Source organism: Streptosporangium sp. G12, from assembly GCF_052983175.1.
This window is the reverse complement of sequence record NZ_JBRIQO010000015.1, coordinates 168,921-254,338: the sequence shown is the minus strand read 5'-3', so window position 1 is coordinate 254,338 and position 85,418 is coordinate 168,921. Positions and strand designations below refer to the sequence as shown.

Sequence of the window (85,418 nt, the reverse complement as noted above, 5' to 3'; positions counted from 1 at the left end):
GAGGAGAGCCGGCGCAGGGAGATGTGGCTGCAGGCCTCGGCGGAGGTCACCACCAGCCTGCTGTCGGGCGCCGAACCGGATCAGGTGCTGACCCTGGTGGTGGGCCGGGCCCGGGACCTGGCCGCCGCCGACACCACGATGATCATGCTTCCCGACGTGGCCCGCGAGGTCCTGCACGTGATGATCGCCGACGGTCCGGGTACCGACGGACTCGGCCGGGCCACGGTGGACGTCACCGGCTCGCTCCCGGGCAGGGCCCTGCTGGGCGGCGAGCCGGTCATGGTCAACGATCTCGGCGAGACGGACCTGCCCGCCGCCCTCACCCGGGATCTGACGGTAGGTCCCGCCGCCGCGGTGCCGCTGGGCGCCGCCGGGGCGGTGCGGGGGGTGCTGGTACTGGGCAAGCGACCAGGCCGCCTGCCGTTCAGCGGCGGCGAGCTGCGGACCCTGCACTCCTTCGCCGGGCAGGCCGCGGTCGCGCTGGAGCTGGCCGAGGCCCGCCAGGACGCCGAGCGGCTGGGGCTGCTGGAAGACCGCGACCGGATCGCCAAGGACCTGCACGACGTCGTCATCCAGCGGCTCTTCGCCGTCGCCATGACCTTGATGAGCATCGTGCGGTTCGTCGAGCATCCCGAGGCCGCAGGCCGGCTCCAGCACGGGATCAACGAGCTGGACGAGACCATCCGGCAGATCCGTTCGACGATCTTCGCCTTGCAGACTCCCCGCCAGGCCGACGAGCCCAGCCTGCGCGCGCGGATCGTGGAGCTGGTCGAGGGCGCGCGTGGGCACCTGGGCTTCATGCCGGGCCTGCGGATGGAGGGGCAGCTCGACAACAAGGTGCCCGCACCGGTCGCCGAGCACCTGCTGGCCGTCCTGCGTGAGGCGCTGTCCAACATCGTGCGCCACGCCAAGGCCTCCAAGGCCGACGTCTTCACCGAGACGGCCGATGACCGGCTCACCCTCACCGTCACCGACGACGGCGTCGGCCTGTCCGACGAGGGCAAACGTAGCGGCCTGCGCAACATGGAAGAACGCGCCACCGCGCTCGGCGGCTCCTTCGAGGCCGGCTTCTCCCCGCCGGGCGGGACCCGGCTGACCTGGCGCGTACCCCTCACCTGACAAGCGGCGCGGCACCGGTGAGAACCCGGGGACCGCCACCTCCGTACGCCTCGACGCTCTTCGGCCCCAGCCGGTGACAGGAGGGTCGCTGGTCCCGGCGAACCGGGACCAGCGACCCCGGCCGGGGTCGGGCCGGTCGCGGTTGCATGAAGGCGAACCCCTTCCACGTCCTGGGAGGGCTCCGGCCGGCGGCGGGCGGCGGATACCTCGGGGCGACCTTGCGGGCCTGCCTCGCCCTGGCGGCCTGCCCCACCATCGTCGTCACCCCCGACCAGGTCGACCGGGTACGGTACGCAGACATGCCCGCCCCGCGCGCCGCGATCGAATCCACGACCGGAACGGCACATCCGGCACTCGCCTGACCGGAAGACGACGCCCGCGCACCGGAGGGCTCCCGCCGGAGGGAGGGAGTTCCCGCGCCAGGATGCGCAGGGAACCGCGCACCGGCGAGCGCTCCACCCGCGCCACCCGTGCCGGGGCTGCCGGCACCGGGGCCGAAGGTCCCTCGCGCCGGTGGCTTTCGCCTCGGGATCAGGCCGCCACCGCGATGATCTGCTGGACGCATGAGCATCAAGGCGGACACCCCTTCCCGTGCACCTGCTCTGGATCAACCTGGCGCTGGACGGGATTCCGGCCATCGCCCTGGGCGTCGACCGGCCCGCGGGAGATCCTCTGGCGCTGCGACCACAGCGGGGTGGCCTGCTGTCGGGCGCCGTACTGAGGCGGGTCGGGCTACGGTCCCTCATCGTCGGCCTGCTGGTGATCGCCGCGGTAGAGGCGGCCCGCCGGATGGGCTGGAGCGACGAGCAGGTGCGCACCCAGGCGGTCCTCGCGCTGGTCTTCGCCCGCCTCACCCTCGCCTACGTCGTGCGGGCCCGCCGGTGGACCTTCGAGCGGGGATGGTGGCACGGCCGCACGGTCACGATCGCGGTCGTCGCCACCGCGCTGCTCCAGGCGCTTGTCACCCTTGTCCCGTTTCTCGGCGCCCCGCTGGCCCTGGTGCCGTTGCCCGCGGCCGGGTGGGCGCTGGCCCTGGGTACGGCCGTGCTCACCCCCCTGCTCTGCGACCTCGTCCGGTGGCCGGCCGCGAGCGGGGCGGGTGACCGTCCCGGCCGAGATCACGAGAGGTCAGGACTCCGAACGCGGTGACGGAGGTCCCTCGGGCAAAGGACCTTTACCGCTGTCGCCCTCCGGCCGCCCGCCGGTGTGATGGTGCCATGGGCACCATGAGGAGGATGTCGTGATCGTAGTTGGAGTCGACGGTTCGCAGGCCGCGCTCGCGGCCGTGGGCTGGGCGGCGCGCGAGGCCGCGGCCCGCGGTAGTGCGCTGAGCATCGTGCACGCCATGCCCGCCTGGCCCTTGGAGGTCTCCGAGGAGGATCGCTACGCCGAGGTGGGCCGCTGGATGCGCGAGGGGGCCGCGACCATGCTGGACGCGGCACTGGAGCGCGCCCGCCAGGAAGATCCCCGCGTCGCGGCGCAGCCGCGGCTGCTGGGCGGTGACCCGCGCGCCGTCCTGATCGAGACCACCGCGGACGCGGAACTACTGGTGGTCGGCAACCACGGGCTGGGTGGTTTCGCGGGAATGCTGCTCGGTTCGGTCGCGCTGGGGGTAACCGGGCGGGCCACCTGCCCGGTGGCCGTCGTCCGCGACCCGGCCACCGGGCAGGGGGCCGAAGAGGTGGTCGTCGGGGTCGACGGCTCGGCGGCGGGCGCGGACGCCCTGGGATTCGCCTTCGCCGAGGCGTCCCTGCGCGGTGCCGGCCTGCGGGCGGTGCACGCCTGGAGCCGTCCGATCGCCGGTGGCGGCCCCCTCGCCCTGCGGGCCGCGGAGGAGACGGCCGAGGCCGAACGGCGCCTGCTGGCCGAGGCCCTGGCCGGTTGGAGCGAGCGCTACCCCGACGTCAAGGTCACCGAACAGCTCGAACACGGTCACCCGGCGCTCGTCCTGGCCGAGGCCTCGGCCCACGTCGGCCTGCTGGTCGTCGGCTCACGCGGCCGCGGTGACCTGACCGGGCTGCTGCTGGGGTCGGTCAGCCATTCGCTGCTGCACCACGCCGCCTGCCCCCTGGTCGTGACCCCCGCCCCAGCGCCTCCCGGCTCCTCCTGACCGGCGCCGCCACGCGGCCGGCGAGCGGCTTGGACACGGGGCTCCCCGCGGCGAACCGCCCGGGAGTCCCGCGCCGGTCAGACGCTGGTGAGGCCGTACGCCCGGAACTGGGCGTGGACCCGATCCAGCAGCGCCTGGCCGGGGGGAAGCACACCCGCCAGGGGAAGGCCAGGCCGAGGCGCTGGTACTTCTCGGCGGCCATGCGGTGGTAGGGCAGGACGTCGACGTGGTCGACGTTGTCCAGGCCGGCCACGAAACGGGCGACGCCGTCGACGTTGTCCGGGGCGTCGGTGACCCCGGGAACCAGCACGAACCTGATCCAGGCCGGGCGGCCCAGCTCGGCCAGGCGGCGGGCGGAGCTCGGCTTCGCCCTGCCGTATCACGGCTTCGCGGTCGCCGGTCATCTGCGCGCGTCCTCTTTGAAGGAGACGAGGCGGGAGACGCCGTACGGGGCGACCCGCCGGCAGTCACCGATGATCCGACCCCGGCCGCAGGAGTCGGGCAGCCGGGTGATCACGCCCGAGCGGCGGGCCGCGCGGATCTCGGGGGTGTAGCCGGCTTGCAGGAAGTCGCGGACGTCCGCGTGCGCGTGCCACGCCTCGTCACGGAAACCGCGCCAGGGCGCCGAGGCCGCCTCTTGTCGTTCGGCCGACATGCCGGTCATGCTCCTCATCGGAGAACTCCCTCGCCTCTCGTCCACGTTTCCACTGTCGTCGTCCGCGCGGCCCGTCTCATCGGCCGGAGGTCACCGACGGGCGGGACCAACGTCCTGGATCGCCGGGAAGGATCCGGCCGCCTCGCCGGCGGTGACGTACGGCGGCGTCAGCCCTGCCGGAGCGCCGGGCACCAACCCGTTACGGGAGGTGCCTCACCCGGATGACGCCCGGGACGGTCCTGGCCAGCAGATCGGCGATCCGGTCGTGGTGGCCGTCGGCGTGCCCGCCCAGCGTGGCCACACCGTCGTGGACGGCGACCTCCCAGCGCGGCCCGAGAGGATACTGCTCGGACAGGGCGGCGAGCACGTCCGCGCGCAGCTCCTCGTCGGAACGGGCCAGCACGCGTATCAGGTCACGTCGGCTGATCATGCCCACCACTCGGTCGTCCCGCAGGACGGGAAGGCTCTTGACGCGCTTGGTGACGAGGAGTTCGACCAGCCGAATGGCGTCGGTCGTGGGGGTGACGGTCACCACCTGGCGGGTCATCACCTCCTCCACCCGCAGCGGCGGAGGAGGAGCGGTCTGGCCGGGGGCGATGCGCATCGAAGTGCGGGGATCGGGCTGGAACTCACCTCGCAGCAGGTCCATCTCGCTGACGATCCCCACGAGTGTTCCGTCGTCGTCCAGGACGGGGGCGGCGGTGATGGCGTTGGCGAACAGCACTCGAATGGCCCAGCGCACCGAGTGGGCGGGCAGGAGCGTGACGACCGGGCCGGTCATGACATCGCGAGCCAGCATTTTCATCGATCCTTCCAGACAGGGACGTCATCACGGCCCCGAGGCGGCCCGCCGACCACCTCGGCGACCCCGCTGACGTTCACGCGCGCGTCGTCCTCTCCCGGGCGGTGTGGACTCTTTCCTCCATCCCACTTCCGTCGCGCGCCGCGTGACAGGGCCGAAGGTCCTCTGTGACAGGGACGTTCGAGATCGTGACGCGGTTCGTACGGCACTGTGGCCGGGCTTTGGGAAGCGGTGTGATGAGGACGTCGCAAAGACCACGGAACACCACGGAACTACACGGAAAGGGGAGCCGTCATGGCCACCACTCACGGACACGACGTTCACACCGGGCCGGTCACGGGCGCCGCCCCCGCACAAGCCGTCAGGCAGCCGGTCGACTATGTCTGGGCGGTCGCCCGGATCAGCCTGGGCTGGGTCTTTCTGTGGGCGTTCGTGGACAAGCTCTTCGGGTGGGGGTTCGCCACTCCGGCCGAGCGGGCCTGGATCAACGGGGCCAGCCCCACCACGGGTTTCCTCAAGGGCACCGGGGAGAACGCCCTGGGCGGGGTGTTCACCGCCCTGGCCGGGCAGGTGTGGGTCGACTGGCTGTTCATGCTCGGCCTGCTGGGCGTCGGCGCCGCCCTGGTCCTGGGCGCGGGCCTGCGCATCGCCGCCGTCGCCGGCGCCCTGATGATGGTCTTGATGTGGGCGGCCGAGCTGCCCCTGCAGACCAATCCCTTCATGGACGACCACCTCGTCTACGCCGTCGTCCTGGCCGGCCTGGCCCTGGGCGGCGCCGGTACCACCTGGGGCATCGGCGCCTGGTGGGCCACCACCTCCCTGGTGCGCCGCTACCCCGTCCTCCGCTGACCACCCCCACCCACAGGCGAAAGGCCCGCTCCCTCCGCACGGGGAGTGGGCCTTTCCACGTCCCGAACACGGAATCTCCCGGCGTCTCACCCGACACCGCACCGCTTCGCGGTCGCTTACGAGGAGGACGCGGGTCACTTCCCGGCTCCGGTTCCCGCTCGGGTCGCTCAGGCGAAATCAGTCGGCGGGCTTGCCGAACCAGCGGGAGAGGTGGCGGTCCAGGTCCTGCTGATCGTCGCCGATCCAGGCGACGTGGCCGTCGGGGCGGAGCAGGACGCACGGAACATCCAGTACCGCGGTGGGATCCGCGAGGTAATCGACCCGGTCGGACCAGCCGCCGGCGGTCAGGCGTTCGGTGCGGTCCAGCAGCAGGCCGCGGCCGCGATGCAGCAGCCCGTAGAGGTGGCCCTGTTTCACGTCGATGTCGCGCAGGCGGCGGCCGAGCAGGTCGGGGCCTTCGCCGAAGTCGTAGCGGATGCCGATCGCGGTGATCTTCTCGATCAGATGGCGGTTCACCTCGTCGAAGTCCATCAGTTCGGTGAGCAGCCTGCGCACGGCCTGCGGGCCCGGTCCGGCGGACAGCAGTTCCCCCTGGGCGCGGGTGTTGTCCAGCACGTCCTCGGCGACCGGATGACGTTCGGCCTGGTAGGTGTCCAGCAGTGTTTCCGGGGCCCAGCCGCGAATCTGCGCGGCCAGTTTCCAGCCGAGGTTGAATGCGTCCTGAATGCCCAGGTTGAGGCCCTGACCGCCGATGGGTGGATGGATGTGCGCCGCATCGCCGGCCAGCAGCACCCGTCCGACCCGATAACGTTCGGCCAGCCGGGTGGCATCCCCGAAGCGGGACAACCAGCGCGGGGAGTGCACGCCGAAATCGGTTCCGGCGATGGTGCGCAGCTGGTGTTTGAAATCCTCGAGGGTGGGCGGTTCCGCGCGGTCGCCGACTCCCGCGGCGGGGACCACGACGCTGTAGACGGCTTCGCCGAAGGGCCGGAGCCAGAATGGCTGACGGGTCTCGCTGATCTCGGCCACCTTGGCGGCGATCTCCTCCCGCGGTACACCCACCTCCATCTCGCCCATCAGCGTCTCGGTCCGCGAGGGCTCGCCGGGGAAGCCGACGCCGAGCAGTTTGCGCACCGTACTGCGCCCGCCGTCACAGCCGATGAGATAGCGCGAACGCAGCCGCTCCCCGTCGGCCAGTTCGACGGTCACGCCCTCGTCGTCCTGCTCGAAATCGACCACCGCACAACCGCGCCGGACCTGCGCACCCAGTGCGATCACATGCTCCTCGAGTAGACGTTCGATGACCGGCTGCGGGATGCCCAGCAGATAGGCGTGCGCGGAATCCAGGCCCTTGGGCGCGGGTTTGGGGATGGCGGCGAAGAAACCGCCGGCCGGACGCCGTCTTCCGTGTTCGAGAATGCGATCCAGCAGTCCGCGCATCGCCATCAGCTCGAGACTGCGGACATGCAGACCGACTATGCGGACGAACGACTTGGGCTCGGTCTCCTTTTCCAGAACGAGTACCCGCACGTCGTGCAGCCGCAGTTCGGCGGCCAGTATCGCACCGGTCGGCCCGCACCCGGCAATGATCACGTCGAACGTGAGGGGCGCGCGATCGGCGCCGGAGGCCGGCGACCGGAGTCCGGGGACGTCGCCCACGGTGAAGCCGCGCTCGACCGTACCGTTCGACGACGGCTCGGTGGTGAACTGCTGAGAGTCCATAGGTGTTGCCTTTCGGGAGTGCCTTGTTGGCGAGGCGCTCCCGGCGACACCTACGTCGATCGCCCGACCGTGAAGGAAAGGGGGAGCACCCACATCGATACAGCGTTCATGGGTCTCACCTCCTCGGGCGGTGTCACGGCCAGCTGCAAGTTACAAGCCCGAGCATCACCCCGTCCAATCCTTTTCCAGCCATGTGATCACGACTCCGAACGGGCCCGTGCGGTTGCCGGGCGAATCCGGCGTGGTGGCCCGGCTGGTCCCGGTCGACGGTCTGATCCCGGCCGCCCCCCGAGACGGACCGGATCTCGGCAGGCGCTGCCCTGATGAGGTGCGCTCGTGGCCGGCGGCCGGCCGCGACAGCGGCCTTCGGCCTCCGCCGCGGCGATCTCCTCGGCGGTAAGCCCGTCTCGTCACCGCTGACCGTTCTGAGGCGGTGGCGTCGGCGCGGTGGGGCTGGTCCGCCGGAGGACCTGGCGAGACCACGGGGGCCTCAGCGTCGTGGATCCGGGCCCTCGGTGATGCCCCAGGTCTCCGCGAGCCGGCCGTTGTCGATGCGGAAGATTTCGATGAGCACGGGCCGGACGTCGCTACCCGGGGTCGCCATCCCCTCAACGGATGAGCGGACGGCAACCTTGTCGCCGTCGATCAGGATGTCGTCGGCGACAACGCGCATGGCCGGGAACCGGGCAACGACCTGGCCCCAGGCGTCCCTGCCCGCTTCGAACCCGATGGCGCCAAGCGGGTGGTTGAGGAAGTCGGGGGTGAACAGGTCGGCGGCCTGGTCGAACTGCCGGGTGTTGAAGCATTCCTGCATCCGCAGCACCAGGGCGCCGGCTTCCTCGCGTGTGGTCATTGAAGGGGCCTCCTCGTGTTCGGCGGGGCCTGCTCATGGTGAAATGACGCGGACTCATAAACGGGGCTTTGCCCCGTTTACATGAGGCAGCATACGGGGCGACGCCCCGGTTAAGCTAGGGGTGAGATGTCCAGCCGAACGCCTGAACGAACTCCAGCCGAGCCACCGACGGCTCCCGTGAACGACCGGGGGCTACGGGCTGACGCGCGCCGCAATCGTGAGCGGGTACTGCGGACCGCGCAGCAGTCGTTCGCCTCGCAAGGCCTCGGCATCTCGCTCGACGAGATCGCCCGCCGCGCGGGTGTCGGTCCAGGCACCGTCCACCGACACTTCCCCACCAAGGAAGCGCTCTATCTCGCCGTCGCGATCGACCAGATCAGGCAGTTGGTCATCGAGGGAGAAACGCTCACCGGCACCGACGATCCGGCCGCCCTGTTCACGCTGCTGTCCCGGATGATGGCCTCGGGCGCCGAGAACGCAGCGGTGAAGAGCGCGCTCACGGCCGCCGAGTTCGACCTTCGCAACGCCGCTCCGGACGCCGCTGCCGACCTCACGCACCAGGTCGCACGCTTGCTCGATCGCGCCCATCGCGCAGGGGTCGTACGCCACGATGTGACAGTCGACGAGGTGATGGCAATCGTCGCCGGCGCCTTCGCCGCGATCCGGCACGCCGACGCGGACACCAGCCGTGAACGCTCCGCGCACATCGCCCAGATCATCCTCGACGGACTACGGCCCCAGCGCCGATAACAGGAGGGCCCCCAGGCATCAAGCGCTCGGGCTCGACACGCCAGTGGGACGCCGCCTGGCCAGGGGCGGTGCGTTCCTGGAGCGGATCAGCCTGGACGCTCTGGCGTCGGCCGAACGCTGGCGCGACCTCCCGGCGCTGCGAACTGAGCTCTATCGGCCATCGGGCGGTTGCCGGCCTGGGTGCGGCGCGCTTGGAGGGCCGGGGTGCGAGTTCATGTCATGAGAGCGTCAGGATCGGCCGGATGGAGCAGGTGTCGATGCTGTCTTCGCCCTCCGGGCCGTAGACGAGCTCCGCCATGTTCGGGTTGCGGTTCGCGGTGGCGAGGGGCAGCCAGCCGAGCAGGTAGCCGTAGCCGCCGCAGACCGATTCTCCGCCGTCTCCGCCGTGAACGGCGGAGGGGTCGGTGCTCAGCTCGGCGCGGTAGGTGTCGTAGGCGATGCGCAGGCCGAAGGCGTTGAGCTGTTGGTGCGGTCCGTCGTGGGGGCCATAGGGGATTCGGTCGAGGGGGCATTCGTCGCCCCAGCGGAACAGGGTGTCCGTACCCGCGCCGCAGGCATGCTCCCACTCGTCCGGGCTCGGCATCCGCAGGCCGCGCTCGGCAAGGATGGCGGGCATGTCGGCGGGGAACTCCTCCAGGGGTTCGTCTTCGACGGCCATGAGGACGGTGGGCACGATCGCTGTCCGGCGAGGGCTCAGCATGTGGGTGAGGTAAGCGCGGAGATTCTCTCCATGGCCGAACCCGTCGGACAGGCTCTCTGCGTAGTCCGCTTCCTGCTCGGGCGTCGGCTGCCAGGCGTTCGGGTCGAATCCGAGCCTGACCGTGCCGCCCGGGATCAGAGCGAACTCCTGGCCATCCCTTTCAACAAGGACACGGTGGAACTCGCCCCCGAGGTGCTCGACCGTTTCGACGCGGGACACCCGTCCTGCCACCAGGCCGGCTGCTTCCTGCGCGATCCTTCGTACCGTGGCCTCGTCGACGGTCCGCCAATGGTCGAGGCTGAGGTCAGCAAGAGACATGGCGCATAGTGTTGCATAGCGGGCCGACATAACCCGTAGTGACCGCACGCGGTCCGCCACCGCTCGGCGTACAACGTGCGCTCGAATTCATCTGACATCGCCAGATATCAGAATCCAAGCACAGGTTTTACTTTTGATATCGCGGTCCTGGACCACGCTTAGCCCGGCGAATTCACTTCTGATATCGCAAGAGCACGTCGGGGCGGCGGCACCGGACGGTACCCGGAGTGAGGCATGGGCCTGCTCCAGAACGCGAGGGCCGGCTGCCGGCACGATCGCCACGTCGGCCCCGCCCAGTGTCTTGATCGCGGCGAACGGGTCGGTGGTGGCGGCGTTGACGGTGTGGGCGGCGCCGAGCCGCCGGGTCAGGCGGAGCAGGCCGCCACCGAGCTGGTGTCCAAGGGGCAAGGGCTGCGCGAATGGCTTGCCGACCTCGGCGACCACTCCCGGGCCCTGTCGGCCGCGGCGTTCGACACGCGGATCAAGAACCCCTGGATTCCCGGATCGGCCCGGCGCGGCTTCGAGAAGAGCCTGCGCGGGCACGGCTTCGCGATCCTGGGGTCCCGGTAGTAATCGCGGAAAATCCAACGAACCTACCTCTGGCTTGCTCTGATGTGATGGCGCCGCAGGGCTGGTGTGCTGGTCGGTGGATACGGCGGGCCGGTCTGAGGATGCCGCCGACCTGGCCTGAACGCTTCACACCGACGATGGTCAGCGATATCCGTTGGATTTTCCGCGATTACTACCGGGACCCCCGACCGCGCCGACCGCGCCGACATATCAAGCGCATTTCTTCACGGAGCGCCCCTTACCCGTTACTGGAAATGATCTTTGCTTTTGCGCTTGCATCGTGTGATGATCAATTTGTTTTCATACGCATGTTCGAAAGGTTGTGAGTGAACAGACGTCGATCAGCGTCCGGCTTAGCCGTCCGGACGCGCCGCTGTGCTGCCCTGATCGTGGCCCTGACGCTGCCGCTTTCGCTCCTAAGTGCACCTGCGGCCGCCCAGGACCCCACACCATCCCCCACCTCCACGTCATCGACGACGACTCAACTGACCGACCCTGGGCTTAAAACCGCCTGGGAGAAGGCGGCCACGTCCGGCAAGCCTGTTGAGGTGCCCTCGCGGTTCACTGAGACCATGAGGGTCTGGGCGACTCCGAACGGTAAGAACCTGCGGGCCGAGCTGTACACGCCCCGTCCAGCTGAAGAACCCGGCCAGCGGCACCTGGGAGCCCATCGATACCCGCATCGACACCCGCGACGGCAAGCTCCAGGCCGCGCGCGTCAAAAGCCCGCTGACCTTCGGCGGACGCGGTAGCAAACACCTGGTGTCGGCGGACGGCGAGCAGGGCAAGATCGGCCTGAAGGCCGCCCGGGCGCTGCCGGAGCCGAAGATCTCCGGCAGCACGGTCACCTACCCCGATGCCGTCGCGCCGGGAGCGGACCTGGTCGTGCAGGCCCAAGCCGACGGGTTCATCTCCCAGGTGGTCTTCCGCCAGCGCCCGACCGGCCCGGTGACCGTGCGGCTACCCCTCACTCTGCCCAAGGGCACCACGTTCGGCACGACCTCCGACGGGCTGCCGCAACTCAAGGACGCCAAGGGCAAGGCGGCGGCGGCGCCGATCGTGCTGACCGCCATGGACGCCAAGGTGGAGGCCTCCCCTGACGAGGGCAGGACCTCGCCGGTCGACGCGCGCGTGGAGACCTCCGGCACGACGTCGGAGCTGGTGTTCACCCCGGACGAGAAGTTCCTGGCCGATACCGCGGTGACCTACCCGGTGACGATCGCCGCGGCTTCCGAATGGTTCGGCGGCGGAGAACCCGATGATGCCTGGGTCAGTAAGAACAGCCCCAGTACTAACAACGCCGCGGCCGGCTGGCTGCGTGTGGGCACCACGTCCACCAGCGCCGACATCGCCCGGGTGTATCTGAAGTTCGACACCGACGACCCCGCGCTCGAAGGCGCCACCGTGGTGGATGCGGACCTGTGGGTGTGGAACTACAAGTCCGGCGGCCCCGGCGGCCAGCTGTGCGGCAACAACCTCGGGTCGATCGCGGCGGCCCAGGTCACCTCCGCCTGGACCCTCGACGGCGCCACGAACAACTTGAGCTGGTCCAGGCAGCCCTCGTTCTCCAGCACCCTGCAAGGCGCGAACGCGGCCGGCTACAACTATGAGGCCGACCCTGCCAGCTGGTGCGCAAAAGAGGAGCAGCTGGTGCACCGGGTCACCGGCATGGCCCGTGCCTGGATCGAGCAGGGCATGGCTAACCACGGGGTGATGCTACGAGCCGTCAGCGAGAGCGCCACGATCAATTGGCGCCAGTACTACTCCAGCGAACACAGCGGCGACCCCTACCCGGGCTACCGCCACGCCCCCACCCTCATGATCGAATACACACCCGCGCCAAAGCGGATCACTATGCACCCCAGTGTTGAAGAGGACATTGTCACCTCGGAGGTGCTGGAACAGTACACAGGAGATCTCACTAGCACACCGCAGGCGGCACCTGCTCGCAGCTGGTCTGAGAGTGCGTTACGCGAGCCCTTGTCCATGATGTCACTATGTGATCGCGTGGATTTGTAGCGTTACTGCCAGTCGGCGGGTCCAGTTGTGCTGGGATGGCGCGGTGACTGAGCGCAAGCCGTACCCGAGCGACTTGACCGACGCGCAGTGGGCGTTGATCGAGCCGGTCCTCACGGCATGGAAGGCCGCGCACCCGTCGGTCAGCGGCCACGAAGGCAACTATGCGCTGCGGGAGATCGTCAACGCGATCCGCTACCAGGGGCGAACCGGCGTCCAATGGGACTATCTTCCCCATGACCTGCCGCCCAAGGGCGCGACGTACTACTTCGCCAAATGGCGCGATGACGGCACCGACAAGACGATCCACGACCTGCTGCGCTGGCATCTGCGTGAGCAGAAGAAGCGATTAGTCGACCCGAGCCTGGTCGTGCTGGACACCCAAAGCGTCCACGTCGCGGCCGGGGTCCCCGCGGAAACGACCGGAAGGGATGCCGCGAAACGGGTGCCGGGCAGAAAGCGGGGCCTGGCCGTAGACGTGCTGGGGCTGGTCATCGCGGTCGTCGTGCTCGCGGCCTCAGCTCACGAGAACACGGCCGGGATCGCCCTGCTGGACCGGGTCGCCGCCGTCACCGAGGGAACCGTGACCAAGGCGCTGGCCGACCAGGGATTCAAGAACGTGGTCGTCGCTCATGGCGCCGGCCTGGGGATCGCCGTGGACATCGTCGGACGCAACCCCGCCGACAAAGGCTTCGTGCCCCAGCCGAAACGATGGGTCGTCGAGCAAACGTACGGGATCTTGATGTTCCACCGGCGGCTGGTCCGCGACTATGAACATCTCCCGTCGAGTTCCGAATCACGGGTGTACTGGGCGATGACGGACGTGATGTCCCGGCGTCTGACCCCCGCGGCTCCCTCCTGGCGGTGGACATGACCAGGCCCGATGCCCGCCCGATCCCGGAACCTGGCTCCTGGACCGGCTGGATGCCCGCGAACAGGCCTTGACCGGCCAGATCGAGCAGGCCCAGGCCGAAATCGACTCCCTGACCGGGCGGTTGGGCGAACTCAGCCAGGCGGTCGAGGACCTGCGGATCAGCCGCAAGACCCTCCTGTCCCTCGCCGAAGCCGACCCCGCCCTGGTTGAACCGGATGCGCCACTGGTCGGCTTCGATCATCCCGACTACCAGCAGATCCTCACCGTCTTCAGCGAGACCGGCGGCTCTCTGCGCGCCCGTGACCTGGCTCTGGCGATGGATCTGCCGCTGACGCCCAACGGCATCCAAAACGTCCGTGCCAAGCTCAAACGCCTGACCAGCCGCGACATCCTGATCGAAACCGAGCCCGGCTTGTTCACCCACCCGCGCCCGTAGACCGAACGGTGACTCGCCGACCAGCAGATCTCATCCACCACACGTGATCCTCATCGCAGACGGGTACATCAAGAAGTACGCCGAGGCCATCCTCGATCTGCTACCCCAGTGGGTCGAATGGTGCATCGAATGCACCGGCCTGACCGGCGAACTCGCAGAGCGAGCCCGCCAAGCAGCCGCGAACAACCGGTGGGACGGATCCGACAGCATGGACTTGCGCCGCAACGAATAGTCGAACGGCTTCCGAAGTGCGGGCTGCGGGCCACGCTGGAAGCGCCGACTCGTGCAGGCGGCGGCAAAACCACAGGTCAGTTGATAGGGCCCCTGGAGCCGTGCCAACGCATGCAAGGCTACAGACTCGGCGCCGCGGCGGCGCCGAGTCGGTTGCAGGTCCGGGCACGGCCGCCGCGCGAGCGCGATTTCCTGCTCTCCCACGCAGGTCGGCGCGCACCAGAAGCTCAGTACTGGCGCAATGGGCAGTTGTGCCCAGATCGTCCCCACGGCACCCGCCGGCGTTTTGGCAGGCAAAGGGGACCGCCGCCCGCCGCCAGGCTCAGAGTCGTCGGCGGTGCCGGTCCAGGAAGTCACGGACCGCGGCGGCGAGCTCGGCGTCCTCGGGGCTGGTGCCGCCGAAGCCGCCGTGTGGCATGGCCTCGAAGACGTGCAGTTCGGCTTCGACGCCGGCCCACAGCAGCTTGCGGTGCATGCGGACAGTGTTGGACAGGAACAGGTCCCGGGTGCCGGATTGCAGGAAGGTGGGCGGGAAGCCGGACAGGTCGGCGAACAATGGGGACAGGTAGGGGTGGGAAAGGTCGTACCCGTTCGCGTAGAGCTCGTTCACCTCCCGCAGGCTTGACAGGACGTTGTCGATGCCGGCGTTGGTGTGGAAGCTGTCGCCGGACTCGGTGAGGTCGACCTCCGGTGTCCGTAGTACCAGCGCCGCTGGCATCGGAAGCCCTTCGTCCTTGGCCCGCACCAGTAGTGCGGCGGCGAGGTTGCCGCCGGCTGAGGCGCCGCCGACAAAGACGTCGGCGGGATCGCGGACCTTCAGCAAGGCCTGGTAGACGGCGAGGCAGTCATCGAGCGCAGCGGGATAGAGATGCAGTGGCGGCATCCGGTAGTCGATGCTCCAGGTGGTCATCCCGGTGTTCAGCGCGGTTTCGGCGCAGCTGTGAGCGCACAGATCGCCGCCGCCGTAGAGGAGGGCGCCGCCGTGGATGTCAAGGTAGATCGGCCCTTTGTCGGTGGCCGTGTCGCCCTCGGCACGCAGGACGTAGGTGTGGACGCCGGCGACCTGTGTGTCCTGGGCGGCGACCGGCGACGGAAGGGCTCGGTCTGCGAGCCAGGCGCGGATGTAGCCGTCGGTTCGCTCGACCAGGCGCAGCCAGCCGTCGGTGTCTTCCCGTTCGGGAAGAGAGGGCGCCTGCGTCGGAGGCGGCTGCGTCAGGAATTCGCGGGCTGCCTTGCTGAGGTGTGCGGGGATCGGCAGCGGGGGATGAGAGGGGGGGTTCATGGGGGTGTCTCCTTCGATTGCTGATCAAGGCGGAAGCCGGCTTGTTCTGTCTCCTGCTGAAGCCGATCGCCACGTCAAGCTCGCCGTGAAACGGTTTCACGCCTCTCCCTGATCTCGAGGGCGTCTCCAGTGATCGCGGGTTTCGCGTGAGCGGGGAGCAGGTCTGGACGATCGCTGCACAGCTCGATGATCGCGAACGGGATCCCCCCGCACATCCGACCATGGGCCCACAGCGGTACTGGCCGATAGTCGGAGAACGAGACCGCACTTTCGCCGCGCTCGACGGTGAATTGTGATATGGCGCCGGACCCGCACAATCACGCGGGCGATTCCGGTGCGAGTCGCACACGGGCAGCGGAGTGTCCCGCACGTTCGCCATATGGTGACCCGCAGGTCACTCGGTGTGCCGCTCGAATATTGAGTTTCGTGGTCTGAGCTGCTGTTACGCGGCGTGGTGGTACTCGCTGATCGTGCCTGCGACGGCTGGTTTCGGCGGATGGAGCGGGAGAACCCGACCTGGGGCCGCAGGAGGATCCAAGGCGTGCCTTGAGCGGCCGGCGGGTGCAGGGCGGCCCTGGGCGGAACATCTGCGCCAAGCTCAAACGCCTGGCCGGCCGCGGCATCCTCGTCGAGACCGAGCCGGGATTGTTCACCCAGCCTCGCCCATAGCCCGAGCAGCGAGCCTTCGACCGGCCGATCTACCCCAACCCCACCGGCAAAAAGGGACATTAGCTCGCGAAACGCACTCTGAGACTCAAGAGGAGCATCGAGCTAGCAACGAGTCGATGGGGCGTAACCCGGACTCTTTCTTTACCCCGCCGGACAACATACCGCCCGAGCAGATCGTCTCCGAGTTGAATCCCGATGCCGATGAGGGCACGGATGTACCGGCCGAAGAGACGGTCATTGGCCATTGGTCCTTCGATGAAGGCACAGGTCAAGTTGCTAAGGATTCTTCCGATTTTGAAAACAACGCGACCTTGAATAGTGCCACGACGTGGACTCAAGGCAAGTCTGGAAGCGCGATCACCCGCACTTCCAGCGCGCCCTCTGCGTCGACGCCCGCGGGTGCCTCCCGTACTACTGCCTCGCAGGAGGCTAAAAGGCAGGAAAAGCCAGTGGAGGTCGCTGGCGAAACCTCCGAGACGCGCATTACTTACGCGCTTCCCAATGGCTCTTACAAGACCGAGATTGCCACAGGGCCGGTCCGAACCCGTCAAAATGACGCGTGGGTACCGATCGACACCACGCTGATCGCACAGGGCGGGAGACTAAAGCCCAAGGCCGTCTCAGGTGGTGTCACCCTAGAAGTTTCCTCGGGCGGTAGTGACGCCTTCGTGAAGATATCTGCCGATGGGCGGTCCTACGCGTTGCGTTGGCCCACACCCTTGCCCAAACCAACGGTGAAGGGAAGTGTCGCCACTTACACCGACGCCGGCGGCATCGGGGCTGACCTAGTGGTGACAGCGTTGCCGACCGGGTTTCGGCACGACGTGGTGCTGCGTCGGCGGCCCGCCAAACCGCTGGAGCTGCGGATTGGTGTGGAAGATGGTGGGTTGACCCTGGCCGAAGGTAAGGGTGGTCAGCTGCTGCTGAAGGACAAGGGCAACAAGATCGTCTCCATGGTGCCGCAGCCGATCATGTGGGATGGCAGCGCCAAGGGGCGGCTCCCGCTGGCCAAACGCGCGAAGGTCGCCGCTGACGTGGTGACTAATGGAGGACGTAGCGAACTGGTCTTGAAACCAGACCACGCGTTCCTGACTGACCCGAGCACCACTTATCCGGTACGGGTGGATCCGACGGTCACGCTGCCTCTGGACTCCGATGTTGAGGTCACCACGTACGACACGGTGGACTTACCTGCCTACCCAGACAACACGTACCTGATGGCTGGCACCATGACGGGCGGGTTCAAGTCGCGGGTGCACCTGCGGTTCGACACCGCAAACCTGCAGGGCAGTACGGTGACTGACGCCAGATTGTCGATGAACACCATCGACGCCCAAAATTGCGGCCCTACGGTCGGCAACGGCGTCCAGGTCGCCCGCTTGACCGGTGCCTGGAACCCGGACAATCTTTACTGGGCCAACAAGCCCGCCTTCACCACCGAGGACGCGTCGTCCAACACCAAGGGTGTCACTTCCGACTGTGATGTCTGGCCCGACAGCATGGAGTGGAACGTCACTGGCATTGCCCAGGATTGGGCCGCTGGCGCCGCCGACCATGGCCTGGTGTTGAAGTCACCCGGCGAGGCCAACGTCGACAACTACCGGACGTTCACCGCTTCGGAGGACACCGACTTCAACATCCCGCCGAAGCTGACCATCACTACCAGCGGCTCCTCCTCGGCGCCAACGATCAGCGGCTTAACCATCACCCCGGCTCAGACCGTGGGCGGCACCATGGTGACCAGCTCCCTCACGCCGCAACTGGCCGCCACCGTCGCCGATGTCATCGGCGGCAACCTGACCGGCGAATTCGAAATCGAGCACGACCCCGCCGCGACCAGCCAGGGCACCGGCCAGATCTGGGTCGGTGCCTCACCCGCGGTCACCTCCAGCAGCCAGGCAACTGTCAGCGTCCCAGCCGGGAAGCTCACTGATGGATGGAAAATCCGCTGGCGTGCTCGTGCCGTCAACGCCGCCGCGGCCACGAGTTCGACATGGTCGAACTGGCTGGCCGTTACGGTGGATATGCCCGACCCGAACGGGCAACCGACGGTATCCACTCTTCAGGTCGACCCGTCCCAGCAGGTGAACGGTCAAACCATGACTGGGAGTCTCACACCGGCGCTACTGGCCCAGGTCACCGATCCAACTGGTCAGCCGCTGCGTGTGGAGTATGCGGTCGAGCACGACCCGGCCGCGACCGGGCAGGGCACCGGCCAGATCTGGGCTGGCGCGCTGGACAACGCCGCCTCCGGCTCCCAAGCCAAAGTCACGGTCCCAGAAGGAAGCCTCCAGGACGGCTGGAAGGTGCGCTGGCGCGCCCGCGCGCTCAATACCACCACTGGTGTCGGCTCCGAATGGTCGGCGTGGCAGGGGTTTCAGATAGCCGTCGAACTAGTTGGTGATGCGCTGGCCCATACGGCCAGAGCTGTGATTCCCACCGACGCGAGCTTCGCCGTCGCTGCATGGCTACGCTGGGAAAATAAGGACGGCGCTTACACCATCGTTGAGCAGAAGGGACTTCACCAGGCCCCCTTCCATCTTGGTAACACGCCAGGGCATGGACTGGTATTCACCTTCACCAGTGCCGACTCCTCTGAAGCCACGACCGAAGGTGTGCGGTCGCAGGTCGAGCCCCCCGTCAACGAGTGGTTCCACCTCACAGGCGTCTACGACGCCACCTTGAAGAAGGCGACGCTGTACCTCAACGGCGCTGAGATCAAATCGGAGACGATCGGCTTCCCTGCATGGCGTGCCACCGGCCTCACCACCCTCGGCACCCAGATGAGCGGCGCCCTAGACGATATCCACGTCTACGACAAGGCTCTCACCGCGCAAGAAGCCGCCGTCATCGCCGGCGCGACCACGGTGCCCGCCGTACCTTCTGCGACCAAGCCCTCTGCAACCGAGGCCAAGCGCGCGACCGCTGCGGTTGTCGATCCTGTTTATCACCGGATTGAGCCTGAGGACTGCATCCGGGAGAACTCTAGCTTTTACTACCCCCCGACTAGCCGGGTACCTGCAAGAAACGAGAAGGGATGGACGCAAGGCCCTCACGACTGGTGTGTCAGCCAGAAGCCGAAATTCACTGTGGAGATCAGGACAAGGCTCGGATGGCAAGTCACCGATGAGGCGGACTTTGTCCTGATGACCATCGGACGTACCTTCAATGACTCTCGCACGGCCGAACTCGACGTCATTGCTCTCTCCATGAATGATCAGGTCAAGGGTGCCGCTTTTAAAGATCAGGTGTTCTCGCTCGGCCTTATCGTCCAACCGTCTCCGAGCGGTTCCTGTCGACAAGTGGTCGACGCCAATTATCCCCAAGGTTTCGCCGGAAACAGGCATTACTGGAACAGTAGTAGAAGAGTAACGTTCAAGATCGAATCGCCGGAGACAGGGTGGCAAGGAGGCGGTGACGCACTGCTTTCAGAGTGCAACGTCCAATTGTCCCTCACGGCTCCCCATATGCCGGGTCTGATGTACAAGAACCGTACGGCGAAAGGGCTCATCCGATGCGATTCTGCGAAGGAGAATCGCTACTTCCCGCGCGGATGCATCTTCGACCATAAGATGCGGGCTCTGGAACTCAAGGAAGTAACCTTCCCTAATGCTTACGCTCACATCTCGAAGGCTTATCTGACCCCTAACATCACGACGCCGTCCACTAGCACCACGGATAGGAGAATGTGGCCGAAGCACATGAATTTTGGAGAGGCCAAAAAATTTCCCGGCTTCAGCACGGTCACTCCATTAACCCGCCTGAAAGACGGGAAACGGCGAGGTAGAAATTACTATCGCTCCTTCAGAATCTGCGCTGCAGATTTTGACAACAACAATCCCAGTATCACCTGGAATGGCGGCAGTGCTCCCTGGAATACCGGTCAGAAGGAATGCGACGAATTTCCCTTCCAGAGCACCTATCAAGGTTCCTGGGTCAGTTGGCAAGAGAACAAGCCGAACGACAAGGGTAAACCTTACATGTCCGAAGTCACCGTCTCAGTTTCCCTGATTCCCAAACAGGAAAACACGGACTGGGGGGCAATGTATAACATCGCAGGGCTCGGCCGATTCTATATGAACGACAGAATCCTGCATGGTGAAGACTTCATTCTCCATCTCTACAACGCCAACGGCGAGCGTATTAATTAGCAAGAGAGCCCCCGGACGGAAGCAACGTCCGGGGGCTCGTCACGCTTACGTCTCACACGTGTTTGTCGGCCAGAATTGGAATAAGAACTCCTCTAGTCCCTCTAGCGTCAGGCCGAGATCATCATCGTCGTCATCGTCGAAGTCCCCTACACCGGCAAAGGGATCCGCTTTCGCGATGCGATGCCCACACACCAGCCATGAAGCTCCTGGCGCTCTCAGGTCGAGCAGCGGCCCCGCTTCTCCTGTGGAATTCGTCGCTCTCAGTGTGCCCGAACTACTGAAGAGTTCAATGGTCCGCCGGTCCACCCCCTCCATCTCCTCGGCAGGAGGCTCCGCATCCCATAGTTCCAGGGTGACGCGGGCGTTATGGTGGCCTACCCGGCTTCGTGCGATCGCCATGTTCGTAGTGGCGGCGAACCAGACCTCTTCCTCGTCGGTGAGAGAGAACAGCTTCTCTGGATCGAGCGCGTCAGGTGATCGTGACAATCCATCTACATCCAAGATCGAAAATGACCCATAGTCGATCCAAAACGTGTCTGAGATGCGTTCGACTAAATGTGCCATCCAGTCCTCCATGACATGACAAGCTAGTAGATCACCGAGGAAGAGGTTATCCGAGAGATCTACAACAAGGGACGGGAACCTGCCCAAACCCGTGATACGGGACGTTGGTAGGGAACCCACTCCACTCGACGACCCTGATGGTCCGACCGCTGGCGTGGCCACGGCCGACTGGACTCACTCGCCTGGACGCTTACTACACTGCTGCCTTCACCGACCCGGCACCGTCACTTGACTGGAGGGCTCGCTGTTGTCTGATGAGTGAGCAGAGCCTCAGCGCCGACCGGCAGGAAACCCGCACGCTGGCGGCGTTGCCCGGCGCTATCTGCGCCCACACCGCTTGCCCGGCGCCGAGAAGGTGTTGTCCTGCTCGCGCGAGTCGTCGGCCGAGGCCGTGGCCACGGCAGGCGTCCCCTCGACCTCGACGGCGATCTCTGGGGATCCGGTAGGAACGGAACGGTGAGCCCGGGTTGATGTCACATCCGTTGACACTCAAAGCATGATCGCCGGTTATGAAGGCGTCGTCAGCACGTCAGGTCCTACTTCCGGAATTGCTCAATTCCGGAAGTAGATCAGCCACCGGCTTCCAGAAACGCGCCCGAGGACGTAGCGCAGGACTCGCGAAAAGCTTCCGGAAACACGGCTGTTGTGCCTAGTGACACAACAGCTCGCGGTGATCTTGTCAACGGATGTGACACCAACCCGGGTTGGCCGTTCCGTTCCTACCGGACCCCCTAGCCGATCCGGATGTCCGCTGACGGCCCATCGTGAGGGATGGCCGGAGTGCGCCAGAAACGCACCGCGCCATCTCATCCCCGCAGGCTATCGCCACCATGTCCGGCCGGGCTTGTCTGAGCATGTACCGGGTAACGTGCCTGAGTCGCGTGGCTGCCGTCTTCACGCCGCCGCTGGTCAACGGCATCATGACGTCGGCGATGTACGCGATAACGGCCCCTTATCACGTACATCCAATCCCTGGCTTATGAAGCGGCCGACGGCTCAGCAGGCCGGCAGGCGGGCCGCCGGGCTCCCCGGCGGCCCACCCGACCGCCTCACGCGGGCGCCGCCGCGCCGCCGCGTCGGCGCGCTCGCTCAGCGCGTCCAGCACCTCGACGTAGCTAGGTACCGAATGCAAGCCCTTCTGACGTAGCGCCAAAATCCGGTCCGATCCTCCCCGAAGGCCGATCGCGATCCTGGTGATCATCCTCATCATGTCCGGTGTCGACGCGACGAACCTGCCGCTCTTCGGCCGCCTCTAATCACCGTGACAAGCCGCCCTAGGTAGATCCAACGGCCCCCTAGGTCTAGAGGTTGACCCCTCTAGACCTAGGGGGTGGCCTAGAGCCTGAGGGGCCGGTTCACCTGTGGGGAGACCGGCCCGGTGAGCACGGTGCCGCGGCCTTCCGCGCGGCCGTCGACATCGCCGAGAACGCCTCCTGGAGCGACGTGGCGTGGGAGGCGACGGCGGCGAAAGCGTCGCGGCCGCCGTCGACCGCTACCTCGACTCCGTCCAGACCGCCACGACCCGGGCCAGCTACGCCGAAACCCTCGCCCGGCTCACCGCACTCGCCGGGGTGGCTATGTCGGTGAGAAGCAGAGCCGAATGTTGCTGACTGGCTCTCTTGATCGGCCCGTCCGTAGAGCCGTGTCGGTGAGTTCGGGAGCCACCTCGACAGCCCGGCCGGCTCGATGGCAGTCCCCGGCTTTCCTTCATAGCTGTCGACCCCGCCGTCGACAAAGCCCAGGTCCAGGTGAAGCGGCCCGGTAGCAATCGCGGAAATCCAATGAAGCCGCCTTTGGCCTGCCATGTCTTCACGGCAGGCCAGGCGGTTCAAACTGATTCGTTGGATTCATGGCCGGAACTACGAGGCCTCCAGGCCTGCGCAACGCTCTACTTGGGGCTCATCGCACGGATACGAGTGGGGTCCGAGGACGTCATGCCACCGCAGTAGGTGGCATGGTCAGCAGGTGAAGGTGATCGGTTTGTCCTGGTAGCCGGAGTTGACGTAGTAGGTGTTTCCGGGTTGAGGGGTGTTGTTGATCCACAGGGTCAGGCGGTGGGTTCCAGGGGTGAGGCCGGGGACGGTGAGGGCGGCGGTGCCATTGCCGTTGGCATCTGTGGTCAGGTTGACCCCCGTCCAGAAAAAGTCCCCGCCGTCCAGTGTGTAGACCAGATGGAAGGTCTTACCGGGCTGGTTGGTCTGGCGGAGGACGACCTGGAGGGTCATAGTGCCGCCGGCGCAGGCGACGGTGACGTAGCTGTTTTGACTGTTGATGGTGTGGCCCGACACTTGCCCGGCCAGGGGGATGAGCTGCTGGCCGGTGTAGGAGGGGACTCCGGCACCGGCGGCGGTGGGGCTGTCGAGCAGGGTGAGGACGGCGCAGCCGGGGTTGCCGGCTGTGGTGATCACGACGGTGTCGGAGGCCTGGATGGGATTGCCGCCGGAGCCACCGGTGGGGGGAGTGGAGGGCAGTGGGCCGCTGGCGATATAGCTGCTTCCCCCCGCTCCCCCCTTGGGAACGTGGTGGATGTCGTTGTATCCATTCGCCCCGTTGGCACCGTTGCGGGTCAGCCCGCTGTCGGCCGGGAAAATGCCGGCGCCGCCGGCGCCGCCCTCGCCGCTGGTGCCGTTCGATCCGTTGGAGCCTCCACCTCTCCCGGGTTTTCCGCCACCTCCGCCGCGCGCGGTCACAACGATTGCACCACCAGTGCTGACGGTGGTGTCCCCGCCGTTGGTGCCGGGCTGCCCATCCTGTCCGGCGGCGTGCGAGGGGGGCGGAGCTGAGGCCCCGGCTGCGCCGCCTGCCCCGACGGTGATCGTGAGGGTGCCGTCGGCGGGCGAGGCGATCACGACGGCGCGCACATATGCGCCCGAACCGCCGCCGCCGCCCGCGCCGCCGAAGGCCACAGGGATGCACCCTCCGCCGCCTCCGCCGCCTCCACCCCAGGCCTCCACGAGCACACTCGACCCTGGCGCCACGGTGACCTTGTACGTGCCTGGGGTCTTGAACTCCTGCAGTTTCATCGCGGCGTTCCGTTCTTAGCTGTCTCGCACCGTTTGGGCAGTGGGCGCCCTGCCCTCCCGAAGATTAGGATCATCCCGCCACCTCGTCCCCTCTCGCGCCAGACACCACATCTGCTCCCACCGGCCCGCATATATGTACTTTTCGCCACTTGTGCCATATCCCGGTGGCACCCCACCTCGGTGCGACACCACGTCACCGCAGGTCAAAGGCGAGTTCATTGGATTTTGCTCATTACTACCGGGAGCCCCAGGTGGAGCGGCTCGAACGGAGCGAGGGACGACTACCTGGAGGTGGGGCGAGCGACGGCCATACTTGGCAATGAGGAAGATCGGAGTGGCTCTCGAACTCACCGACAGATGTCCGGCCCGAGGGACGTAGCACGGCTCTCGAAGAGACCGACACTTGGCTCTCATTGTCACCGACATAGCCACCGGGGATCGACCCGCCGGCGCGCTCGCGCCCGACGACTACGCCGCAGTGATGGAGCGGTGAGCCGACGCCGCGGCCGCGACTTGGAACCGGCACCTGTCCGCGCTCACCTCCTTCACGACCTGGGCCGGACGCCAGGAGATCCTCACCACCAATCCCGCTCGCCGCCTGGACAATCTGTTCACCGACGACCGGCACCGTCTGCGCGAGCGAGTGCTGTGGCGGATGCTGTATGAGACCGCCGCCCGCACCGAAGAACTCCTGTCCCTCAACATCGAGGACCTGGACCTGGAGTTCCGGCGCGGCCGCGTCCGTTCCAAGGGCGGCGCGATCGAGTACGTCCACTGGGCCACCGGCATCGCCCGTCTCCTGCCCCGGCTGCTGCGCGGCCGCACCCGCGGCCCGGTCTTCCTCGCCGACCGACGCGCCCCTACCTCCGGGCCACGCACCCCGGCAGCCGCCGACATCTGCCCCGAGACCGGACACGGCCGGCTGTCCTACCCGCGCGCCGAGCACCTCTTCAAGACGGCGACCGCCGCCCTCGATCCGCACAAGAACGGCTGGACGCTCCACCAACTACGACACAGCGCACTCCAGCATCTGGCCGCCGACGGCCGCACCGCTCCCGAGCTCCAAGCCAAATCCCGCCATCAGCACCTCGCCAGCCTCGGCCGTTACGTCCACCTCGGTGAACAGATCTCCGCCCAGGTCACCGCCGACACCGACCCCGCCGCACGCCGCAAACTCCGCTGACCCGCATCGGAACGGTGGATGGCGGCAACTCCGCCCGAGTCCACTCGCTAACGCCACTGGCCGTTCCGTTGTCGCTCAAGGCCCGTGCCCGCTCCGTGTGAGACGGCCGCCACAGGAGAACTGAGCACGACCGAAATCGATGATCTCGCGGTATGTGAAGCGGCTGTGTGGGGAGCTTGGTGGTGGATGCGTGGGGGAGGCGTCCGGGGCCGGTTCGTCGGTCCCGGACGCCCCCGCGTGAGACGTTCAGTCAACCCAGACGCAGGGAAGGCCCTTCGACGCGTAGCGGCCTCCGCCCAGGGATTCCCAGCCCTGGGCGCACACACTGCCTACCCCCTTGCCAGTACCGGTCACCGTCGGGTTGCGGCCATTTGGGCCGCTATGCCTGGGGTGCCCGGGTCCCCAGAGATCGACGTGACCGTACCAACCGCCTTCGCCATAAGCGGTTGCGGACCAGCGAACGGCACTGCCGAACACCTCGATGCAGGTATCGAGGCTGCAGTTGTCGAACAGCGCGGCAACGCCCTGCTCAACATGCCTCAGGCAAACCTCACCACTGCAGGTCCAGCCGGCAGAACGGGACGCCGACTCTGCTGACACGGCCGGCGCGCTACCCAGCAGAAGCAAGGGCACGGCCAGCACCATCGCGGCTAAGCGAGATCGAAACATCGTTCTCCCTTCGACGGAGGAAACCGCCTCGACAAGCGGTTCTTCCGATCGTGTGGTCGGCCTCAGCGGAGGCTGAGGCTCATCCTTCAACCGAGATGATGCACGCCGCGGCCGAGGCCTGTCGTTACGCGTGAGCGCACACGTCTTTAGCCTGTGCGCACGATCGCGCACTGCTGGCGGAACTGGCGCGGCGACAGACCGTACGCGCTGCGGAATGCCTGGCTGAAATGCGCAGGGCTGGTGAACCCCCACCGGGCCGCGATCGCGCTGATCGGGCGGGCAGCCAGCCGGGGGTCGGCCAGGTCACTTCGGCACTGCAGCAGACGGCGCCGCCGGATCCAGCCGACGACGGTGTGCCCTTCCTGATGGAACAGTTTGTGCAGGTAGCGCAGGGATATGTGGTGGGCCGCAGCGATCGCGTCCGGGGTCAGGTGCGTATCACCGAGGTTCCGCAGGATGAAGGCGTGGATTTCGGCCATCAGTGCGCGCTGCCTGGTGTGCGGCGGCACTGCGCTGTGGGCGTCCAGCGCGCCGGCCAGCGCCGAGGTCAGCACGTCAAGTGTCAATGTGGACAGCCGGGCAACGTCGGCCGGGCTGAACTCGTGCATGTGCCGGGCCATCTGCAACAGGAAGTGCGAGGACAGCGCGCCGATGCCCCGGTCGCCAGGAATACGGACCCCGGCCAGGCTCCGCAGGTCCCGCTGCGATAACGGCAGTGACGACCGGGGAAACTGCAGGCACACCGTCTGAGCCGCTCGCCCGCTCGGCGCCATCTGGGTCAGGTACGGATGTGAGCTGTCACGTATGGACAGATCACCGACATGTAGATCCGCGTGCCGGCCGTACTGCTCTCCCCACACGCGACCGCGTGCGGTGCAGGTCACCAAGAACGTCTCAGGATCGGATTGGCGGATCAGCTTGGGCGTGCGGTGAATCGACAGCGGCGTTGTGGTCAGCACGACCACCTGCACGAGGCCGAACTCACTGAAACCGGCCTCAGCCCGGAAGGCGCTCTCCAGGTGCGGTTCACAGCGGGCATCGAGCGGCACCCACCGCGTCGAGCTCACCTCGCGCCAGAAGGCGAACCGCTCGCTCGCCGGACCCCCGGCGGTGCCGACCGCGTCCATAACCTCCGCCTTGGTGTCGACATCTGTAGTGGCCATCCTCGGGGATCGCTTCCGCCCAGTCGTCGTCCGCTCGACGCAGGTGCCTGTACCTCTACCGGAGTAGGCATTCGAGAGGCCCGAATGCAGAAATCCTCACCGGAAACGCGAACTTGGTGGCCACTCGGCGCTGTGCCTCACACTCTGCCCAGGCCCGCCGCGGGGACGTCACCGGCCGACGGGGCGGGGCTGCTCGTCGACGCGTTCGGTGCGCAGGCGCTGCGGGCCGGGGGCAGGGATGACCTCGATGACGATGCGGGAGCCGTTGCCGCCGCGGGTGCGGAGTTCGACCGGGTCGCCGATGACCAGGTCGGGGCAGGCGGCGATCCAGAGGAGCAGGATGTCGACCACCTCGCGGACGCGTTCGGCGTCGCTGGTGTGCATGGGTTGCGGCCGGAATACGGCAGAAACGTACCGCGCCGACCCCTGACCAGACAGAAGCATGGCTCTGCCCGGTCTCCGGAACCGCATCACCGCAGGTAAACGCGCCAACCACTGTTCGCCCGGCATTCCGGCCCCATCCGACGTGCGGCGGGCGGTCACCGAAACCCCTGCCTCGACTGTGCCATTCGACCTGCGGTTGCAGATGGGCGCGGCCCCTTTCTGCCGTATTCCGGCCGCACCCCACGTTAGGCCTCCACGATTGCCCGGCGGGGTGTCCAACCGTGGGTACGGAATGCGGCGGTATAGCGGCCGATGTCCACGGCGCGAAAATGTTGACAGCTGAGTCGGCGGCTGGCGGAATAGACGTCCGCGTCTGGAAGGGAACCCGTGCGTCTCGCTCGCCCTCTCGCCGCCACCATGCTCGTGGCCGCCGCCTTATCCGCCCCGCAGCCCGCGCAGGCAGCCGCGTTCAAGCATCCCGGCGTCCTGGTCAGCCGAGCTCAGCTCGACTTCGTCAGAGCCAACCTCGGCAACGAACCGTGGAAGTCTGCCTGGAACGCCCTGCAAAAGAGTTCGTACGCCTCGCTGTCCTACACGGCCAAGCCCCGCGCCGTCGTGGAGTGCGGTATGTATGGGAACCCCGACCACGGCTGCTCGGACGAGCGTGAGGACGCCAATGCGGCCTACACACACGCCCTGCGGTGGTACCTCACCAAGGACTCCCGTTACGCCAAGAAGGCGATCCAGATCATGGACGCCTGGTCAGCCGTGATCACCGAACACACCGGGAGCAACGCGCCGCTACAGATTGGCTTTGCGGGCGCCAACTTCTCCCGCGCCGCCGAACTCATCAAGCACACCTACACCGGCTGGACCCAGGCCGGCCGGTTCGCCGACAAGCTGCGCACCGTGTACCTCCCGACCGTGATCGCCGGAAAGCCCAACAACCAAGGCAACTGGGAACTGATCATGACCGATGCCGCCATCGGCATCGCCGTGCACCTGGACGACCGTGCCTCATTCGACCGAGCGATCACGACCTGGCGCGGCAGGCTGCCCGCCTATATCTACCTCAAGACGGATGGCTCATACCCCAAGGCGCCGCCGAACAGCAAGCACGACACCAAAGCCGAGATCATCGACTACTGGCACGGGCAGACCACGTTCGTGAACGGCCTGGCCCAGGAAACCTGCCGCGACTTCGGGCACACCGGCTGGGGCATCGCGGCCATCTCCCACGTCGCAGAGACGGCCCGCCACCAAGGCGTGGACCTGTACGCCACGGCCAAGCACCGGCTGCGATACGCGATGAACTTCCACGCTCGCCTGCAACTGGGCGCGACGGTGCCATCGTGGCTGTGCGGCGGAAAGGTCACCCCCGGCCTCGGGCCGAACCTCGAAGTCGGCTACAACGCGCTGCACCAGCGTCTCGGATACGACATGCCCCATGCCGAGAAGTGGGTGATGCAGAAGCGCCCGGTCGGTGCCTCGCGCTTCCTGGCCTGGGAGACCCTCACCCACGCAAATAACCCGCGCTAAGCCGCGATGAGTGGATCGGCCACGCCGGACTTCAACTCCGACGGCGTGGCCGACATCTTCTCGGCCGCCACCGGAACGCGCCCGCGGCGGACTGGTCGTTGGCCCTCGGGGAGTAATGGAACGATCAGTGGCGCCAGCGTGTGCAGTTTCCTGCACACCGCATGGCGGCCGGTGACATGATCCTTAGCGTGGATCGAGACGAGCTACGGGCGAAGGTACGGCGGGAGCGACGGCTGCGGCGCCGGGTGCGCCGGGCAGCGTGGCGGTTACGCCAGGCCGAGATCGAGCACGAGTGGGCCATCGCCTCGGCCCGGGCCGAGGGATTGCCGGTGCGGGCGGTGGCGACCGAGGCTGGGCGTTCGCCCTCGCGCATCCAGCAGATCGCCACAGCGGCCGCGCCGCTGCCGGAGCTGGAGGCGGCGCTGGCACAGTTGCGTCAGGCCGGGTGGCCGGCCCCGGAGGATCCCGCTGGTAGCGATGATGAGGAGCTGGACGGCCGCGACAGCATCGCCGAGCGCCTGGTCGATGAGGTGCGGTGGGTGCTGGAGTGCGCCGAATGGGTCGACCGGCTCGCCGGCAACGGACTTCCCCCGGTGGTGAATCTGCGCCCGGCCGATGATGAGGACGCCTACCACGTCGCGGTGGACCTGGCCCGAGTGGCTGCGGTGCTGCGCCGGATCGCCTACGACATCGACGAGCTGGCCCGTACCCGCGCGGTGGACGACCTGGACCAGGCCGCCATCATCGGCGACCGGCGCGCTGAACTGCGCCGACGCCTGGCTGAGCCGGGCCTGTCGTATGCCGCCTTCAACCGCAGGTACCGCGAACGGGCCCGGTCCGGAGCGCTGCGCCACCGCGCCCCGGTGCCACTGACGGAGGCCGACATCTGGCGGGCCTACCAGATGGAGCTGCGCGAGCGCGGCGAGCCGCACCGCGATCCTTGGGGAGCCAATCCCTTCGAGCGCCGCTGAGCTGCGCCGCTCCCATAGCCGCGGCCAGGCGCAAACGAGTGTGTAGTTTCCTGCACGCGCTGACGCCACTGATCGTTCCATTACTCCCGAGGGCCTCTTCGCCAACCTGCTCTCCCCGGGCACCCGGTGGAAGGCATCGGAGTCCGAGGAGCACGTGTACGAGATCCGCGACGTGAGCACCGATGAGGTGAAGTGGACCGCCACCGCGGTCGACCTCGTCTTCGGCTCCAACTCCCAGCTCCGAGCCCTCGCGGAGGTCTACGCCAGCAAGGACGCCTCCGACAGGTTCGTGACCGACTTCGTCGCGGCCTGGACCAAGGTCATGGAGCTCGACCGGTTCGACCTCGCTTGATCCGTCCCCACCCGGCGAGCCCGGTCGAGCCACCACGCTCGGCCGGGCTCGCCCGCTGTCGAACGCCAGCCGTGAGGCCTTCGGCTCCCTCTGGAAAAGGGCAACACCGGGGTCAGCTCAGGGATGCGCGCAACGCGGCGATGAACCATTCGAAGGCGGGGACACCGGGCGGGAACGGCGCACTGCCGTTGAGCACACCCAGGAGCTGCCAGTACCGCTCCACCCGGCGATCGGTGAACATCTCCACCTCGTCGGCCACCCGGCCACGGTCTCCGGCGGGCAGCGCCGGATCCACCAGCTGGTCCAGGATCGCCCTGCCCTTGGCCGACCCGGGGTCGATGCCGGCGGCCACGGCTCTTCCGGCGTGCTCGAAGACCAGGCTGGAGTCGAAGGGCTGTGGCCCGGACTCGTTCCCGGGCGCGGCGCCGGCCACCGCCATCTGACGTACGCGTTCCTGGAAGCCGGTGTCACTCACGAGTACGGCGAGCTCCAGCCAGGCCTCCGCCTGTTCCGGGGTGGGGTCGCCCGGCAGCTCTGCCGGGAGTTGGCGCATTCGGGTCGCGATGTGCGCTCCCGGTGCCTGCGGGTCTATGCCGTCGACCATGCGGTCGACGAACTCGTCGATCATTCGCTGCCGCTCCTGGGCGGACAGGCGGGCCAACTTGTGCATGAGCATCATCTCCTCGGTCGTGCTTTCCTGACGGGTGATCGACCGCAGCACCGCCCGGCGCAGCTGGAGAGAGCGGATCTGGGTGTCCAGCGCCCCCACGTGGGCCCGCGCGACCTCGGCCACTGTGCACTGCCTCGTCAGGATCTTCTGGACGGTGTCGAGGTCCAGTCCCAGTTCGCGTAGCGTTCGCACCAGGTCGAGCCGGACGGCGGCCTCCGCGTCGTACAGACGGTAGCCACCGGCCGACCGGCACGTCGGCGGGATGACACCGATGTCAGACCAGAAGCGGATCGTACGCACCGGCAGGCCCGTGCGGTCAGCGAGCTGTCCGATAGTGAGCAGGTCGTCGCGGTCGTTCACCACAGCACCAGCATCAACCCTCCAGCCGCTGGAGAGTCAAACCGATTGTTCCGGCAACGCGTCGTGGGGATCTTGGTGTCCCTCGCGGGAGGCGCCGCCGGGTGTGGCCCGCCCGAGTTCGGCGAGGGCGGAAGCGGTCGCCGCGTCGGCCGGAAGGAAGGCCTCCATCCGCAGCTCGGCGACGGTGACGTCGACCGCGGTCCCGAAGTGGGTCAGCGTGGTCAGCAGCCGAAGCTCGGCGTCGCCGAAGCGAAGCCGCAGCGGGACCGCGAAGCCGAGATGATCCGGTCTCGGTCGCCGCGCAGGCGATCGGGAACCCGTTTCGTGAGCTCAGTGACCAACGCCTCAAGCCGTTCATCGGGATTGCGCGTTGCCTCCTGCCGGACATGGTCGATCACGTGCCAGGCCCATACGTCCAGATTGACGATCCGGGGTGTCGGTAAGACTGGTGCAACCAGGTACATGCGTTGGCGTTATGCCTGCTCAGTGCCTCGTCAGTGAAGGGCGCCGACCTACAGAAGGCATGTTCTATTCTATGAACTCAGCCCGGCTGAGCTGGGCGAACGTGCTCGTTTGGGCCTGGTGACACGATTCTTACCGACACCCCATGCAGCGCGACGCGGCCGCCACCCGAGCCCCTCGTCCGGCGGCCGCCGCTTAACCATGGCCGACCGCGCCGACCGCGCACCTCAACGGCCGGATGACCGCGCGCGAGCGCTCACCCCGCCCGCGGACGAACGGGTGTACGCGGCATCGGCCGTGTCCGCTTCACCACCGGTGTCATCAGGCCGCTTCGTCGTGAACCGACTCCTGGGGCCGGGGCACGGCGTCACCCGCCCCGTCCGGCGGCCTCCGGCCGGAACCGCCGGGGAAGCCCTCGGCCGCGCGTGCGTTATCCACCCAAACGCCCCGAACACCTGGACAGGGGCATGATCAGCCCTAATTCTTTGCCTCGATGTCGCCGTTCCATCACATGGATGAAGTGTTCACGTCGGTCCGCAGGAGTTGGTTGATAAGTCGTCATGGTTGTTTTGAACAGGAGTTAGCCCAGGTGTCTCCTTCTCGTCGTACCCTCCTCACCGGCGGTGCCGTCGGTGTAGGTCTTGCCGTCGCCGGTAGCCTCCCGTCCCTGGCCCAGTCCCACCCGGACCGGCTCCGCCCGCCAGCCGGGAGCGGCCACCCGCCCTTCCCGCCGCTCGTGGACGACCCCGACGGCATCCTGGCCCTGCCCAAGGGCTTCAAATACTCCGTGGTCACCAAGACCGGCGTCACTCGGCTCGACGGCGGCCAGGGAACGACCCCGTCCGACCACGACGGCATGGCCGTCTACGACGCCGGCCGCGACCGTTACACCCTGATCCAGAACCACGAGATCGACCCGGGCGCCGAGTTCGGCGTACCGCACGTCAAGGGCACTGTCTACGACCCCGGCGCCGTCGACGCCGGTGGCTGCACCGTAATCAGGACTGACCGCGCGGGCCGCAACCACGGCGAGTTCGTCGCCCTCTCCGGCACCATCGCCAACTGCGCGGGCGGGCCCACCCCGTGGGGGACGTGGCTGACCTGCGAGGAGGCCGAGGAGCGGGCCGGGGATTCCTGGAAGGAGAACGGCAAGTCCGGCATCTTCCAGAAGGACCACGGTTACGTCTTCGAGGTCTCGGCCGACGGCAAGGCGGACCCGAGGCCGATCAAGTGCCTGGGCCGCTACGCCCACGAGGCCCTGGCGATCGACAAGGACCGCACCAAGATCTACCTCTCCGAGGACGCCGACGGGCCCAACGGCCTCTTCTACCGCTGGACCGCGCCCCGCGGCGTCAAGCTCGGCCCCGGGGTGCTCACCCGCCTCGCTCCGGACGCCGGCGTTCTCGCTGCGATGCAGATCATCATGGATGACGGCTCGGTGCTGCCGGACGTCGCCTACCTGACCTCCGCCCAGCTGGGCCGCCCCTTCCCCGTACGGTGGATCGAGGTGCCCGAGCGCGACGCGCGGACCAAGACCGTGCGCGAGCAGTTCGCCGACGGCCAGGTTACCCGCGGACGCAAGTTCGAGGGCGTGTGGGGCACCGACGAGGGTGTGTACGTGGTCAACTCCTACGCGTGGGACGAGGGTGACCTCCCGGCGGACGCGGCCCCGCACGACGGCATGGTCTGGTTCTACAACTACCGGGCCCAGACCATCCAGCTGGTGACGTACTTCCCGCACCAGACCGCGTCGGAGGAAGGCACGCCGACCAAGTACAGCGACCTCACCTTCGACGGCCCGGACAACGTCACCGTCACCCCGTGGGGAAGCCTCGTGCTCGCTGAGGACGGCTCGGGCGCCTCCCACGTGCTCAGCTCGATCCCGGGCGGCCCGACGTACGCGATCGCTCGCAACCAGCTCAACGACTCGGAGTTCTGCGGCCCGACCTTCACCGCCGACGGCAAGGTGCTCTTTGTCAACATGCAGGACCCCGGCCTCACCCTGGCCATCACGGGCCCCTGGGAGAAGTATTTGGGCTGACGAGCCCGATCGACCGGCAGAGGGTGCGGAGCAGCTCGGTCCTGGCACGTTCGGTCCCGCCAGAACAGGGTCCTGACCTGCCGGGGCGGCTTCGCGCTGGTCGACCGCCTCGAGTCCTGGATCGAGCTCGACCTCGAGGGTGCCGTTGAACGCCTCGGCCGCCGCGTTGCCGGGCGCGCGGCCCGCCCGGCCCGTCGACCGGACCGCGCGCAGACGGTTCGCCGACCTCTCACCGGGCACCTCATGAACGGCGGACCAGTGCGCGAACGCTGACCGCGAGCCCGACCAGGCACCAGGCCAGCAGCACCACCAGGTCGGGCCAGTTCACCCCCTGGCCGCCCGACACCAGCCCGGCACGCAGCAGGTCGCGCGCGGGCCGGAACGGGAGCACGTCGTGCACCGCCCTGAACCAGTCAGGCAGCTGACTGGCCGGGAAGGTGATCGGCGAGAACACTGGAGCCCCGCCCGCAGCCGACACCGTCACGCCGTGTCGAGGCCGGTCAGCAGCGCGGCTGCGGCCGCCGCCCGCGCGGCCCCCTTGCTGGCCCCGCTCCCCTGGCCGCGCACGGGCGTGTCCGTGGCGAGCAGGCGGGTGGCGGCGGCCGCGGTGAAGGCCGGGGCGTGCGAGGGGCCGGTCGATTCCACCGTCCAGGCGACCGTCTCGATGCGGCCCTGCTGGGTCAGCTCGTTCAACACGCTCACCGGATGACGCTCCCCCGAACCCACCCCGCCTGACGACCCCGACGAGCTCGCCACCAGCGCGGCCGGGCTGATCTGGATGCCCGCTTCCTTCAGCCACGTCTTCAGCGTGAAGGTCTCCACATTCAAGCTCTCGGCGGCCTGGCGGATCGTCAGCCCGCCCGAGAGCAACGTCTGGGCGACCTCGACGACGCGGGCGCGTTCGCGGCGCCGGTCTTCTTCGGTGGGCAGGTCCATCCGGGCGGCGTGCTCGGCCGCCCCGGCCGGCCTCCAGCATCTCCCCGGCGCGCACCAGGCAGGCGACGCTGCAGTACAAGCCGAGGCGGATGTGGCGGCCCTTGCCGCCTGGCGCGCGCTCCAGCAGATACCAGCCCGCCGGCACCCATACCCCGCGCTCGGCGCGCTGGCAGATCCGGCAGAAAAACGACCGCTCACTTTCTTGGTGGCCACCGCGGGTGGCGGCCAGGCCGCCACGGCGGCGCGAGGCCGGAACCCGATGCTGCTCGTCGCTACTCACGGCCCCCCACCCTGCCAGAGCGGCTCCACCCCCGAGCGCGGGCGCTCTAGGTAGTCACGGACCGGGGCTCACGAAATGTCTCTTCGCGGGCCTCTCAACTTGATCACCGTGAGGACGCTCGTGGACATCGTCGCCAGCCCTAGGGTGATGGACAGGCCGACAGCCGATGCGTAGTCCTCCAGTCCGCCAGCGCTCCACGCGTAGAGGGGCGTCATGATCGCGTAATAGACGACGACTGCGGTGGCCGTACCGATCACCCACACCCGAAGCCGTGTTCCGCCCCGCACCTGTACCTGCCGCGCACCGTCCTGGAGTCCGACGCCGATCGCGCCCGCCACGGCGAACCGCGCAACCCGGCCGAGGAACTGCACCGCGCCCTGGACGCCTACGCCGCCACCCTGCAGGGCGACCGCGCCGACACCCTCCTCACCCCCGAGCCCGAACCGATCGCCGCCGTACGGGCCCGCGAACTGGCCACCATCGAAGCCGAGACCACCCAGGTCGTGGCGAAGGCCCGCGAACTGGTCGCTATCAAGGCCGAGGCCGCCCAGTTCGTGGCGCGGGCCCGCGTGGCGCTGGAGGAGGTCACCCGCCCCGATCGCCCGCACGGCCTGCTCAGCGACGACGCCCTGCACGCCCGCATCACCGCGACCGCCGCCGAAGCGACGACCCTGGCCGAGCAGGTCGCCCAGCAACGACGCCACGAGCGCGAGGAGGCCGACCAGATCGCCGCCATCCGCGCCCAGGTGAAAACCGAACTCACGGGCGAGCGCGACCGGCTGGCCCTCGCCCTGGACCAAGCGCAGGTCGCCGGCGACCGGCGCCACGACGCCCAGGAGGCCTACCAGCGCGCCCAGCAGCGCGTGGCCCAGCTGCAGGCGGCGCTGGCCGAGAAGAACAGCGGGCTACGCGCCCTGTTGCCCAGCAGCCAGCGCACCCGGCTCCAAGAGCAGCTGCAGGAGGTCTCCCAGGCGATGACCCGGGCCGCCGCACCCCGGCCGCAGCCCAGCGGGTCCGCACCCGAACCGCACAAGCCCGCGAACGCACCGAAGCACAACAGCGCCAGGCCGCTGCCCGGGCCGCCAGCCGGACACCTTCTCACCGGCCACCCACCCCCAAGGGCCCCAGCCAGGGGTTCGGCAGGTAAGCGCGAGCGCGGCGGGACGGAGCGTTCGGAGCCTGCCGCGGGCGCGCCCGTCAGGGCACGGTCGTCGCGGCCCAAGGGGGGCGCGCAGGGGGGCGCGCGGCGCGCCCCCCTTGATTTCGCGTCGTCCCAGGTCAGTCAGGATGTTGGGAGGGCCGGATCGGATGAGGTAACCGGTCTGGAGCCTGCCCGTTGTGGGCGGGGCGCTGCGCTGGGCCCGACGAAGGCTGTCGGCCGGCTTCCCCGGGAGCAGGACGGTGGTCGTCGCGGCCCGAAGTATGGCGGTCGGCTCCGCGGCCCTCAAGGCCACGGAGCCTCGCTGCGCTCGCCCCGCGGCCTTGACCGCCGCAATCGCCGACCGCCTTACGGGCCACCCCGACGACCACGCGGCCCGAAACGAGGAAATGAATCTACGTCGCAAAGGCAGGAGGATGGCACAGTCCCCTGCGCTTCACAACGGGGAGAAAGGCCTCCGGGGAGGAGCGGACCGGGTTTTGGCGCTAGGAACGCGATCTTGATGATGATTCGGTGACGGCAGGCACTTGCCCTGGTTGCGGGCCATGGCCGACTCGGCCACGGGCCCGCGCTGCAGAAGTATGCTAACGTGCGTTACTATAACGATCGTTAACCTACTTGGAGGGGGAGCAGTGCTGGATCAGCTGGGACGGGCGCTCGCCGCGGAGGACGCCACTGCCGTGTCCGTGGTGCTGGCCGAGGACGTCACTCTGCGGGTCGCGGTGCACGACGAGCCGATCGAGGGGGTCGGTGCCGCCTCTCACGTCATCGGGGCTGTGCTCGACGGGGTGCTGCACGACATCGAGGTGTCGGCGACCATCGGCGGCGTCGGCGACACCTCGGTTCTGATGTTCAGCGCCCAGGTCGCGGGCCACCCCGGCCGGGCCGACGGGCTACTCGTCGCCCGCCAGGACCGGGACGAGCGGATCTCGGATCTCACGGTGTTCGTCCGGCCGCTCGCGGCGTTGCAAGCGCTGGCCGACGAGATGGGGCGGCGGCTGGGTGTGCCGCGCCCCGGCGGTGTCGTCTGATGGCCACCCCATCGCTGCGCAACTGGATCCCGGCCGCGATCCTGTCCTCGCCGCTGCACCCGGTGATGAGCCGGAGGAGTCTCCTGCTGAGCTTCACCGGGCGCCGCAGCGGCGTCCGCTACGTCACCCCCGTCAACTACCTCCAGCGTGACCGCGAGCTGCTGATCACCACGAAGGGGGGGTGGTGGCGCAACTTCGACGGTGGGGTGCCGGTGGAGCTGCGGCTGCGGGGCCGCCGGGTCGCGGCGGTGGCCGAGGCGGTGCGCGAGCCCGCTGTTGTGGCCGAGGCGCTCACCGCACTCGTGCGTGACCACCGCGCGTACGGGCGCTGGGCGCAGGTCCGGGTCGGCGCGGACGGCACCCCGGACACCGCAGACGTACACGCGGCTATCGCGAGCGGCCGGGTTCTGGTCCGCGTGCTACTGGACGGCGAGACCATCACCCCATGACCGCAACGCACCGCAGGCGCCGTGGCACCGGGCACGAGCTGCGTGAAGTGGTCGTCCGGGTGGCCGCCGACCTGCTGGCGCAACTCGGCGACGCCGACGCGCTCACCATGCGGGCCGTCGCCGCCGCCGCAGGCGTCACCGCACCTTCGGTCTACCGGCACTTTCCGGACAAGGAGGCGTTGCTGCGTGTTGTCATCGCCGAGCGGTTCGCCGAGTTCACCGAGCAGCTCGAAAGCGCCGCCGTGTCCGCCGCCGGCGACCCCGTCGCGCGGCTCGAGGCGATCGCCAGGGCGTACGTCCGGAGCGGCTTGGAGCAGCCGGGGCATTACCGGGTGCTGTTCAGCGCCATGAACGCGGGCCCGGCCGGGCTGGGGCTCGAACCCGGCGCTGCGCATCCCGGCGCGGCCTCCTACAAGGTGCTGGTCGACGCGGTCAGCGCGTGCCTGTCGCCCGCCCGCCGCGGTGCGGCGTTCGTGCTGGCCACAGAGTTGTGGGCTTCCCTGCACGGCGCCATCGACCTGCGCATCACCAAACCCGACATGCCATGGCCCGAGCCCGATGCGCTGATCGAGACGGCGTTGACCGCTGTGCGGACCGCGTCGTCGCCCGGGCCACTACCCGCGGAGTCGCCGTGAACCTGCTCGTCTTCGTCACGCTGGCCGTCACCGGTTTCGTCGCCTGTTCCGAGTTCGGCTCCTATGCCTTCGTCCATCCGGTGTTGCGCAACTTGCCCGGCACCGAACGCATCGCCGTCGAGAAGGGCCTGCTCAAGACGTTCGGGCGGGTCATGCCGGTCGGGATGACGCTGTGCGTGGTGCTCGCGGTGGCCGTCGCGATCGAGGGCAGCGGGCCCGGGTGGCTCGCCTGGTCCGCGGTGGTCGCGTTCGCCGTCGCGGTGGGGTTCACCGTCGCCGTCAACGTCCCGATCAACATCGCCACCGGACGCTGGGATCCGGCGAACCCGCCCGCCGGATGGGAACGGACCCGTCGCCGTTGGGAGTTCTTCCAGGGCGTGCGCTCCTGGCTGCTGCTGATCGGTTTCGTCCTGGTCTGCGCGGCGGGCACCGCCTGATCAGCGCGCGGCGGCTGCCAGCACCACAGCCCGTTGTCCCGACATGTGGCAATTCAGGGCATGCGCTCGTCCCTACCACGTCAAACGTGAATACGGAGTCAGTCATGGACTTCTCTCGAATCACCGGCATCGCCGCCCTCGGCTTCGCCATCACGATCGTCCTCGCTAACGCGATCATGGTGCCCGCCGGTCTGCCGCTCACCGGTGCCGAGATCGGCGAGGTCAACGCGTTCTTCGGCACCGAGGGCGAGGTCGTCACCATCGCGTCCGCCCTCACTCCCGCCGCCTGGCTACCATCGCCGCCGAGGTGAAGGTCTCCATTGGCGTCGTCCGCAAAACCCTCACAACCGCCCGGACCGAGACCGAACCCGCCGCGATTGTCGCGGCCGCTGAGGGCACCCAGGGCTCCCCTGACGGCCACCCGACGCGTGCTCGTGGCCGACCAGGATCGTGACCTTCTCCTTGTCCTGGAAGAGGTCGAGGAACTGCTGCTGACGCAGGGGTCGATACCCCGCCGACATGAACGGCGGGCATCAGCTAATGACTATGAGATAATTTAATTCTGAATTTACTATCTACGAAGCGCCTCTAACCCATCCCATAGTAACATTTAGTGCAGCCTCTAGATCTTGTGTGGATTGAATATTCCGATACTCGGGGGTAATTTGCCCCGAATCGATATCGGCAAAGCTGAGCTCGGCATTACCGTCAGTCCAGACGATAATCTCACTTAGTTTCTTTGCGGCATCGAAGATCAGTTGAATCGATTGTGGATCCCGATTTTCGGGCGATTCATTAATCTCAAGGTCGATTGCGTTGCTGCGGAGAATCTCGCCTTTCTCGGAAGCCCAAGCCTTTACGGAATCTAGCAATTCTATCCCTCTCAGCATGGCGAACCACCGAGAGTGATGTTCTTAGCTGGAGGAAGATTAGGAATCGGTAGGCCTTTCCTTGCGGCGACCCGTGCATCGAACGAATTAGGTCCGGCCATCTTGTAGTCACCTGGTCTACCGCCTGGGACAAGAGTCGAGCGTGGCACGTCGAACTCTACGTATACAGAGCCTGGCCAGGTGGGTTTATACGCATCCTTGCTCGGGGGGTGAACAACATAAGATCTGTCGCCAGCGCCAGACTGTACCATTCCAGTTTTCATCATGGCCTCATATTCCGCTGGCGACATCCAACGTCCGACCCTTGCCATGTCGTCATCGGGATCGCCACCTCTTGTGTTATGTACGAGAATAGCTTGGTCGCCTGCGACCACGTAGTAGGTGTGAATGTCGTCGACGGTCAGGTTGTGTACGTGCCGTGCGGTGGTCCACTTCTTGATCGCGGCGATCTGAACATGCGTACCCGCTGAGGTTTGCAACCACATGCCAGGCTGAAGTTCGCCAGCGTCAATCCATTCGCGCAGAGAGGGAACCCAGAAGGGGTGCTTGTCTGTCGCGGTGATCGCGGCGGTGGCGTCACCTCGGCCGCGGTCGATGTCCACAGTGAGCTTGACGAGGTCCTTGGTGCCTTCGCTTGAAATTAGGATGGTGACGGCCCTGGCCTCAGTGCGCCCGGTCTCGGGGTCGGTGGCAAGCACGTATTCGCCGACCTCGACGTCTTCAATTGGCTTTTGAGTGCCGTCGGCCATCATGACGAGGGTGCCTGCTATGAAACTGCTGCCCCCCTTACAGGGGTTAGAGGGCAGACCCTTTCCTGCCTTTCCAACTCGGGGAACACGCGGCCCTCCGCCTTTTACGGCTCCAGACGCTAATTGATTTGTGAACCAGCAAACGTCGAAGGCCATCCCTTCAAGGCCGGAGCATGGTTCTTTGGTTATGAATTCTTGGCCGTCTCCATAGCCGTCTTGGAATGCTTCGGTGCCCGTATCCCCGAAATGAGGACGATTACATGGTGGATGGTCCCAGCAGGGGTCATAGAGGGTTGTCGCATCGTTAATCCCAGAGATAAGCCCGTCAAGCCAGTCCCAAAAATCTCCGTCGGGAATGCTGGGGGGTAGCGGGGGTTCTACGGGAGGCGGGGGAGTGGTGGAGATCGGTGGGGTGTAGTCGACCGGTTCGGTGTTGCGGCCTGGCCCGGAGTCTGGAGGGTTGTTCCAGTCGGTTCCGCCTCCTCCTCCACCGCCGCTGTCGACCGTATTGATAACGATGGTTGTGGGGCCACGGTCTTTCGGAAAGCCGAGCTTTTCGTATATGTCCTTCTTAGGCAGCTGCGGCTTCGGTTCGGGGGCCCTCTTTGGGGGCGGCTTAGTGCCTTTCTGATTTTTGTCCTTATCGTTGTTCGGGGGCTGGGGAGGGTTTGGCGGCGGGTTGTTGTTCCCATTGTTGTTGTTCGGGGGTTTGTTTTTTCCAGAATTTGGAGAGTCGGGTTTCCCGCCGTTCTTCCCGTTGTTTTTTCCGTTGTTTCCGCCCGAGCCGCCCGAGTTGCCTGATCCGCCGCTTTCCCAGCAGCCAGTTGCTGTGCCGACAGGGCCAGGTACACGAGCCAGCGATTTCGCGGCGTTAGCGGCGTCTTGGGCGTCCCAGTCGTCGTCGCAGTGGATGTCTGGCGGGTCTTGGCCGCTGGGGTCGTCATAGACCAGGGGGCTGGCATTGGCGTAGGTGTAGCGGTTGGCCTTGATGGAGGGATCAGGGTGCAGGGTGGGGGTGTCGCGGGAGACAAAAGCGCCGGTGCCGGGCTGGTACCAGCGGGCGTGCATGTTGACCTTGCCGGTGTCAGGGTCGGTGTATTCACCCTGGTAGCCGAGAGTGCGTTGGGTGCCGGCGTGGTGGGTGGGCTTGCCGAAGGGGTCGTAGGCGACCGAGTCAACCGGCGCGGTGGCGGAGAAGGTGGCGACCAGGTCGCCGTGCTGGTCGCTCATGGTGGCCAGCGCCGGCCCGGCGCCCTCTTGGAGGCTGAGCAGGCCGCCGGAGGGGGCGCGGCCATAGCGAGCCAGGGTGGTGTTGGCGCCGTCGGCGATGGTGGCGATGTCGTTGCTCAGCCCTGAGTAGACGAACCGCCGCTGATCGGCGCCCTTGGTACGGGAGGTCACCCGGCCCAGCGCGTCATATCCGTAGCTGGCTTCGCCGTCGGAGATGAGCCGGTCGAAGGCGTCGAAGGCCAGGGCGCGGGTGGTGCCGGCTTTGGTTTCGGTGGCGGTGGTGCCGCGGGGGGTGTAGGTGTAGTCGGTTCCGGCGCCGGAGATCAGCCGGTTGCGCTGGTCGTAGACGAAGGTGTCGCTGCCGGCGCCGGTGCGGTTACCTGAGTCGTCCCAGGTGTAGGCGGTGGTCGCGCCGCCGGGCGCGGTCCAGGAGGTCAGCCGCCCGGCATGGTCGTAGCCGTAGGTATTGGCTCCGGCGCCGGCGGTGCCGGTAGTGGTCTTGCTGGTGAGGTTGTCGTCCTTGTCCCACCCGTAGACGATTTTCGCCAGTTCGACACCGGAGCTGTTCTTCACCGTCTGGGAGGCAGGCCGGTTAAGAGCGTCATAGCCGTAGGTCTGCGTGTTGACCGGGCTGGCGGAGGTTTTGCTGGTGAGCCGGTCGGCGTCGTCGTAGCCGTAGGTCCAGGTGCGCCCGGTCACCGGGTCGGTGGCGGTTTTGAGCCGGTCGGCGACATCCCAGGTGTAGGCCGCGGTGCCGGTCGGGTCGACGCGCTGGGTGGGGTTGCCCGAGGCGTCGTAGGCGTAGGTGGCGACCTGGTTGGTGGCCTTGGACACCTTGGTCAGCAGGCTACGGTCGTTGTACTCCAGGCTGTAGTCGCCGACCGCGGTGACCCGGTCAGCGCTGTCGTAGGTGAAGTTGCGCTCAGGCGTGGCAACCGAGGCGCCGCTGCCGGTCTGTGTGGTGAGCCGGCCCAGGTGGTCGAAGGTGCGGTCGATGCGCACCCCGCCCGGCTGCAGGGTCGCGGTGGTGTTGCCGGCGGCGTCGTAAAGGCTGGTCCAGGTCCGATCGGCCGCGTTCGGGTGGGCGCTGGTGGCGGGTTCGATGACGGATTCGACCAGGCCGAGACTGTTGTAGGTGGTCCAGGTGGCGTTGCCGCGCCCGTCGGTGGTGCGGGTGCGCGCTCCGGTGGCGTCGTAGCCGAACGTCGAGGTGATCGAGGTGCCGGCCGCGACCGGCTCGACCAGGGAGGTCATCCGGTGGGCGGCATCGAAGGTGCGGCGGGTGATGCGCCCCTCACCGGAGGTGGTGCTGGTCGCGTTACCGGCCAGGTCGTAGCCGAACCCGAAGGTGCGCACCACCGTGTCGACCGTGTTGATTTTGGTGAGGTCTTTGGCGGCGATCTGACGGCCGGCCAGGTCGTATTCGGCCTCGGTGGCATTTTTCAGCGGGTCGGTGACCCTCACCGTGCGGCCCAGGATGTCGTAGCTGAAGGTGGAGGCGTGTGTCAGCGGGTCGGTGATCGAGGTGGGCTGCCCGGCGGCGTTGACCACGTAATTGGTGGTCTTGGTAGTGGAGCCAGGGCCAGGGGCGACGGTCTTGGTGAGGTTGTCGGCGGTGTCGTAGGTCAGCTTGGTGGTGTACGCCGCGGTGGTGGGTGTGCGTTCGATCTGCGTCGCGGTGATCTGACGGCCCAGATCGTCATAGGTCGCCTCCGTGCGGGCGCCGGTGGGATCGACCGCGGCCAGCTGCTCGCCCCGCAGGTCGTATTCCGCCGTCCAGGCGCCGCCGGGCCCCGACGGGCCCGGGTCGGTCACCTTGACCGCACGGCCCAACGCGTCGTAGGTGGTGGAGGTGACGTAGGTGCGCTCGTCGGTGACGCTGGTCAGCTGACCGGCCGCGTCATACTCATAGCTGATCTTCGGGATCAGCGCGGCCCCGCCCGGCGGGGTGTAGGAGGGCGACGTGGTCGAGGTCAGCCGGCCGGCCTTGTCGAAGGCGGAAGTGAGGGTGCGGCCCTCCCCGTCGACGGCGTGGGTGGCCAGGCCGGCGCTGTTGTAGCCGTAGCGCACCGCGGGCCGCCCGGCGGACGCTGTCGCGTTCTTCTCGATCGTCACCTGCGGCGCCTTGGCCTCCACCAGTCGCCCGGCCAGGTCATAGCGCATCGTGGTGGTGAAGTCCGCCGCCGTGGCACCGGAGGCGTTACCGCGCGGGTCGGTCGTCGCGGTCAGCAAGCCCCGGTCGTCGTAGGTGCGGGTGGTGACCAGGTCATCGGCGCCGTTCTCCACGGTTTGCCGGTCCACCAGGCCCAATGCGTTGTAGGTGTAGGTGGTGGACTCGGTGCGGGCACTGCCCGCACCGGTGAAGGTCTCCTTGGTGATGTTGCCGGCCGCGTCGTAGGTGTTGGCCTGCAACACCACATCCGTCGCAGTCGTCGACTCATTAAGCCGCACATCATCGCCGATGACCTCCGACAGGCGGTTGTCGGCGAAGTAGGTGTAGCGGGTTTTACGGCCCATCGCATCGGCTCGCCCGCCCAACCGTCCCCCGTCGTCGTAAGAGCGCGCTTCCAGCACCACGTCCTGGGCCGGTTTCGGGGCCAGCGGGCTACCGGTCCAGTTCTTGATCGTCGTCGAGGCCAGCTCACCGCGCTTGGTATAGCCGTAGGTGAAGACGGTGCCCAGCTGATCGGTCAACGACACCCGCGCCCCCGTGTTGTCCCACGTGGAGCGCGTCATCCCGCCCTCGGGGTCGGTGACCGTCTCCACCCGGCCCTGGGCGTCATAGGTGTAGCTGGTCGTCCGCGCCGCATCGCCGCCGGTCAGATCGGCCACCGTTTCGGTGAGCGGGTCGCCGTCGGCGTTGTAGGTGTAGGTGGCCTTGGCGGTGTGGGTGACGTTGGTGACCTCGTTCTTCACCCCCGGCGCGGTCTGCGTCAGCAACCGCCCGGCCCCGCCGTAGGTGAACGTCGAGGTCACCCCCCGGCAGGGTGGGCCGCCGACACCTCGGTACGCGAGGTCACCCGGCCCAGCGCGTCATAGCCGAACTTCACGACCAGTCCTGATGGGCTGGTCTGCTCGGCCAGGTCTCCGGCGGCGCTGTAGCGGTAGGTGATCTCCTTGTCCCTGGCGTCCTTCACCGACTCCATCAACCCCGCCGGGGTGAGACCACCACCGATCGCGGGCTCGGTGCCGTCGGTATAGGTGGTACTGGTCGAGCGACCGGTCGGGAAGTCCGGGGTGGCGGGGGTGGTCTTCTTGGCCACCTCCCCTTGAGGGGTGTACTCCCACTTGGTGGCGTAGGTGGCGTCGAAGGAGTGGGCGGAGCGGGCGTCGCGGCTGACGGTTACCTGGTCATTGCGCGGGTCGAACTCATCGCTGGTGTTGCGGTAGAACTCCCGGTAGGTGTTCTGACAGCTTCCCGCTGCCCGGCAGGTTTTGACCTGGATGGGGTTGCCGTGTTCGTCGTTGAGTTGCTCGGTGATGACGCCGTTGGGGTCGGTGATCTTTGTGGTGAAGCCGCCGGTGTCGTAGACGAGCTTGGTGACCTTCTGCAGCTGGTCCGTTCGGCTGACCGGGCGGTGGTCGCGCCAGGCGTCGTGAACGTATTTGAGGGTGTTGTTGTTGGGGTCGGTCACCGAGACCGTCATCAGCTCGGTGAGGTTGACGGAGTCGAAGGAGTAGATGGGATCGCCGAGTTTCCAGGTGCCGCCGTGCTGGTCAACATGGGTGGCGACCCGGTCGTTGGCCGGGTCGTAGGTGGTGGTCATCCACTGGCGCCCCGAGGGCAGCGTGATCGTACTCAGCTTGAACGGTGCTTCGGCTCGGGCGGCGTAGTGGGCGCTGACCTGGGCGGGGCTGAGCACCTGGTCGTAGACGGCGACCTCGTCGATGGTTCCCTTGAAGCCGAATTCCGTGGGATCAGAGCGGCCCGGCGGGGAGCCGGGCAGTGATGAGGTGGCGGCGCCGCTGCCGATGACGGTGCTGCCCATCCAGCTCATCGACTCCACCCCCATGTTGATCGAGCCGGCGGGGGCGCCGTCGACATACAGCTTCGTCACCCCGGCACCGGCGGTGATCACCGCGTGGTGCCATTGACCGTCGTTGACCACCTGCGCTGAGGTGACGGGGGCAGGGGTGCTGTCCATCGTCGATTGCAGTTGCCCGCGCAGTTTGCCGTCAGTGCCCACATACAGGCCGGGAACCCCATGCCACAGCAAGGCAGGGTTCCAGCTGTTGCCGGCCCAGAAGATGAAGCCCGAGTCGGTGGTCTTGAACCACGACTCCACCGACATGCTCTTGCCCAGCTTGGGAAACACTCCCCAGTGCTCGATGCCCGAGTTGGTGCCGCTGCCTTGAAAGTTGGCAGAGGCGTTCGTGGTCCCGCTCAGCGCGCCGGGCTTGCCGGTCTGTACCCCCGAAGGCAGGGGATTGCAGCCGTTTTGGCCGCTCTCGTCGGGAAAACAGGTGTAGGTACCTACTTCGGGATGGCTGAAGGTGCGGGCCTCGCCCATCCGCCAGTACCCCAGCGGGCGGTCATCGAGCACAACCCCCCGATAGCGCGACCCGGTGGTGTAGCCGTCGGCGGTGCAGTTGGGCGCCGCCACCGGAGCACAGACCTGGCTCAAGCGCTGCGCGTCGTAGGTGTAGGTCCACCGTAGCGGCTGGCCATCGACCGGGGCGGTGGACACGGCCGTGACGCGATCCCCGCTCCAGGTGAAGGCCAGGGAACGCCCGCCGGGGGCGGTGACCGTAGCCAGCTTGCCCCCCGCGTCATAAACCAGGCTCTGCGCGCGGCCCCGGCTGTCGGTCAGCGTGCTCAAACGCCCCTGAGCGTCAAAGATGTAGGAGGTCGACGCGGAATCCTTCAGCCGCCAGCCGCCGCCGGAGACGGTGGCCAGCGTGGCGTTGACGCCCGGCGGAGGCTGAAAGGAGGTGATCCCCCCGGCGGTGAGTTTGTGCGCGAAGCGCAGCCTGCGGCCGTCAGGGTAGGTCACCAGCAGCGACTGCGGGGTGCCTGCCTCGGGCTGGATCTTCATGTCGAACCGGGTCGACCAGCCGGCCCCGAACATCCCGTCGGTACGCGCATCAAGACTGTTGTAGGAGCGCACCACCGACAACGGCGGGCCCGCGGTAGCAATGGAGGCGTCGGTGAAGGTGGTGGTGTAGTTCCCCGCGAGCTGGTGGAACTCCTGGCCGTTGGCGCCGCGGGTGGCCAGCTGGGAGCTCACCACGGGCTGGCGCACCGCGGTCAGGAAGCTCAGATTCGACAGGGTGCCGGTCTCCTGGGTGGTGGTGTCGCGGATCGTCACCTCCCACACGTACGTCTTGCCCCACTTCAGCACCCCCGCCGGTACTTTCCACCCGGCGTCGACCCAGTATCGCCATTCCGACAGCGTGCAGGTGGTGGCGTTGCCGTCAGACCTTGTACCGGTACTCGTAATACGGCCCTCCCAGGCCGCCGTTGTAGCCGTAGGCACGCAACTCCGGAGTGAGGGTGTCCACCATGGATCGATCATCGGGGTAGTAGCTCGCGATCGTCATGCCCATCAACGACGCGCTGTCACGAGCCTGCGGCAACAACACCCCCGAGCCGGGCTTGCCCGGAGAGGAGCGGGTGAACTTCTTATCGGGCACAACATCTTTGGCGTCAACCGACAACGCCCCCGCAGGCCTCTTCCCGCTCTTGGCGGTGTCATCGGGCGGGGAAGTCTCGGCCACTTTCGCCGTCGTCACCGTGGCCGCCGAATCGACCAGTGATGGAAAGCTTGCCGCTGAACCCGTCAACTGCTCAGGAGTGACCGGTTGGCCACCAACGAGCACGACCGGCCGCATCACAGTCGAAGCTGAAGCAGGAACTGCTTGAAACAGCAGCAGACCCGGCATCGCCGCGGCGATAACCGCCACCACCTGCCAGGCTCTACAGCCGACTGGACGCGGTCGCGACAGACTGCGGCGCATACGCCGTCACCCTCCGAACAAGTCAGCGCGAGAGCCAACCGCTCCCGCGTTACCCCAGCCCGCCACCAGGCCCGCAGCGGGGCCGGGGTCGACGGTTCGGAGCGCGCAACAAGCAAACGATCAGAAATTACCCATAGATCACTTAAGCGCGCAAGATCTCCATAAGGAGGAAATAAAGGCTGTAAAGCCACGTTTAACATGAAGTCATCCTGTATACGTACACGTCCGGCCTCTTTGGGTGACCGAACCTAAACACCTCAATGCGACACAGAGGAAGTGTGCGGTGACGTTCCGCTCAAACGGTCAGGTCTGCGGCCCGCCCGGGCGAGGCTGCTCCCGGGCCGCCTTCGCCGTCGCTCATTTCGTACGGGTCGCGGCATGTCCGGATGTGGACGCGGGTGAGGGTCTCGCGTGAGCCAATGCTCCCCGGATAAGTCGTCTTATCCGGGGAGTCTCGGTATGATCTCCCCGGATAACCACCGGGCAGGGGCCGGGCTAACGCCGGAAAAACTCCCCGGATAATAAGGAGAGGGGTCTGGTGGGTGACCGTGAGCGCCGACGATCCCGCACCCTCGCGCAGGACTGTCGGCCGCCGCGCGCCCACCCGTACCTGGCGCTCCCGAGACCGTCGATCTCCTCGGCGACCTCGTCGATGTCGGCGAGCCGACCGCGGAGTACTCCTACATCCGCACCGCCGACAAATGGCGCGACAACCCCATGCGAGGAATCGGCCTGTGACCCCGGTGCGCGTCCTTCGTGGGCCGCCGCGCGACAGGGCGCGATCCAGACTGGGCTGGCCCTCGGCGCCGGGATTGGCGCCGCGATCACGCTGATGCTGGCTTTTCGCCGTCAGCGCCACCAAGAATTGGCCACCCTCATCACCGCACACGACGCAACCGAACGCCAGGTAACCGAGCTGTACACCAAAGCTGTCGAGCAGCTCGGTAGCGACAAGGCTGCGGTCCGGCTAGGCGGGCTATATGCCCTGGAGCGTGTCGCCCAAGACAACCCCGGGTCGTGATCGCCGACGTTTCTCCAGGGTGCCACGAGCGTTGCAGGTGCGAGTCCGCAGCTCAGAAGCGGTCAGGATGACTCTAGCGGACGCAACACCTGTGGTGCACACAGCCAGATCCGCAGATCACTCGCTGGGCGGCCGTCCAAACTTGGGCGCCCAGGACTCGACGCCCGCTCCATTGCCGCATGGTGTCTACCACCGTTTCAGATCCTCCAGTCAGGGTCGGGAACACATTCGATGAGCTGGCACCGCCATCCGGCGGCGGTGATGGTTTCGATCGTGAAACCGGCGCGAGCCAGCAGGATGACCCATTCGTCTTCAGTGCGTTCGTTGCCGGTCAGCAACAGGCTGATGAACAGGTCATAGGTCTTGGTCCAGTGCGTGGCACCCGCCGCGGCGAGGACCTGCTCCGCAATCAGGAGCCTGCCCGTGGGAGGTAGGGCTTGCCGTACCCGCTGCAGGATGCGGACGGCGTGCGCGTCGTCCCAGTTGTGCAGGACCCGGGCCATGATGTAGACGTCACCTCCGGCGGGCACCTCCTGGAAGAAGTCGCACTCCTGGAGGTCGCAGCGATCGGCGATCTCCGCCTCGGCGAGGACGGGCCCGGCCTCGGCGAGGACGTGAGGCTGCTCGCACAAGGTCGCTTTCAAATGCGGGCTATCGGTGAGGAGAGCGGCCAGCAGCGAGCCGTTGCCACCGCCCACATCCACGACGCTCGCGGCTCCCGACCAGTCGCGCCGGAGCACGCCGTCAACGAACCCACTGCTGGTGGAAGCCATCGCCGCGTCGAACATCCGCCCGGCTTCGCGATCTTGAGCCAGGAGTTCGAAGAACGTCCGCCCGTGTGCGGCGCTGAACGCCGCCCCTGATGCCCCCGATGTCACGACGTCGTCGATGTGCTGGGCGGGGGTGAAAGCGTAGTCGCAGACGAAACGGATGTAGGGGGCGATGTTGCCCGGGACTGATTCGCGAAGAGCCGGAGTGAGCGCGGTGGCCGCGAAGACGTTTCCCGGCTGCTCCTGAAGGATTCCCGCCGACGATAGACAGCGGAGCAGTCGCACTGTCGCGCAGACGTCGAGCCCGCATTGGCTAGCGATCGTCTCGGCGCTCACCGCCCCGTCGGCGAACCGTTCGGGGATGCCGAGTTTGATGGCGGTGTTCATGCTCTGCGCCCTGACAAATCCTAAAAGGATGTCCATGACCTGGGCGGCTTGCTGCTCCATTGCTCCACCTATCGTGAGGAGTTCAGCGGGACTGCCGGGGGTACCGTCGATCACCGCGCTCTGATCGACGCGGCCGGCATCGATTCGCGCGGGTCGTGATCGACGGATGGCTGCCGGGATCGAGCACTACAGTCGGCCTTAGCTCAAGCCGCTGCGGGGGGTAAGCCACGCGTGGCTACGACCCCGCTGTCTCGGGGCTCTTCTCGTCGGCTTTCCGACGATAGGCATTCGGACGAAGTCGCGGGAACACCACAATGCGCCGAGCGCGAGCGGTCCGCCTGACCCCATAGACGGTCCCCATGAAAGACGCAAAGACTTATAGCGTGCGTCGCTTTATTAAATTTTACATCGTTTGTTTGTTGTACATGATGCGATTAGACTTGTTTGTTGCCTATGAGTATGGAAAATCTGCCAGTGACGGGTACTACATTCGTAGATCTTGATTCGTTTGGCTCGCTACGGTACGTAGTTGGTCCATCGTCGGTGTGTGACGTGTGCTCTGACCTACGATCGCGTCGTGTCCTGGGATACGGAACTGACCGCGCTGACCACGCGCATCGCCGGCCCCCTGTTCACCCGGCCTGAACCACGCGAGGCCTTCGCCGACCTGGTGTGCGCCCTGCTGGCCGACGTGCCACACAAGAACTCCTGCTACCAGCTCAGTGGATAACGACGTCCCGAAGCGCGGAGAACCCGGGACGGAACTCAGTGGATAAGAAGGCGTGATGCTGTTCGGGGGTGCCTGTCACGTCCGCAGTGGTCCCGGAACCGTCCCGTATGGGGGCTCAGTAGCAATGGAGCAGAATCCAACGGTGTTGCTGCTGACCTGCGGGAACTCCTTGAGAAACACGATCACGGGACGGCGGGTCCAGCTTCCATCCACGCAGGTCAGACCCATATCCGTTGGATTTTCCGCGATTGCTACTGGGACCCCCTCACCTACCGAGGTTGCCGACCTGGTCGACCGTGCCCTGGACTACTGACGACGAGACGATGGGAACGGTTGCGTTGAGCCGGCGATCGATACGGAGCTCAAGAACACCGTGTGATCGCCTCCGCTGCCTGGCCGTCTATACGAGTCCCGCCTGCTCCTGCCAGTACGCCAGGTGGCCTCGGGTGGTCAGGGTGTTGGGGTGGTCGGGGCCCAGTACCCGCAGGTGGTCGGTGAGGAGGTCTTCGAATGCGGCGGCCGCGCCTGCCGCATCCCCAGCCTGCCCCCGCCAGCGCGCCAGGTGGCCTCGGGTGGTCAGGGTGTTGGGGTGGTCGGGGCCCAGTACCCGCAGGCGGTCGGTGAGGAGGTCTTCGAATGCGGCGGCCGCGCCTGCCGCATCCCCAGCCTGCCCCCGCCAGTACGCCAGATTACCTCGGGTGGTCAGGGTGTTGGGGTGGTCGGGGCCCAGTACCCGCAGGCGGTCGGTGAGGAGGTCTTCGAATGCGGCGGCCGCGCCTGCCGCATCCCCAGCCTGCCCCCGCCAGCGCGCCAGATTGCCTCGGGTGGCCAGGGTGTCGGGGTGGTCGGGGCCCAATACCCGCAGGTGGTCGGTGAGGAGGTCTTCGGTTGCGGCGGCCGCGCCTGCCGCATCCCCAGCCTGCCCCCGCCAGTACGCCAGATTGCCTCGGGTGGTCAGGGTGTAGGGGTGGTCGGGGCCTAGAACCCGCAGGCGGTCGGTGAGGAGGTCTTCGAATGCGGCGGCCGCGCCTGCCACATCCCCAGCCTGCCCCCGCCAGTACGCCAGATTGCCTCGGGTGGTCAGGGTGTTGGGGTGGTCGGGGCCTAGAACCCGCAGGTGGTCGGTGAGGAGGTCTTCGGTTGCGGCGGCCGCGCCTGCCACATCCCCGGCATCTCCCCGCCAGCGCGCCAGGTTGTTGCGGATGGTCAGGGTGTTGGGGTGGTCGGGGCCCAATACCCGCAGGTGGTCGGTGAGGAGGTCTTCGGTTGCGGCGGCCGCGCCTGCCACATCCCCGGCATCTCCCCGCCAGCGCGCCAGGTTGTTGCGGATGGTCAGGGTGTTGGGGTGGTCGGGGCCCAATACCCGCAGGTGGTCGGTGAGGAGGTCTTCGGTTGCGGCGGCCGCGCCTGCCACATCCCCAGCCTGCCCCCGCCAGTACGCCAGGTTGTTGCGGGTGTTCAGGGTGTTGGGGTGGTCGGGGCCCAATACCCGCAGGTGGTCGGTGAGGAGGTCTTTGAACGCGGTGGCTGCGCCTGCCGCATCCCCGGCCTGCCCCCGCCAGTACGCCAGGTTGTTGCGGGTGTTCAGGGTGTCGGGGTGGTCGGGGCCGAAAAGCTGGATGGCGGTGGCATGCAGCCGGGTGTATTCGGCGACGGCTGCGTGAACCTGTCCACTGTCGCCGACGCTGCTCGCGGCGCGAAACAGGATCGGGTGTGCCTCATCGTTCCATTCCCATAGGGCGGTGCCGGTGAGGGTGCCCAAAGTGGTGGTGTTGACGCACAAGACAGGCCCGGCCTGATCACGTTCGACATCCGGCCAGACCTCCAGCAAGGCATCGGCGGCGATACGCGCGACGGCGGCCACCTGGGCACTGGAGAAGGTATCGCGGGTGGCGCGCTGGATGAGCTGGTGGACCCGCACCTCCTGAAAAGATGCGGTGGGGTCGTGGTCGATAAGGCTGAAGCGGTGCAACACCCGCAGCCCGTCGCGGGCGTCGGCAGCCAACACCTCCCTCGTGGCCCGTGGACGTCGTTGGGTTGCCAGGTAGGCCAGCACCGGGGTGCTGGTCAGTGCGGCCTGCGGGATGCCGTTCGGATCCAGCAGAGCTGCTACCTGCAGCAGGGGCCGGGCCAGTCCGGCGGGCCGGGCACGGTCGGCGCGGTCGATCGATAACGACCAGGCCGCGGCCACGATCGCGGGGTGGTCATCGGGCAGAGCGCCCTGCTCGGGGACCACCTCGGCCAGGGTGCGGCGCCGATCGGCCAGCCGCTCCCGATAGCCGGCGCAATCCAGGCCCGCGTCGACCAGGTAGGCGGCCGCCTGCGCCAGCGCCAGCGGCAGATATCCCAGGTCGGCGGCGAGCGCGTCGATCTCGGTGTCGCTGTCGATGCGGTCGTGAACGGCGAGCTTGGCGCTCAGGTAGGCGCGTGCCTCAGCCTTGGCGAACACCCCCACCTCCACCTCCCGGCGGCCTTGGGCGGTCAGGGCCGCGTCCCGGCGTCGGGTGGTGACCACCACGCGCCCAGCTGCGCCCGAGGGCCACAGCTCCCGCACGTCGGCGGGGTCCTGCACATCGTCGAGCACCACCAGCCACGCCGCCGGCGTGGTCTGGGCCCAGGTGAGAAACCGCCTGGCGGCCCGTTCGACGTCACCGGGGTCAGTGGGCAGACCGAGCTCAGTGGCGGCCTGGGCGTAGCCGGCCAGGATCTGCAAATGGGAGGTCGCGCTCACCCATACCAACACCTCCACCTCCTGTCGCTGCCACGTCCGGCGGGCGTAGGCGGCGGCGAGCTGGGTCTTGCCGATCCCGCCCATCCCGGCCAGCACCTGCGAGACCACCACCGTCCCACCGCCGGCGGCGGCCTCGGTGAGCCGGTCGGCGATCTCGCGGGTCTGGAAGCAGTCCGCGGCCCGGGGCACCACCCCCACCCAGCACCGCACCGGCTCGCTCTCCACCTTCTGCACGGTGGGGGCCGGCGGGTGAGGAGTGGGGGGACGCCCACCACGCCCACGGCCCTGGCGGCGCTCGGCCCGCGCCCGCTGTCGAAGCTCCTCCCACCACGCGTCAGGCGGCGCACCATAAGTGGGGGATTTCTGCCGGGCGCGGCCGCGCAGGAAGACGATCAGCCAGTCGGCGACCTTCCGGTCAGATGGGACGTTGCGGCCGTTGCGCCAATCACTCCACGACGTGGACGTCACCTTCAACGGCGGCCGCTGCGCGGCCGCCTGCCGCTGGATCATCGCGCCGTCCGGTGCGCCGGCGGCTTGGTGCAACGCCCGGAGCGCGGCGGCGTACCGGCCGGTCGCATCCACCGCACCGGCTGCCCCTGTCGCGTCCGTTGAATCGCTGGAGCCGCTCACCCTGCTACCTCTCGTACATCCGGATCCGGATCGAAACCATCCGGAAAAGCCACCCATCACCCCATTCCCCGAGGTCTCCCACCCTGCCCGCCCCACCGCGCCGATGCGAGCGGATCCGGAAAACCCTCCGAAGAGGCTTGATGAGGGCACCGTCCCGGGCGAGCAGCGCCTGGGGCACGCGGTAAGGAGAACCGCCCATGATCGACCGCCCGTTCCTGCGCCGCCTGACCCGCGCCGCCCTGGCCGCCGCGGTACGCAGCGCCGCCGCAGCCGTCGCCTCGGCCCCCATCGCGCTGACCATCTGGTGGATCACCCACCGCTAACCCGACCGCCGCATCCCGTCCGCCCCGGTCCTGGCCTCCGCCCTAAAGCGGAGGCCAGGACACACTTCGGGTAGCTGTCTGGCGTCGTTGGGGGCGAGTTACTCGACGGTTAGTGTCTGCTGGTTCAGGTCGAGGAGGACGGGCCGGCAGCAAGCACCACCTGATCACCGACGCCACCGGCATCCCGCTCGCCGTCATCTTGACCGGCGGCAATCGCGGGCGATGTCACTCAGTTGATCCCGCTGCTGCAGGCCATCCCGCTGGTGCGTGGCAAGCGTGGTCGGCCTCGCCGACGGCCCGATGTCGTCCTGGCCGACCGCGGTTACGACCACGACAAGTACCGCAAGCAGGTATGCGCCCTGGGCATCCGCCCGCTGATCGCCCGACGCGGTACCGAGCACGGCTCTGGCCTGGGGAAACAGCGCTGGGTCGTGGAACAGGCCTTCGCCTTGCTGCACCACTTCCGCCGGTTGCGCATCCGCTGGGAAGTCCGCGACGACATCCACGAAGCCTTCCTCAGCCTCGGCTGCGCACTGATCTGCTGGCGCCGCCTCAGCTCATTGTGTTAGCAGCTCTAACTCCCGTACCAATCCTCCTCACAGGCCCTCACGAACCGTTCACCCCGATGACACTTCGCCGTAGGCCGCCGTCCCTACCCTCGACCCGTGGCCGTGAATTTCGAGGATTTCGATCGGTTCCTGGACGAGGCCAGGCGCGGGCTCGACGCGTTGGGAAAGGAGCCGCCGCCGAAGGAGGAACCGCGCGGCGGCGAGGGGCGGGCCGCGGACGGGCGGGTGTCGGCGACGGTCTCCCCGCAGTGCCGGCTCACGTCGCTGAAGGTCGATCCGCGCATTATGCGGATGGGCTCACGCGAGCTGTGCGACCTGATCATGGTCGCCGTCAACGCCGCGCTGGACGACCTGCGCGCGAACATCGAGGCCGGACACGAACACGTCGACGTGGCGGCACTGGCCCGAGCGCTGGAGGGCGTCCAGGACGCGTCCATGAGGAAGATGAACGCCCTCACACACGAGATCGGCGATCTCGCCCGCCGGATCGAGAACCGCGGATGAAACCCCTGGACGTCCACCCCTCCAGCCTTCGGACGGCCTCCGGCGGGCTGGGGGAGGTGCGAGACGATCTCGCCGCACGCGCTCACGACGTCGGCGGCTCGCCGGCCATGTTCGGCACCGGGCCCATCGGCGGTCTGGTCGGCGGGCTCTTCGGGCAGACGGTCGAGGCGATGCTGGAGTCGCTGGAGTCGGTCGTGGCCGACCTGGGGGACGCCGAGCAGGCGCTGGGCCGGATGGACGTCGGGTACCGCCGGGCCGAGCAGCTCGGCGAGGAGGCCGTCAGCCAGGCCGTGCGCGAGGATTGTCCAGCCACTCGCCCACCGTCATCTCCCCCTGGCGGGACATCTGGTACGGCCGGGCCCGCGTGATGTGATCGGGGGCGACGCCACCGGGAAAGACGACCTCGTCGTAACTGGAGTTCGGCAGCCGGATGCCGGTGCCGCCGGGCGTGCTGACCTCGTACACCCAGCCCTGTGACCCGTACTCGTGCCACCACCGGTGGATGTCGCGGTTGTAGCTGGTGCCGACGAAGGCGGAACTCCTGGCCCGCTCGTCCAAGAAGGCGACGTAGCCGTTCAGGTCGGTGTTGGCGGGATTCCTCGGCTGCAGCCCCTGGGAGAAGATCTCGTCGGGGTGACGGGTGTCGGACCGGTAGAGGGGACGGTCGTCTGTGCGCCAGACCGGCCGCGTACCGGGGAGGAGGGAGTCGCGAAAGCGCGGCCGGGGCCGGATCGCGGAGACGTCGACGTGGCGGTTGGCGGCGACCTTGAGGGGGTCCCAGTCCGCCGGGCGGCCACGCAGGCGGCCGACGCCGCCGCGCAGGAGCATGACCGCCCGCTTGAGCGGGTCGACCACGCCGCGCGAGAAAAAGCGGGCGACCTCCTCCAGCAGCCGGCGCAGGGCGGCGCGGGTCGCGGCCGTACGCGCGGCGACGGCCACCAGCGAGGCCGCCGGGGACATCACCGCCGTGGCCATGGCGCGGGTGACGGCGATCAGCAGCGCGACGAGCTGGGCGATCACCCCGAGCTTCCACAGCAGCACGATCGAGGCCGCGCTCAGCAGGGCCAGGCCGACCAGCTCCAGGGCGTCGGCCAGCCGGTTCAGCCGGTCGGCCGGCGCGCTTCGCCGCGCCCACGAGCGGTAGGCGTCCACGCCGTCGCCGGAGTTGCGCTCCCACACCTGGCTGTGATGAGCCTCGGTGTCCTGCGCGGAGCGCCTCAGCCGCGCCGAGAGCATCACATAGCGTGTGCCCTGCGCACGGATCGCGTCTTCGTCGGAGTCCGGCCAGACGACCAAGCCGGTCCAGGCGAGCGGGACGGCCAGCTCCTGCGGCAGCTGAAGGGACATGGCCGGTCAGCGGCCGCGCGGTCGGGGGACACGGATGCCCGCGCGCCCCTGTGCGTTGAGCGCGAGATCGACGCCCTCGGGCATGAAGCCCACCAGGTCGACGCCGCGCAGCACCCGCCGGCCCGACACCCCGGCGGGAAGGTCCTTCGGCAGATGGGCCCAAGAGGTGTAGGCCATGACGACTTTCGTGTCGTACACCGGGATCCTCCCGTCGGGGCCCGTGTCCACGAAGACCTCCGACTCCAGCAGGAGCGCCATGAGGTCTTCGCCGTCCGAATAGCCGGTCACCGCCAGCTGGACGGCGGCGTCGAGCGGGTCGGACGGCTCCCCGAAGCCCAGCGACACCGGCGAGGGCCGGTAGCCGGGGTTGGGGGTGAACTCCTCGCTCACCTCGCCGCGCTCGTCGATTCGCCACGCGCCGATCACCCCGTACGGGGGGACAGCGCCGTCCGGGTCGAAGAACGGGTCGACGGCGTACAGCCACCGACCGGGCGTCGAACGCGCCTGGGCACGCATGGGGCCGGTGAGCGGGGGAGGCGCGGACACGATCGGCAGCCTACTTGATCGTTACTTCCCGCTGCGGCGGATGTTCGGCCCGCCACCAGCCGTTCGGCTGCAGGTCACTCACCGCTCACCTTGACGTCTCCCCGTGGGTGGCCGGCGCAAGGACGACTGGCTATGAAGGTGGATCCGAGAGCCACGTGTCGGTCGGTTTGAGAGCCATTTGCTGATCAACTGCCTTGGAGTGTTAGTGAAAAAGAGAGCCATGCCGTGGGTCCGGGACATGGCTCTTGTGACGCTGTGTGAGTGTGGTCATGGGCTCGGTACTGGTGGAGTCACCTATTCGACTATCGCGAGTTCTCGATGCCGAGGGCCGTGGTAGTGACTTTCCGTGATGTCGGCGGCAACAACCGAGCTCTCGGGCAGCAGGTGCGCGCGGAAGGGCAAAGTGGGCCTGACTATGTCGGTAGGGCCTGCCAAGATCGCGACATGACAATCGATGCGCTGACGCCGTTCCGCTGGCTGCAACCGCCGTACGGCGATCGGGGCGACCTGCTCGGCGAGATCTATTGCGTGACCTTGGTGCGTGGGCTCGACCCGGCCGAGGTGCTGCGCCGGTTCGGCGCTCGCACGAGCACGCAGATGAACTTCGCCGAGCTGAAGCTGGCAGTCTCCGACTTCACGATGATGACCAAGGGTGGTGAGGGAGGTGGTTATGTCGGAGTGGTCGCAACCGGCGATGGGTGCGCGGCGGTGGAGCCGTGCGGCTGGTCGGGGACGGACAACCCGACGCTGGAGCGTCTGTCGGCCGACACCGACGTGGTGTCCGTCCTGCGGCATGACTATGCCTGCGACTACTTTCATTACGCCGCGGACGGCATGGTGCTCACGGCTTTCGACCCGACTTTTCCCGAGCGTCGCTCCGGTGCCGACACCGACCGGCTGGCCGGCCTCATGCGCGAGTTCGGTTTGCCTCTCGCGGAGGGCTCAGATGAGGACTGGGATCAACGCTACGACGACCTGTCCGGACATGGCGCGCGGATGTTTGCGATGGCGGCTCGCCTCACCGGCGTGACGTTCACCGCCGATCTGCTGGACGGACCGTTTTTGGTGGGCGCGATCGCCGACCTGCCACCGTCACAAGAGCCTCAGCCCGGGAAGAGCCTCGGCGCTATACTCGAGCAACTGAAAGCGGCAGGCGGCCCTGAGTCTGATCATGGCGCTGCTTAACCCCCATGGGCCTGCGGTACTGATTGGTGTGCTCGCCTATTCCAACCGCCACTACGGACACTAGGGTCGTCGGTGAGCTTGTGGAGCCACTGGCATCGCCTCGAAGATCGTCAGATGGACATGTTGCCCAAAGTCGACGCCCTGCTCGTGGTGTGTACCGACTTCTCTGACCAGGAATGATGGCAGGCCGTACGAAACACGCTCGGCGACATCGACAAGGACGGCTGGGCAAAGGAGTTCTCGGGCCAGGTGAAGGTCGTCGAGGACCCCGCCTATCAAGGCTTCACTGCGCAGCAGATCCTCGCCCTGCTTCCGGACGGCTACCAGGACCCGATCCTCGTCATCGCCGACAAGGTCACCGTCGATTCGCAGGAGATGCCGTTCCTGGTCATCGAGCTGGAATTCACATGGGAGATGCGCGTCATCCCCTCCGAGATCCCCGGGATTCACGCCAACCTCTCCATCGGCAACATGGACTTCGGCGAGTTCGCCGAGAGCGCCGACGCAGACGGCGTCTTCCGCGGGTTCCACGACTGAACCGCCACGCCTCCGGCGAGCACGGAACGTCACCAGTAGGGCCCAGGGGAACGACAACTCGCGACAGTTGAATACGCGACCCCACCAGTACCGAGCACGGGTCAGCTGGCTTGTTCGGCTCTGGCTCGGGTCTGGGCAAGGCGGTAGGAGTCGGTGCCGGTCTCGAGGATGTTGCCGGCGAAGGTAAGCCGGTCGACGATCGCAGCGCAGAGGCGCGGGTCGGTGAAGGTGCGGGTCCAGCCGGAGAAGGACTCGTTGCTGGCGATGGCGACGCTGTTCTTCTCTTCGCGTTCGGTGAGGACCTGGAAGAGGAGCTCGGCGCCGTGCCGGTCGAGTTCCATGTAGCCGAGTTCGTCAATACAGAGCAGGTCGACGCGTCCGTAGCGGGCGACGGTCTTGGCGAGGACCTTCTCGTCGGCGGCCTCGACGAGTTCGTTCACGAGCTTGGTGGCGAGGGTGTAGCGGACCCGGTAGCCCTTCATCGCCGCCTCGGTCCCGAGGGCGATGAGCAGGTGGGACTTGCCGGTGCCGGAGTCGCCGATCAGGCAGAGGGGCTGGCCCTTTTTCACCCATTCGCAAGTGGCGAGCGTGTGGATGGTAGCGGGGTCAATGTTGGGGTTGGCGTCGAAGTCGAAGGCGCGCAGAGACTTGTCGCGGGGGAACTGGGCCGCCTTGATACGACGTTCGGAGCGGCGACGAGCACGGTCATCACATTCGGTTAGCAAGAGCTCGGCGAGGAATCCCAGGTAGGACATCTGCTCGCGGGTCGCCTGCTCGGCCAGTTCGGGGAAAGCGGTGCGGATGCTGGGCAGGCGGAGCATCCGGCAGGCCTGGTCGATGGAGGCCTGGGCGGCCTGTTCGGTCATGCCGCGGTGGGGGACGCTCATGGTGTTTCTCCTTGGGCTGGGCGCTCGCCGGGTGGCCGGGCGCGTTTGAGGAGCTGGTCATAGGCCGTCACCGAGGGCAGCGGCCGGGTGTCGCGGGGAAGCTGGGCCAGGCGCCGTTCAGTCAGGAACGTCACCGTTGCCTCGTGGTTGTCGTGCTGGGCAGGTTCAGGAGCAGCTTGTTCGTCTTCCTCAGCGGCTTTGCGGGCCTCCAGAGCGACCGCATCCGCGGTGAGGGCGCCGACCCGCAGCGCGGCGGCCAGGCCGGTAACCAGATGCTCGGTAGGAATGTGACGGGCCAGGAGCAGCACTTCGATCAGCGCGCGGGTGCCGTCGCGGTCGCCGTGGGCTTTGCAGGCCGCCGCCCACCAAGTGTCGTGAACCGGGGTGAACCTGCCCGCGGCCCGCGCCTGTTCCAGAGCGGTCGCGCCCGGCAGCGCGCCGGGCTTGCGGATCAGGACCTCCAGATAGTGGTCCAGTTCCAGGCGCCGGCCGCCCTTGGCGAACAACCGATCGTGCTCGGCGACGACCTGCTGTCCGTCATAGACGATCAGGCGGGAGGCGCGCAGCATCACCCGCAGCTGGCGGCCAATGAACCGGGCTGGGACCGAGTACCGGTTCGTCCGGACGGTGATCTGGCTGTAGCGATCGACCCGGACCGGGAGCAGCAGCCCAGTCTCGAACGGCTCCTGCGAGACCATCCGCAGCAGCGGCCGCTCGATCGCGAAGTACTCGCCAACCGTCCTGGCCCGCGCCCCGATCCGCCGTCCCTCGTCGGCCTCGTCCCAACAGTCGATCATCTCGTTCAGCTCATCCAGCGAGCCGACCTCTGGAATCGGGGCCAGGTGGTTGCGGCGGAACCAGCCGATGTCGCCCTCGACCCCGCCCTTCTCGTGGGCGCCCTTGATCCCCGGCTGGCAGTAGAACGCCTCGACCCCGTAGTGCTCTCGAAACGCCGTCCAGCGGGCGGACTCCGTCCGGGCCCGGGTGAACCCCAGCACCGCGGAGACCGCAGCCTTGAGGTTGTCGTAGCGGACCTTGCCCGTCGGGACTCCTCTAATATGGGGTCCCCGTAGCAAACAGCGGAAATCCAACGGATATAAGTCTGACCTGCGGTTACTCGGGTTTCCGGGACGGTTGTTGATCTCCTCAACTACGGTTCGTCATGGTTCGTGTGTTCCGTGACGTACGGGGTGGTTGATGTCGACGCGGTTCCTGTCGGATGAGCAGTTGGAGCGTCTGCGGTCGTTCCCGGACATCGGACGCGAGGAGCTGAACAAGTACTTCACGTTGACGCCGCGCGAGCATGGGTTCCTGGACGCGCCGGGCCGGGGTCCGGAGGCTCGGCTGGGGCTGGCCGTTCAGCTGTGCACGCTGCCGTGGCTCGGTTACGTCCCCGACGACCTCCTGGGGATCCCGCAGGCGGCGCTGCTGCGGCTGGCGGGCCAGATGGCGGTGTTTCCCGGGATGCTTGAGCAGTACGACCGGGTGACGCGGAAGCGGCCCCAGACCCGCAGCGATCATCTGAAGGCGGTTCTGAAGTACCTGACGTGGAAGAACCCGAAGCCGGGCAGCATCCAGTGGAAGGAGCTGGAGCAGTTCCTTCTGGATCGGGCGATGGAGCACGACACCCCGAGCCTGCTGTTCCAGCAGGCGGTGGAGCACCTGCAGTCCGCCCAGGTCGTGCGGCCCGGAGCGGTCACGCTGATGGAGCTGGTGACCACGGCCCGCGCGGCGGCGGGGAAGCTGACCACCCAGAAGGTCGGGCATCTGCTCACCGGGTCGATGCGGGCCGGCCTGGACCGGCTGCTGGTGGAGGATTCGGAGATCGGGACGTCCCGGCTGCGATGGCTGACGACGCCCGCGGTCGAGGCGAGTGTCCCGGTGATCGGGGTGTCGCTCGACAAGCTGCTGTACCTGCGGGCGATGGACGCCCACCAGCTCGATTTGTCGATGCTGCCCCGGGAGCGGCGCCGGTTCCTGGCCACGGTGGCTCGCCGATCCACGGTGCAGGGCCTGGAGCGCCGGGAGGAGCGCCGCTACCCGATCCTGCTTTCGCTGGTCGCCCAATCCGCGGTCGATCAGCTGGACGAGGTCATCGCCTTGTTCGACCAGGCGGTGTCGGCGCGCGAGTCCCACGCGAAGGCCAAGACCGACGAGGCCCTGGCGGAGCGGGCCAAGAAGGGCGAGGCCCGCCAGTTGCTGATGGATGTGATCCTGCCGGTGCTGAACGACCCGGGCATCCCGGACGAGGAGGTCGGCGGGCTGCTGCGGGGCCAGATCGGACTCGACAAGCTCCGCGAGGTCGCCTCGTTGTCGTGGAAACCGTTGCCCCGCGACCACGGACGGCTGGCGGCGCTGGAGGCCTCCTATACCTACCTGCGCCGCTTCACCCCCAGAGTGCTGTCGGTGATCGACTTCCAGGGCGGGCCCGGCGCCCAGGATCTGATGACCGCGTTGCAGATGCTGAAGGACCTGAACCGCACCCACGGGCGCAAGGTCCCGGCTGAGGCACCAACGTCGTTCGTGTCGGCCCGGTACGCCGACTATCTGGCCAAGGCCCGCAAGGCCGGTGATGACACTGCGTTCCGCCACTACTGGGAGCTGTGCGTGGTGCTGGCCCTGCGGGACGGGCTCCGCTCCGGAGACGTGTTCGTGCCCGGCTCGCGCCGGTACGCCGACCCGGGCACCTACCTGTTCACCCCGGAGCAGTGGGAGGGCAAGCGGGCGGAGTTCTGCCAGCTGGTCCGCAAGCCCGCCGCCGCCTCTGATTTCCCTCGCCGCCGCCGGTCCCGCAGGACCGCCAGTTCGTTCTTGGACAGCACCTGCGCCTATCCATCCTCACATCCGCAGAGGAGACGGACGGGCGTCATGACCTGTCCGAGATCACTTTGCCCGGCGGGGCCGGAACGCCGCTGCACCTGCACACCGGCTATGAGGAGCGGATCTGGGTCATCGACGGCTCCCTGACGGTGTGGGCGGGCCCGGAGACCTTCACGCTACGTTCGGGTGACTTCTACGCCATCCCGATGAACACCCCGCACACGCTCAAGGCCGGCGCCGACGGCGCGCGCACGCTCAACATCACCTCGCCCGGCAAGTTCGCCGAGCTCATTCGCCGGACGGGCACGCCCGCGCATCTGGCCACGCCTGAGACCGACTGGGACATGGGCCTGTTCCAGGCGGTCACCGAGGAGTTCGGCGACATCGTCCTCGGCCCGCCCGGTGCCACTCCGGCCGACCTTGAGCGCCCCGCCCCGCAGTAGCACGTGTGGTTCGGCGCCGCCCTCCCAGCGCCCTTGATACCGGCAGGCAGCACCCGCGCGGCGATGACCAGGGTGAGCGCACCGGTGGGGAGGTTGACCAGGAACGCCCACCGCCAGCGCGGCTGGTCGGTGAAGACGCCTTCGAGCAGGGGCCGACGGTGCCGGCCACGCCGTACACGGACTCGAACATGCCCTGGCAGCGGCCGCGATCACTGGGCACGACGATGTCGCCGACCAGGGCGAAGGTCAAGACGATCATGCCGCCTGCGCCCCGCTCCCTGCGGGACTGTACGGTTTTCGGCTCTGTCCCATAATCGGCTCTGTCTCTCTTTCGGTGGTGACGGAGCGTTAGGCCAAGAGGATGCGGTGGCGGAGTAGTGCGAAGCCGGCTCTGCCGTGCATCTGGCGCATGATGCGCTTGGTCTTGGTGTTCACGCCTTCGGTGCCGCCGTTGTGGTGGGGCATGGTGACGGCCGTATGGACGGCGTCGCGGTCTTGGTCGAGGCCGCGGGTGAAGGAGTGCAGGTGGGGTAGGTCGGCGGCGCGGACGGTGGTGATCCACTCGTTGAGGCGGTCGGCATTGTCCTTGCGCGGTCGGAGCAGGTCGGCGAAGGCGCGCACCAGCCCGGCCAAGTCGGTCATTTCGGGGCAGGTGGCGGTGAGCTCGTCACGCAGGTTCTGCTGCTTGACGGTGGGGTTACCGGGCCGGGTGAGCAGGAGCCGGGCCAGGTGGCGCGGTGAGATGGGCGGGCGGTCGCCTTCGACGCGGCCCTGGGTGATGTAGCGATACAGGAGGTTGAAGCTGCCCGGGTAGCCGAGGGTCTTGATCTCGTTGAACAGGTGCAGGACGGGGACGGCGGGGTCGTCGGCGTGGCGGCGCCGCAGGTGGTCACGGTAGGGGTCGACCAGGGTGGGCCGGTACTGCGGGGCGCGTCGCAGCCGTCCGGGCTCGGGCACGCGCGCGTAGCGCTTGACGGTGTTGAGCGACAGGTTCAAGCGGCGCGCGCACTCCAGCAGACCGACGTTCTTGCGGAGCAGGTCGTGGACCTGGTGCCAGCGCTGCAGGGTGCTTTGTGCTCGGGGGCCGTCCTGCGGGGGCGGGCCGGCCTTGGCCCAGCAGGCGCTGTGCGCGGCGACCTCTTTCATGACGACCTGGCCGAGGCCGTGCCACAGGTGCCACCGATCACCGGCCTGGATCGCTTGCGGGAGGGCGCGGCGGATTGCCTCGGCGTAGGTGCCGGAGCCGTCTCGGCACACGACCTGCACTCCGGGATGGGTGCGCAGCCAAGCCTCGAGGGTGTTGGCGGTGCGGTCGGGCAAGACGTCGATGCGCTGGCGGGTCTCGGCGTTGATGAGCACGGTGGCGTAGCGATGGCGTCGGCGCAGGGCGAAGTCGTCCACTCCCAAGACGCGGGGCACTTGAAGCTGCGGCAGGGGCAGCCGCAGCAGGATGCGCAAGGCGGTATGCCGCGACAGGGGCATGGCCAGGGCGGATAAGACTCGTGTGCCGGCACGTCCGGCCAATTCGCGAACCACAGCGCCGATGTGGCCGCTCAGGCGGGGAGTGCGCCGCTGGTAGCGTTCCAGCACGCCGGGGAGTTGTTCGCGGAAGGTTTGACGGCAGCCTCGCGTCGGGCATATCAGGCGGCGGATCCGCACCGCCACGAATACGCGGCGTGCGTCGACCGGGACATCAGCCACGTTCCGCTCGTGATAGCCGTGCACGCGTGTGGTCTCGGCACCGCAGCCAGGGCAGGCGACAGGGCCGTCCGGGGTTCGCGCCCGTACCCGAATCCGTTCGCGCTCGTCCGCCACGTTCTCCACGACCAGCGGCGATAACCCCGCGAACACCACACTCACCAGCTCATCGACATCACGCATGACTCACTGTGACGCGTCAGGGCGCTCCGTCACCACCGAAAGAGAGACGGAGCCGAAAACCGTACAGTCCCGACGGCATCGCGTGTGGGGTTGAGCGGCGTCGGGAGGAGAGCCGCCGGTGGATGGCAGTGGGCCTCCTGCTCCGGGATCGGAGCAGGAGGCCCACCGGCTACATGGTCAGCGCAGCTTTCGGAAGGTCTCCCGGACGTCGTTGGTGAAGGCTTCGGGGTTCTCGTAGTGGACGAAGTGGCCGCCCTTCATGTGGGCGTTGACGTTGATCACGTTGAAGGAGCTGCGCGTGGGGCCGTTCTCAAAGGCGGCGATACGCCCTTCGACGGTGTTGACGCCGGGCGGGTAGGCGTCGCCGAGGAGGAAGGTGAAGCCGGCCGGCGGCTCGACGACGGGCTGGCGGCTGTGGGAGGGCACCCACGGGTAGCGCGCCGCGTTGCGGTACATGCGGATGGAGGAGCCGATGGCTTGGTTCACCCAGAAGGTGGTGGCCTCGGTGAGGATGAAGTCGCGGGGGAAGTTCTTGTCGAAGTCACCCCTCTTATCGCTCCACTTCTTCCACCGCCGCAGGAGCCAGGCGAGCATGCCGATGGGGGAGTCGTTCAGACCGTGGGTGAGGGTCGATGCGTCGAGCATGTGGACCGCGACGTGGGAGACGTAGGTGCTGACGAGGTTTTCCAGGCCCGCCCGCAGCTCCGGCGTGGCGTCCTCGGGAATCTTGGCGCCGTCGGTCAGGTCCCAGAACCGCTCGTTCGTGAACTGGCCCGGAGGCATGTCGTGACCGTAGTGCAGGCCGATGATGCTGTCGGCGTACTTGTGGCCGAGCGCGCTGGTGACAAGGGCGCCGTAGTCGGAGCCCGCCGCGGCGTACTTCTCGTAGCCCAGTACCTCGGTCATGAGCTTGTGAATGATGTCGGCGATCTTCCAGTAGTTCAGGTCGCCCCTGCCGACGGGGGTGGACCAGGCGAATCCGGGCAGGTCGGGGATGATGACGTCGAAGGAGTCGGCCGGGTCACCGCCGTAGGCGGCGGGGTCCGTCAGCGGGCCGATGAGTGGGAGGCTGAACCCGCTGGACCACGGCCAGCCGGAATGAATGGCGAGCGGGATCGGGTTCGGGCCCTTGCCGCGCACGTAGTAGAAGTGCACGGGCGTACCGTCGATCTCGACCTTGTACTGGTCGTAGGTGTTCAGCCGCTTCTCCTGCGCACGCCAGTCGAAGCCGTCCGCCCAGTACTCCACGAGCGGCTTGAGGTAGGCGGTGCTGATCCCGTAGTACTCCTCCTCATTGTCCAGGTCGTCGAAGAAGCGGGTCTTCTTCAGACGGTCCTTGAGGTCGTCCAGAGCCTCCTGGGGGACATCGATCTTGTACGGTTCCAGCGCGCTGGGCTTGTTGTTGCTCACGGCAAGGCTGCTTTCGCGTAGTGGTGGAAGAGAAGTTGCTGTCTGGCAGGCGGGCGCCGCCGCCTGCCGATGTTCTGATCGCACCGTGGTCGGGTGTGACCGGCCGCCGGGCGAGGTGAGGAGGCTGCAGGTAGCGTCAGTTGGTGAAGTCCAGGCGGACCCGGGTCTGCTTGAGCTCGGCGATGTACCATGAACCGTTCGTCTTGACGAAGTGTGCGTGGTAGTGGCCGAAGCCGTGCATGCCCCTGAAAGGGATGTCCTCGGACACGTCGGCGTCCTTGGGACGGGTGATGATGTCCTCCATTGCCCATACGCCGTGGGCGGCGGTCGCCGAGTCGACGTCGATCTCGTCGGAGAACAGGTGGTGGACCAAGGTGACGCCGGGGCCGCCGCTGGCGCCGACCGTGGCGGCGATCCCTTCCCGGCCCTCCATGTGCAACCAAACCGATCCGTCCGGCTTGTGCGGGGTGAACGTGCCGTCTGGCGTGAACAGATTCGCCAGGTCCTGCCAGCGTTGATGATCCGCGTAGCGGACGTAGCGAGCCATCAGGCGACGAAGATCTTCAGTAATGCTCAGACGCTCAATGGCATCCATAATCGATCACCCCTATACCAGTGATGTGGACGGACATCCCGCCGGTGCTCGCTTCGGCCACCCGGGCCCCGTCAAGCGGGCTGCTCTCTGTCTCACAGACGACGTACGCGCTCCCGCCACACGGCAACGGGCCTACGCAGATCTCCTGCACCGTCAGTCCGCCTCCAAGTCGACACGCGTCCCGGTGAGGATTGGCGATCAAACCTGCTCGGTGATGTGGGCATCACCGGAAAGGCTTGCGAACTTCGGTTCTGGACTTCACGGTCCATTTATCATGCGGCATCACAGAGTGGACTAGCAAGTCCAAAAAATTGTGACGTCGTTCACTCAAGCCGACATCGACCATCCTCGCCGGGCCGGGCATGGGAAGGACCAGGGTGAGTCATTGAGCCCTTTTCATCCTGAGTAACGGCGCTCTTCGACGAGTTGCAGCACGAGGATCGCCTGCACGAGCGCGGTCGCGCGATGTGGACAGCAGCGCAGCTTGGTCAGTACCTTCCAGGCTTTCAACATCGCGACAGCACGCTCACCGATGGCCCGGATGCGGGCGTGGGAGCGGTTGACGTCCCTCTGCGCTCGAGACAGCCAGGGGCGATGGCGATGCCGCTTGAACGGCGTCCGTATCGTGCCGCCCGCCCCCTGATAGCCCTTATTTTGGCCAAAGTCTTCACACCGGCGCCGACCAAGGCGTCGATCAGGCCCACCGTCCGGTCCGTGGTCACATCGTGGACGGTGCCCGGCAGAGCAGGCGAGGCTCACACCAGCCGGCCCATGGGATCGGCCAGTATCTGCACGTTCATCCCGCGTGCTTATGTTTCCCGCTGTAATGCGGCCGCTCATCGGCGACGCGGTCGATGGGAATGAGCGTGCCGTCCACGATGGCGTAGGCCAATCGGGCTGCACACTCGACGGCGGCGTGCACGTCATCGGCCAAAGCGGCCAGGAGATCGACGCTTTCGCGGATGTAGCGCCAGGCCGTACTAATGCTTCGTTCCTCAAAGCAGGTAGATAAACCGACGCCAACGGCGGCGAGGTTCAGGAGCCGGACGGCCCCAGATCCAGGGGCGAGCGCGGGTGTTGAACTGGGCGGTTGCAACGGTGGTGGCGTAGGTGATCTCGCCGGGGTCGGCGAAGGTCTGCCCAGCCAGGGCCTGACGGCGGAAGATGCGCCACCAGGCTTCTTGCAGGTTGAGCCAGCAGGCGCCCTTGGGGATGAACACCTGCTGGATGCGCGGATGGTCAATGAGTCATTCTCGGGTGGAGACGCTGTTATGGCTGGAGGAGGTTGTCGGTGATCACCGCGATCGTTCCGGTCGGGTTGGCCTGCTCCAGCAGCGTCAGAAAGCGCTGTCAGCCGGCGCTGTTGCGCGAGGCGGCGCACATGGTGACCGCTTGGCCGTCAGCGATGCGAAGGCCGCCGTAGACCCAGATCTTCTCCGGTCCCCGGCTGTATTCCACAGCGGCTTTGATTCTCCGGCCGTCGGCGCTCCAGCCGGGCGCGGCCTCGAAAGTGCGGGAAAGGATGAGGCCGAGTTCGTCGGCGGCCACCACGGTCACTCCCGGTGGCGGGCCGGTGTAGAGGGCAACGATGCGGGTTCTTTTGGGGCGAAGTCCGGGTCGTGGCTGGTGGCCCAGGAGCGGGTGCGGCGCCAGCGCACCCCATCGGCCAACAAAATTCGCCGCACCTGCGAGCGCGCCACTTTGATGCCCAGCCCTTGGGCGGCTTCGGTCAGCGTGTCCAGTGTCCAGTTGCCCGGTCCGTCCTCCTGGTCCGCGGCCAGCTCACCGGTTGCCTGATCGCGCAGCGGCCGGCCCGGAGGCCGGCTGCGGGCCAGCGCGATGATCTGTGAGCGCTCGGCTTCGCTGATCCGCCGTTTACGGCCGACACCAGACCGATCTCCCAGCCCATCGAGACCTTCGGCGTTGAAACGTGCCAGTCGGTAGCGCACCGTCTTCTCACTGCAACCGATGCTGCGGGCGATCTGCGGCACCCGCAGCCGCTCCCAGCTCAAAGAGATGATCTGCGCTCTGCGGATCCAGTCGGCCGGGGCATGTCGTGCACCGGCCAGCTTGCGGACCTTCCGTTCCTCCACCATGTCCTTCGGCGCCCGCGCGAACAGGAGCTTCGGCACTGCCTCACCGCCCATCAACGACCCGCTGGGCCCTGATCGTACGTCTAATCTTGTCGCTCAAAAAGGAACGGAGCACTAGTGCACCCAGTCGGGCACGGGATCGTCAGTGGGCGGGCCGGGAAGCTCGGGTGAGGTCATAGGTCCATGCTCACCCGGCCTGCTGATCGACCGCAGGCAGACACGGCTTGTCGTTTCTGGCGAGCACTTCACCCAGCCGGGGACGGCTATCGCCGCCACACGTTGACCTTCTCGGTCACCAACAGCAGTGCCCCGTCCGGACCTTTCACGTACGAGGGGGCCCAAGTCTGCCGGCGCAGTGACTGGTCCGGTCCGTGTGCCTGATTCCTCCAGTGCCCCGACACGACCCACCGGTGCCGGTATCGGCGCCCCAGAGCCTCGTCGTCCTGCTTCCGGTCGATCGGCACGTACCGATGACGCAGATCCACCACCGTCATCTCAGGGTTCTCCCGGCCGGCCCGTCCGTAGGCGCGGCGCGATCTTCCGCCCGGCGGCGCTCATGCCCGCCGCCGGACGGGCATGAGGCTCGGCGTGATGTACCGGATAACGTGCCCGAGTCGCGCACCGTCCCCGGAGACGGATCGCCTGATCGGCGGGCGGCCGTGATCGCTTATGTACGCGATAATAGGCTGTTATCGCGTACATCTTCGCGGTCCATGCCAGCGATGTCAGCGCCGACAGTCCGGACATGGGGCGGAGCCCTCCCCGGGTGGTCCGCCCGCAATGCGAGTGACATGTGCGAGCGGCCCGTAGTCAGCTACGCCACCGGTGGGGTACCCCGCGATCACGTTCGCTCGGACGACGCCGCCCCGCCGGGCATCCCTGCCGTCGATCTGCTGCAATGGGCTGCAGCTCTTCAAGGCGACGCTGAGTCTGATGACGTCCGCTCCGGCGAGGCGTTTCCGGGTTCACCGTGGGTTCGGCGATCAGCTCTGGGGCGTAAGGGGGCCGAGGTCGCGGACGACCTCGGTCAGGGCGCGGATGAGCTCGTTGTCCGTCTCGTTGCGCCACACCATCGCGTACGGCAGCGGCCCCATGTCGGTGACCGGCAGGTAGGCGATGTCCGGCCGTACCCAGTAGCGGGTCATGTGGGCGGGGAAGAGCACGACGATCTCGGCCATGCTGGCGAAGGTGATGGCCTCTTCGGTGGTTTGCACCACGGGGCCGCGCTCGATCGTGCGGCCGCGGCGGGTCTCGCGTGGAATATAGGCGTCGTACCAGTAGCCGGGCCGGGTGTCGGACTGCGGGTGCTGGAAGTCGGCGGCGATCTCCAGGGAGACCGACGTGCGGCGGGTGAGCTCGTGGCCGGTGGAGACGGCCAGCACCCGGGGTTCGGCGAACAGGACCGGTCCCACGGTGAGGTCGGGCTCGTCGATGGGCAGCCAGGCGATCAGGACGTCGATGTCCCCGCGGCGCAGCGTGGCGAAGGCGTCGCTGAACTGGGTGCTCTGGACGCGCAGTTTCCACTGCGGGTGCCGTAGGCGAAAGACGTCCCAGTAGGGGCGCAGGTCGTAGGCGTTGGCGGGGAGCATGCCGACGCGCAGGGTGGCGGTGATGCCCTGGCCGGCGAGCTGGGCGCGCTCCATGCTGTCCTTCAGCCCGGCGTAGAGAGGCCGCAGGTCGTCGCGGAGCTGCCGGCCGACCGGCGTCAGCCGTACCGTGCGGTTGGTGCGCTCGAACAGCGGGGCGCCGATCTGCCGTTCCTGCTTCTGGATGGCCTGGGTGACGCGGGCGGGTGACAGGTACAGCCGGGCGGCGGTGCGACCGAAGTGCAGCTCCTCGGCCAGGGGCAGGAAGATCTCGATGTCGCGCAGTTCCACGCCTGACCTGCTCCGTTCACTCCCACTGAACGTGATCTTTCGAGGTTCGTCGTTGTTCCGGGTGTTCACCGTACTTGATCCTCGAATCGCACGAACCGTTCGTTCGATGGAGCATGTTGATGGACGTCCTCATTTCCGGCGCCGGCATCGCCGGGCCCGCTCTGGCGTACTGGCTGCGCCACCACGGTTTCACCCCCACCGTGGTCGAGCGGGCCCCGCAGCTGCGGACAGGCGGAGGCCCGGTGGACTTGCGCGGCGAGGCGCTGGACGTGCTGGACCGTATGACCCTGCTGGAGCGGGTTCACGCGCTGAACCCGCACATCGGCCAAGCGGCGAGGGCGGACGATGACGGCACCCTGCCCGCGGTGGTCCTCGCGGCCGACCTGCAGATCCTCAGGGGCGACCTGATCGCCCTGCTCTACGAGGTCACCCGCCAGGAGGCGGAGTACGTCTTCGGCGACTCGATCACCGCCCTGGAGCAGGGCGCCAGCGGTGTGCGGGTCACCTTCGAACGCGGCCGGCCGCGCCGCTTCGCCCTGGCGGTCGGTGCTGACGGGCTGCACTCCTGCACCCGCTCGCTGGTCTTCGGGCCGCACCAGCGGTTCGTACGGCACCTGGGCATCTACACGGCGACCTTCAGTCTGCCCAACCACCTCTGCCTGCCCGACACCGGCCAGCTCCACAGCATGCCGGGCAAGGCGGCCGACATCTTCAGCGTCCGCGACAACACCGGGGCGTACGCTGCGCTGCACTTCGCCTGCGGGCCGCTGGCCTACGACCGCGACGACACCGAACAGCACAAGCGCATCGTGGCCGAGCGGTTCGCCGGCGAAGGCGGGCAGGTCGCGCGCCTGCTGGAGGAGATGAGCAGGGCGGAGGGCTTCTTCTTCGACGCCAACGACCAGGTGGAGATGGACCGCTGGTCCTCGGGCCGGGTGGTGCTGCTCGGGGACGCCGGCTACTGCGCGGCGCCGACCTCGGGCCGTGGCGCCTCCCAGGCGCTGATCGGCGCCTACATCCTGGCCGGCGAGCTGGCCGTGGCCAGCGGCGAGCACACGTCGGCGTTCGCCGCCTACGAGCGGGAGATGCGCGGCTTCGTCGCCGAGCATCAGCAGACGGGGCGAGAAGGGGCCGACCGGTTCTTCATGGGCACGCCCATCCAGGAAGGGCTTGGCATGGCCGACGCCGACGCGCCTGGGGTGGCCTGCGGGCAGATCGTCAGGCTGAAGGACTACGCGCCCAGCTTCGCAGCAACGTGACCGTGTCCGATGCAAACCATGAAGGCTCGATCTCCACCGGCCTTCACGCTCACCGCCACCAGGCGGTGTCGTGTCAGCGGCCGCGTCAGGACGGCGACGGCCTGGCGTCAGAGCGGCCGGCGATCGTGGATGCCATGAACGATTCGGCGAGGACGGCCTCGATGGTGGAGGCGATTTTCTCGGGCGACTCGGCCTGAGCCGCTCAGATACCCACACTCCAGCGTCCGCCCGTTCACGTGATTTTTCGTAACGAATGTGAAGGAGCACATAGCCATGTCCATCACCCTCCCCGAACAGGACCAGCTCACCTTGCGGACCGCCGCGTGGGGCGCCGTGTCACTGATGTCCGCCGCCGGTGCCGCCGGCTCGGCGCACAAGGCCGCCACCGAGGGCTCCATCGCCCTGACCTCCGCGACCGGCCTGGTCGGGCACGTGCTCGCCAAGGCCCCCAAGGGCGTGAAGTACGGCAAGACCGTGGCCGAACTCGCCGACCAGGTGCTGCCCGCCCTGACGCAGTCCGTCAGCCTGCTCCAGCAGCGGGACCCGGACGAGGCCGCCGACTTCCGCCGCACCGTCCTGGTCGCCGTCGAAGCGTCCACCCGGGGTGAGGCCGGCCCCGCCATGACGGAGATGGCCCGCAAGATCACCGCGGCCCTCGACGCCGCCTCCGTCTCACCCGGCACGGTTGCCGCGGACAGCGTCCCGGCCGTGCCGGAGGCCGGCCAGGACCGCCCGGAGCTGGACAAGGTCCTCCAGGAGATGGTCGATGCCGGTTTCGTCGGAGTGTCGCTGCGGGTGCACGATGAGTGTGGTGAGTGGACGGGCAGCGCCGGAACGGCCGAGCTCGGCGGCACCGAGGCGGTGCCGGTGGACGGGCACGTGCGGATCGGCAGCAACACCAAGACCTTCATCGCCACGGTGGTGCTGCAGCTGGTGGCCGAGGGCAGGATCGGTCTGGACACGCCGGTGGATGACTACCTGCCGGAGTTCGGGCTGGACCGGCGGATCACGGTGCGGATGCTGCTGCAGCACACCAGCGGGGTGTTCAACTTCACCGGCGAGTACTACGAGGACGGCACGTTCGCACCCGGCATCCCGGCCACCATGGCGGGCCAGGAGTGGGTGGACCACCGCTTCCACACCTACCGGCCGGAAGAGCTGGCCCGCCTAGCGCTGTCCAAGCCGGCCCGCTTCGAGCCGGGCACCGACTGGAGCTACTCCAACACCAACTACGTGTTGGCCCGGCTGCTGATCGAGAAGGTCACCGGCCGCCCAGTGGCCGAGGACATGCACCGGCTCATTCTCGGCCCCCTCGGCCTGACCGGCACCATCCAGCCAACCACCGAGACCGACATCCCCGCCCCGCACGCCCACGCCTACTACCGCTACGAAGAAGACGGCGAGCAGAAGACTGTCGACACCACCCGGCACAACCCATCCTGGATCTCCAGCGGCGGCGATATGATCTCCACCACCCGCGACCTGCACACCTTCATCGCCGCCCTGACCAGCGGCAAACTGCTGCCGGCCGAGCTGCTGGCCGAGATGTGCACCCCCGAAGCCAAGGCCGGCTACGGGCTGGGCGTGTTCATCCAGCAGGCGCCCGGCGGCGGCACCGTCATCACCCACAACGGCGGCATGGCCGGCCACGCCGCGCTCATGTACAGCACCCCCGACGGCAGCAAGACCCTGACCGCCACGCTCAACTACGTCGACGACGCCGCCCTGTCCATGGGAGCGGCCTTCCAGCAGGCGACCCAGCGCCTCGTCGCCGAGGTGTTCGGCAGCGGGCAGGCCGGACCGGCTCAATAGCCGGCCCTGAACACCAGAAACACGCCTGGGACATCTCGGTAGGCGAGCTGACGGGCCACGCGGCCGCCTACCGGAACCCTGCCTCCCCACCCCCGCATTGCCCTGCGAACGGTTCGCCCTGAGCGCGACATTGAAGACGAGGAACCATGAGAACCCAACCCGCACCCGCGACCAAAGCCCTGCGGCGCATGGCGGTCACAGCGCTGGCGGCCACGCTGCTGGCCGGGACGGCCACCCTAGGGTCGGCCACCGCAGACAGCAGCGTGACCGTGCCGGCGGCGGCCGGGCAGGACCGCCCGGAGCTGCAGAAGGCCATGCAGGCGTTCGTCGATGCCGGTTTCACCGGAGTGCAGCTGCGCGTGCACGACGAGCGGGGCGAGTGGGCCGGCAGCGCCGGAGTGCGCAAGCTAGGTGCGACCGCGAAGCCGCCCACGAACGGGAGGTTCTGGACGGGCAGCATCATCAAGCCCTTCACCGCGACCCTGGTGCTGCAACTGGTGGCCGAGGACAGGATCGCCCTGGACACGCCGGTGGACGACTATCTGCCCAAGTTCGGGCTGGACCGGCGGATCACGGCGCGGATGCTGCTGCAGCACACCAGCGGCCTGTTCAACTACACCGGCGACTTCGACCCCGCCGGGACGTTCGTGCCGGGCATCTCCGCCAACGGCGACGCCTGGCTACCCGACCGCTTCCGCTCCTACCGGCCCGAAGAGCTGATCCGGCTGGCGCTGGCCAAGCCGCTACGGTTCGAGCCGGGCAGCGACCAGCAGTACACCAACACCAACTACACCCTGGCCCTGCTGCTGATCGAGAAGGTCACCGGCCGCTCATACGCCGAGGAGCTGCAGCGGCGTATCCTGCGCCCGCTCAGGCTGGAGGGCACATCCGTGCCGGGCGACCGGACGCGGCTGCCCGGGCCGCACGCCCATGGCTACTACCGGTATGAGGACGCCGCCGGCCGGGAGCAGGTGGTCGACATCTCGCGCCAGAACCTCTCCCTGCTGGCCGGCGCCGGTGACCTGATCTCCACCACCCAGGACCTGCACACGTTCTTCTCCGCGCTGAACGGCGGCAAGCTCCTGCCGGCCAGGCTGCTGGCCGAGATGCGCGCGCCGCACTCGAAGATGGGCTATGGCCTCGGAGTGTTCGTGCAGGACCTGGGCCCGGGCTGCGGCAACGTCTACCAGCACAAAGGCAGCCCCCCGCACGGCTACGGCGCGCTGATGTACAGCTCCCCCGACGGCAGGACGACCGTGACCGGCTCGGTGACCTGGGTGGACGAGGCCACCAGGGGCCCAGCGAAGGATTTCCAGAAGCTGGTGGACACGCTCGTCGAGGAGGTCTTCTGCGACGGGCAAGGCGGGCCGCCTCAGTAGACGCGGCCGAGCACCGACAGTGTGCGTGGCCTGACGGCCCCACACTGGGCGATCAACAGCGCCAGGGCGCTGTCAACCTTTCTTTCCTGCGCCCCCGCACCGGGGCCTGCTCCGCCGCGCCCACCGGACTCGCAACTGGGGCGCCCTGGACGCCTTCGGCGGCCCCATCGACCAACTAGAAGGCCGATGAAGATCTTGGGTTCTGGCCCCGCCGCGTGATCGGCGGGGCCAGACTCATATCTCGTGGTGATGGGGCAATGGGCCGGGGAGACAATTGGGCCGGATGTGTGGCAGACCTGCCGGGAGCTGATCCCGCCCCAGAGCGTGTTCGCGTTCCTGGCCGAGCATCGTGACCGGCTGTTTCCCGCGTCGATGTTCGCCGACATGTACCCCTCGGCCAACGGTCGTCCCAGCATGCCGCCGCAGGTCCTGGCGGCCGCGATCACGTTACAGGCCCTGCATGGCTTATCGGACTTCGATACCGTCCAGGAACTGCGCTGTGACCTGCGATGGAAGGCCGCCTGCGGGCTCGGGCTGCACGATACCGCCTTCGATCCCTCGCTCCTGGCCTATTTCCGCCGCCGGCTGGCCCGCACCACGCGCCCGGCGCGGACCTTCGACGCGGTGCGTGAGGTGGTCAAGGCCACCGGGGTGCTCACCGGACGCCACCGCCGGGCGCTGGACTCGGCCGTGCTGGACGACGCGGTCGCCACCCAGGACACCATCACCCAACTGATCGCCGTTGTCCGTACGGTGATCCGCCACGTTCCCGGCGCCGTCCAGCTCGCCGCGTCCTGCACCGCCACCGACTACACCACCACAGGTAAACCGCCGATCGCCTGGAACGACGAACACGCCCGCGCCGACCTCGTCGACGCCCTGGTCAAAGACGCGCTGTATCTGCTGGAGCACCTGCCCGCACACGACCTGGACGACAAGGCCGCCCACGCGGTCGGGCTGCTGGCCCTGATCGCCGGGCAAGACGTCGAGCCCGACGGCGACGGTCGCGACGGTCGCTGGCGCATCGCCCGCGGCACCGCCGCCGACCGGGTGGTCTCCACCGTCGATCCCCAGTCCCGCCACGTCCACAAGACCCGCAGCCACCACCAAGAGGGATACAAGGCCCACCTGGCGGTCGAGCCCTCAACCGGGTTGTTCACCGCCGTGGCGCTGACCCCCGGTGCTGGGGCCGCTCACCACGAGTCCAGCCTCGCCCTGCCCCTGCTGGCTGATGAGGAGGTTTCGGTGGATGTCTTCGCCGACAGCGCCTACTCCGCCGGAGCAACCCGCAAGGCTCTGCAGCAGGCCGGTCACCGGCTGTTCGTCAAACCGCCACCGGTTGAAGAGGGCCGTTCCTGGCGGGTTCAGCCTCGACGACTTCGTCATCGACACCACCGCCGGCACGGTGATCTGCCCCGCCGGGCATCAGGTCCCGCTGGCAGCGCCCAAGGGCCGCTACCAGCAGTGCAAAGCGTTCTTCGCCGGCCAGTGCACCGGCTGCCCGCTTCGTCCAAGGTGCACCACGGCCACATCCGGGCGGATCTTGACCATCCGGCCCCATCACGACGACCTGGCCGCCGCCCGCCGGCAAGCCACCACCGACCCCGACTGGCAGGTCGCCTACCGCCGCTGGCGACCCCCCGTCGAACGCGCCGTCGCCTGGCTCGTCCATCGGGGCAACCGGCGACTCCGGTATATCGGGGCCACAAAGAACAACGCCTGGCTTCACACCCGCGCCGCCGCGCTCAACCTACGCATCCTCGTCAGCCTCGGACTCCACCACGACAGCGTCACCTGGCGAATCACGGCCATGCCCTGAAAGGCGGCATCGCCCGACAAACCAAGATCTTCATCGGTCTTCTAGGCCGCCGCTGGCCGCGCCGATCGGGGTCACCGCGACCGCCTTCGAGGGCGCCGCACACATCGAGCCTGACGGCACGGTCGACCCGCACCAGATGGACGTCGGCGTGCGCTGGAAACGTCCGAGCGCCTGCGACCTGACCCAGCCGGAGCTGGCCGCGGCGGCGTGGCTGATCGAGCGCACCGCCGCAGGCGGCCCCTCCGGCGGCCCCTACGAGCTGCTCAGCCAGCGCGAGTTCGACAAGGGCGCGAAGCCTGAGCCGACACCGATGGTGCTCACCGAGTCCCACACCCCGCTCGCACCGTTCCGACTCGGCATGTATGTCGACCGCCGACCCGGGTACGGCACCTTCCACTATCGGGTGCGTGCCCGGGATCTGTTCGGACGGACCAGTGGGCCCTCGGCACCAGCCGCAGTCGACGTGCGTGACCTAGTCCCCCCGAGCGCCCCTCTCAACCTGGCCGCAGACCATATCGAGCCCAAGGACCCCGAGCGCACCGGCAGCGCCGCGCTCGCCTGGGCCAACCGGGACACCCCGCCCGGCGCGACTCAGCGCACCGCCACCCTCGTCCGCTGGACCTGGCCGGTCGGCCGCCAACGGCAGGCGCCCGACACCGACGAGTTCCGCCTGTACTTCCGGCACGGTCCACTCAACGCGGTCACCGGCTCCGTCCACACCGTCACCCCGCTCGGCGGCGACCGCTTTCGCGTCGACACCGACCTGCCGGCGATCGGGCCGGACTACCCCACGGCGCCGGCCCCGGTGGACCTCGGCGTGCTGCGCAACGAGGGCGAGGAGTACCCAGTCTTGACCATACAGCTCGCGACCAGCGGGCTGTCGCTCACGGTCATAGGGCCGCCTGCCTCGCCGCCGCTGCCGGGGCACTGCGCGCTGCGCTACGGCACGGGACGACCGCCGCTGCCCCCACACCCGGCATGGCGCTCATTCCGCGAGGCCGCCGACTGGGGCGGCCTCGTGCTCGGCCCGGGTCCCCAGACGCCGCTACGCATCGGCCTCGACGCGGTCATTCGCGGCCTGCTGCCAGCCGGGCTCGGAAGCGGGGTCATCGAGATCAGCCGCCGCAGCGAGTCCGACCCCGCCGCGGGTGGCACGCATCTGCACTACGAGCTGAAGCTGCGCGGGCTCGAGCTGGCCCCGACCGCCGAACGGCCGCGGGCGCAGGGCTCGTTCGGCATCAGCGCCGCCGACGACGCCAACCCCGCCAACGAGAGCTGGGTGTCGGCACCTGCCGGCATCTTCGCCGTGCACCGCTCCCCGCCCGAGATCCCCACCCTGACGCTTCCGGAGGAGATCTTCGCCAGCCCGGCCGACTGGCACGGCCACTCCTGGTACACGCTCACCTGGACCGCACGGCGTGGGGTCGGCTACCTGATCTACCGTGCGTCCGACGCCGAGCTACTCCAGGCCGCGAATGTAAGCATGGCCGCGCACCGCGCGCTCCCGCCAGGCCAGCAGCGCCAGCAACTGCGCGAGCTGGGCAGCCAGCAGGCCAACGCCGACGCATTCTCGCCCGTCAACCCGGAGCCGGTGTGGGCGGCGTCCGACGGTCCGGCGAGCTGGCTCGACCAGCTCGACGGCACCCTGCGCAACCGCTTCGTGTACCGGCTGCGCTCGATCGACCGGGCGGGCAATCTCGCACCGTGGCCGCCCAACCCTACCGCCGCCAAGGCCGGCGAGGTCGCGGTGGTCGTGGCCGTGCCGCCGTCGACCCCGCCCTCGCCGCCGCGCTGGGCCAGCTGGGAGCCGACCAGCGATGGGCTCGCCCTCCACTGGGTGCCGAGCCCGGAGGCCGACCTCGCCGGCTACCGCCTGTACCGCGCCGGCGACCTCGAGGCGGCTGGCGACCCGCGCGGCATGACGCCGCTGCTGGCTGGTGCCACGGGGGAGGGGGAGGGCGGCCTGGTCGCGGTCAGGGTCACCCGCGGCACCAGCCCGTCCCCGACCATCGAGGTCGAGCAGCTCCCGGTCGGCGACACCTCTCCGGACCGGCTGATCCGCTACGTGGACACGACCGTCGAGGGTGGCTGCGGCGCGTGGTACCGCCTCGTCGCGGAAGACGTCCGCGGGAACCGTTCGCTGCCGTCCGAGGTGCTCCCGACGCGCTTCCCGAAGCGCCAGCCACCTGCGGCGCCAGCGTGGTCGTCCGCCGCGCCGGGGACAGGCGGGGTCGAGCTAACCTGGTCGGCGGTGGAGGACGACCTCGAGCCGCTGGTGCTCCGCCGCCGCCCCGACGACCTGCTCTGGCAGCCACTCGGCCCGTGGTTGCCGCGCGGCACCAGCACGTTCCTCGACGTCGAGGCGGAGGCGGGGACTACTTACGAGTACCTGGTGCGCGTCCGCGACCGCGTCGGTCACGTGGTCTCCGGGCCGGTCCAGACGATCATCTTGCCGCCCTGACGGGCGCCCAACCCACGGGAGGAGCGGCCGTACCCGAGTTCACCGGCAACGTCCATAGCCTCAACTTGACGCTGCCATTCCCGACACCGGCGGTGGGCACGACCGTGTTCGCGATCGGAAGGGCGTTCGGCGACCCGGCGACGGGCACCGACGGGCTGGACGTGTGGGTGGACGACAACGCGACCACGAGCTACGACCCCCCGGACGGCGACGCGGTGATGCTGCCGGTCGCCACCCTGCTCGCCTGCACGCACGGGTGGCTGCGCTTCGTCCCATCCGGCCAGCAGGTCCCAGGGCTCACCGACCGCACCAACGCGCCGCTCCAGGTCGCCGCGGACGCGCTCGTCCTCAAAGTGTGGCCGACCCTGCACGACAACCTCGAGCAGATGGTCACGCTTGGCAGCGTGCTCGTGCCCGACGTGCCTGCCGGCAGGGGCGGACGGCCGGCGCCAGAGTACTTCATCTACGAAAACGTCGACACCGTCACCCTGCGTCCGCACGTCGACGCCCTGATCGCGGAGGCGCGACCTACGCCGCCCGCCAGCGACGCCGAGCGCGTCGCGATGGCGGAGGCGTTCCTCGCTGGCTCGCTGCAGATCCTCGCCCGCGCCGGCCGGGTGATCGGCCAGGCGAAAGCCGGCGCCCCCGCCGGAGTCGCCCCGCCCGCAGGGAGTGGCGCCTCCTGGAAGCGGCTCACGCTGCGCATGGTGGACCGGCTCGGACAGCTGTTCGACCCCGGCTGGTGGCTGCGGCGCGTGCGCGAGCTGTCCCAGGTAGCCGAGATCCCGGTGATCGTGGACAAGACCCTGATCCCGTCGCGGGATTCGATCGGTGGCCATCCCCTGCCAGGGCTCACCCCGGCCAGGCAGATCGTCGACTGGCGCGACGCCGGGCTGCGGCCGCGCGCGGGCCGGGAGTTCTTCCTGGCGGGCGAGGGCACCGACCCGAATATTGCGACGCGGAGGACGACCAGCGCTTGGGGGCTGTGGGTCGGCCCGGACCTGGCGGTGGGCGCCGACCCGCTGGCGGTCTTGACCGTGGTCGTCGGAGCGACCGCCGACCACGTCGTTCTGGGCACCCTGCCCAACGCCGAGCGCTCCGAGTTCCGCCTGGCTCGCCACCTACTCGCCGACGACTATCTGGTCCTGTCCGAGGTCGACCTGGCGGAGTGGTTCCCTGAGTGCCCGGCGGCCACACCGCCGGTCGAGCCGCTGCGCCGCTACACGCAGGGCAACAGGGTGACTGCGCTGCTCGACGCGCGCGACACATTCTGGGAGCTATACAAGGCGATGCGCCGCACCTTCCGCGACGAGGACTACACCGATCTCGGGCCCGACAATGACCTACCGCCGGAGGGCCCTCTACTGGCTGAGGCCGACCGCGCTGGGCACAAGCTGTGGATCGCGGGCTGGAAGCTCAGCCCTCACCAGTTCATGCGTGACCTGCCGCAGGATTACGTCGAGATCGACTTCAACGAGAACGGGGTCTCACCGGTCCCCGGCAGTCCGGTTGGCACGCCCGGCTACAACCCGCGCGGCCACATCATGGGTGTGTTGCTCGCCGCCGCCGCCGCCGCGGGCGTGGACGTACGTGCCATGCTGTGGCGGCAGCTCCAGCCCGAGCCGGACTTCCATAGCGACAACACCGCCGCAGTGCACGTACTCGACCCGGCGACGCCCGGCAGCCCCCAGGCGATCCTCGACGCGGTCGGGCGCACCTTGAGTGCCCACCACCAGAAGGCGGTCGTGGTCGAGAACATCGACGGTCGCGCTGCCTTCCTCGGGGGCATCGACATGGCCCTCGACCGCTGGGACTCCGGCGAGCACCGCCCCAACGACCCCCGTGCCCAAGGCGGCCGAGCGGCGACCGAGGACCACCCCTACCTCGGCTGGCACGACGTTCACTGTCACATCACCGGGCCAGCCGTCGATGATGTCGAGACCAATTTCCGTCAGCGCTGGAACACGCACCCGGCGGCCCAGACCGGCGGCCACACGCTTGTCCCCGGTCGCTCGACGCCGCTCGACCCCATCCCGGGCGCAGGCCACTTTGTGCAGATCAACCGGACCTTTCCAGCCGGAGTGCCCATCTGGATGTTCGTCCCCCCGAGCGTTGGTGAGAGCGGCGCGCTCGCGGCCGGGCTGAATGCGGTCCGCCGAGCCCGGCGGCATATCCACATCGAGGACCAGTACCTGGCGATGTTGAACCTGGACGACTACGTGGCTCTGCTCGCCAGCCCAAACCCCCTCACCTTCACCCCGTCGGACCCCGACACGCTGGCTGCGGTCCTACGCGCCAAGCTGGTCGGCCCTGACCCGGTCAGAGTCAGCATCCTGATCCCGAAGAAGCTGATCGAGACGCCGGACTTTGCCAACATGGTCTTGTACGAGCTGCGACGGCGTTTCATCACCTTCCTCACCCATGGGCTGACCGACGAGGAGAAACGCGACCGGTTGCTCGTATTCCACCTGCGCAACGCCTCGGGCGTGTCCACCTACATGCACGCCAAGACAATGATGGTCGACGACCTGTGGGCGAGCATCGGCTCCAGCAACATCGGTCACCGCAGTCAGACCTACGACAGCGAGATCAACTGCGACGTGGTCGACGGCGCAATGCATCGCGGACGACGCCTGTACACGACCGACCTGCGCGTACGGCTCTGGAGTGAGCACCTGCAGCTAGCACTGAACGAGCGCCACTTGGTCCTCGACGCACGCGCCGGGTTCGAGCTGCTGCGGCGCGCGACCGAAGCCGACTGGCCCCGGCCGCATCATGTCCAGCCGTACGACCCGGAGTACTACGGCGACGACCTGGACGAACCGGGTGCGCCGCCGAAGTACGACCCGCTGAACGCTACCCACGAGGTGGTCCGCACCCACTGGGTCGATCCGGACGGCCGTCACCCCGACGACCCGGCGCTCGACTATGCCGCACTGCTCCAACTGCTCCAGTCGCTTTAACTCTAAGGGTCCCGGTAGCAATGGCTGTGAATCCAACGATGTTGCTGCTGACCTGCGGAGACTTCTTGGGAAACACGACCACGAGACGACGGGCCGCGCTCCATCCATGCAGGTCAGACCCATATCCGTTGGATTCTCCGCGATTGCTACCGGGACCCCATCCTGGCCGGCTCACGGAGCTTCCACGTCTCCGGTACCCCCGGTCCGCTCCTGGAGGGGGAGAGCGGGCGAGCCCGCCAGTGGGGGATGGCGCCGGCCTCGGCACGACGGGCCGGCGCTCACCGGATCACGTAGGAGCCGGCCCGGCGTCATGCCCGCGGGAGGGGTCTGCCGTCCGGGCGCCGGGGAATCCGCGCGGACCGGCCGGTCCGCGTAGCCGTGCGCCAGGACAGGGGCTGGGCGGGTTCGGCTCGGCCGTGCTGGGCTCGGTCAGCCACGGCGCAGGGCATGTCGGGGAAATATTGGACATTATTAATCTACAACGTAAAGGCGACGGATTGATCAAAAACAGACAAACAGTACAAAAGGACTAAAGGCAGACATCAAAAACAGAAGCGGGCCTGTGCTGTCCGGCATGCGCAATGCGAAAACCCCGATCGCCAGCCGATTGCCGTGGCGTGCCTTTCCTGCGGCACGGCAGTCGATGTCACGGCGGTGTCGTGCCGGAAGACTCAGTTGCCGCGGGGGTGCGGGGCGCGGTGGACGGCGACGGGCGCCTGGGCGTGGTGGAGGAGGGCGCGTACGGTCGAGGTGAGGAACAGTTTCCGGGCGGGGGTGCCCACGATGACCAGTTCGGCGGTCTCGGAGGCGTCGATGAGCGCTTTGGCCGGATGTTCATGTACGACGTGCTCGATGAGGGTCACGTCGGGGAATCTCTCTCGCCGGCCGCCGAGTGACTCGGCCAGCAGCCGGGCCTCTTCGTTGCCGACGTCTTCGACGTCGTAGACGAGTGGTTGCATGTCGCCGGGTGCTCTGGTGGTCGGGTGGGTCCAGGCGTGCACGGCTCGTAGCGGGCGCCGGCGTAGGGCTGCCTCGTTGAAGGCGAATTCCAGGAGGGGGTCCTGGTCGGTACGTCCGGTGACGCCGACGGCGATTTCGGTGTCTTGGGTGGTGGGCAGTCGATTGACGATCACTACTGGGCATGGGGATCGGGTGGCCAGGTCGTAGCTGACCGAGCCCAGGAGGAGGCCGGTGAATCCGCCCAGGCCTCGGCGGCCGACGACGATCAGCTGTGCGGTCTCGGCCGCGGCGGCGATCGCCTCGGCGGCGCTTCCGTCGAGGATCTCGGTGGTGATCTTCAGGGTGGGGGCGTCGGAGTGGGCCTGTTCGACGGCCTGGTGAAGGAGTTCCTTGCAGGCGGCTTCCTCGGTGGGTCCCCAGTGGGCGGGCTGGGGGACGAGGGGGACGTCGTAGGCCCAGCGGAGGGCGGCGTGTACGACGTGCAGGGGCGCCTTTCTCAGTGTGGCCTCCTGTGCCGCCCAGGTTACGGCCTGTAGTGAGGATGTCGAGCCGTCGACGCCGACGACGATGGGTTCTGTCATGGTCATCACCTTCGGTTCGTTGCCCGGGGCCGGTGTTCTGGGGTCGGTGGGTGGACTTGCGACTGGATGAGGTCATCTGCTCGTGTCTTCCGCGGCCCTGGTTTCTCTCATCTTTCGTAGCTCTGTCGTCTGCCGGGTAGGGGCGAAGGTCCCGAGGGTGTCGTCGGGTGTCGTTTCGTTGTCCGGCCGGACGGGGCGGTTGGCGGAAAATCATGGTGTGTTCCCTGTTTGCGCAGGTCAGTGCTGTGATGAGGGGGGCGGAAGGTCCCATGCTGTTGGGACTTTCCGCCCTGCTCTTCGTGGTCTGTCCTGGCGAGCATGGAGAGGGAGGTGAGAGTGATGACCGGTATCCGTGAGGTCGTCGTTGGTTATGACGGTTCTGACTTCTCCATGCAGGCCCTGGAGTGGGCGATGGACGAGGCTGAGCTTGGGAGGTTGCCGCTGAGGGTGGCTCACGCGTGGCGGTGGCCGTACGGGGAGGCCGGTGAGGAGGCCAAACTTCATCTGCGTAAGGCCGCCGAGCATGTGCTGTACCACGGGGCCGACTGTGCTCGCGCGTGCAGCACCCTGGCTGATGTCACCACGGATCTGTATGAGGGGGCGGCTGCTGAGCGGTTGGTGGCGCTGTCGGAGCGTGCGTTGTTGATCGTGGTGGGTTCTCGTGGCATGGGGACCTTGGCCAGGGCTGTTTTGGGGTCGGTCGCCGGGTATGTGGCGGCGCACGCGCGCTGTCCGGTGATCGTGGTGCGTGGGCCCGGTCCGATTCCCGTGCCGAGGGAGCGCGGTGCGGTGGTTCTGGGGATGAGTGGTGACACCTCTGACGGGGTGATCGAGTTCGCTTTCCGTGAGGCCCGTATCAGGCGGTTGAAGCTGACGGCGGTGCATGCCGGGCGTTTGCAGCCGTTGGCGCACGAGGTGCGGGTCGCGATGAACGCGGTGGAGGACGGCATGCTCGAGCGTCTGGGGCCGTGGCGGGTCGCCTATCCCGGTGTGGCTGTTCGTGCGTGTTTCGCCGCCGCGTCCGCGAAGGATCTGTTGGTGGACGCGTCCAGGGAGGCGAGCTTGGTGGTGGTCGGTGGAGCACGTGAGCACGGCAGGCTTGGCTCGACCTGCAGGTCGGTTCTTCAGCACGGTCTGTGTCCCGTCGCGGTCGTTCCGGCCGGCTGGGAGAGTCCGCTGCGTGGCGAGCCCATGTCGTCGGACAGCGATGCCTCCGGTGACGCGCGGGTCTTCAAAGGTTGATCGAGGCTGACCGGGGTGGGGCTGAAGGGAGGTGAATCATGGCGCTTCAGGTGAAGGATGTCATGGGTGCGGTGGCCATCGCGGTTCGTGCGGAGGCGGCGTTCTCGGAGCTGGTGGAGACCATGCGTCGTTTCAAGGTGGGCGCGGTCGCCGTGGTCGACGGTGAGGGACGTCCTATCGGGGTGGTGTTGGAGGATGACCTGTTGTTGAAGGAGGTCGATGTCTCGGGTGGCGAGGCGGTCCTGGCGGGTCATCGGCGATGCCGGGAGCATGAGAAGGCCGCTGGGATGACCGCGCGGGACGTCATGACCAGTCCTGCGTTGACGGTCATCGGGCAGACCGCAGTGCGGGAGGCGGCCCGTCTGATGCACGCCAACCGGGTCAAGCAGCTACCGGTGGTCGACGTCGCCAGTG

Annotated in this window: 74 protein-coding genes and 6 pseudogenes (1 of these 80 only partly in view); 42 read left to right on the top strand and 38 right to left on the bottom strand. The window is 67.8% G+C overall.

Features of this window, described 5'->3' with window-relative positions; all coding sequences use genetic code 11:
• The 4 genes from ACVCAG_RS23910 to ACVCAG_RS23895 form a co-directional block, all read left to right on the top strand.
• Positions 1 to 1,119, top strand: a 1,119-nt coding sequence (locus ACVCAG_RS23910) for a GAF domain-containing protein (RefSeq protein WP_447190312.1), incomplete at its 5' end; no start/stop codon positions are given.
• 146 nt (positions 1,120 to 1,265) lie between these two features.
• On the top strand, positions 1,266 to 1,481 hold the full coding sequence (locus tag ACVCAG_RS23905) for a hypothetical protein (protein ID WP_440089877.1): 216 nt from the start codon (positions 1,266 to 1,268) through the stop codon (positions 1,479 to 1,481).
• Between the two features lie 229 nt (positions 1,482 to 1,710).
• Positions 1,711 to 2,268, top strand: coding sequence for a cation transporting ATPase C-terminal domain-containing protein (locus ACVCAG_RS23900; RefSeq protein ID WP_440089878.1), 558 nt, complete (start codon positions 1,711 to 1,713; stop codon positions 2,266 to 2,268).
• Positions 2,269 to 2,359: 91 nt separating this feature from the next.
• The gene (locus ACVCAG_RS23895; RefSeq protein ID WP_447190311.1) at positions 2,360 to 3,229 is read left to right on the top strand and encodes a universal stress protein; all 870 of its coding nucleotides are present in this window, start codon (positions 2,360 to 2,362) and stop codon (positions 3,227 to 3,229) included.
• Here the strand turns inward: ACVCAG_RS23895 and ACVCAG_RS23890 are convergent.
• From ACVCAG_RS23890 to ACVCAG_RS23880, 3 genes are all read right to left on the bottom strand, one after another.
• The gene (locus ACVCAG_RS23890; RefSeq protein ID WP_447190310.1) at positions 3,153 to 3,539 is read right to left on the bottom strand and encodes a hypothetical protein; all 387 of its coding nucleotides are present in this window, start codon (positions 3,537 to 3,539) and stop codon (positions 3,153 to 3,155) included. The genes ACVCAG_RS23895 and ACVCAG_RS23890 overlap by 77 nt on opposite strands.
• A 90-nt stretch (positions 3,540 to 3,629) precedes the next feature.
• Positions 3,630 to 3,902 carry a pyruvate formate lyase family protein gene (locus ACVCAG_RS23885; protein ID WP_447190309.1) on the bottom strand — a complete coding sequence of 91 codons (273 nt, stop codon included), beginning with the start codon at positions 3,900 to 3,902 and terminating at the stop codon, positions 3,630 to 3,632.
• A 181-nt stretch (positions 3,903 to 4,083) separates the two neighbouring features.
• Positions 4,084 to 4,683 carry a CBS domain-containing protein gene (locus tag ACVCAG_RS23880; protein ID WP_440089884.1) on the bottom strand — a complete coding sequence of 200 codons (600 nt, stop codon included), beginning with the start codon at positions 4,681 to 4,683 and terminating at the stop codon, positions 4,084 to 4,086.
• A 297-nt stretch (positions 4,684 to 4,980) separates the two neighbouring features.
• On the opposite strand from ACVCAG_RS23880, the gene ACVCAG_RS23875 reads away from it, so the two are divergent.
• A complete protein-coding gene (locus tag ACVCAG_RS23875) occupies positions 4,981 to 5,535 on the top strand; it encodes a hypothetical protein (protein ID WP_447190308.1) in 555 nt (184 codons plus the stop codon).
• A 177-nt stretch (positions 5,536 to 5,712) separates the two neighbouring features.
• On the opposite strand, the gene rox is transcribed toward ACVCAG_RS23875, so the two are convergent.
• On the bottom strand, positions 5,713 to 7,257 hold the full coding sequence (gene rox, locus ACVCAG_RS23870; protein ID WP_447190307.1) for a rifampin monooxygenase: 1,545 nt from the start codon (positions 7,255 to 7,257) through the stop codon (positions 5,713 to 5,715).
• Positions 7,258 to 7,747: 490 nt separating this feature from the next.
• Positions 7,748 to 8,110: an ester cyclase gene (locus tag ACVCAG_RS23865; protein ID WP_440085848.1), complete on the bottom strand. Its 363-nt coding sequence runs from the start codon at positions 8,108 to 8,110 to the stop codon at positions 7,748 to 7,750.
• 177 nt (positions 8,111 to 8,287) lie between these two features.
• Here ACVCAG_RS23865 and ACVCAG_RS23860 point away from each other — a divergent pair, with 177 nt between their 5' ends.
• The gene (locus ACVCAG_RS23860) at positions 8,288 to 8,860 is read left to right on the top strand and encodes a TetR/AcrR family transcriptional regulator (protein ID WP_447190306.1); all 573 of its coding nucleotides are present in this window, start codon (positions 8,288 to 8,290) and stop codon (positions 8,858 to 8,860) included.
• Positions 8,861 to 9,077: 217 nt separating this feature from the next.
• Here the strand turns inward: ACVCAG_RS23860 and ACVCAG_RS23855 are convergent, their stop codons facing one another.
• Complete coding sequence (locus ACVCAG_RS23855; protein ID WP_440085850.1) at positions 9,078 to 9,878, bottom strand: hypothetical protein; 801 nt, start codon at positions 9,876 to 9,878, stop codon at positions 9,078 to 9,080.
• Between the two features lie 234 nt (positions 9,879 to 10,112).
• Here ACVCAG_RS23855 and ACVCAG_RS23850 point away from each other — a divergent pair, with 234 nt between their 5' ends.
• The 5 genes from ACVCAG_RS23850 (at position 10,113) to ACVCAG_RS23830 (ending at position 14,006) form a co-directional block, all read left to right on the top strand.
• Complete coding sequence (locus ACVCAG_RS23850) at positions 10,113 to 10,448, top strand: hypothetical protein (RefSeq protein ID WP_440085851.1); 336 nt, start codon at positions 10,113 to 10,115, stop codon at positions 10,446 to 10,448.
• Positions 10,449 to 11,210: 762 nt separating this feature from the next.
• Positions 11,211 to 12,467 (top strand): DNRLRE domain-containing protein, encoded by a 1,257-nt coding sequence (locus tag ACVCAG_RS23845; RefSeq protein WP_440085852.1) that lies wholly within the window; start codon positions 11,211 to 11,213, stop codon positions 12,465 to 12,467.
• Between the two features lie 43 nt (positions 12,468 to 12,510).
• A complete protein-coding gene (locus ACVCAG_RS23840; protein ID WP_440085853.1) occupies positions 12,511 to 13,338 on the top strand; it encodes an IS5 family transposase in 828 nt (275 codons plus the stop codon).
• Between the two features lie 67 nt (positions 13,339 to 13,405).
• Positions 13,406 to 13,774 (top strand): hypothetical protein, encoded by a 369-nt coding sequence (locus ACVCAG_RS23835; protein ID WP_440085854.1) that lies wholly within the window; start codon positions 13,406 to 13,408, stop codon positions 13,772 to 13,774.
• A gap of 43 nt (positions 13,775 to 13,817) precedes the next feature.
• Positions 13,818 to 14,006, top strand: coding sequence for a hypothetical protein (locus ACVCAG_RS23830; protein ID WP_440085855.1), 189 nt, complete (start codon positions 13,818 to 13,820; stop codon positions 14,004 to 14,006).
• Positions 14,007 to 14,327: 321 nt separating this feature from the next.
• Here ACVCAG_RS23830 and ACVCAG_RS23825 read toward each other — a convergent pair whose 3' ends face one another.
• Positions 14,328 to 15,287 (bottom strand): alpha/beta hydrolase fold domain-containing protein, encoded by a 960-nt coding sequence (locus ACVCAG_RS23825; RefSeq protein WP_440085856.1) that lies wholly within the window; start codon positions 15,285 to 15,287, stop codon positions 14,328 to 14,330.
• 785 nt (positions 15,288 to 16,072) lie between these two features.
• On the opposite strand from ACVCAG_RS23825, the gene ACVCAG_RS23820 reads away from it, so the two are divergent.
• Entirely contained in the window at positions 16,073 to 20,107 is a 4,035-nt protein-coding gene (locus ACVCAG_RS23820) for a DNRLRE domain-containing protein (protein ID WP_440085857.1), read from the top strand.
• Between the two features lie 45 nt (positions 20,108 to 20,152).
• Here ACVCAG_RS23820 and ACVCAG_RS23815 read toward each other — a convergent pair whose 3' ends face one another.
• Positions 20,153 to 20,683 carry a hypothetical protein gene (locus ACVCAG_RS23815; protein ID WP_440085858.1) on the bottom strand — a complete coding sequence of 177 codons (531 nt, stop codon included), beginning with the start codon at positions 20,681 to 20,683 and terminating at the stop codon, positions 20,153 to 20,155.
• Between the two features lie 1,436 nt (positions 20,684 to 22,119).
• Here ACVCAG_RS23815 and ACVCAG_RS23810 point away from each other — a divergent pair.
• Positions 22,120 to 22,281, top strand: a complete 162-nt coding sequence (locus tag ACVCAG_RS23810; RefSeq protein WP_440085860.1) for a hypothetical protein — start codon at positions 22,120 to 22,122, stop codon at positions 22,279 to 22,281.
• 348 nt (positions 22,282 to 22,629) lie between these two features.
• On the opposite strand, the gene ACVCAG_RS23805 is transcribed toward ACVCAG_RS23810, so the two are convergent.
• Positions 22,630 to 23,694: a glycine-rich domain-containing protein gene (locus ACVCAG_RS23805; protein WP_440085861.1), complete on the bottom strand. Its 1,065-nt coding sequence runs from the start codon at positions 23,692 to 23,694 to the stop codon at positions 22,630 to 22,632.
• Between the two features lie 526 nt (positions 23,695 to 24,220).
• Between ACVCAG_RS23805 and ACVCAG_RS23800 the strand changes: the two genes are divergently transcribed.
• Positions 24,221 to 24,877, top strand: coding sequence for a tyrosine-type recombinase/integrase (locus ACVCAG_RS23800; protein WP_447190316.1), 657 nt, complete (start codon positions 24,221 to 24,223; stop codon positions 24,875 to 24,877).
• Between the two features lie 246 nt (positions 24,878 to 25,123).
• On the opposite strand, the gene ACVCAG_RS23795 is transcribed toward ACVCAG_RS23800, so the two are convergent.
• From ACVCAG_RS23795 to ACVCAG_RS23785, 3 genes are all read right to left on the bottom strand, one after another.
• Positions 25,124 to 25,522: a hypothetical protein gene (locus ACVCAG_RS23795; protein WP_447190305.1), complete on the bottom strand. Its 399-nt coding sequence runs from the start codon at positions 25,520 to 25,522 to the stop codon at positions 25,124 to 25,126.
• Between the two features lie 170 nt (positions 25,523 to 25,692).
• Positions 25,693 to 26,673, bottom strand: a complete 981-nt coding sequence (locus ACVCAG_RS23790) for a helix-turn-helix domain-containing protein (protein ID WP_447190304.1) — start codon at positions 26,671 to 26,673, stop codon at positions 25,693 to 25,695.
• A 204-nt stretch (positions 26,674 to 26,877) separates the two neighbouring features.
• Positions 26,878 to 27,093, bottom strand: coding sequence for a hypothetical protein (locus tag ACVCAG_RS23785; RefSeq protein WP_447190303.1), 216 nt, complete (start codon positions 27,091 to 27,093; stop codon positions 26,878 to 26,880).
• Positions 27,094 to 27,510: 417 nt separating this feature from the next.
• Here ACVCAG_RS23785 and ACVCAG_RS23780 point away from each other — a divergent pair, with 417 nt between their 5' ends.
• The 3 genes and pseudogenes from ACVCAG_RS23780 to ACVCAG_RS23770 form a co-directional block, all read left to right on the top strand.
• Positions 27,511 to 28,632 carry an alginate lyase family protein gene (locus ACVCAG_RS23780; RefSeq protein ID WP_447190302.1) on the top strand — a complete coding sequence of 374 codons (1,122 nt, stop codon included), beginning with the start codon at positions 27,511 to 27,513 and terminating at the stop codon, positions 28,630 to 28,632.
• A 188-nt stretch (positions 28,633 to 28,820) separates the two neighbouring features.
• Positions 28,821 to 29,603 (top strand): hypothetical protein, encoded by a 783-nt coding sequence (locus ACVCAG_RS23775; protein ID WP_447190301.1) that lies wholly within the window; start codon positions 28,821 to 28,823, stop codon positions 29,601 to 29,603.
• Positions 29,604 to 29,697: 94 nt separating this feature from the next.
• Positions 29,698 to 29,955, top strand: a pseudogene (locus ACVCAG_RS23770) (catalase/peroxidase HPI); the annotation flags it as partial.
• A gap of 112 nt (positions 29,956 to 30,067) precedes the next feature.
• Here the strand turns inward: ACVCAG_RS23770 and ACVCAG_RS23765 are convergent.
• The 3 genes from ACVCAG_RS23765 to ACVCAG_RS23755 all read right to left on the bottom strand — a co-directional run bounded on the left by ACVCAG_RS23765 (position 30,068) and on the right by ACVCAG_RS23755 (position 32,165).
• Positions 30,068 to 30,988 (bottom strand): helix-turn-helix domain-containing protein, encoded by a 921-nt coding sequence (locus ACVCAG_RS23765; RefSeq protein ID WP_447190300.1) that lies wholly within the window; start codon positions 30,986 to 30,988, stop codon positions 30,068 to 30,070.
• A 218-nt stretch (positions 30,989 to 31,206) separates the two neighbouring features.
• A complete protein-coding gene (locus ACVCAG_RS23760) occupies positions 31,207 to 31,449 on the bottom strand; it encodes a hypothetical protein (protein ID WP_447190299.1) in 243 nt (80 codons plus the stop codon).
• A 578-nt stretch (positions 31,450 to 32,027) separates the two neighbouring features.
• Entirely contained in the window at positions 32,028 to 32,165 is a 138-nt protein-coding gene (locus ACVCAG_RS23755) for a hypothetical protein (protein WP_447190298.1), read from the bottom strand.
• Between the two features lie 18 nt (positions 32,166 to 32,183).
• Here ACVCAG_RS23755 and ACVCAG_RS23750 point away from each other — a divergent pair, with 18 nt between their 5' ends.
• On the top strand, positions 32,184 to 33,488 hold the full coding sequence (locus ACVCAG_RS23750) for an alkaline phosphatase PhoX (RefSeq protein ID WP_447190297.1): 1,305 nt from the start codon (positions 32,184 to 32,186) through the stop codon (positions 33,486 to 33,488).
• Positions 33,489 to 33,729: 241 nt separating this feature from the next.
• Here the strand turns inward: ACVCAG_RS23750 and ACVCAG_RS23745 are convergent, their stop codons facing one another.
• The 4 genes from ACVCAG_RS23745 to ACVCAG_RS23730 form a co-directional block, all read right to left on the bottom strand.
• Entirely contained in the window at positions 33,730 to 33,942 is a 213-nt protein-coding gene (locus ACVCAG_RS23745) for a hypothetical protein (RefSeq protein WP_441116144.1), read from the bottom strand.
• A 26-nt stretch (positions 33,943 to 33,968) separates the two neighbouring features.
• Positions 33,969 to 34,424, bottom strand: coding sequence for a putative dsRNA-binding protein (locus ACVCAG_RS23740; protein ID WP_447190296.1), 456 nt, complete (start codon positions 34,422 to 34,424; stop codon positions 33,969 to 33,971).
• Positions 34,425 to 34,772: 348 nt separating this feature from the next.
• A complete protein-coding gene (locus tag ACVCAG_RS23735; RefSeq protein WP_447190295.1) occupies positions 34,773 to 35,531 on the bottom strand; it encodes a hypothetical protein in 759 nt (252 codons plus the stop codon).
• A gap of 14 nt (positions 35,532 to 35,545) precedes the next feature.
• Positions 35,546 to 35,806, bottom strand: coding sequence for a hypothetical protein (locus tag ACVCAG_RS23730; RefSeq protein ID WP_440085864.1), 261 nt, complete (start codon positions 35,804 to 35,806; stop codon positions 35,546 to 35,548).
• 689 nt (positions 35,807 to 36,495) lie between these two features.
• Between ACVCAG_RS23730 and ACVCAG_RS23725 the strand changes: the two genes are divergently transcribed.
• From ACVCAG_RS23725 to ACVCAG_RS23705, 5 genes are all read left to right on the top strand, one after another.
• Positions 36,496 to 36,894, top strand: a complete 399-nt coding sequence (locus ACVCAG_RS23725) for a hypothetical protein (protein WP_440085865.1) — start codon at positions 36,496 to 36,498, stop codon at positions 36,892 to 36,894.
• Positions 36,894 to 37,343 (top strand): nitroreductase/quinone reductase family protein, encoded by a 450-nt coding sequence (locus ACVCAG_RS23720; protein ID WP_440085866.1) that lies wholly within the window; start codon positions 36,894 to 36,896, stop codon positions 37,341 to 37,343. Before ACVCAG_RS23725 ends, ACVCAG_RS23720 begins: the two co-directional genes overlap by 1 nt.
• The gene (locus ACVCAG_RS23715; protein ID WP_440085867.1) at positions 37,340 to 37,978 is read left to right on the top strand and encodes a TetR family transcriptional regulator; all 639 of its coding nucleotides are present in this window, start codon (positions 37,340 to 37,342) and stop codon (positions 37,976 to 37,978) included. The genes ACVCAG_RS23720 and ACVCAG_RS23715 overlap by 4 nt, the downstream gene beginning before the upstream one ends.
• A complete protein-coding gene (locus tag ACVCAG_RS23710) occupies positions 37,975 to 38,415 on the top strand; it encodes a DUF1772 domain-containing protein (protein WP_279784616.1) in 441 nt (146 codons plus the stop codon). The genes ACVCAG_RS23715 and ACVCAG_RS23710 overlap by 4 nt, the downstream gene beginning before the upstream one ends.
• A 104-nt stretch (positions 38,416 to 38,519) precedes the next feature.
• Positions 38,520 to 38,726, top strand: coding sequence for a hypothetical protein (locus ACVCAG_RS23705; RefSeq protein ID WP_440085868.1), 207 nt, complete (start codon positions 38,520 to 38,522; stop codon positions 38,724 to 38,726).
• Between the two features lie 264 nt (positions 38,727 to 38,990).
• Here ACVCAG_RS23705 and ACVCAG_RS23700 read toward each other — a convergent pair whose 3' ends face one another.
• The 5 genes from ACVCAG_RS23700 to ACVCAG_RS23680 form a co-directional block, all read right to left on the bottom strand.
• Positions 38,991 to 39,305, bottom strand: coding sequence for an immunity protein TriTu family protein (locus ACVCAG_RS23700; protein ID WP_440085869.1), 315 nt, complete (start codon positions 39,303 to 39,305; stop codon positions 38,991 to 38,993).
• Positions 39,299 to 44,260 carry a TreTu family toxin gene (locus ACVCAG_RS23695; protein WP_440085870.1) on the bottom strand — a complete coding sequence of 1,654 codons (4,962 nt, stop codon included), beginning with the start codon at positions 44,258 to 44,260 and terminating at the stop codon, positions 39,299 to 39,301. Before ACVCAG_RS23695 ends, ACVCAG_RS23700 begins: the two co-directional genes overlap by 7 nt.
• Positions 44,257 to 46,626 carry a LamG-like jellyroll fold domain-containing protein gene (locus ACVCAG_RS23690; RefSeq protein WP_440085871.1) on the bottom strand — a complete coding sequence of 790 codons (2,370 nt, stop codon included), beginning with the start codon at positions 46,624 to 46,626 and terminating at the stop codon, positions 44,257 to 44,259. Before ACVCAG_RS23690 ends, ACVCAG_RS23695 begins: the two co-directional genes overlap by 4 nt.
• Positions 46,627 to 46,699: 73 nt before the next feature.
• Positions 46,700 to 47,188 carry a hypothetical protein gene (locus tag ACVCAG_RS23685; protein ID WP_440085872.1) on the bottom strand — a complete coding sequence of 163 codons (489 nt, stop codon included), beginning with the start codon at positions 47,186 to 47,188 and terminating at the stop codon, positions 46,700 to 46,702.
• Between the two features lie 1,272 nt (positions 47,189 to 48,460).
• The gene (locus tag ACVCAG_RS23680; protein WP_447190294.1) at positions 48,461 to 49,534 is read right to left on the bottom strand and encodes a methyltransferase; all 1,074 of its coding nucleotides are present in this window, start codon (positions 49,532 to 49,534) and stop codon (positions 48,461 to 48,463) included.
• A gap of 433 nt (positions 49,535 to 49,967) precedes the next feature.
• Between ACVCAG_RS23680 and ACVCAG_RS23675 the strand changes: the two are divergent.
• Positions 49,968 to 50,129: pseudogene (locus tag ACVCAG_RS23675) on the top strand (IS701 family transposase); the annotation flags it as partial.
• A gap of 421 nt (positions 50,130 to 50,550) precedes the next feature.
• On the opposite strand, the gene ACVCAG_RS23670 reads toward ACVCAG_RS23675, so the two are convergent.
• Positions 50,551 to 53,511: a tetratricopeptide repeat protein gene (locus ACVCAG_RS23670; protein ID WP_447190293.1), complete on the bottom strand. Its 2,961-nt coding sequence runs from the start codon at positions 53,509 to 53,511 to the stop codon at positions 50,551 to 50,553.
• 197 nt (positions 53,512 to 53,708) lie between these two features.
• On the opposite strand from ACVCAG_RS23670, the gene ACVCAG_RS23665 reads away from it, so the two are divergent.
• The 4 genes and pseudogenes from ACVCAG_RS23665 (at position 53,709) to ACVCAG_RS23650 (ending at position 55,275) form a co-directional block, all read left to right on the top strand.
• The gene (locus ACVCAG_RS23665) at positions 53,709 to 53,834 is read left to right on the top strand and encodes a hypothetical protein (protein ID WP_440085875.1); all 126 of its coding nucleotides are present in this window, start codon (positions 53,709 to 53,711) and stop codon (positions 53,832 to 53,834) included.
• 106 nt (positions 53,835 to 53,940) lie between these two features.
• Positions 53,941 to 54,403: pseudogene (locus ACVCAG_RS23660) on the top strand (IS5 family transposase); the annotation flags it as partial.
• A gap of 96 nt (positions 54,404 to 54,499) precedes the next feature.
• Entirely contained in the window at positions 54,500 to 54,907 is a 408-nt protein-coding gene (locus ACVCAG_RS23655) for a YbaB/EbfC family nucleoid-associated protein (protein ID WP_440085876.1), read from the top strand.
• Positions 54,904 to 55,275 carry a hypothetical protein gene (locus ACVCAG_RS23650; protein WP_440085877.1) on the top strand — a complete coding sequence of 124 codons (372 nt, stop codon included), beginning with the start codon at positions 54,904 to 54,906 and terminating at the stop codon, positions 55,273 to 55,275. The genes ACVCAG_RS23655 and ACVCAG_RS23650 overlap by 4 nt, the downstream gene beginning before the upstream one ends.
• Here ACVCAG_RS23650 and ACVCAG_RS23645 read toward each other — a convergent pair.
• Both ACVCAG_RS23645 and ACVCAG_RS23640 read right to left on the bottom strand, forming a co-directional pair.
• Entirely contained in the window at positions 55,187 to 56,254 is a 1,068-nt protein-coding gene (locus tag ACVCAG_RS23645) for a scabin-related ADP-ribosyltransferase (RefSeq protein WP_447190292.1), read from the bottom strand. The two genes, ACVCAG_RS23650 and ACVCAG_RS23645, sit on opposite strands and share 89 nt — an antisense overlap.
• A gap of 6 nt (positions 56,255 to 56,260) precedes the next feature.
• A complete protein-coding gene (locus ACVCAG_RS23640) occupies positions 56,261 to 56,800 on the bottom strand; it encodes a type VII secretion system-associated protein (RefSeq protein WP_440085880.1) in 540 nt (179 codons plus the stop codon).
• A gap of 444 nt (positions 56,801 to 57,244) precedes the next feature.
• On the opposite strand from ACVCAG_RS23640, the gene ACVCAG_RS23635 reads away from it, so the two are divergent.
• Positions 57,245 to 57,985, top strand: coding sequence for a DUF6461 domain-containing protein (locus ACVCAG_RS23635; RefSeq protein WP_440085881.1), 741 nt, complete (start codon positions 57,245 to 57,247; stop codon positions 57,983 to 57,985).
• Between the two features lie 192 nt (positions 57,986 to 58,177).
• Positions 58,178 to 58,522 (top strand): annotated as a pseudogene (locus ACVCAG_RS23630) (DUF6924 domain-containing protein); the annotation flags it as partial.
• A 101-nt stretch (positions 58,523 to 58,623) separates the two neighbouring features.
• Here the strand turns inward: ACVCAG_RS23630 and istB are convergent.
• Together istB and ACVCAG_RS23620 are read right to left on the bottom strand one after the other, a co-directional pair.
• Positions 58,624 to 59,409 carry an IS21-like element helper ATPase IstB gene (gene istB, locus ACVCAG_RS23625; protein ID WP_329431123.1) on the bottom strand — a complete coding sequence of 262 codons (786 nt, stop codon included), beginning with the start codon at positions 59,407 to 59,409 and terminating at the stop codon, positions 58,624 to 58,626.
• Positions 59,406 to 60,485 (bottom strand): Mu transposase domain-containing protein, encoded by a 1,080-nt coding sequence (locus ACVCAG_RS23620; protein WP_447190291.1) that lies wholly within the window; start codon positions 60,483 to 60,485, stop codon positions 59,406 to 59,408. Before ACVCAG_RS23620 ends, istB begins: the two co-directional genes overlap by 4 nt.
• Positions 60,486 to 60,606: 121 nt before the next feature.
• Between ACVCAG_RS23620 and ACVCAG_RS23615 the strand changes: the two genes are divergently transcribed.
• Positions 60,607 to 62,376: a DUF4158 domain-containing protein gene (locus ACVCAG_RS23615; RefSeq protein ID WP_447190290.1), complete on the top strand. Its 1,770-nt coding sequence runs from the start codon at positions 60,607 to 60,609 to the stop codon at positions 62,374 to 62,376.
• Entirely contained in the window at positions 62,298 to 62,672 is a 375-nt protein-coding gene (locus ACVCAG_RS23610) for a cupin domain-containing protein (protein ID WP_440085886.1), read from the top strand. Before ACVCAG_RS23615 ends, ACVCAG_RS23610 begins: the two co-directional genes overlap by 79 nt.
• Before the next feature lie 348 nt (positions 62,673 to 63,020).
• On the opposite strand, the gene ACVCAG_RS23605 is transcribed toward ACVCAG_RS23610, so the two are convergent.
• The 8 genes and pseudogenes from ACVCAG_RS23605 to ACVCAG_RS23570 all read right to left on the bottom strand — a co-directional run bounded on the left by ACVCAG_RS23605 (position 63,021) and on the right by ACVCAG_RS23570 (position 70,528).
• The gene (locus ACVCAG_RS23605) at positions 63,021 to 64,553 is read right to left on the bottom strand and encodes an ISL3 family transposase (protein WP_447190289.1); all 1,533 of its coding nucleotides are present in this window, start codon (positions 64,551 to 64,553) and stop codon (positions 63,021 to 63,023) included.
• A 177-nt stretch (positions 64,554 to 64,730) separates the two neighbouring features.
• Entirely contained in the window at positions 64,731 to 65,963 is a 1,233-nt protein-coding gene (locus ACVCAG_RS23600) for an alpha/beta fold hydrolase (RefSeq protein ID WP_440085888.1), read from the bottom strand.
• A gap of 136 nt (positions 65,964 to 66,099) precedes the next feature.
• The gene (locus ACVCAG_RS23595; RefSeq protein ID WP_440085890.1) at positions 66,100 to 66,558 is read right to left on the bottom strand and encodes a nuclear transport factor 2 family protein; all 459 of its coding nucleotides are present in this window, start codon (positions 66,556 to 66,558) and stop codon (positions 66,100 to 66,102) included.
• A gap of 396 nt (positions 66,559 to 66,954) precedes the next feature.
• A pseudogene (locus ACVCAG_RS23590) lies at positions 66,955 to 67,540 on the bottom strand (transposase family protein); the annotation flags it as partial.
• A 13-nt stretch (positions 67,541 to 67,553) separates the two neighbouring features.
• Positions 67,554 to 67,778 carry a hypothetical protein gene (locus tag ACVCAG_RS23585; protein ID WP_440086073.1) on the bottom strand — a complete coding sequence of 75 codons (225 nt, stop codon included), beginning with the start codon at positions 67,776 to 67,778 and terminating at the stop codon, positions 67,554 to 67,556.
• Between the two features lie 130 nt (positions 67,779 to 67,908).
• Positions 67,909 to 68,109: a hypothetical protein gene (locus ACVCAG_RS23580; RefSeq protein ID WP_440085891.1), complete on the bottom strand. Its 201-nt coding sequence runs from the start codon at positions 68,107 to 68,109 to the stop codon at positions 67,909 to 67,911.
• A gap of 2 nt (positions 68,110 to 68,111) precedes the next feature.
• Complete coding sequence (locus ACVCAG_RS23575; RefSeq protein ID WP_440085892.1) at positions 68,112 to 68,690, bottom strand: helix-turn-helix domain-containing protein; 579 nt, start codon at positions 68,688 to 68,690, stop codon at positions 68,112 to 68,114.
• A gap of 944 nt (positions 68,691 to 69,634) precedes the next feature.
• On the bottom strand, positions 69,635 to 70,528 hold the full coding sequence (locus ACVCAG_RS23570; protein WP_440085893.1) for a LysR substrate-binding domain-containing protein: 894 nt from the start codon (positions 70,526 to 70,528) through the stop codon (positions 69,635 to 69,637).
• Between the two features lie 119 nt (positions 70,529 to 70,647).
• On the opposite strand from ACVCAG_RS23570, the gene ACVCAG_RS23565 reads away from it, so the two are divergent.
• The 8 genes and pseudogenes from ACVCAG_RS23565 to ACVCAG_RS23530 all read left to right on the top strand — a co-directional run bounded on the left by ACVCAG_RS23565 (position 70,648) and on the right by ACVCAG_RS23530 (position 82,221).
• Positions 70,648 to 71,787, top strand: coding sequence for an FAD-dependent monooxygenase (locus ACVCAG_RS23565; RefSeq protein WP_447190288.1), 1,140 nt, complete (start codon positions 70,648 to 70,650; stop codon positions 71,785 to 71,787).
• 2 nt (positions 71,788 to 71,789) lie between these two features.
• Positions 71,790 to 71,984: a hypothetical protein gene (locus ACVCAG_RS23560; protein WP_440085895.1), complete on the top strand. Its 195-nt coding sequence runs from the start codon at positions 71,790 to 71,792 to the stop codon at positions 71,982 to 71,984.
• Between the two features lie 76 nt (positions 71,985 to 72,060).
• Positions 72,061 to 73,599 carry a serine hydrolase domain-containing protein gene (locus ACVCAG_RS23555; protein WP_447190287.1) on the top strand — a complete coding sequence of 513 codons (1,539 nt, stop codon included), beginning with the start codon at positions 72,061 to 72,063 and terminating at the stop codon, positions 73,597 to 73,599.
• Between the two features lie 146 nt (positions 73,600 to 73,745).
• Positions 73,746 to 74,978, top strand: coding sequence for a serine hydrolase domain-containing protein (locus ACVCAG_RS23550; protein WP_447190286.1), 1,233 nt, complete (start codon positions 73,746 to 73,748; stop codon positions 74,976 to 74,978).
• Between the two features lie 249 nt (positions 74,979 to 75,227).
• Positions 75,228 to 76,319, top strand: a pseudogene (locus ACVCAG_RS23545) (transposase); the annotation flags it as partial.
• Positions 76,210 to 76,797, top strand: a complete 588-nt coding sequence (locus ACVCAG_RS23540; protein WP_447190315.1) for a transposase — start codon at positions 76,210 to 76,212, stop codon at positions 76,795 to 76,797. The pseudogene ACVCAG_RS23545 and the gene ACVCAG_RS23540, both read left to right, overlap by 110 nt.
• A gap of 148 nt (positions 76,798 to 76,945) precedes the next feature.
• Complete coding sequence (locus tag ACVCAG_RS23535) at positions 76,946 to 79,258, top strand: hypothetical protein (protein WP_447190285.1); 2,313 nt, start codon at positions 76,946 to 76,948, stop codon at positions 79,256 to 79,258.
• 65 nt (positions 79,259 to 79,323) lie between these two features.
• Positions 79,324 to 82,221 (top strand): phospholipase D-like domain-containing protein, encoded by a 2,898-nt coding sequence (locus ACVCAG_RS23530; RefSeq protein ID WP_447190284.1) that lies wholly within the window; start codon positions 79,324 to 79,326, stop codon positions 82,219 to 82,221.
• Between the two features lie 671 nt (positions 82,222 to 82,892).
• Here ACVCAG_RS23530 and ACVCAG_RS23525 read toward each other — a convergent pair.
• A complete protein-coding gene (locus tag ACVCAG_RS23525; protein WP_447190283.1) occupies positions 82,893 to 83,762 on the bottom strand; it encodes a universal stress protein in 870 nt (289 codons plus the stop codon).
• 339 nt (positions 83,763 to 84,101) lie between these two features.
• Between ACVCAG_RS23525 and ACVCAG_RS23520 the strand changes: the two genes are divergently transcribed.
• On the top strand, positions 84,102 to 85,004 hold the full coding sequence (locus ACVCAG_RS23520; protein WP_447190282.1) for a universal stress protein: 903 nt from the start codon (positions 84,102 to 84,104) through the stop codon (positions 85,002 to 85,004).
• 38 nt (positions 85,005 to 85,042) lie between these two features.
• Positions 85,043 to 85,418 carry the 5' portion of a CBS domain-containing protein gene (locus ACVCAG_RS23515; protein ID WP_440085902.1) on the top strand. 293 nt of this gene lie beyond the right edge of the window, so the window shows 376 of its 669 coding nt (coding positions 1–376); it begins with the start codon at positions 85,043 to 85,045; the stop codon falls past the right edge of the window.

Coding starts and splice junctions, on each gene's coding strand:
- ACVCAG_RS23850 (WP_440085851.1), top strand. CDS start 10,113: ATGGGCCTGCTCCAGAACGCGAGGGCCGGCTGCCGGCACGATCGCCAC.
- ACVCAG_RS23605 (WP_447190289.1), bottom strand. CDS start 64,553: ATGCGTGATGTCGATGAGCTGGTGAGTGTGGTGTTCGCGGGGTTATCG.
- ACVCAG_RS23565 (WP_447190288.1), top strand. CDS start 70,648: ATGGACGTCCTCATTTCCGGCGCCGGCATCGCCGGGCCCGCTCTGGCG.
- ACVCAG_RS23875 (WP_447190308.1), top strand. CDS start 4,981: ATGGCCACCACTCACGGACACGACGTTCACACCGGGCCGGTCACGGGC.
- ACVCAG_RS23540 (WP_447190315.1), top strand. CDS start 76,210: ATGAGGAGGTTTCGGTGGATGTCTTCGCCGACAGCGCCTACTCCGCCG.
- ACVCAG_RS23650 (WP_440085877.1), top strand. CDS start 54,904: ATGAAACCCCTGGACGTCCACCCCTCCAGCCTTCGGACGGCCTCCGGC.
- ACVCAG_RS23825 (WP_440085856.1), bottom strand. CDS start 15,287: ATGAACCCCCCCTCTCATCCCCCGCTGCCGATCCCCGCACACCTCAGC.
- ACVCAG_RS23595 (WP_440085890.1), bottom strand. CDS start 66,558: ATGGATGCCATTGAGCGTCTGAGCATTACTGAAGATCTTCGTCGCCTG.
- ACVCAG_RS23555 (WP_447190287.1), top strand. CDS start 72,061: ATGTCCATCACCCTCCCCGAACAGGACCAGCTCACCTTGCGGACCGCC.
- ACVCAG_RS23805 (WP_440085861.1), bottom strand. CDS start 23,694: ATGAAACTGCAGGAGTTCAAGACCCCAGGCACGTACAAGGTCACCGTG.
- ACVCAG_RS23720 (WP_440085866.1), top strand. CDS start 36,894: ATGGCCACCCCATCGCTGCGCAACTGGATCCCGGCCGCGATCCTGTCC.
- ACVCAG_RS23525 (WP_447190283.1), bottom strand. CDS start 83,762: ATGACAGAACCCATCGTCGTCGGCGTCGACGGCTCGACATCCTCACTA.
- ACVCAG_RS23635 (WP_440085881.1), top strand. CDS start 57,245: ATGACAATCGATGCGCTGACGCCGTTCCGCTGGCTGCAACCGCCGTAC.
- ACVCAG_RS23905 (WP_440089877.1), top strand. CDS start 1,266: ATGAAGGCGAACCCCTTCCACGTCCTGGGAGGGCTCCGGCCGGCGGCG.
- ACVCAG_RS23790 (WP_447190304.1), bottom strand. CDS start 26,673: ATGGACGCGGTCGGCACCGCCGGGGGTCCGGCGAGCGAGCGGTTCGCC.
- ACVCAG_RS23715 (WP_440085867.1), top strand. CDS start 37,340: ATGACCGCAACGCACCGCAGGCGCCGTGGCACCGGGCACGAGCTGCGT.
- rox (WP_447190307.1), bottom strand. CDS start 7,257: ATGGACTCTCAGCAGTTCACCACCGAGCCGTCGTCGAACGGTACGGTC.
- ACVCAG_RS23865 (WP_440085848.1), bottom strand. CDS start 8,110: ATGACCACACGCGAGGAAGCCGGCGCCCTGGTGCTGCGGATGCAGGAA.
- ACVCAG_RS23780 (WP_447190302.1), top strand. CDS start 27,511: ATGCTCGTGGCCGCCGCCTTATCCGCCCCGCAGCCCGCGCAGGCAGCC.
- ACVCAG_RS23760 (WP_447190299.1), bottom strand. CDS start 31,449: ATGTACCTGGTTGCACCAGTCTTACCGACACCCCGGATCGTCAATCTG.
- ACVCAG_RS23740 (WP_447190296.1), bottom strand. CDS start 34,424: ATGGACCTGCCCACCGAAGAAGACCGGCGCCGCGAACGCGCCCGCGTC.
- ACVCAG_RS23615 (WP_447190290.1), top strand. CDS start 60,607: ATGTCGACGCGGTTCCTGTCGGATGAGCAGTTGGAGCGTCTGCGGTCG.
- ACVCAG_RS23665 (WP_440085875.1), top strand. CDS start 53,709: ATGATCGACCGCCCGTTCCTGCGCCGCCTGACCCGCGCCGCCCTGGCC.
- ACVCAG_RS23855 (WP_440085850.1), bottom strand. CDS start 9,878: ATGTCTCTTGCTGACCTCAGCCTCGACCATTGGCGGACCGTCGACGAG.
- ACVCAG_RS23820 (WP_440085857.1), top strand. CDS start 16,073: ATGGGGCGTAACCCGGACTCTTTCTTTACCCCGCCGGACAACATACCG.
- ACVCAG_RS23880 (WP_440089884.1), bottom strand. CDS start 4,683: ATGCTGGCTCGCGATGTCATGACCGGCCCGGTCGTCACGCTCCTGCCC.
- ACVCAG_RS23795 (WP_447190305.1), bottom strand. CDS start 25,522: ATGGTGCTGGCCGTGCCCTTGCTTCTGCTGGGTAGCGCGCCGGCCGTG.
- ACVCAG_RS23550 (WP_447190286.1), top strand. CDS start 73,746: ATGAGAACCCAACCCGCACCCGCGACCAAAGCCCTGCGGCGCATGGCG.
- ACVCAG_RS23700 (WP_440085869.1), bottom strand. CDS start 39,305: ATGCTGAGAGGGATAGAATTGCTAGATTCCGTAAAGGCTTGGGCTTCC.
- ACVCAG_RS23815 (WP_440085858.1), bottom strand. CDS start 20,683: ATGGAGGACTGGATGGCACATTTAGTCGAACGCATCTCAGACACGTTT.
- ACVCAG_RS23645 (WP_447190292.1), bottom strand. CDS start 56,254: ATGTCCCTTCAGCTGCCGCAGGAGCTGGCCGTCCCGCTCGCCTGGACC.
- ACVCAG_RS23885 (WP_447190309.1), bottom strand. CDS start 3,902: ATGAGGAGCATGACCGGCATGTCGGCCGAACGACAAGAGGCGGCCTCG.
- ACVCAG_RS23520 (WP_447190282.1), top strand. CDS start 84,102: ATGACCGGTATCCGTGAGGTCGTCGTTGGTTATGACGGTTCTGACTTC.
- ACVCAG_RS23785 (WP_447190303.1), bottom strand. CDS start 27,093: ATGCACACCAGCGACGCCGAACGCGTCCGCGAGGTGGTCGACATCCTG.
- istB (WP_329431123.1), bottom strand. CDS start 59,409: ATGAGCGTCCCCCACCGCGGCATGACCGAACAGGCCGCCCAGGCCTCC.
- ACVCAG_RS23705 (WP_440085868.1), top strand. CDS start 38,520: ATGGACTTCTCTCGAATCACCGGCATCGCCGCCCTCGGCTTCGCCATC.